Here is a 115,343-nt window from a genome sequence, read left to right on the forward strand (position 1 = left end):
TCAACGCCGCCATCGAGGTGGACATTGACGCCATCAGCGACGGCAAGGACGTGGTCATCGGTGGCATCATGCAGCACATTGAGCAAGCGGGCGTGCACTCCGGTGATTCCGCCTGTTCCCTGCCGCCCTACACCCTGCCGAAAGACGTGCAGGATGAAATGCGCGAAGCGGTACGGAAGATGGCCATTGAGCTGGATGTTATCGGCCTGATGAACGTGCAGCTGGCCTGGCAGGGTGGCGAGATCTACGTGATCGAGGTGAACCCGCGGGCGTCCCGTACCGTGCCGTTTGTGTCCAAGGCCATCGGTGTGTCACTGGCCAAGGTGGCGGCCCGTTGCATGGCTGGCAAGTCACTGGCAGAGCAGGGCTTCACTCAGGAAATTGTGCCGACTTACTATTCCGTCAAGGAATCGGTGTTCCCGTTCAACAAATTCCCGGCAGTGGATCCCATCCTGGGGCCGGAAATGAAGTCCACCGGTGAGGTGATGGGTATTGGTGACAGCTTTGACGAAGCCTTCGCCAAGGCGGCCCTGGCCTCCGGTGAGCGCCTGCCGGCCAAGGGTACGGCCTTCATGTCCGTACGGGACGTCGACAAGCCCGGTGCCGCGAAAGTGGCACAGGATCTGATTGACGCCGGTTTCAAGGTGATTGCCACCACTGGTACCGCCAAGGCTCTGAAGCAGGCCGGGCTCACCGTTGATCGGGTGAACAAGGTTCGTGAAGGGCGTCCGCACATCGTGGACGCTATTAAAAATGGTCAGGTACAGCTGATTATTAACACCACCGAAGGTCGCAAGGCGATTTCCGACTCGGCACAGATTCGCCAGTCGGCCCTGCAGACCAAGGTAACCTATACAACGACACTGGCGGGCGGCGAAGCCTTCTGCAGGGCCATCAAGTTCGGGCCCGAGCGCACTGTGCGCCGCCTCCAGGATCTACACGCAGGAAAGTAAGACTATGGCTGACAGAGTACCCATGACAAAGGCGGGCGAAATCCGCCTACGTGAGGAACTTCAGAAACTGAAGTCCGAAGATCGTCCCCGGGTGATCGCGGCTATTTCCGATGCCCGCGAACACGGCGACCTGAAAGAGAACGCGGAATACCACGCCGCTCGGGAGCAGCAGAGCTTTATCGAAGGGCGTATCCAGGAAATCGAGGGCAAGCTGTCCGCAGCCCAGGTAATCGACGTCAACAGCATCGAAAACACCGGCAAGGTGATCTTCGGCACCACCGTGCGAATGCTTAATGTCGATACCGACGAGCAGGTCAGCTACCAGATCGTTGGTGAGGATGAGGCAGATATCAAGGCCGGAAAGCTGTCCATTTCCTCGCCGATCGCGCGGGCGCTGGTGGGTAAAAGCGAGGGTGACGTGGTTGCCGTGCGTGTGCCTTCGGGAACCGTTGAGTATGAAATCGAGCAGGTAGAGCACATCTGACGTTCGTCGGGTGCTGATTCTGCAAACAAAAAGCCGGCTGCGAACAACAGCCGGCTTTTTACATTGTGCGGCCCTGGCGTGCTGACAGCGTCAGTGTTTCTGGCGCAGCAGGTTGGACAGCTTGGGGTTGGGCTTTTTCGCCCGGCGCAGGATCACGGCGATCTTGCCGATGGTCTGCACCAGCTCCGCGCCGGAGGCTTCGCACAGGGCGGCAACGGCTTCCTGGCGGGTTTCGCGGTCCTGGCTGGCAACCTTGATCTTGATCAGCTCGTGGTCGTTCAGGGCCCGCTCGAGTTCCTCCTGAAGCCCTTCGGTCAGGCCCTTGTCGCCGACAATGATAACGGGCTTCAGATTGTGGGCGATGCCCCGGTATTCCCGGCGCTGTTCCGGCGAAAGACTCATTATGTGATCTCTTTATGGGTGCGATTAATAAAACGTCAGCGGCGAAATGCTCGCCAATTCCGTATAATCGCGGGATTGTATCAGATCAATCGGCCGGTGAAATCGCCGTTACCACGTACCCATATGATTGGAGGTCCAATTGGAGCGCTTTATGGAGGTAGGTTTTGGCTCGCTCGAAAACCAGTGACCGCTGGCTGAAGGAACATTTTGATGATGTCTGGGTCAAAAAGTCTCGGGAAGACGGCTATCGTTCGCGGGCCAGTTACAAGCTGATTGAGCTCGATAACAAAGACCGCCTGTTCCGGCCCGGGCAGACAGTTGTGGATTTGGGTGCTGCGCCTGGCGGCTGGTCCCAGGTTGCGGTTGAGCGGGTTGGTGACGATGGCACGGTGGTCGCCAGCGATATTCTCGAGATGAGCCCGATTGCAGGTGTGGCGTTTGTTCAGGGCGATTTTACCGAGCAGTCAGTGCTGGACGAATTGCTGGATTTACTGGGTGATCGCCGCGCTGACGTTGTAATTTCGGATATGGCACCCAATATGAGTGGTATGGCGGCAGTGGATATTCCTAACGCCATGGGTTTGGTGGAGCTGGCGCTGGATATGGCGCAGCAAGTCCTGAAGCCCGGTGGCGTGTTTGTCGCCAAGGTATTTCAGGGAGAGGGATTTGATGCCCTGCTGGCTGAAATGCGTAAAAGTTTTGGCACCGTTGTCAGCAGGAAGCCTGACTCCTCCCGCGCAAGATCGAGGGAGATTTATCAGGTGTGCAAGGGATTTAAGGGCTGACCCCGCCCCGGAACGGAATGACCGTGGGATTGACACCCCCGCAGTGGTCGATACGGATAGGCCGATTCTGGTGGACGGGCGTACAATTGGTGTAAGGTGTCAGAAAAGGCTTTCTCCTGACGGGGCGATCCTTCAATTCACAGGTGACGATCCTTGAACGATATGGCAAAAAATCTGGTTCTCTGGCTGATTATAGCCGCCGTACTGCTGATGGTGTTTCAGAATTTCACACCCACCACCAGCGGGCAACAGGTCAATTATTCGCAGTTTGTGGAAATGGTGCAGGACGGACAGGTCCGTCAGGTCACCATTGATGGTCTGCAGGTTCAGGGTACCCGTGGTGACGGCTCCCAGTTCCAGACTGTCCGCCCACAGGTGTCCGACAATAAGCTGATGGATGATCTGCTGGCCAACAACGTGGAAGTCATCGGCAAGGAACCGGAGCGTCAAAGCCTCTGGACCCAGCTGTTGGTGGCTGCCTTCCCAATTCTTATTATCATCGCGCTGTTCGTGTTCTTTATGCGGCAGATGCAAGGCGGTGGCGGTGGCAAAGGCCCCATGTCCTTTGGCAAGAGTAAAGCCCGCCTGATGAGTGAGGATCAGATCAAAACCACCTTTGGTGACGTTGCCGGTGTCGACGAGGCCAAGGAAGACGTCAAGGAGTTGGTGGATTTCCTGCGGGACCCCAGCAAGTTCCAGCGTCTTGGTGGCAGTATCCCCAAGGGTGTACTGATGGTGGGTCAGCCGGGTACCGGTAAGACCCTGCTCGCCAAGGCGATTGCCGGTGAGGCCAAGGTGCCATTCTTCTCAATCTCCGGTTCGGACTTCGTGGAAATGTTCGTGGGCGTGGGTGCCTCCCGTGTCCGTGATATGTTCGAGCAGGCCAAGAAACAGAGCCCCTGTATCATCTTCATCGACGAGATCGATGCCGTTGGCCGCCATCGTGGCGCTGGCATGGGCGGCGGTCACGACGAGCGTGAGCAGACACTGAACCAGTTGCTGGTAGAGATGGACGGCTTCGAGGGTAACGAAGGCGTTATCGTGATTGCCGCCACCAACCGTCCGGACGTACTGGACCCGGCGTTGCTCCGCCCAGGTCGCTTTGACCGCCAGGTCGTTGTCGGGCTGCCGGACATCATCGGTCGTGAGCAGATCCTCAAGGTGCACATGAAGAAAGTGCCTCTGGCCGATGGAGTAGAGCCTGTGTTGATTGCCCGTGGCACGCCCGGCTTCTCGGGTGCTGACCTGGCGAACCTGGTGAACGAAGCTGCGTTGTTTGCGGCCCGTCGTAACCAGCGTCTGGTCTCCATGGAAGAGTTTGAGCTCGCGAAAGACAAGATCATGATGGGCGCCGAGCGCAAATCCATGGTCATGAGCGAGAAAGAGAAGCGTAATACGGCTTACCACGAGTCCGGTCATGCCATTGTCGGGCGTCTGATGCCTGAGCATGATCCGGTCTACAAAGTCAGTATTATTCCTCGCGGCCGCGCATTGGGTGTCACAATGTTCCTGCCGGAGGAAGACAAGTACAGCCACAGCAAGCGCTTCCTGATCAGTTCCATCTGCAGTCTGTTTGGTGGCCGTATTGCCGAAGAACTGACCCTTGGTTTCGATGGAGTCACCACCGGTGCTTCCAACGATATCGAGCGGGCAACCAGCCTGGCGCGTAATATGGTCACGCGTTGGGGGCTGTCTGAGAAGCTTGGCCCGCTGCAGTACGATACAGACAGCGAAGAGCCTTTCCTCGGTCGCTCTGCCGGTCAGGCGCAAACGGTCTATTCTCCGGAAACGGCGCAGCGTATCGATGAGGAAGTTCGCAACATCATCGACAGCTGTTATGAAAAGGCGAAGCAGTTGCTCGTCGATAACCGTGACAAGCTCGACCTGATGGCCGATGCCCTGATGAAGTACGAGACCATTGATCGTTACCAGATCGATGACATCATGGAAGGCCGTGATCCCCGCCCGCCGAAAGGCTGGGGTGATAGCGGCCCCTCCGGTGGTGTTCCGGCTGATGAGCCTGAGCAGGCGCCTGCTCCGAAGGGTTCCGACGATGGTCGCCAACCGGGTGTTGGTCGACCGGCCGGTGAGCACTGAGCCAGGCTGGATACTGGTCAGATATAGTTGAAGACTGAACGCCGCCCCTGACGGGGCGGCGTTTGTTTTTGCGGGTTGCAGAAAAGGTTACTTATGCAGATAAACTTTGCGGGCAGGATTCTGGATATGTCCGGCTGCCACGTCATGGGGATCCTGAATGTGACGCCGGACTCCTTTTCGGATGGAGGTCGGTACACTACCGCTGAGATTGCCCTGGCAAGGGCCCGTGAGATGGTGGCGGACGGTGCGGCTTTTATTGATGTGGGTGGTGAGTCCACACGGCCAGGCGCTACGCCGGTGTCTGTCGAGGAAGAGCTTGAGCGAGTGTGTCCGGTGGTAGAGGCGATTGCCCGTGATTTGGACGTTGTCGTTTCGGTCGATACCAGTTCGCCCGAGGTTATGGCGGAGGTGGTGAAGCTCGGTGCCGGGATGATTAACGACGTCAGGGCGCTGCAACGGGATGGCGCGCCCGAGGTGGTGGCAAGCGCTGGAGTGCCGGTGTGTGTCATGCACATTCAGGGCGAACCGGATACCATGCAGGATGATCCTCGCTACCGGAATGTGCGGCGGGAGGTCAGTTCGTTTCTTACCGAGCGAATGCGGGTGATAGAGAAAGCCGGTGTGCGGCCAGATAACATCATCCTTGATCCTGGTTTCGGTTTTGGCAAGTCTCCGCAGCACAACCTTCAGTTACTGGCCTCGCTGGAACAGCTGCAGTTGCTAGGGCACCCGATTCTGGTGGGCATGTCCCGCAAGAGCATGCTGGGCCATATCACCGGTCGTGATGTCAGTGAACGCTTGCCCGCAAGCCTCGCTGCCGCGACAATATCCGCCATGAAGGGCGCATCCATCATTCGCGTCCACGATGTCAGGGAAACAGTCGATGCCGTTAAAGTGGTGACGGCAATGGAGGAAGCTGGACGATGAGCGACAGAAAATATTTCGGCACGGACGGTATCCGGGGCCGGGTGGGCGAATTTCCAATAACCCCCGAATTTATGCTGCGCCTGGGTTGGGCTGCGGGGCAGGCCTTCAAGCGGGATGGGCAGCGTAACAGTGTGCTGATTGGTAAAGACACCCGTCTTTCGGGCTATATGTTCGAATCCGCCCTTGAGGCAGGTTTGTCCGCGGCCGGAGTGGACGTGAAGTTGCTCGGGCCCATGCCCACCCCTGCGATCGCCTACTTGACCCGAACCTTTCGCGCCTCCGCGGGTATTGTCATCAGTGCGTCCCATAATCCGCACCACGACAACGGTATCAAGTTTTTCTCCCCCGCTGGGACCAAGCTGGATGATGCTCTGGAAACAGAGATCGAGAAGTGGCTGGATAAGCCCATTGAGGTCTGCGGCTCGAAAGAGTTAGGCAAGGCGTTCCGGGTTGATGACGCACCAGGCCGATACGTTGAGTTCTGTAAGAGTACGGTACCCAACGAGTTTTCACTCGAAGGACTTCATATTGTCCTGGATTGCGCGCACGGTGCTACCTACCACGTTGCCCCGAAAGTGTTCCGTGAGTTGGGAGCGAAGATTTCTGTGGTAGGGGGCGAGCCTGATGGTCTGAATATCAATCTTAATGTCGGTTCCACTCACATGGGATCATTGAGCAAGGCCGTTCTGGAGAAGCAGGCCGATCTCGGGATCGCCTTTGATGGCGACGGTGACCGGGTACTCATGGTGGATCGTGACGGCTCGGAAGTCGATGGCGACGAGTTGCTCTACGTGATCGCCGCGCAACGTCATGCCGCCGGAACCTTGAAAGGGGGCGTTGTGGGCACCCTGATGACCAATCTGGGCGTTGAGTTGGCGCTCAGGGAGCAGGGTATTGATTTCGAGCGTGCCAAAGTCGGCGACCGTTACGTCATGGAGCGGCTTATCGACCGGGGCTGGCTGCTCGGCGGTGAAGGTTCCGGCCATATGGTCATCCGGGATTGCACCAGCACTGGTGACGGTATTGTGTCTGCGCTCCAGGTATTGTTGGCCATTCGTCGCGCAGGTAGCTCCCTGGCAGACCTTCGCCAGGGTATGAGCAAGTTGCCTCAGAAGATGATCAATGTGCGGGTCGACCAGCGTTTTGATCCTCTCGGGCGTGACGATATTGTCAGGGCCGTGGAGTCGGCGGAGGCCAGGCTGGGTGGCGGTGGTCGCGTGCTGCTGAGGGCGTCGGGCACCGAGCCTCTGATCCGGGTAATGACGGAAGGGCAGGATGAGGCACAAATCGTGAAAATTGCCGAGGAACTGGCTGTTGTGGTTGAGAATTCCCGGGCATGATTTTGTGCTTAGGGGCAGTTGTCTGCTGTAAAAGACTGCTGTATAGTTCGCCCTCCCTTGAATCAGGGATTTTTTATGCGCCGTAAGATTGTCGCCGGCAACTGGAAAATGAACGGGTCGAAAGACTTGGTAAGCAATCTGGTTGGTCAAGTCCGGTCCGAATTAGCAGCGTTTGATAATGGTGTGGAGGCTGTTATTATTCCTCCCGCCCTGTATGTTGGCGATGTTGCTGAGCAGGCTGGCGATAAGCTGGCTGTTGGTGTTCAGAATGTAGCGTGCTGGGATTCAGGCGCCTACACCGGGGAAATCTCCGCGGCGATGGCAAAAGATTGCGGCTGTGGTTTTACCTTGGTCGGGCATTCGGAGCGCAGGCAGCTCTTCGGCGAAACCGATGAGCAGGTTGCCACCAAGGTCGGGCAGGCCCTGACGTCAGGGTTGGTCGCTGTTGTTTGCGTTGGCGAGACCCTCGAAGAACGTGATGCGGGCAAGGCTGAAAGTGTCGTGTCGCGACAGGTTCGCAAAGCCCTCGTCGACGTTGGCAGTGAGTCATGGCAGCAGGTTGTGATTGCCTATGAGCCAGTTTGGGCCATAGGAACGGGTAAAACCGCAACCGCTGATGATGCTCAGACCATGCATGCCGCTATCCGCGATGTGTTGAAGTCCCTTGGGGCTCCGGCGGATGAGATATCGCTGCTTTACGGCGGCAGTGTAAAAGCGGATAATGCCGCGGCGCTTTTTGCTCAGCCGGACATCGATGGCGGGTTGATTGGTGGCGCGTCATTGGATGCAAACGATTTTGTAAGTATTTGCCGGGCGGTGCCAGGCAAGTCTTGAGCGTTAAAGGTTCGCGAAAGCCATTAGCAAGAGTCATTAGAGAGTCATTATGGATTGGGTCGAAACACTGGTTGTCGTTCTGCACGTGCTCATTGCGGTGGCGCTGGTGACGCTGGTCCTGCTCCAGCAGGGTAAGGGTGCCAATGCCGGTGCTGCATTTGGTGGTGGCGCCTCCCAGACCGTGTTTGGCAGCGAGGGCAGCAGTAGCTTTCTGACCCGTGCCACAACTTTGCTGGCTATCGTATTTTTTGTAACGAGTTTTTCGCTGGCTGTATTTGCCAAGCAGCGTGCCGAAGTGGCAGGTGAGGCGGGTATTCCTGTAGTCCAGGAGTCACCGGCCGAATCGGATGCCGGGCAGGCTGAGGGTGAATCAGCGACAGAAGGCGAAGACGGGCGCGGGGATGAAAATAAACTCCCCGAGCTCGAGTAAAGGTGCTGCCCAGGTGGTGGAACTGGTAGACACGCTATCTTGAGGGGGTAGTGGCGAAAGCCGTGCCGGTTCGAGTCCGGCCCTGGGCACCATATAAGAAGAAAAACGGCTTGGATTTACCAGGCCGTTTTTTTTGGTCAGTCCTTGACCAGTAAGGCCGGCGTCTCTATACTCCGGCGGATATTGGAGCGGGCTCCGGGCACAGTTTGCCCTGCCGGTTCCAGGCAGGCCAGGTGTCTGTCAGCAGGGGGTGTTTAGATTGCTTTTCCCCTGTGAGTTCTTGCAACAAAGGGCCCCACTTTTTAGGGGCTTTTTGATTAAGGGGCCTGGCGCATCAGGCCCTGGTGCATAAAAAGGGCTGATCAACAGCCCTTTTTTTGTTTTTGGGGTCGGAAAAATCGAGTAACGGAGACGGGATAACCTTGTCAGCCAAGTTGAAGCAGCTGGAAGAATTGCTCAGGCCCATTGTGGAAGGCCTGGGTTACGAGTTTTGGGGCATTGAATTTCGCTCCCAGGGACACCATTCCCTGTTGAGAATTTTTATTGACGATGCTGAAAACGGCATCGGCATTGAAGACTGTGAGAAAGTCAGTCGCCAGGCCAGCGGCGTAATGGATGTGGAAGACCCCATTCAGACGGAGTATACCCTGGAGGTATCTTCTCCGGGCATGGACCGGCCGTTGTTCCGTCTGGAGCAATATGAGGCATTCGCAGGCCACCAGGTCCAGATCAAATTACGAATGGCATTTGAGGGGCGTCGCAAGTTTCAGGGCCTGATTAAAGGCATTGAAGGTGAAGACGTTGTCGTGGTTGTTGATGATCACGAATACCTGTTGCCATTCGATAGCATCGAGAAAGCCAACATCGTTCCGGTATTTGAGTAAGTCAGTGGACGCAAAGTTTATTTTTAAGGGCAGGGCAATCCAATGAGTAAAGAGATCTTGCTGGTGGTTGAATCCGTCTCGAACGAGAAAGGTGTCGAGAAGGACGTGATCTTCGAAGCAATCGAGCTGGCACTCGCCACCGCTGCCAAAAAACGCTACGACGACGAGGAAGCGGACATCCGCGTTTCCATCGATCGCCGCACCGGCGAATATGAAACGTTTCGTCGCTGGCTGGTGGTTGATAACGATGCGGTTCCTGCTTTGGGCACCGAGCTGACCATGCAGGAAGCGGAAGAAATCGACAAGAGTCTGCAGCCCGGCGATATCCACGAAGAGAAAGTGGAATCCGTTGCCTTCGGCCGTATTGGTGCCCAGGCAGCGAAACAGATCATATTCCAGAAAGTGCGGGAAGCCGAGCGCACCAAGATTGTCGACAGCTACCGGGATCGCGTGGGTGAGCTCGTCTCTGGCACCGTAAAGAAAGTGACACGTGACAACGTCATCGTGGATCTGGGTGCCAACGCCGAAGCCTTGCTGCCCCGTGAACACCTGATTCCCCGTGAAACGTTCCGTATGGGCGATCGTGTGCGCTCTCTGCTGCAGGAAATCCGTACCGATCATCGCGGCCCGCAGCTGATTCTGAGCCGTACCGATCCGCAGATGCTGATCGAACTGTTCCGCATTGAGGTGCCGGAAATCGCGGAGGAGCTGATTGAGATTCGTGGCGCAGCCCGGGATCCAGGCTCCCGCGCCAAGATTGCGGTCAAGACCAACGACCGCCGGATTGATCCGGTGGGTGCCTGCGTGGGCATGCGTGGTTCACGAGTACAGGCAGTTTCCAACGAGTTGGGTGGCGAGCGTGTGGATATCGTGCTGTGGGACGACAATCCCGCGCAACTGGTCATCAATGCCATGGCACCGGCGGAAGTGGCGTCCATCGTCATGGACGAGGACCGCCATACCATGGAAGTGGCAGTAGCTGAGGACAATCTGGCCCAGGCGATTGGCCGGAATGGTCAGAATGTTCGGTTGGCGACGGACCTTACCAGCTGGACGCTGAACGTCATGACAGAAGAGGAAGCAGGTGAGCGTCAGGAGCAGGAGTATAATTCTCTGCTCGAGCACTTCACCGGCAATCTGGATGTGGACGAAGAATTTGCAGGTGTCCTCATTGAGGAAGGGTTTACCTCCATTGAGGAGGTAGCGTACATCCCCATGGAAGAGATGCTTGCCATTGACGGTTTTGATGAAGAAACCGTGACCGAATTGCGTCGCCGTGCCAAGGATGCCCTGTTGAATCAGGCCCTGGCCAGTGAAGAGGCGCTAGAGGGCGCTGAGCCCGCAGAAGATCTTCTCGCAATGGACGGTATGGATCGTGGCCTGGCTTTCAAGCTGGCCGGTATGGGGATTCGTACCATGGAAGATCTTGCAGAGCAGTCGGTTGACGACTTGCTCGACATTGAAGGAATGGAAGAAGAGCGTGCCGGCCAGTTGATTATGGCAGCACGCGCCCCCTGGTTTGAAGACCAGGCTTAATCGGGAGGAGGACCAGTATGGCTGATGTAACGGTAAAACAACTGGCCGCAGATGTAGGCGCTCCCGTGGATCGTTTGCTGCGACAGATCGTGGAGGCTGGCCTGAAAGCCCGCTCCGAAGGGGATTCTGTTACCAGTGATGAGAAGCAGCAGTTGCTGACCTATCTGAAAAAGAATCACGGTGAGAGTGAGGCTGAGCCCAAGAAAATCACTCTTAAGCGCAAGACAACAACCACGCTGAAAGCGGGCCGTACCAAAACGGTCAATGTTGAGGTTCGCAAGCGCCGTACGTATATCAAGCGCGCCGAGCTCGAACCGGAAGCGGCGAAGCAGGAAGAAGCTGCCGAGCAGGCGGCTGCGGCCCCGGAAGAGGCCCCAGCGACAGTCGCGGCTGAGCAGACACAGCCTGCGGATGCGCCGAAGCCGGAAGCGCCGGTGTCAGATTCTCCGGCTGAAGAGCCGGCTGCTGACGAAAAACCGGCTGAAAAAGCTCAGCCGGAAGTGGCTGCTGAGCCGGAACCGTCACCGGTTCCCGCGCCGGAAGACATGCCGATTCCGCCGCCTGAAGAAGGCGAAGGCAAGGACCGAAAGCCGAAGAAGAAGAAGGAAAAGGCCCGCGAGCGCGGTGATGAGCCCGAGGAGGGCAAGCCCAAGAAGAAGTCCGCAGGGCATCGTGGGCCGCGCAGCCGTCCGGTGGAAGAGCCTCTGATTATCAATGAAGAGGAAGAAGACACCACGCTGCGCAAGCCGCTCCGTGCGAAAAAGAAACCCAAAGAAAAGCGTCATGCTTTCGAGAGGCCGACCAAGCCAATGGTACGAGAAGTCGATATTCCCGAGACGATCACAGTGGGTGATCTTGCCCAGCGGATGGCGGTCAAGTCAGCGGACGTCATCAAGAAACTGATGGGCATGGGGGTAATGGCGACAATCAACCAGGCTCTCGATCAGGAAACCGCTGTGCTGGTGACTGAGGAACTCGGTCACAAAGCCAACACAGTGAGTGAAGATGCGTTTGAGGAAGAGGTTCTGAGCGAATTCTCCTTTGAAGGCAAGGAAAAGACCAAGCGTGCGCCGGTTGTCAGTGTGATGGGTCACGTTGACCACGGTAAGACCTCGCTGCTGGATTACATTCGCCGCACCAAGGTGGCGTCCGGCGAGTCTGGGGGTATCACCCAGCACATCGGTGCGTACCACGTTGAAACCGACCATGGCATGGTGTCCTTCCTGGATACTCCGGGCCACGCCGCCTTCACGGCGATGCGTGCGCGGGGTGCCCAGTGCACCGATATCGTTATCCTGGTGGTGGCCGCCGATGACGGCGTTATGCCGCAAACCAAGGAAGCCGTGGATCACGCACGTTCCGCCGGCGTTCCCATCGTCGTTGCCATCAACAAGATGGACAAGGAAGAGGCCGACCCGGATCGTATCAAGACCGAATTGGCGGGTATGGAAGTTATTCCGGAAGACTGGGGCGGTGACGTTCAGTTTATCCCTGTATCCGCCCATACCGGTGACGGCATTGAAGATCTGCTTGAGGCACTGCTGCTGCAGGCTGAAATCCTTGAGCTCGAGGCCTCTCCGGATGCACCTGCGAAGGGTGTGGTGGTCGAATCCAGCCTTGAGCGTGGTCGCGGTTCCGTGGCTACCGTACTGGTGCAGAACGGCACGCTCCGTCAGGGCGAGATGGTGGTGGCTGGTTCCTTCTTCGGTAAGGTTCGCGCCATGACCGACGAGGCCGGCAAGCAGGTCAAAGAAGCCGGGCCTTCCATTCCGGTGGAAATCCTGGGCCTGAATGGCACGCCGAACGCTGGTGATGAGTTCTTTGCTGTGGCTGACGAGAAGAAGGCCAAGGAACTGGCGGAATTCCGTCAGTCCCGCGAGCGGGAGCAGCGTCTGCACAGGCAGCAGGCTGCGAAGCTTGAGAACCTGTTCGAGAATATGGGCAAGGACGAGGTCAAAACCCTCAACGTGGTGCTCAAGACCGACGTTCGTGGTTCCCTGGAAGCCATCACCAAGTCGCTGCAGGATCTTGGTAACGACGAAGTACAGGTCAAGATCGTGTCGTCGGGCGTTGGTGGTATCGCAGAGACGGACATCAGTCTGGCCATGGCGACCAACGCGGTTATCTTCGGCTTCAACGTGCGTGCGGACACCGCGTCCAAGCGTCTGGTGGAGCAGGAAGGTCTGGATCTACGCTACTACAGCATCATCTACAACCTGATTGATGATGTGAAAGCAGCTCTGACCGGCATGCTGGCGCCGGAATTCCGCGAGGATATCGTGGGCATTGCCGATGTGCGTGATGTGTTCCGTTCGCCGAAGTTTGGCCAGGTGGCTGGCTGTATGGTCACCGAGGGTAACGTTTACCGCAACAAGCCGATCCGTGTCCTGCGTGACAACGTGGTTATCTTTGAAGGCGAGCTGGAATCGCTGCGCCGCTTCAAGGACGACGTGCCGGAAGTCCGCAACGGTATGGAATGTGGTATCGGCGTTAAGGGCTACGACGTGAAAGTCGGCGACCAGATCGAGGTATTCGATCGCGTTCGGGTTGAGCGTAAGCTTGAGTCCACCGGCGCGTGATGCGCCTGAGATTAAAGGAAACCTGATGCCAAGAGAGTTCAGCCGGATTGATCGCATCGGCGATCAGATGCAGCGGGAGCTGGCCCAGCTCATCCAGCGGGAGGTCAAAGACCCGCGGGTGGGCATGGTCACGGTGAATGCCGTCAAGGTGAGCCGTGACCTGGGGTATGCAGACGTTTACGTATCGCTGCTGACCACCGAAGAGCTGACCGAGGAGTCGCCGCAGGTGCGGGATTCCCTGACAGTGCTGAATAAAGCGGCTGGCTTCCTGAAAGGGCAGGTCGGCCGTGCCATGAAATTGCGGGTGACGCCCCAGTTGCGTTTTCATTTCGATACGTTGCTTGGGCACAGCCGTCACATGGACAACCTGATTCGGGAAGCGGTTGGCGACAAGCCAGTGGTTGACCGTGACGACGACGCCCGCAACGACGGGGCGTCTGATGATCCGGAGCAAAAGGCTTGAGTCGACGTCGTAAAGGTCGCGATGTAAACGGCATACTGGTGATCGACAAGCCGATGGACATTACGTCCAACGGCATCCTGCAGCAGGTAAAACGCCTGTTCGGGGCGGCCAAGGCCGGTCACACCGGTGCGTTGGACCCGCTGGCCACGGGCGTGTTGCCGTTGTGCTTTGGTGAAGCCACCAAGTTTTCCCAGATGATGCTGGACAGCGACAAAGCCTACATCGCCACCGCTCGCCTGGGTGTCCGTACCGAAACCGGGGACAGCGAAGGTGCCGTGGTTGCTGAGAAACCTGTGCCCCCTGGGCTCGATGCCGATGCACTGGAACCGGTGTTGGAGCGCTTTCGTGGCGATATCCAGCAGGTTCCCTCCATGTACTCCGCGCTAAAGCACAAGGGCAAACCGCTCTATGAATACGCGCGCGAAGGTATTGAGGTGGAGCGTCCGTCGCGCCCGGTGACCATATACGAGCTGACGCTGCTGGAGGTGCGCGAGACCGAGATTGATATCGCGGTAAGTTGCACGAAAGGCACCTATATTCGCTCGCTGGTGGAGGACATTGGCGAGGCATTGGGCTGCGGTGCCCATGTCACGGCACTGCGCCGCACCATGGCCTCCGGTTTCACGCTGGCGGATGCCCGTGAGGTTTCAATGCTGGAGTCCATGCGCGAAGAAGGTGAAAGTCTGGATGGCCTGCTGGTGGCCCCGGATGCTGCTCTGTCCATGTTCCCGGAGCGGGATCTGGAAGGCAGTTCGCTGGTGTCGATATTGAACGGACAACCAGTTAGAATATCTGGTCAGCCCGCGGAAGGGTTCGTTCGCCTTTATGGCAACGGGCGTTTTGTCGGGCTGGCGGAAGGATTCCCGGAGGGGGAGGCGACCAAACTGGTGCCTCGTCGTCTGGTGAAGAGTGGCTGATAGCCCTTTGAGGGTTATTGCCAGTTAGCCGGGCTGTAGAGATGCGTGGTTCGGCCGAATTCGATAGCATCGCGACAATGAGGTGAGTTTTATGGCACTTTCTGCCGACGAGAAAGCACAGATCGTTAAGGATTTTCAGCAGGGTGATGGCGATACCGGTTCTCCTGAAGTTCAGGTTGCACTGTTGAGCCACAACATCAACAAGCTGCAGGATCACTTCAAGACCAACAAGCAGGATCACCATTCCCGCCGTGGTCTGATCCGGATGGTTAACCAGCGTCGTAAACTGCTGGATTACCTGAAGCGTAAGAACGCAGACCGCTACCTGGACCTGATCCAGCGTCTGAGCCTGCGTCGCTAATCCGGTTGTACTTAACGGCCGGCGGGGCTTTGATAGCCCCGCTGGTTGTGCCTCTCTCCTGCATCGTGTCTGTCTGTGAACCCTGAAGGAACTCCCTGTCGTAACGGAAAGCTGAAATTGATAGCAGGTTGTTGAAAAGCCCGGTTTAGCCAGGTGGCTTACGCCCCGGGGTTTTGCAACAGCCTGTTAGCTTTCAGACGGGCTACCCTTCAGTTCATCACTTCAGGCGATGTTGCAGTTATAGCGGATAATTCGCAGGGGCGAGTTATCCGGGTCAACCAATTGAAATGATGAATTCAGGAGTTACCGTGGATCTTAATCCCGTTAAAAAATCGTTCGAACTCGGCGGCAAGACCGTCACCATTGAAACCGGTTGCATCGCCCGCCAGGCCACCGGCTCTGTGCTGGTCACTGTAGACGACATTTCGGTACTGGGTACCGTGGTTGCGGCCAAGGAAGCCAAGCCGGGCCAGCCGTTTTTCCCGCTGACCGTTAACTACTTCGAGAAAACCTACGCTGTGGGCAAAATCCCGGGTGGTTTCTTCAAGCGTGAAGGCCGTCCGTCCGAGAAAGAAACCCTGACGTCTCGCCTGATTGACCGTCCGATTCGTCCGCTGTTTCCCAAGGGATTCATGAACGAAACCCAGGTCATCACGACGGTCATGTCCTCCAGCAAGAACCAGGATCCGGATATTGCCGCCATGCTGGCCGCTTCCGCCGCCCTGTCCATCTCCGGTATCCCGTTCGATGGTCCTATCGGTGCATCCCGCGTCGCATACACCAATGAGCGTGGCTACTTCCTGAACCCGACCTTTGAAGAACTGGAAACCTCCCTGCTGGACATGGTGGTTGCCGGTACTGAAGACGCGGTTCTGATGGTTGAATCCGAAGCCAAGGGCCTGACAGAAGACCAGATGCTGGGCGCCGTGCTCTTCGGGCACCAGGAAATGCAGACAGCGGTTACCGCGATCAAGGAATTTGCCGCTGAAGTTGGCAAGCCTCGTTGGGAGTGGCAGCCAGAAGCAGAGAACACTGAGCTTCTGAACGCTGTAAAGGCTGACTTTTCGGCCGATATCGAGCAGGCCTATGGCATCCGTGACAAGATGGAGCGCTATGCCCGCTTGAGCGAGATCAAGTCCGCTGCCGTTGAAAAACTGGCCGGAGAAGAAGAAGGTCAGCCGGCGGAAGACGAAGTGAAGAAGTATTTCGCCAAGGTTGAGAAGACCATCGTTCGCCAGCAGGTTATCGACGGCAAGCCTCGTATCGACGGCCGCGACAACAAGACCGTTCGCCCGATCGAAGTGGAAGTTGGCGTTCTGCCCAGCACCCACGGCTCTGCCCTGTTCACCCGTGGCGAGACCCAGGCCATCGTAACCACCACGCTCGGTACCGCGCGTGATATGCAGATCATCGATGCCCTGGAAGGTGAGCGTAAAGACCCGTTCCTGTTCCACTACAACTTCCCTCCGTACTCCGTTGGCGAAGCTGGCCGTGTGGGTACGCCGGGTCGTCGTGAAGTTGGTCACGGCCGTCTGGCCAAGCGTGGTGTGGCAGCGGTTATGCCCACCATGGAAGAATTCCCGTACACCATCCGTGCGGTATCAGAGATCACTGAATCCAACGGTTCCAGCTCCATGGCGTCTGTCTGTGGTTCCAGCCTGGCACTGATGGATGCGGGCGTGCCCATCAAGGCGCCGGTGGCCGGTATCGCCATGGGTCTGGTCAAGGAAGGCGACCAGTTCGCGGTTCTGACCGATATCCTGGGTGATGAGGATCACCTCGGCGATATGGACTTTAAAGTGGCGGGTACCTCTGAGGGTATCACTGCTCTGCAGATGGACATCAAGATTCAGGGCATCACCGACGAGATCATGGAAATTGCGCTGGATCAGGCCAATGCAGCACGTCTGCACATCCTGGGTGAGATGGCCAAGGTTATCTCTGCACCGCGCAAAGAGCTTTCCAGCCGTGCGCCGAGCATCACGACCATCAAGATCAACCCGGAGAAGATCCGCGACGTTATCGGCAAGGGCGGTTCCACTATCCGCTCCATCTGTGACGAGACCGGTGCTTCCATCGATCTGGATGACGATGGCAACGTGAAGATCTATGCCGACAATCAGGATGCGGCCAATGCTGCGATGAAGCGGGTGATGGAAATCACTGCGGAAATCGAAGTTGGCGCTATCTACAGCGGTCGCGTTGAGCGCATCGTGGACTTCGGTGCCTTCGTTAACATCCTGCCTGGCAAGGATGGTCTGGTGCACATTTCCCAGATCTCCGAGCGCCGTATCGAGAACGTGACTGACGAGCTGAGCGAAGGTCAGGAAGTTCTGGTGAAGGTTCTGGACGTCGACAACCGTGGTCGCGTGAAGCTGTCCATGAAGGAAGTGAAGGAAGGTGAGCAGCCGACGGATCTGTCCGCGCTGTAATTCTGCCTCCCGTAGGTCGGATTAGCCGCAAGGCGTAATCCGACAAAAAAGCCCGCCACTCATTTGAGCCTGGCGGGCTTTTTGTTTGTTGGCCTTCGAGATTCGGAGTCAGAGCGCGCCGGGCAAGGCTGTTCAGGAATCGCCACAAGCACGTCCATGTGGGCTCGGGCTCCGCCATCCATGGCTCCGCACGTTCCTGAACAGCCTTGCCCTGCGCGCTCCACGAATCTTTTTCGCGCCTACTGCCTCATAAAATCCAGAACTTCTTCTTTGTACCCCGGAATCACAAATGTCGACGCATGCCCGGTATCCGTCTGTAAAAACCGCTTGGACTCTTTTGCTGCCCGGTATAACCGCTCCCCATGATGAAACGGAATAATCCCATCCCGCTCACTGTGAATAACCATCACCGGTACCGGGCTTATGTCGGCAATACGCTCATAGGCTTCATACTCGTCCGTAATGGTCCAACTCAGGGGGATCTGAAGCGGCCAGGTCAACCAGAAGTCGCCGAGTTTTTCACGGGCAATGGCGCGGAAGCCGGAGAAGGTGCCGTCGAGGATCACGCCGTCCAGGGGTGGTTGCTCGCCCCGCTTTACCCATTCACTGGCCAGGGCGGTTCCCAGTGCGCCACCCAGGCTCTGGCCCAGCAGGAACAGGGGCTGGTTCTGTACGTTCGGCTGGTCAACCAGCCATCGCAGGCCGGTCTCTGCGTCGTGCAGGGTGCCTTCTATGTCCGGTGCGCCGGTGGAGCGCCCATACCCCCGGTAGTCGATCAGAAAGACGTTGTAGTGTTTCTCAGGCAGCCAGGCGACGTTCATGATGTGGCTGCTGATGTTCTGGGCGTTGCCGTGAAGAAAGTAAACAGTGCCTTTCGGTTCGGAGCTGGCGGGGAGCCACCAGCCGTGGAGGGTTTCGCCGTCGGGGGTTTCCACGAACACATTTTCGTAGTCCAGGTTCAGGCGGTCCGGGGTGATGTAGGTGACCTGGTCCGGATAGAAGAACACGCTGCTGCAGCCGGTCTGCAGCAGCAGGGTAAACGCGGCGGTGAGGCCGGCCAGTGTTCTCTGAATTGTCAGAAGTAGGCGTGGAGTCCGAGTTGCCATGTGCTGCGGTACCTGTCGTAGTGGTCTTCACGGCTGAATTTTCCGAACAGGCTGAAGTCCCGTTCGAGGTGCCAGTTGCCTTCCAGGTAGGCCTGATCCTGTCGGTGTTGGCTGCTGACGATCCAGGCTTTGGTTTTCACGCCGCCCAGAAGGCTGAACTGGTTGTTCTGATGCAGTATACCCAGGTCGGCGCCGGGGGCGGCGTCGTAGCCGCGTCCCAGGTCGTCGTCGATTTCCAGGTCGGCAGTGGCCATGGCGAAGGCTTGGGTGCCGGGTGCCAGCTGCCAGCTGCCACCGGCGCCGCCCTCCAGGTAGGGGGTGAATACGCGGTTGGTTTCGGTGTCAGTGCGGCGGCCGCCGAAGCCGACTTGCCAGGATAGCGGCGAGAAGAACTGGTTGCGCGGCGAGAGTGAGCGGATTTCCACGCCGGTCAGCTGTTCAATCTGTACTTCGTTGTTGTCCGTGTACAGGCGGGCATCCAGTCGTAGGAACTGGAGCTGTGCTCCGCCACGGTAGCCGGCGGGTGGGTCAAGTATATCGTGATAGGCGGGGCGTAACGTGAGTTCGCTGAAGTTGCGGTCACCCATGCGCCCGCCGCTGACGCTGGCGCGAAAGGTGTCATGGCCCTGGTCGTCCCGGATGGCAGGCTCAGGGGGGCTGTCCTTTATCGCGACTCCGCGGATCTTGCTGCGTTCCCTTAGCAGGTCATGGGAGAGTGGGGCTGCATGTTCCCTGGGCCAGCCCTCGGCTTCGCTTTGGTAACGAACATAGTCGTAGGTGGCGTCCAGCACCCGCGCACGCGGTTCATCGTTCAATGCCTGTACCTCGGGTGCATCGGCATCCACATAGCCGTTGGCGATGGCGGCGGCGAGTGTCTGATGGTCGTCGGGCAGGGCGTCGATGCGGTGGCTGACGTTGGTCGCCGCAGACGGGCGGTAGTAGACGGAGTCGACAAGTCCCTTGTCGACAACCCATCGCACCGTGTCCGAGGGAATGGCATGGGTGCCGACTTCCCCCAGCAGGTCGGTGCCGGGCCGGGCGACGTCGATCAGGGCCAGCAGGCGGTAGGCGCAGTTCTCGTCAAAAAAATAGTAATCGAAATTGCGCTCGCGTATCTCCCAGGTATGGGCGAGCATCATGTCCACTTCCGCCTGGGTGAGGTTGAGTGTGTACTCCCACAGGTCCCGGTGCTCAATGTCGGAATAGAGGCGAATTTTTTCGTAGTAGGGCTGGATGGAGGTAATGCCCGGGTAGCCACCAAAAATGCCCTTATAGGCGAACAGAATTTCGCTATCGTGGGCGGCCGCATCGGCGGCGTAAGAGATGGTGTTGGCCAGGATCAGGTTCGTTTCCTCGTCTTCCCTGGGCGGGTCCAGTCGCAGGAACGTATGGCCAAACATGGACGACGGACTGTTCAGGTAGGACGCGGCAAATACCAGTGTCACGGTTTCGGTATTCAACTCGTCGGTCCACTCCTCGAAAGCGGGGCAACTTGCGGGTTGCCCGGGCAGGTCCAGTTGTGCCCTTAGCCAGCGGTCCCGTGCCGGGAAGCGGCAGCGCGCGTGCTCATTCCCGCCTCCGGGCTGGGTGATGGCCGCGACTGTGGCTTCCAGTTCCGCCTTTGGTGAGGTTTTGCCGTTATCGCTGAGGTAGAAGGCATCGTCGTCCGCCTGACCGGTGTAGCCGTCGCCGAAGCGGTCGGGTTGGTAATGGAGCAGGGTCAACCACGCAGGATTCTGATGTAGGTTTCCGGTGTCGGGGAGCGATGTTGCAAATGCATTGAAACAGGATGCTAGCCATATAGGGGCCAGGGCGAACCGAAGCAAAGTGCGCATGGATGGTCAGTCAATTCCGGGTTAGGCGACGGGTGGATGGTGAGACATTCGTTGCGCCGTCCATGGCGCGCAAACTCCTTTTTCTTCGCGCCCGAAGATCAGGCGGCTACGTACTTGCTCAGCGTATCGTTCTGCTCCAGCAGGGCTACGATGGCATCGACAGCCTCGCCAGAGGTGGTGTCGGACGATGGGAAGATGGTGGCGAAGTTGTCCTGCAGAACTTTGCGGAAAGAGTCGCGATCCGCTTCGTCCACACCCAGCAGCACGGCCACCGTGTCCAGGTTTTCGCCGGAGCCACGGGACATGTCGCGGGCAACCTTATCGATGTTGCTGTCCATGTACATGGCCATGGATTGCACAGACTGGTTGGTCTGACAACCCAGGGTGCCGGTGGTCATACCAAACGTCTGGTTACCGAAAGTACCGTTGGTGGTTGCTGCCAGAACGTGGGGGGCGATGCCTGACTGTCCTTTCCAGATCATTGCACCTACGCCGCAACCAGGCTGAGCAAAGGCCAGGGTAGAAGCACCCATGAGCAGTGCACCTGCGATGAGTTTTTTCATTATCCACTCCTTGTTTGGTTTAGCTGTCGTCGCAAACGCGCCATACCCACCTGAAAGGGTCCCGGGACCGGCGCGCTAACGGCCCTGACTGATTTCCCGTGGAGACAGGTTGACCGTTGACTCTGAGTATAGTTGAAATCTCAGGAAGGCAAATTACAAAGGCGCTGAGTGATTGATTTGGCCCATAAATCCAAAGTGTGATCATGTGTTCATATTTCTAAATCGGCTAAAAAACGTTCTTTTGAAACGATCTTGTTATATAGGGTCGGTTTGGGTATAGTGCGCGCGGCCATGAAGGCTTGTACACAACACATGGAGATTGAGTTTTGAAAAAAGTTCTTGTCGCATCATCACTGATTCTTGCCGGCGCACTGACTGGCTGTTCCTCACTGAACACCAGTGCTCCTTCCCTGCCGCTGTCCGGCTCCGTCGCTACCGACGTTAAGGCCGACATCGAAGTAGGCGAGAAAATCTCTGGTCAATCCTCGGCAACCAAGGTTCTGTTCTTTACCCTGGGCGCTGAAACTGAATACGCTGACGGCGTTGCCTACTCTGCCGGCGGTAACGGTGGCAGTGCATTGCCTTTCGCGCTGCCGAATCCAGTTGAAGCTGTTAAGGCAGCTGCCGCCTACAACGCCATTCAGGAATCCGGTGCTGACGTGATTGTCGCTCCACGTTACACCGTCCAGAAGGACGATTACGTGGTATTCGGAACCATCAACGTATCCGTTGAAGGTTACAAGGGCACCATCAAGAGCGTTAAGTAAGTGATTGCTTGATGCCAGGTGTTACAAAAAAGCCGGAACATGACACCATGTTCCGGCTTTTTTGCGTTTAGTTACGCCCTTCTATCGGCGGGTGGCTATCCCATCAACCACCGAGATAGGCATTCTGAACGTCCGGGTTGGCCAGTAGGTTTTTCCCGGTATCGTGCAGGCGGATGCGTCCGGTTTCCAGCACGTAGCCTCGATCGGCCAGGTTCAGAGCCTGATGTGCATTCTGTTCCACCAGGAACACAGTAATACCTTCTTCGCGCAGCTTCCCGATAATCTCGAAGATCTGTTTGATCACCAGCGGCGCCAGCCCAAGCGAGGGCTCGTCCAGGATGATCATATTCGGTTTGCTCATCAGCGCCCGCCCGATGGCCAGCATCTGCTGCTCGCCACCCGACATGGTGCCTGCCCGCTGGTGTTCCCGCTCCTTCAGGCGCGGGAACAGTTCGTAGACGTGGTCCTGGCTTTTGCGGATTTCCGATTTGGTGTTGAAAAAACCGCCCATGTGGAGGTTTTCTTCAACGGTCAGGCCAGAAAACACGCGCCGGCCTTCCGGCACGATGGCAATGCCCGAGCGCATGATGTTCGACGTGAGGTCACGGGTGATGTCCCGTCCCTGGAGAATCACCCGGCCAGAGGTGGCCTGAGGATTCCCGCAGACGGTCATCAGCAGGGTAGTCTTACCGGCGCCATTGGCACCGATCAACGACACGATCTCACCTTTCTTTACTTCAACAGAAACCCCGTGAAGTGCCTCGATCTTGCCGTAATGGGTATGGACGTCTTCTAGTACAAGCATGGTTATTCCTCAGGCCTCACCCAGATAGGCTTTGATGACATCATCGTTGCGGCGAATCTCATCCGGTGTGCCGCTGGCCAGGGGGCGCCCCTGGTTGATTACAGTAATGCGGTCGGAGATGTCCATCACCAGGCTCATGTCGTGCTCAATCAGCACCACAGAGACGTTGTAGTCTTCCTTAAGACTGATAATCAGCTGATTCAGGTCTTTGGTTTCGGCCGGGTTCAGGCCGGCAGCGGGTTCATCCAGCATCAGCAGCTCGGGCTCGGTCACCATGCAGCGGGCGATCTCAAGACGGCGCTGTTGGCCATAGGCCAGATTGCCAGCTTCCCGGTTCGCCATGTCCGTCAGCCCCACCCGGTCCAGCCAGTAGGCGGCCCGGTCCAGCGACTTTTGCTCTTTCTCCCGATAGTTGGGCGTATTCAGGATGCCGGAGAGCAGGTTGGTGTTGAGGTGGCGGTGCTGGGCCACCAGCAGGTTTTCCACCACCGTCATACGGCTGAACAGTCGCACGTGCTGAAAGGTTCGGACCAAACCAAGTCGGGAAATCTTATAGTCCGGCTTACCCTGGATTTCGCCTCCCTTGAACAGGATCTTGCCACCAGTGGGTTTGTAGAAACCGCTCATGCAGTTAAATACCGTGGTTTTGCCGGCCCCGTTGGGGCCGATGATCGCCACAATCTCATGTTCCTGTACGTCCAGCGACACCTGATCCACCGCCAGGAGCCCGCCAAAGCGCATCGACAGATTCTGTACTTCAAGCATTATCCGTCACTCCTGCTTTTTCAGTTCAATGTGGATGCGTCGCATGGGCAGCAGGCCTTGCGGGCGCCAGACCATCATCAGCACCATGGCCGCGCCGAAGATCAGCATCCGGTACTCGGAGAACTCCCGCGCCAGTTCCGGCAGTATAGTGACCGCAATTGCAGCGAGAATGACCCCCATCTGGGAGCCCATGCCGCCTAGCACCACAATCGCCAGAATGATGGCCGATTCCAGGAACACAAAGGATTCCGGGCTGATAAAGCCCTGTTTGGAGGCGAACACCGTACCGGCGAAGCCGGCGAAGAAAGCGCCGATGGTAAAGGCGGAAAGCTTGACCGCAGTCCGGTTCAACCCCAGGGATTTAGCCGCAATCTCGTCTTCGCGGAGGGCTTCCCAGGCACGGCCTACGGGCATGCGCATCAGGCGGCGAATAGCGATAGCGGTAATGACGGCCAGTACCAGGGCAATCAGATAGAGGAAAATGACCTTGTGCTCACCGCTGTAGGCAATGCCGAAGGTTTCATGGAACGACGTATTGCCTTCCTCCTTCACCCGGCGGCCGAACTCCATGCCAAACAGAGTGGGGTCGGGAATGCCGCCGATACCATTGGGCCCGCCCGTCAGGTTGGTCATGTTATTCAGCAGGATGCGGATGATTTCCCCAAACCCGAGTGTGACGATGGCCAGGTAATCCCCGCGCAATCGCAGTACCGGAAAGCCGAGCACCAGCCCGAACAGGGCAGCGAGCAGGGCGCCGATCGGCAGCGCGAACCAGAATGAAACGCCGTAATACTGCGACAGCATGGCAAAGGTGTATGCACCTACGGCGTAGAACGCGACGTAGCCCAGATCCAGCAGGCCCGCGAGGCCGACAACCACATTCAGGCCCAGTGCCAGCATGACGTAGATCAGCACCAGGGTGGACAGATCCACCGCGCCGCGAGAGGCAATAAACGGCCAGATGAGGGCGCCTATGATCATCAATGTGAGCAGGACAGAATCCAGTTTCAGTCGCTTACTCTGTTCCATGGGCTTGCGGTTGGCCAGCGGGTTTACTGCAGGCAGTTGCCGCAGTGACCCCATCAGCGTGTCCCGGAACAACTGGAACAGGAAGACAATAACCGCTGCCAGCAGCACACCGATAACGGTAGAGGTCTTGGCCCCTTCAAGGGTAACCGTGGTGCCTTCGCTGGCCAGGTTGAATCCCAGAATGGGGTACGAAATGATCAGGGTGACAATGGCGCAAAACAGCGCGTGTTTCAGGTTATGAGCAACCATCAGATCTTTTCAACCTCCGGTTTGCCGAGCAGGCCGGTGGGTTTGAACAGCAGAATCAGGATAAGCAGGCCGAACGATACAACGTCCTTGTACTCACCGCTGAGGTAACCGGAGGTCATGCTCTCGGCAACTCCTAGAATAAGCCCTCCAAGCATGGCGCCGGGAATACTTCCAATACCCCCCAGGACGGCGGCCGTAAATGCCTTCAGCCCCGCAATGAATCCAAACAGCGGATCAATGGAGCCGTAGTACATACCCAGAAGCAGGCCCGCGACGGCCGCCAGTGCGGCACCGATCACAAACGTCGCGGAAATGATGCGGTTGGTGTCGATGCCCAGCAGATTGGCCATGCCCAGATCCTGGGAGACGGCCCGACAGGCGCGGCCGATGCGGGAGCGGGATATGAACAGGGAGAGGATTGTCATGCAGATCAATGTGGTAACGAATATGGTGACTTGCATGTAGGAGATAGAGGTCTGGAATGAATCTTCGGCACCGAACCGGAATCCGCCTTCTATCAGCGCAGGAAAACCGATGTTGCGTGATCCCTGGGCAAGATGGACGTAGTTCTGAAGAAAGATGGACATGCCGATGGCGGAGATCAGCGGGATCAGGCGATGCTTTCCGCGAACCGGTCTGTAGGCCACCCGCTCCACCGCCCAGCCCATTGAGCTGGAAACGATCATCGCGCAGACCAGCGCCACGATCAGTATCAGCGGCAGCCAGGCAATGCCCAGTGCGGCAAGGCCGGTGATGGCGATCAGGGCGGTGTAGGCGCCGATCATGTAAATCTCACCATGGGCAAAGTTGATCATGCCGATGATGCCGTAAACCATCGTGTAACCGATGGCGATCAGGGCGTAGGTGCTCCCGATCGTCAGCCCGTTAATGAGCTGCTGAATAAAATACAGGAGGTCTTGCATCTGTGTGGGACTCCGATAGCCTGCCCCTTCCACTGCATGCAGGCTCGGCCCGGGGTGCCGGGCGTACTGGATACAGGATCATCAGGGGCCTAGAAAAACACCTTCTCCCGGATCGCGGTGAGAAGGTGTTCTCATAATTACCGTTTGTTAACGATTGCGGCTTAGTTTACCGGAGTTTTGCTGCCATCTGAATGCCATTCGTAGACAACAAACTCAAACGATTCCATATCGCCCTTGCCGTCGTACTCAACGGTACCGATGGGCGTCTGGAATGTGCCTGCGCGCAGCGCTTCGGCAACATCGAACGGATCCGTTGATTCGGCGGCTTCAATGCCATCGGCAATCAGCTGTACGGCGGTGTAGGACGTCAGTACGAAAGGACCGGAAGGATCTTCGCCTTTTTCTTCAAAGGCCTGGACCAGTTCCTGGTTTTCGTCTTTCTCATCGAAGCTCGGCGGCAACGTGACCAGCAGGCCTTCGGCCGCATCGCCGGCGATGGTGTTGATGTCTTTGTTGCCCACACCTTCCGGGCCCATGAAAGTGGCGTCAAGATCGGCCTGTTGTGCCTGGCGCAGGATCAAGCCGAGTTCCGGGTGGTAGCCGCCATAATAGACGTAGTCCACGTCAGCCTGCCTGAGCTTGGTAACCAGCGATGAAAAGTCCTTGGCACCGGCGGTAATACCTTCAAACATGGCCACTTCAACACCGGCTTCTTCGAGGGTGTCACGAACAGCCGTTGCGATGCCTTCACCGTACTGCTGTTTGTCGTGAACAACGGCGACACGTTCCGGCTTCTGGCTGATCAGGTAGTTGGCGGCGACCGGGCCCTGCATGCTGTCCAGACCGATGGTACGGAATACCAGTTCATAGCCTCGCTCGGTAATATCAGGGCTGGTCGATGCTGGCGTCACCATCAGGATGCCTTCATCTTCGTAGATGTCGGAAGCCGGCTGGGTGGAGCTGGAGCACAAGTGGCCGACCACGAAGCGCACGCCTTCGTTGACCATGTTGTTGGCAACGGTGACGGCCTGCTTGGGATCACAAACGTCGTCCTGTTCAACGGCTACAAGTTTCTCTCCCATAACACCGCCATTGGCATTGATCTGTTCGATCGCCATGCGGGCACCGGAAAATTGCATATCACCGTACTGGGCGACAGGGCCGGTCATAGGTCCTGCGATACCTACCTTGATTTCGGCAGCGGCCTGGCCAGCGCCCATAACGGCAATGGATGTTGCAACAGCGGATACGAGTTTCTTGATTGGTGTTCTCATTGGGTCTGTCCTGTTTTGTGTCAGGGTTTTTCTTATGTTCTCAACGATGTAAACAAACAACACACCTGCCACCTTGTCAAGCGTGCAGCGTCAGTGAATGTGCCGGAAGGTCAAGTTTGTTTTTTCCGACAATAGACGAACAAAGTGCATGCCGGCCTGTCGCGTCAGGCGTCAGACTGGTCCACGTCGTCGGTAAAAATCAGTTTCCGGAAACTATCGTGATCCCTCAACTGTTCAAAGCTAGGGTCGACGGAGGCGTCGTCCTTATACGCCTCTGAGATATTAATCGCCTTTTGCAGCGTCGTCACTGCATCGTCCCAGCGACCGATTTCGGCATAGGCGCAGGCCAGCTGGTAGTGTGCATGACCGTTTTCAGGGGCCAGTTTCAGGGCGCGCTGGCACAGGCTGATCGCCCACAGTGGCTCCTGCATTTCCAGCACCGCATCGGCCTTGTAACTTAGTGCCTCCACGTCGTCAGGCCGCAGATCCAGGATCGTATCGTAGGCAGAAATCTTGTTCTGTTGAGAGGTTTCCTGACTGGCCTTCAACCAAAGAGAATGCACTTCGTTGGTGCGTTCGATCTCGGCCTGGTTCTGATGAATGATGTTGGATTTCTGCTTCAACTGATCTTCGATGAATTCCAGGCGCTTCTCATATTCGACGACCAGTTCGTTGACCCGCTTCTCGGCGAGGCTGGTGAGCTGGTTGCGCATGTCGCGAATTGAATTCCAGCCAATGACCACGAGAATGGAGGTGGCGCCAGCGATCAGGTAGAAAAAGTAGGTAACGGTATCGGTGGCGTACGACATGGTTTTGTCGGCCACCGAAAGCTCCTTGTCCACAACCTTTTCAATCAGCTCGGCGCGTGTGTTCATCATTTCCTTGCGCAGTGCTTTGGTTTCCTCCAGCAGGTACAGCTCGACAAACGGTGTATACATGGGTTCTTCCGCAGTGTCGATTCGTTGCCGCACGTCCTCGGCGGTAAGGTTCTCACCCGGCTCCTGGGCCATCGTGAAGGAGCTGAATAGCAGTGCGATCAGGCCTGAAGCGAAGAAGGTTGTCAGACGCTTCCAGGAAGGGCTGTGCAGGAGGGTGTTGGGTGTTCGGGTGTTCATTGGGCCGTGTCCGTTTTTGCGGAAATTGAACAAGAGGATGACCTTAGCATAGTGGTTGGCGGAAAAATGCGAAAATTCGTAAAAGGACCGGCAGGTCAGTGCAATACGCACCGATGGGTGTGGGTAGTACTGCTTGCAAAATCAGGAGCAAGGACCTCTAATAGTTAGTGTTATAAATAATTCGGCAAAACGAAGCGGAGTGGTGCGTTGAACAATTATGAAGAGGTTTTGGTGGCGTTGCGCCGGGTGATTCGAGCAACTGACCTGCATTCCAAACGTCTGAGCAAGCATGCGGGGCTGACGGGGCCGCAATTGCTGATTATGCGCAGCATCCGCGATCTGGGTGAAGTGACTATCGGAACCATTGCCGACAAGGTGAGCCTGAGCCAGGCAACCGTGACCACGATTCTTGATCGGCTGGAGCATCGTAAACTGGTTTATCGTGTTCGCAGCACCCAGGACAAACGCAAGGTTCATGCGCATCTGACGAGTGAGGGGGCGGAAATTCTCTCGCGAGCACCGAACCCGCTTCAGGAAGACTTCACACGGAAGTTTCAGAGCCTGGCGGAGTGGGAGCAGACCATGATTCTGGCTTCGTTGCAGCGGGTGGCCAATATGATGGACGCCGACGATATTGATGCTGCACCAATGCTCACGGTGGGCTCGGTGCTAAAGGATGATGGCTGGAAGGCCGATGACAAGTCCTGAGACGATGGCATCGGCTTCAAGGACTATTCCGGCATTTTTGCGGTGATCTCAATGGATTGGTACCAAGCCGCCAGATCAGAAATTTGTTGATCGGTCAGGTTCTTGGCGACCAAAGACATCATCTCGTGCTCCCGTTTGCCACTGCGAAAAGCTTTGAGTTGTTTTTCAATATAAATCTGACTTTCGCCCGCCAGGTTGGGTGCGATTGGGATCTTTGCTATCCCGTCCAGGCCGTGGCAGGTTTTGCACTGGGTTGCGAGTTTCCGCCCCTCAGCAGGGTCTGCGCCCTGTGCCACTGGGCTCATCGCAAGAAAAGAGGCCAGAACCGTTATTGTTGAATAAGCGGCCCTGGTTTTTCTGGTCGCATGATGTTTCCAGAGGGCCGGAGGACGCCCACTTGTTTTTGGAATCATGAGCCGGAACCCGTGTAAGCGATTCGGTATACAGCCCCGGCCAAATCATCCGAAACCAGTAATGAGCCATCTTTCAACTGAGCCACATCGACCGGCCGACCAAGATACTCACCATTTTCATCCAGCCACCCTTCGGCGAAAGGAACCGTTTCGCCATTCATATTTCCTTCGGCGTCCACCGGCGTGAACATGACCCTTGCTCCGACCGGGACGGTCCTGTTCCATGAGCCATGTTGCGCTGAGAAAATCCCGCCCTGATATTGCTTCGGAAACATGTTTCCGGTGTAAAACATCATCCCCAGATTGGCCGCATGAGCCGTCGTCTCAGAGACTGGGAACACCACCTCTACCGGTACTTCATCTCCTTTGTATTCGTTTGTGCGAACATCACCGCCTCCGTACCAGGGATGGCCAAAATGCTGGCCCATGGCGGTCTGGCGATTGATTTCTCCTGGAGGGATGTCATCGCCCATGCCATCGACCTGATTGTCCGTAAACCACAGTTCGCCGGTATTGGGGTTAAAGTCCTGTCCTACAGAGTTGCGGACACCACGTGTGTAGATTTCACGTCCGCTGCCATCCTGATTAACCCGGATAATCCCGCCAATGCCCCACTCACTGAACGTGTCCAGGTGTTCTTTCGGCGCAACATTGTAGGGTTGTCCGAGCGAGATGTAGAGCTTCCCGTCCGGGCCAATATCGCAGACTCGGGCGGTGTGGTTGTAACTGACGAACTGCTCAGGGATCAGCTCGCCCCCTGGGATCACCTCTGAGGCGACAACATCGCCTCCCTCAAAGAAGAACTCCGCAGCCGGATACGCCAGTACCCGGTTTTGTTCGGCAATGTAGAGCACGCCCGACGGCGAAAAACAGGGACCGTTGGGGACGGACTTGGCCAGCGAAGGTGCGAAATTTTTTACTTCATCGGCCACGCGGTCTTTATCCCGGTCGGTCATTGCCCAGACTTCGGTTTTACGGGTTCCAACAAACGTAACGACACCCTGGGGGCCAACCGCCATGTGTCGCGCGTCGGGAACCAAAGCGTAAAGGCTGATTTCAAACCCTTCGGGAAGTTTTATTTTCTGCAGGGTCTTGCGAATAGCATCGGCGCTGTCGCTTTTCTGGTCGATCACAGTGAACTCGGCTTTCCCCGTAGTCTGGAAATTGCCAAGCTTCTTGAGAGTATCGTCAGATTGACTGTAGGCGAAGGGGATGAAGGCAAGGCCCGCGGCCAAGCACAGGATCGAGTTTATTTGGTTCATTGTATTACCACTCCCTTTGACTCAGCGAGTCGGAAGCCGGTGACCCTCGGGCCACCGGTGCTCGGTTTTTGCTCATGTCAAAGCGAGTAAAGACAACGGCTGCATAGGCGTCAAGGCAGCCCTGCAGTGGTCAGACCAGTAATATTAATGGACGCTTGATCCCTTGCGGGGTTTGTTCCCGAAACACACCTGAAACACGTCGTTGTAATGCTTCGCAAAATTCACCGTCAGGCCTTCTTTCAGATATTCCGGTAGCTCTTCATAATCCCCCCGATTCGCCTCCGGCAGGATCAGGTTGCTGATTTTCTGGCGTCTGGCCGCGATGACTTTCTCGCGGATACCGCCAACCGGAAGCACTTGGCCGGTTAGGGTCAGTTCGCCGGTCATGGCGGTGTTCTGCTGTGGTGGTTCGCGGCGGGCGATGGACAGCAGGGCGGTGGCCATGGTGACGCCAGCGCTGGGGCCGTCTTTGGGGGTGGCGCCTTCGGGAACGTGCAGGTGCACGAAGGATTTGTCGAAGAAGGTGGGGTCACCCTTGAATCGTTTAAGGTTTGAAGAGACAAAACTGTAGGCGATTTCCGCGGACTCTTTCATGACGTCACCCAGTTGTCCGGTGAGTTTGAAACCGCGCTGGCTGCTGTGGACGCGTGAGGCTTCGATGCTCAAGGTCGCGCCGCCCATGGCGGTCCAGGCCAGGCCGGTGACCACGCCAGTACCTTTCAGGGATTTCTCTTTGCGGAAGGCGGGTTGTCCCAGATAGGTTTGCAGGTCGGAAACGCCGACTTTTACGGGGTCGTCGGGATTTTCCAGTAATCGAACAATGCCTTTGCGAATGACTTTGTGCAGCAGTTTTTCCAGGCTGCGGACGCCCGCTTCACGAGCGTAGCCTTCGATGATCTGCTTGATGGCGGCGTCGGTAATGTTCATCTGCTTTTTCAGTAGGCCGGCTCGTTTCAGCAACCGCGGCATCAGGTGATGCTTGGCGATGTCGAGCTTTTCCTCAGTGATGTAGCCGGATAGCCGGATGACGTCCATGCGGTCCAGCAATGGTCTTGGAACCGTGTCGAGTTGGTTGGCGGTACAGATGAACAGGACCTTGGACAGATCCATGCGCACGTCCAGATAGTGGTCCAGGAATTCCCGGTTCTGTTCCGGATCCAGGGTTTCCAGCAAGGCGGAGGCCGGGTCTCCCTGGAAGGAGGCGCCGATCTTGTCGATCTCGTCCAGCATGATCACCGGGTTGGACACCTTCGAGTCTTTCAATGCCTGCACAAATTTGCCCGGCATGGCGCCGATATAGGTGCGGCGGTGGCCCTTGATCTCGGCTTCATCACGCATGCCGCCCACGCTGAATCGATAGAACTCGCGGCCGAGGGCGTCGGCGACGGAATGGCCGATGGAGGTTTTGCCCACGCCAGGCGGACCGACCAGCAAGAGAATGGAGCCGCTGACTTCGCCCTTGAAGGTGCCTTCGGCCAGGAACTCGACGATACGGTCTTTCACGTCGTCGAGACCATCGTGGTCACGGTCCAGAATGCGGCGGGCTCCGGCCAGATCGAAATGGTCCTCCGACGTCATGCCCCAGGGCACCTGGGTCAGCCAGTCCAAGTAATTGCGGGTAACGCCGTATTCCGGTGAGCCCTGCTCCAGCACCTGCAGTTTCTGAAGTTCGTCGTCAAAGCGTTCCTGAACCTGTTCCGGCGGGTTCAGGCTTGCCATGCGCTCGCGGAAGCGCTCAGCATCGGCGGTTTTGTCGTCCTTCGCCATGCCCAGTTCGCGTTGGATGACCTTGAGTTGTTCTTTCAGGAAGAACTCACGCTGGTGCTTTTGCACCTTCTCGTTCACTTCCTCGCTGATTTCGCTCTGCAGGCGGGCGACTTCCTGTTCTTTCGCCACCAGCAGAAGTACTTTCTCCATGCGCCTGAGCAGCGGCACGGTATCGAGCACTTCCTGCAGTTCCTGGCCCGGAGCGCTGGTCATGGAGGCGCCAAAATCCGCCAGGGGAGAGCTGTCATCCGGCCCGAATCGGGAGAGATATTGCTTCACTTCCTCGCCGTATAGCGGGTTGGTGCGCAGCAGCTCCTTGATGGAACTGATGATGGCAAGGGTATAGGCTTTCAATTCGTCTGCGGCTTCTTCCGGTTCGTCCGGGTATTCCACTTCCACCAGGTAGGGAGGCCGGCGCCGAAGCCATTGGGTAATGCGAAAGCGTTGCAGGCCCTGGGCAATGAACTGGACTTTGCCACTTTCCCCCTGGGCGTGATGGACGCGTACGGCGCAGCCTACGGTTTCCAGTTCCTCGCTACCGGGAATGCCCTGCTCGGGGTCGCTGTCCTCCACGAAGCAGATGCCCAGCACCTTGTGGTCGGTTTCGCCCACGCGCTTGAGGGTTTCCTGCCAGGGGTTCTGGTTAACCACAATTGGCTGCACCTGGGCGGGGAAGAACGGCCTGTTCGACACCGGCAATACGTACATGCGGCGGGGCATCTGCTGTTTTGGCAGTACCAGGCTTTTGCTGTTCTCGTCCTTGCCGATGTACTCGGTCAGGTCTTCTTCGGGAGCATCAAAAGAGTCGTTGCGGTTGTCGTCGTTCATGCCGTACACGCATCCTCCAGGGAATTTGATCCGGGCTGTCGCCCGGGTCCTATTGCCTATGTAACGGCAAAGGGGATTATTTCAAGGCAGGTGTGGGTATTTACTGTCTGGGAACTGCGCGGGCGCCAAAACCTTGAATTTCGGCTCTCAGCCCCCACTACCAACAACAATCCGTTAATGACATTTCAGGAAAACACTTTCAGGTGCCCTCCATGAGCAATTCGCCATACATTTTTGAAGCCACCATGGACAACTTCCAGCAGGATGTGATGGAAGCGTCCTCCAAAACGCCCGTATTGATCGATGTCTGGGCGGAGTGGTGCGCGCCCTGTAAGCAATTGATGCCCCTGTTGGAAAAGCTGGCGGAAGAGTACAAGGGCGGCTTTATGCTGGCCAAGGTAAACGCCGACGAACAGCAGCAACTGACTGGCAGCCTGGGCGTGCGCAGCCTGCCCACTGTGATCCTTGTGAAAGATGGCCAGGCAGTGGATGGCTTCAATGGTGCATTGCAGGAGAGCGAGATCCGCAAGGTCCTCGACAAGCACATTGAGATACCGGAAGACGAGGAAGCGCCTTACGATAAGGCCCACAGATTGTGGGAAGAGGGTGACGTAGAGGCGGCGCTGGCCGTGCTGACAGAGATGAATCGTAGTAACCCGGACGACCTGAAAGTATTGATCGATCTTGCACAGTTGAAGGCTGAACTCGGTGACCTGGAAACCGCTGAGCAGGTGCTGGACAGCCTGCCGCCGGAAGAAAAGATGCAGCACCAGGCCAAGCAGCTGGCGGCCCGGCTGAAATTCCTCAGAGCATCAGCCGAGTTGCCCCCCATCCACGAACTGGAAGATGCACTGGATAAAGACCCGAAAGATCCGAATGCCCTGCACCTGCTGGCGTTGCATCATATCCTTCAGGAAAACAACGCCGAAGCGATGGAATTGCTGATTCGCCTGATGCGGGTGGACAGCAAGTATAAGGATGAGGTGGCGAAGACCACGTTGATCGAGTTGTTCGACAAGCTGGGAAATAACAACCTGGATGTGCGTACCTATCGGCGTAAGCTGTATACGTTGATGCACTGAGCTGCCCGAGAAAGTAACGCACTAGCCCCAAATGAACTGAGCCACGCTGTAGTGCCCCTCCCCGGCCAATAAACTGCTCTCGGCCTCGGCTAGGTGTTTTATGAGCGCACTTTGATGTTGCTTGTGCACAAGTTCATCACATTGGCCGTGGATAACCTGAATCGGAAGGTCGAGATCCTCCGGCAGGAAGGGCCATTGGTCGGCAATCAGGCGGGAATCCCGGGCAAATGCCTGGGCTGACTCTGTGGAACCTTGCTGTAATGCTGTTCGAGTGCTTTTTCGGAACGCTTTGTAGACAGGCTCTGAAGATAGGTGTTCAGCTTCATCCGGCCAGGTGGCGCTAATTAAAGCGTCCGCTAGAGTGTCGGGGGATGCCGTAAGCGTCTGCAGTTCAATGGCGAGTTTGTCCGGGTCTTCGAGTGCAGCTCGCCAGACGTTGGCTGTAAGGTCCGACGCGTAATCAAACGGATTGCTCATCAATGGCACGGCCGGTGTTGCCGCGACTGTAAGCATTTCTGCCCGTTCCCCAAGATCATGGGCGGTTGCCATGGCGAATACCCCACCTCCGGAAAAGCCGGAAACGGAGAAGCGTTCGAGGCCAAGGTGGTCAGCCAGCTCGCGCAGGTCAGCCGAGTGTTGGGTAAATCCGTATTCGGCATGAGGCGTTGAGTCACCATAGCTTGGCCGGTCGGGAACGATAAGCCGCAGGCCCGAGGAACAGAGATTGCCACTGATATGGGCGAGCTCATGCCGCGAACCCGGAATGCCATGACAGTGGATCCAAACGCCGTTGTCGCCCGATCCCCCATCTGAATAGCTCAAATTACGACCATCAGACAACTGCAAGTGTCGGGTACCGAAATCAGTCATCCTGATTCCTCAGCGTATCCGCGCAGAGAAGGAGCTTCCGTTGCAGGGCAGACTGTCGATTAACACCGGTCTTTTGCATGATGGATTTCAGCTGCGTTCGCCCCGTGTGCGGAGAGATTTTCAGTAGCGCGCTGGCGTCATTAACATCCAGGCCGCACACCAGCACATTGGCCAGCCGGTACTCTGCGGGAGTCAGTTGATACAAAGTGATCAGCCGGTTCCTGTCCAGCCCTGACTTGCGTTCCGGGTCGAGCAGAAAACACAGGACGTCGCAGCTTGAAGAGCGGCCGATGTGAAAGCCAGTGCCTGCCTGGCGGGCCTGGATCATTACCAGGCAGGCGCCTGAACGGTCCAGTTTCAGGGTTTCTGTGCGGGATTTATTCTCAACGATTCTGCGGGCCATGGTCCGCAGCGCATTAAAATGATCGCCGGCAACAAGGTTGAGGTGGTTCCCTGTCAGCCCCAGACCATAGGTGCGGGCGGCCAGTGCTTCCTCGGCCGTCGAGTTCATCCACTGCATTGAGAGTTTAGCGTTTGTGTGCCAGACCCCGAACGGCAGTTTGTCCAGAGCCTGGCGGGCGCCGCTCAGTGCCTGATTGAGGTCGCCCATCAGGCGGGCGAGGCCGCAGGCTCTGCGCAAATGGGGACTGAATAGCTCAAGAATGGACTGTTCCTCAATGCTGAAGGCGCCTTTGCCTTTTGGCCGGTGAACGCCGATGTGCATTGCCTGGCCATTCTGCCGCTCGAATTGGGTGCCCAGGGCGTAGAAGTTGCCATTGGGCCGGAATATTTTCTGGTAGTGATCAGAGCGCTCAAAATCCCGGTCCCTCATGACTGAGGTGCTGACAACAGCCTTGCCGATAGGGCTTGTCGCCAGGATGTCCCGGAACGGGTCCTGTTCGACGGCAGCGGTTTCGTAGACCCGATTAATGCTTTGGCGAAAGCCGGTGGTGAAAGACTGGTACACCACGGGGTCGTTCAAGTCGGTCAGCCTGATTGTGGCCGTGTCTGTGCGAAAAAGCCCTGCGAACTTCTCCAGAAAACCTGGCCACTGGTCACGCACCGTCGCGTTTTCGTAGAGGTCGTCTAGCAGTAGGGGCACTGCCGAAGCCAAGTCTTTCAAAACAGCACTCTCCTGTTGCTTTTTTGTACATATTAAGTGCGTTACTCAAGTAAAGCATAGGGCGAAGTGATACGCCAAAAATCCATAAAAAAGCCCCGCTCGGGGCGGGGCTGAAGTGAAAAGAAGAAACTGTCTAGTTGCAGTTATTGCAGATGGCGTAGGCTATATAGGTGCCTGCGGGTCCCATTGGCGTTCCACCGGAATTGTCGTAAAAGCGTGATACCAGAACCAACAACCGGTTGTCCGCAGAGGAATAACCGAACTGTTCGCCATAGGCGATACTACCGCCGGAATAGGTGTATTGAGGCGCTTCCATTCTGATCAAACCGGTTGAAGCATCAACTTGATAGGTCCAGCTGTTGGGGTCAAGGTCGGCAGATTGCCGGGTAACGTCCACAATGTCTGTGTCCAGTCCGAAATTCGAGTAGGAGAAGGTCAGGCCTCTCTGAGAGGTGGCCATGCCACTTCCGTCGAAGTCCAGAGTTGATCCCGGCAGGTAGATGTCTGTCTCATAGTAATTCTGACCGGCGAAGTAGCCTTTCAGCATCAGGTCGTAGGACTTTCCGGCGAGATCGCCGGCCTGGAAAGTCGGGTCCAGTTTGACGCCGATGAGGGACGACGATTCCTTGGTTCCTACGGTGTAGGGTGTGAACGGATTAGGAAGTGCCAGCGTCATGACGTCTGCACTTTGGGAGGCAAAACCGCCGAGCTCGCCGTTGAGCAGGCTCAATGTGCCATCGGCCGCGATGCTGAAAGCGCCAAGGTCATCGCTAAGGCCGTTTTCTTCTATAATCGGATCGATTGATACACCCTCGGCCTGTTGCGGTTTCAGGCCCTGCAGAAGCTGTAGCTGGACTGTGTCGGTCAACGTGGTGTTACCAGAGCCGTCAACGGTAAAGTTGATCGCGCCGGCGCCATAATCCATGAAGTTTGGCTCAAGCACAGTGGCATCGTTAGGGTCCATCGTCTGGTTGATGCGCAGTGTGACGAAGCCCCAGTCTCCTGCCAGTGCATCGACAGTCAGCGAGGGGTCTTTTTTGCTCAGCACGTGAGTGTTCATGTCACGACCTTCGGTGAAGCTACCGTCACTCTCCTCGTACTGAAAGGTATTTGCCTCGTTGGCAATGAAAAGGCTGCGCTCGGCGTCAAGCGCCCGGAAGTCGATCTCGGTAGCGCCGTTGATAATCTGAGAGCCGTCTTCCGGGTCGATGATGGTACTCTCTGCAATCGCTGCGAAGAGCCCGCTTTCCGTGAAGGCCAGGCCAAAACTGTTGCTTAGGCCGAGGCATTCACTGACGGAATCGAACACTGCGTCCCGTCCGTCTTCGCTGGCACCCGAATCGATCAGCAGGTCGCCGACACAGAGGTCTGTCCAACTGAGTGTCCCGGTACCGTCAGCGTTATTCGCAATGCTGGCATCGGTGTGAGCGTAGTGTGCCTGAAATACCGTCGGTGGATTGTTCAGTCGTGAGCTTTCAATGCCAACGGCGGAGCGCAGGTAGTGGAAATCTCCCGTGACGGCAGGACCTGGCGTGGTTTCATCGTCCGGGCTCACGTAATTCACTGTCACGGTGCCGTCACTGGGCGCTACGCCCGGAGCGATTTCACTGAGTTGGAATTCCTCTCCATCGTCAATGATCAAGGCGTCATCAATCACGGTGGCATAGTCGAAGCCCTGCATCGGATCCGATAGGCCGTATTCACCGTTCTGGTCAATAACGGCGGTCGGGTTCAGTACGAGGGTTTGACTGTCATAAGCGAAGTTGCCGAACTCGAGGCCTGGCATTCCGGTCTGATCGGCTGGTTGAGTTGTGCCTAGGAAGTAAAAGCCATCGGCCAGAATAGTCAGGACAGAAACGTTTGTGGGGTCTACCGAATCCTGAATAATCCAGCTACCGGTGATGCCGGACTGGTTCAGTGGGACACGGGTGAACTCGGTGGTTTCGGTCAGACCGAAGTCCGGATCGAAAGCGGTGAGGGTGTCACCATCGACACGCAAGGACAGTCGCTCTTCCCCATTTGCCACGGAGGTCAGTCCCCAGTCGCCATTATCATCCCGAAGGATTTGCGGAACGGTTATCTCGCCGGTCTGGTTATCCCACTGATACTGACCGAATTCGATGCCGGTGTTCCCCGAGGTGTCCTCTGCCGGGCGGTAAGGCAAATCCAGCTCCTGATGCATGTAGGAACCGTCTTCGAGGAAGGTCAGTTGGACCCAGGGCGCGTTGTCCCCACGATCGGTATTACGGGCAATCCAGCTGCCAATCAGGGCATCTTCTGGCATTGGGGGCGGTACCTGATCTGCAAACGGATTGAACAGTCTGACCGCGACGTACAAGCCAAAGGGATCCCGGACAATTAACTGTAGTTGGTCTGTTGGGCTGGGAATATAGTCTGCGGGTAACTCGCCGGTGAAGCTGGTGGCGTCGTTTGCCAGGGGGTTGCCTACGAAGCCTGGCTCTTCAGGTGCACCTACGCCGCCTGACAGTTGGCCTGTAAAGTTGTTGCGCACGACGTTGGCATCATACCCGGGTGGTAGCGTCCACTCGAACGCATACTCATTGCCCGTCAGGTCTGCGGAGGTGGCAGTGATCTCCGGCGCGCCATTTGTCAGATCAGGAGTTCCACGACGCACGGTAAAGGAAGCTTCAGAATCGACCACTCCCTCGACCGGGTTGTTCCAGGTGAAGGTGAGTGTATCGCCGGAGGCAATGGCATCCGGGTTCAGAACTTCGTATTCAGCGAATCGGTCCTCTTCTGCAACATAGGGAAGAGGGCCGTTGAAGATGCTCAAGTCCCCGGATACGTCCACCGACGAATCAGTTGCCGCTCCAAGGCTTGGTGCTGGAAAACCGGCGTATATCAGAGTTCCGACGTTCAGAACTTCCGGGGTTTCAGCGCCATTTTCAATCAGATGGGTTGCTTCAACAAAGACAAAGAATTCAAGCTGGTTGCCCTTAACTTTCCAGTCGCCATCAACGTTAACAAGGTTCCAGGGACCCTGAGGGGCGCCGATGTTCAGTTGTGCGGTGCCATTGGTGCTGTCCAGGTCAACAAGAGACCAGTTACGGACGGCATCCGCCAGCTCGCCGGCGTCTTCAATGCCTGGAGCCGAGTTGAAAAGACGGGTCTGAAGGCCGGCGATGTCTTCGCCGTTGTTGAGGTAGTCGGCGGTGGCCAGAGCTTCCAGGGCGGTGCCATCCTGGTTGTCCAGGGCGGTTGCAAAGGAGTTTGCAAGCGCGTCCAGTTTCTGAAGTTCGGACACGCCATTGCTGATTTCGTTTTCGTCAACGGCGAGCTCGCCTTCTTTCGGCTGCATGAACGTATTTTCGATACTTTGGGTGCGATTGAGACGGTTGGTGATGGTTGCTTTTTCAGTGCCCAGGTCAATCTGGACGTCAAGCACATCCAGCACCGTGTCAAATCCGGTACGGTTGGCGGTAAACGCGGATTTGAGGAGGTCGAAGTCCGGCTCAACACCCAGTTCGTCCAGCAGTGGCTGCAGGCGTGCTTTGAGGGCCGCCTTTTGAGCTTCAACTTCCGCCTCACGAATCAGGCTGAAATCCGGGTTGTTAAAAAAGGTCTGCGGCGGCTGCCCAACGGCGTTGCCAACGATCAGGTCGGTCAGAGGGGTGATGTTGACTGTGCCGTCCAGGTCGTTTGCAAAGACCACGGACAACAACTGGTAGGCATTACCGCCCGCAATGCCGCTGGCATAGAGCAGCACGGGCGCATCGAGCGATGAGAGATCAATCTCGAAGGAGCCGTCGGCATTGATATCGGCGGGGGGAGCGGTTTCATCGTTGACGTCACGTGCACCGACAAAACCAACGAGTGGGGCACCGGCCGCAGCCGTGCCAGATACAGTTGAGGTGTTTTCGGGCTCTGCAGGAGTGGAGCTTCCGCCGCCTCCTCCTCCGCCACAACCGGTTAGAACAAGAGCCGCCACTAATGAATAGAGTAGCAACCAGAGGCGATGCGTGTGATGCCTGACCATGGGAAACTCCTTACCGTTTTTCTGGTGTTCGGGACTTTCAACCTAGATAAACCGGCAGGCATTGGCATCACCCATATGGTGTATGACGGTGTATGTCGGGAAATTGACAAAATTCAAATTTTAGCTCGTGAAGACGATCAGGAGTCTTCAACTGCGGCAAAGCCCCGGCGGGTGCCCCTGGGAAGATTTGTTTGTTTTCTGGTCGATCCATACCTATGGTTGATATATCGATATGTACACAAAGATGGGCTATGTCGGTTCTACTGAGCGTCTGCCACGGATGGGTCCCCCATGAGCGACAGCCAGTTTACCGGCTTACTGGAGAAACCTCGACGTATAACGATTAATGCCAGGCAGCTACCTGATTTTATAAAGGGAGGGCACAATTGGAGGAAGGAATAGTCTTTGAATCCATTGACCAGATATATGCAGCTGCCGGCAAAACCGAGGGGTGGTCAGATGTTCTGCAAACCATCATCAGAGCCACGGGCGCCAGCTCAGGCTGTATCCTCTCCACTTTTAAAGGTGGCTCGAGTAAAGGCGGCTCCAGCGGAAATGTCAGTGTCTCGCATGAGATCGACCCTGACTGGATTCAGTGCTATAACAACGAGCTATTCCGCTACGACCCGTCTCCCGCTTTGATCCAGGACAACCCCGGAAGGGTAGTTGTCGATGCCGTGACCGGGCCGCGCCCGGCTGACCTGACTGGAGACGCGCGGCTCTTTTATAACGAGCTTATGCTGCCCCAGAGTTTTCGGCATACCCTGCATTCAGGCTTGTTTGATGAAGGGCGCCGGAATCTTGGCATTATTCTGCAACGTCCTCCGCGCCCCGGAGCTTTCAGCGCTGCCCAGGTCGCGATACTTCAAGCCCTGACTCCACATCTAAACCGTGCCCTGATCCTTCACGCCCGACTCCAGGCAGTTGACCAAATGGTCTCGGGACTCGCCGTTTTGCTGGATCGTATGCCAGTGGGGGTGGTCCTGCTCAATGGCATGAGCGATATCGTGCACGCCAACAATCGCGCCGAGCAGGTGCTGCGCAATTCTCCCTTGCTACGGACCTTAAATAGAAGGTTGCAGGCGTCCGGCGCACGAGACAATAGGCAACTGCAGGGCCGTATTGCCGCTGCGCTGGCCAGAGAAAGCGCATTCACCGATACGACGCTCCGGCTCCTGTCCAGAGGCCCTCCCGGCCTTTATATCCAGGTCACGCCAATGGAACTCCCGGAGCCCTCAGACAGCCTTTTTCTTGATGGTGTGCGCGCAGCGGTATGGATCGGCACCTACGAGCCAGGTCGACTGTGTCCGCGATCCCTTGCCGAGCTCTACAATTTGTCCCCCACCGAGTCAGAGTTGCTGGCTCGCTTGGTGGAGGGCAGAAGCCTGTCCGAAATTGCGGATCTCAGGCAGGTGAGTATCTATACCGCCCGAACCCAACTGAAGACGATCATGAACAAGCTGAACATATCCCGCCAGGTGGATCTGGTACGCCTGGTCATGTCCGGCCCGGGCGCCATAACACTGGATTGATTGCCTGCCCTGACTTTTGTTCTCTGGCGCCGCCGATTGGCTGGTCAAGGCGGGCTTGTCTATCAGCCGTTCCCTTTTTTCATCTGCTCATACTCATCCTCAAAGAAGAACTTATCTTCTCCAAGGGCCGGTTCCAGCTCATGCAGCCAGGTGGCTGTTTCGCTGTACTTGGCGAAGAACGGGCGCTGTACCCAATCCGGGTTGCGGGCCTGGATGAACCGGAGCACGAACACTTTCTCGCCGTTGATCTCGGTGATGCCCTGTACCTCAACCTTGCCGGGGCCAGCGCTCATTGACGGGCCGCGGGCGGTGCGAGCCAGGCCTGAAACCTGCTTCATGGCTTCGCGGTAGATATTGAAGGCTTCCACCAAAGGCACTTCGAAGTAGTTCTTGGCGCCGGTGTCCCGCTCCACAAACATGTAGTAGGGGATGATGCCCAGCTGTACTTCCTTATCCCAGAGCTTCGCCCAGTCGTCTGCGTTGTCGTTTACGTGTTTGATCAACGGGCCCTGGGCGCGGATTTCGGCACCGGTGGCGCGCAGGCGGCGGATGGCTTCTTCCGCGATATCGGTGGTGATTTCCTGCCAGTGGTTGTAGTGCGCCATGATGGCCACGTGCTTACCGGCGTCCACAAGGCGGGCAAACAGGTCAATCAGTTCGTCCGCATCCTTGTCGGTCACGAAGCGGTAGGGCCAGAAGGTCAGGGCCTTGGTGCCGATGCGGATGGTCTGGATGTGATCAAACTCCGGCTGCAGAAGAGGCTCCAGGTACTGGACCAGATTCTTGGTTTTCATCACCATGGGGTCGCCACCGGTGACCAGCAGATCGCTGACCTCAGTATGCTCCTGGAGGTAGCCGTGAAGCTTTTCCGCTTCGGTACTGGCCATCTTCAGGTCCTTGTCGCCCACGAACTGCGCCCAGCGGAAGCAGAAGGTGCAATAGGAATGACAGGTCTGGCCCTGGGCCGGGAAGAACAGAATGGTTTCACGGTATTTGTGCTGAACGCCGTCCAGTACTTCGCCGTTCAGTTCCGGCATGTTCATTTCCATCTGGCCGGCCGGGTGCGGGTTCAGTTCGTCGCGAATTTCTTTCGCCACGGCTTGTATTTCTTTCTTTTCCGCGCCCTCACGATGCATCTTTGCCATGCGCTCGTAATGCTCGTCCTTCAGCATGCCCTTCTGGGGAAACACCAACTGGTAAAGTGGGTCATTCGGCACCTTGTTCCAGTCGATCAGCTCATTGATCACGTATTCGTTAACGCGGAAGGGCAGCACGCTGGCCACCACCTTCATTTCAAACAGGGTCTCTTCAGGGAGATTCTGGATAACGTCAATTTTATCGAGCTGGCGGTCTGTGTAGACCTTGAAACGCCGCTCTTCGAACTCGGCGGTTGGAATCCGGTTCGGGAACGTGACGATGGAGTTCATAGATCGCCCTCTTTGGTTGTGAGCCATATTCTGGAGGGGTGGGCGTTGCCACCGCTCCGCTGGTCAAAAAACGGGCAGGCGAGTATACATAAATCTAAAAGTATTTTCAGGTCTAATCAAATTGGTAGGAATCCTACGACCTTGGTCTGAATGTGCTTGTTTGAGAGAGAAAAAGGCGCCATTCTTACGTAAGTAACCGAAATAGTCCGACAGGCTATGGTGAATTTTCCTCAAAAATTGAACTTTCATGCCGAAATGTAGTAAAAATACTACCTAATCGTCGGTATGGTTGTGCCGGTATGTGAATGCTACCTGATTCGCCTGGCCAAAAGCCGAGTGACGCAAGGGCGCTTCAGGCAGTAAAACTGGCGATCGTGTTCTATGCTTGTTCAAGGTAACGAACTGGCGGATACCCATAATAAAACGCTCTGCATTTCATCGCAGCTTATCGATATTGCAAGGCGCTCAGCTGCTGATCGTGGCGTGCGCTGCACTTTTTAATGCCAAGGGGAGGTTTGATGTACCAGGACGATGATCCCATAGAGACCAGTGAATGGCTGGATGCGCTGGAGTCTCTGATCGAACAGGAGGGCGTTGATCGCGCCAAGTACATTCTCGAAAGGCTCTCCGAACGAGCCAGCCGCGACGGCACCGAGTTGCCCTATTCCATCACCACGCCGTTCCGCAACACGATTCCTGTCACCCAGGAATCCAGAATGCCGGGTGATCTGTTCATGGAGCGGCGTATTCGCTCGCTGATCCGCTGGAACGCCATGGCCATGGTGCTGCGGGCCAATCAGCGCCCGGGTGATCTTGGCGGGCACGTGTCATCCTTCTCCTCGGCGGCCACATTGTACGATGTTGGCTTTAACTACTTCTTCCACGGCGGTGACGAGAAGCGTGAATCGGATCTGGTGTATTTCCAGGGCCATTCCTCTCCGGGCATTTATGCCCGTTCCTACCTGGAAGGGCGTTTTGACGAAGCTCAGTTGGACAAGTATCGGGAAGAGGTTGACGGCGACGGCCTGTCATCCTACCCGCACCCCTGGCTGATGCCGGATTACTGGCAGTTCCCCACGGTATCCATGGGGCTGGGGCCGATCCAGGCGATCTACCAGGCCCACGTGATGAAGTATCTGGACAGCCGCGAGCTGATCGACATGGGTGACCGCAAGGTGTGGTGCTTTGTCGGTGACGGCGAGTGTGATGAGCCGGAAACCCTGGGGTCCATCTCTGTGGCCGGCCGCGAAAACCTCAGCAACCTGATTTTTGTCGTTAACTGTAACCTGCAGCGTCTCGACGGCCCTGTGCGTGGTAACGGCAAGATTATCCAGGAACTGGAAGGCGTGTTCCGCGGAGCCGGTTGGAACGTACTGAAAGTGGTCTGGGGCCGCATGTGGGATCCACTGTTCGAGAAGGATCAGGACGGCCTGATGCAGCGTGTCATGGACGAAGCCGTTGACGGCGACCTGCAGAACTTCAAGAGCAACGGTCCGGCCTACACCCGTAAGCACTTCTTCGGTAAGTACCCGGAGTTGTCCAAGATGGTGGAGAACCTCACCGACGAGGACATCAACAAGCTTAACCGTGGTGGTCACGACCCCTACAAAGTTTATGCCGCCTATCACCATGCCATTCACAACAATGGCGGGCGGCCGACGGTGATTCTGGCCCATACCATCAAAGGTTATGGCTTCGGTACGGCCGGCGAAGCGCAAAACACGGCACACTCGCTCAAGAAGCTCGATATCGAGCAACTGAAGGCCTTCCGTGATCGCTTTGCGGTGCCGCTGAAAGACGAAGAGCTCAAGGACGTGCCCTACTACCGGCCGGCGCCGGACAGTCCGGAAATTGTCTACATGAACAAGCGCCGGCAAGAGTTGGGTGGTTTCTATCCCAAGCGTCGCAAGGACTGTCAGCCGTTGCAGACGCCGCCACTGGATACCTTCAAGAACTTGCTGGAAGGCTCCAACGGTCGTGAGATCTCCACCACCATGGCGTTCGTGCGATTGCTGACGGCTCTGACCAAAGACAAGCGCATCGGTAAGCGAATTGTTCCGATCGTACCGGACGAGGCCCGTACCTTCGGGATGGAGGGCATGTTCCGCCAGATGGGTATCTACACCTCTGAAGGCCAGAAGTACGTGCCGGAAGACCGTGACCAGATCATGTACTACAAGGAAGACAAGAAAGGTCAGGTGCTTGAGGAAGGGATCAACGAAGATGGTTCCATGGCGGCCTGGATGGCAGCGGCAACCTCCTACAGCACCAACAACTTCCCGTTGATACCGTTCTACATTTTCTACTCCATGTTTGGTTTTCAGCGTGTGGGCGATCTGGCCTGGGCGTCGGGTGACATTCAGGCCCGCGGTTTCCTGGTGGGTGGTACCGCCGGGCGAACAACGCTGAATGGTGAAGGTCTGCAGCACCAGGACGGTCACAGCCATATCCTGGCCCAGACCATTCCCAGCTGTAAGGCCTATGACCCGGCTTACGGTTACGAAATGGCCGTGGTGGTCCAGCATGGCATCAAGGAAATGTTTGAAGACAACCAGAACGTCTTCTACTACCTGACCATCGAAAACGAAAACTACGAGCAGCCCGCCATGCCGGAAGGCAAGGACGGCAAGAAAGTGGAAGACGGCATCATCAAGGGCATGTACCTGCTGGATTCCGTTGAAACCAAGGGCCGTAAGAAAACGCCACGGGTTCAGCTGATGGGCTCCGGCGCCATCCTCAACGAGGTGCGCGCGGCGGCGGAACTGCTGAAAGAAGACTTTGGTGTTGCCTCTGATATCTGGAGCGTGACCAGCTTCAATGAACTGGCCCGTGACGGCCTGCACATCGAGCGCTGGAACCGCCTGCACCCGGACGATACGCCCAAGAAGTCGTACCTTACTCAATGCCTGGAGAAGCAGCAGGGGCCGGTGGTGTCGTCCACCGACTACATCAAGCTGTTGTCTGAACAGGTGCGGGCGTACATTCCGAAAACCTATCTGACCCTGGGCACCGATGGTTTCGGTCGCAGTGATACGCGCGAGAAATTGCGCAGCCACTTCGAAGTGGATCGTTACTACGTGGCGGTGACCGCGCTGGCGGCCCTGGCAAGGGATGGCGAAGTCAAGAACGACGTGGTTCTCGAGGCTATGCGTAAGTACGGAATCGATCGCAACAAAACGAACCCGGTGCTGAGCTAAGGAGACCGCCATGAGTGAACAGGAAATCAAGGTTCCGGATCTCGGCGGTGCAGACGAGGTCGAGGTTATTGAAGTGCTCGTCAGTAAGGGAGATTCGGTTGAGGAAGAAGATCCGATACTGACGGTGGAGTCCGACAAGGCATCGGTGGAGCTGCCGTCACCGGGTGCCGGAAAAATTACCAAGATCACCGTCAAAGTGGGTGACAAGGTCAAGGAAGGCGACGTTGTCGGGATGATGGAAGCCAGCAGCGACGCCGGTGACTCGGATGACGGCAAGGATTCTGGCGAAGACGCCAAGTCCGATGAGAAAGACGAGGCGGAAGCCAAGTCGGACGACAAAGACGCCAAGTCCGAAGAGAAAAAACCGGCACCGAAGAAATCCGGCGGTTCCCGTAAGGAAACCGTGAAGGTGCCCGCGCTGGACGGCTTCGACAATGTGCCAGTGATCGAGATCAACGTCAGCGAAGGTGATGAGGTTGAGGCGGACGACGCACTGGTGACCGTGGAGTCCGACAAGGCCACCATGGAGATTCCATCTCCCTATGCCGGCAAGATCGGCAAGGTTCTGGTGTCCGAGGGCGACAAGATCTCCGAAGGTCTCGATCTGGTTGAAATGACCATCGTGGAAGAGGGTGGTGACGAAGGCGAAGAGGACGCGTCGTCCGAGGCGTCTGAGTCTTCCGGTAAGGAAAAGCAGGAGGGTGAGCCTGAATCGAAAGGCAAGCCTTCTGAACCGAAGCCGGAGCAGTCCTCGGCAACCTACGAGCCACCGGCACCGGGTGCCAAGGTTCACGCGGGCCCGGCGGTGCGTAAGCTGGCCCGTGAATTCGGCGCAGATCTGACTCGCATCAAGGGTTCCGGCCCGAAAAGTCGCATCCTGAAAGACGATGTCCAGGCCTACGTGAAAAGCCAGCTGCAGCAGACGCAGCAGGGCAGCACCGTGGCTGGTGGCGGTGGCGCCGGTATTCCTGGCGTGAAACTGCCGGACTTCAGCCAGTTTGGTGAGATTGAGCGTGAATCCATGTCGCGCATGATGTTTGCCACGGCGAACAATATGCAGCGTAGCTGGCTGAACGTGCCTCACGTCACCCAGTTCGAGGACGCGGATATCACCGATATGGAAGACTTCCGCAAGGCCCAGAAGGCGGCCGGCGAGAAGAAAGGTGTGAAGATGACACCGCTTCCGTTCCTGCTGAAAGCCTGCGCCACGGCGCTGGCGGAGTTGCCGCAGTTCAATGTGTCGCTGGATATGGACCGCAAGGAAGTGATCCGCAAGCAGTTCATTCACATTGGCATTGCGGTGGACACGCCTCACGGGCTGATGGTGCCGGTGATCAAGGATGTCGACAAGAAAGGGCTCTGGGAGCTCGCGGCGGAAAGCGCGGACCTGGCGCAGAAGGCGCGGGACAAGCAGCTTAAACCGGCCGAAATGCAGGGTGCCTGCTTTACCATCACCAGCCTGGGTGGTATCGGTGGCACGGCGTTCACGCCTATTGTGAATACGCCGGAGGTGGCGATTCTTGGTGTCTCAAAAGCGGCGATGAAGCCGGTCTGGGATGGCAAGGATTTCCAGCCGCGGCTGATGCTGCCCCTGTCGCTGTCCTATGATCATCGAGCGGTGAACGGGGCAGATGCGGCTCGGTTTACCTCGGTGTTGAGTCAGTTGTTGGGGGATATTCGGTCCCTTCTCCTCTGACTCTGTTCGGTGGCCGCTTTGTAGCCTGCGGGTTATGGGGCGGCCTCGCTTGTTCTTGCCTTGGCGATATCGCCTATTTTTGAAACCTGCCGGTGTTTGTTTGCGCGCTCCCTTTCCTATTTCTATTCTTTAAAGCGTACATATGAGGTCGATTTGTACGTTTTATTGTCTATTTTTCATTGATATTTATCGTATGTTCACTAAACTGTATAGAAACCCTTGATTTGTACGCTTTGGTGAACAATGCCTAAGTCGATAGAAGCCCAAACCTACAATATCCGGCAGGTTCAGGATGCCCTGAAGGTTACCGGTGAACTGATTGCAGCCGCCCGGAAGGAGCGTAAGTGGAGTCAGTCCGAACTGGGCAAGCGCCTGGGAGGTGTAGACAGACGGCATATCAGTGCCTTGGAGAGCGGTGATCCGGCAGCGGATTTTGGTCTTGTGGTTAGTGCCTTTTGGGTTCTGGGTCTGCCTCTTCTTTCAACGCTCCCACTCAGTGGCCAGGCATCTTCCGGCACTGTTAGTTCTCTCCTGGATGCGATGGTGAAGCTTTCATCACGTCCTGGGATACGTGCTTCGGGCTCGACAACCCGAAATGTTGGTGTCCACGGAAAGGGCGGAAAAAAGGAGATCGACAATGATTTCTGAAGAGGCCTTTCTCTGGCTCTACCTTCCGGGGCAAACCGATCCGGTGGTGTGTGGCGTAGTTGCTTTCAATGGCTACGAGCATGTCTTTCGTTATGCACGTAGTTACCTCGAACGCGACAATGCGATTTCCCTGGCACCTTCCGGTTGCACTCTGGGTGAGCTGACTGGCGATGAATATGTGCTTGATGCCGAACTGAACAGCCCCGTTCGCGATGCTTCCCCGGACGCTTGGGGGCGTAATGTCATGATGCGGGACTATGCGAACGCACCTGGCAGGAAAGCAAGCGAACTTGGCGAGATCGACTTCCTGCTTCGGGCGGGGCCGGACCGTATCGGTGCTTTGGACGCAACGAGCGATCCGAGGCGCTACGTTCCGAAGAAAAGTTACGCGGCACCGCTGGAAGACCTGCTGGAGGCGGCTGACCGGATCGACCAGGGTAAGGCTCTGGATCCACATCTCGATGCCGCCCTGAATCACGGAACAAGCGTCGGCGGTGCACGTCCAAAGGCTCTTCTTCATAAAGATGGGGAATACTGGATTGCCAAGTTCAGCTCCAGCAAGGACTCCGCCGATATGGTCGGTATTGAAGGCGGAGGTATGCAGTTGGCTCTCAAGGCGGGAATTCATGTTGCTGAAACCCGCATCGTGGAGGCTTTAAACAAACGGGTAATTCTGGTTCGCCGGTTTGATCGTGTCGTTACGCCGGAGGGGGTTCATCGCAGGCATATGATTAGTGCCATGACGCTCCTGAATCTGGATGAATATGCGGTCCGGGCCGGTTATTCAAGCTACCTTGGTCTGGCGGATGTGCTGCGCCGGTATGCACGGGATTTCCGGAAGGACGGCACCGAACTGTTTCGGCGAATGGTGTTCAATATCCTTATCGGGAATGTGGATGACCATGCGCGCAACCACGCCTGTTTCTGGGATGGCCAATGCCTGGATCTCACGCCGGCCTATGATGTTTGTCCGCAGCCCAGGACCGGCATTTCCGCGGATCAGGCCATGGCTGTTGGAGAATGGGGCCGGAAGGCCAACCTCCAGAATGCCATCAGCAACTGCGACCGGTTTGGCCTCGACAACGGGCATGCCAAAACGGTGATCGAGAAAATGGTTAATGCGGTCGAGAAATACTGGCGGGAGACTTTCTCTGCAGTCGGGACGAAAGACGGTGACCTCAACTACCTTGCTCAGGCCACCATTCTTGGCGAATCAATTTTCTATGAGCTGGAATAAACTGGCGATTCGTCAGTTGCAAGAGTTTTTTACCCGGCTAAGGGCCGGGGAATAATGGTTTCCACCTCTCCAGCTTGTGGTTGAAGATCGCACGCTGGGCTTCGGCGTCGGCGACATCTGAAAGGTAAAAGCGAACCAGGGCGCCGGGCCCGCGCTGTGCCAGTTGGCCGGCGTCCAGGGTGCTCAGGCAGCCTATTTTCGGGTAGCCGCCGATGGTTTGCCGGTCTTTCATCAGGACGATCGGCTGGCCATCGCTCGGCACCTGAATGGCGCCATAGGCAATGCCTTCGGAGATGATGCCGTCCAGCTCAGAGTGAATGGGATCGCCCGTTAACCGGTAGCCCATTCGATCGATCCGCTGGCTGACCTCGTAAGAACCCGTGAAAAACTTCATACGCTCACCCGGAGAAAAGTGCGGGTATTGGTAGCTGGGGATCACACCGATGTGGAGGTCCTGGTTATAGTCCGGGATTTCCCCGGCTGGCAGGCGTGTCATGGTCTTCGGATGGCTGCGGTCAAACCCGATGCAGTCGCCTTTGGCCAGCTTTTGCCCGCGTCCATCCAGTCCTCCAAGGCCTTCGCGCACGACGGTGGCGCAGCTACCCAGTTTCACGGTGGGCTTCAGCCCCCCGGCGACGGCAAGGTAGGCCCTTAGTCCGGCCACCGGCATGCCGAATTCGATATGGTCTCCCCGGTGGATTTGATAGGTATGCCAGGGTGCTGCCGCCTCTCCATTGATCTGCGCTCCGAGGTCCGCACCCGTGAGCGCGATGCAGGTATCCTCATGGGCCAGCAGGCTCAGTTTTCCAATATTGATCTCGATCTGCGCTGCCTCCGGTGGATTGTCGAGCAGGCGATTGGCCCAACGAAAGGCATGCTCGTCCATGGGACCGCCGGTGGTCACGCCAATGTGCTGATAGCCATACCGGCCAGGGTCCTGCAATAAGGCCAGCATGCCGCCATCCAGAACTTCAAAACTCATCGAGGCTGCCTCCCAGGTCCAGATATTCCTGGCGGTCAATCGACCGGAACCGCACCCTATCCCCTACTGATACCAGCGCCAGGGAATCGCTGTCCCAATCGATCATTTTTTGAGGCGTGCGACCGACTATCTGCCACCCGCCCGGCGTGGCGCTGGGATAGATGGCGGTCTGCGAGCCGGCAATACCAACGCTCCCGGTGGGTATTTTCTGTCGGGGCGTGGCTTTGCGGGGCAGGGCAATTCGCTGGTCGGTAATGCCGAGGTAAGCGAACCCCGGGCTGAATCCAATGGCGTAAACGCGGTAGGTCTGCTCACTGTGGATGCGCACCACTTCGTTCCGGCTCAGGCCTGAATAGTCACACACCTCGTCCAGGTCCAGGCCTACTTCGGCGCCGTAGTAGACCGGCAACTCGATGGTGCTGGAAGCGCTTTCATCCGGCGCCTCCTGTTCGCCCTCGCTCAATGCCTTGCGCAGCCGGGACGCGATGCCGAAGCGGTCGGTCCTGTCGGCGTCATAGCACACCAGCACGGAGGTATACGAAGGCACCAGGTCAATCACCAGGTCCGACAGGTTCTGGCGAATGGCCTCCGTGGCCCACTTGACCTGGCCGGCGATGTCATCGCTGATACGGTCACCAAAGTAGACGATGCACGTACTTTCGTTGACGGCTTCAATGATCATAGCGACTCGACGACCTGCCGCATGTGCCTGGCCGCTTCTACAGCATGCTGGCTGTCGCCATGAATGCAGAGGGTGTCGGCCTTTATCGGGATACGTTTGCCGGAGATCGACGTGACGCTGCCTTCGGTGATGATCTGTGTTACCTGCCTTTCTATGGCTTCCCGCGTGTCGTGAACCGCGTTCTTCACCGAGCGTTTAACCAGTCGGCCTTCGTCGCTGTACGCACGGTCGGAAAACGCCTCGAACCACACATCGATGCCCACGTCGGCGGCCAGTGCCAGAACCTCGTCGGCATCGGGTGTTGCCATGACCACCAGGGGGCAGTGGGGCGCATAGTTGCTTACTGCAGCCATCACCGCTGTCAGGGTTGTGCGGTCCACCGCCATTTTATTGTAGAGCGCGCCGTGGGGTTTGATGTATTCGATGGCTGTGCCGTGGGTGCGGCAGATGCCGTCCAGCGCAGCGATCTGATACACCAGCAGGGCCTGGAGTTCCTCGGGTGCAAACTCCATGTCACGCCGGCCGAAGCCCAACAGATCCGGATAGCCGGGGTGCGCGCCGATGGCGACCTTCTCGACAATCGCGGTTCTGACGGTGCGGTCCATGGTCAGCGGGTCTGAGGCATGGAAGCCGCAGGCAATATTGGCCATATCAATGTAGGGCATGACCTCGGCATCCATGCCCTTGGTCCAGCTACCGAAGCTCTCGCCCATATCGCAGTTGAGTTTCATTGGTTGTCTCCAGAAACAAGTGAATGTGCGCTAGCCTCGGCTCATGGTTTGAGGGAGGTAGGTGACAATTTCCGGGAACCAGCCGATCAGAAACAGCGCCGCCATGATCAGCAGGAAAAAGGGGAGCGCAGCTCGGGCAACGTAGAGGATGTCTTTCCCGGTCAATGCCTGGATCACGAACAGGTTAAAACCCACCGGCGGTGTGATTTGTGCCATCTCAACCACCAGAACAATAAAAATGCCAAACCAGAGCATGTCGATGCCGGCCTGCTGGACCATGGGCATGACCACGGCGACGGTAAGAACCACCACGGAAATGCCATCCAGGAAACAGCCCAGTAGAACGAAGAGGGCAGTCAGGCAGACAAGCAGTTCGAAAGAAGAGAGCGACATGCTGCCAATCCATTCCGCCAACTCTCTTGGAATGCCGAGAAAGCCCATGGACAAGGTGAGAAAATGCGCGCCCACCAGAATCAGGCCAATCATGCAGGAGCTCTTGACCGCGCCCAGCAGGCTTGCCTTGAAACTGTCGGCGTTCAGGGAACCGGTGACAGCCGCCAGCAACAGGGCACCAAAAACGCCGAGGGCGGCAGCCTCAGTGGGTGTGGTAAAGCCGGCATAGATCGAGCCAAGCACAAATACAATCAGGCCCACAATCGGCAGCAGCATTCGCAGCGCCTTGATCTTGGCTGAGAACGAGATGTGCTCTTTCTTATGCTTGGGCATCTCATCCTTGTTCAATGTCGCCCACACCATGGTGTACCCCATAAACATGACCACCAGCATGAGGCCAGGAAGAGCGCCGGCGATAAACAGGCGGCCGATGGACACTTCGGCCGCCACGCCGTAAACGATCAGAATAATAGACGGTGGTATCAGCAGCCCAAGGGTGCCGGAACCGGCAAGGGTACCGACAGCCATGCGGTCGCTGTAACCCTGAGCCTTGAGCTCGGGCAGGGTCATGCGGCCAATGGTGGCCGCCGTGGCGGCCGACGAGCCGGACACCGCGGCGAATATACCGCAGCTGAGAATGTTTACGTGCAGCAGCTTGCCCGGTAAACCACCCATCCAGGGTGACAGTCCCTTAAACAGGTCCTCGGACAAGCGAGTACGGAACAGAACCTCGCCCATCCAGATGAACATCGGCAGTGCGGTCAGAGACCAGCCGGTGCTTGCGCCCCAACTGGAGGTCGCAAACAGAAGGCCGATCTGGTCATTGCCGGACAACAGCAGCCCAAGGACACCGATGCCGACCAATGTCAAAGATACCCAGACGCCAAGCGCGAGCATCAATATCATGGAGGCAGCGAGGGCGATGGAAAGCAGCGTGGTATCCATCAGATTTCCTCCAGATTGATGTCATCTTCGTGCTGTTGGTAAGAAGGCACACGTTTTTGCAGCACGGCGATAAGGTCGTCGAGGATCGCGATCGTAAGCGCTAAGGTGCCCAGGCCCACCGGGATCTGAGGGATCCAGAGTGGAATAGGAATGTAGCCGTGTGAGACCTCCTCGAAAACGTAGGACTCCCACACCATGTGCCAGCAGTAGAATGTCATAAAGCACGCAAGGCCGAGGCCAAGGATGAGTACCGCCAGCTCCTGAGCGAATCGCGCCCGGGGGGACCATTTCTGGATGACCAGGGTCACCCTGATGTGGCCACCTTCGTGAAAGGTGTAGGCAAGCCCGAAAAACGTAGAAGCCGCGAGAGCATACCCGGACACGTTTTCAGCAGAAGGGATGATAAAGCCGAACAGCCGGCCGACAATCTGCACCAGGATCACAACCATGATCAGTGCAATGCAGAACCCCGCTGCGTAACCAGACGCCAGGTAAAACTTGTCTCGAAGGGTACTCATGGAAGATGCCTCCCAAGGCGGCTTTCCCGCTGGAATACCAGGGGAAAGCGTCTTGTGAATGGACCGTTAACGGTAGTTTTGCAGAATAGTGCCAACTTCCTTCGGAGCTTCTTCTTCCCATTCCTGGATCATGATGTCGCCGATCTTCTGGAATTCCTGCATCAGTTGTTCGGATGGCTCGGATACTTCGATACCGTTCTCTGCCAGCGTCGCCGTGTCTTCGGCGGCGGTTACTCGAACGCCCTCCCAGCCCTTCGTTTCGGCTGCCGCGGCGGCGTCGAGAATGACCTGTTGTTGTTCCTCACTCAGGCGGCGAAAGGCGCGTTTGTTGACAACGACAACGTTCTTGGGAATCCAGGCTTTGATGTCAGTGTAGTGAGAGAGGTAATCCCAGGCCTGGCCGTTGGCGCCGGTGGATGGGGAGGTAATCATCGCGTCAATGATGCCAGTGCTGAATGCCTGGGGGATCTCAGGTACCTGAACGGTGGTCGGGGTGGTGTTCATGAGATCAGCCAGCCGTGAAGTGGACGGGCTGTAGGCACGCATCTTCAGGCCTTCCAGGTCGCTCATGGTGTTGACCGGAGCCTTTGTATAGAGGCTCTGGGCGGGCCACGGTACCGTGTAAAGCAGCTTCATGCCCTCTTTATCGAGTTGTTTTTCCACCTCGGGTTTTGCCGCTTCCCACAGCCGTTTTGCATCCTCAAAGCTGGTTGCCAGAAACGGAATGTTGTCGTGTTTGAACACCGGATGGGTGTTACCCATGATGCCGATGAAGATTTCCCCCAGCTGAACCTGCCCTGTGCGGACGGCCCGCGGGATTTCCGGATGTTTGACCAGTGAGGCGCCGGAGTGGACGGTGATGGCTATGTCGCCGTTGGTGCCTGCCTTGATGTCTTCAGCGAACTCATAGGCGATTTTGGTTGGCAGGTTCGCATCGCCGTAGGGCGTCGGCATGTGCCATTGGGCTGCGTTGACTGCGGTGGTGAAGAAAAACCCTGCCATCAGGGTGGCTGTCGCAAGTTGTTTGAACATATCGATTCTCCCGTTCTTTTGTTGTTGTTGCTTTGGTCATCAATTGGCAGTTGCTACAGCACCGCCAGTTCTTCGTTGAGCCGCTCGGTGAGCAGCATTTTTCCCGGTACGTGAGTGATCGCGATCGGGGGGCGTGCATTCTCCAGGGCGACCTGCGGTGTCACGCCGCAGGCCCAGAAGACGGGTATCTCGTCACCGCCGATGGTGACGGCGTCGCCAAAATCCGGAGCGTGGATATCGTTGATTCCGATCAGGGCCGGATCCCCGATGTGCACCGGCGCCCCGTGCGCTTTGGGTAGCCGGGTGGTGATCTGAATCGCCCGGATGGCATCGGCAGCTTTGAACGGCCGCATGGATACCACCATGTCGCCGTGGAACCGGCCGGCCGATTGGGTGGCAATGTTCGAGCGATACATGGATACGTTCTGTCCCTGCTCGACGTTCCTGATGGACAGGCCGGCACGGACCAGCGCATCTTCGAACGAGAAGGAGCAGCCGAGTACGAACGTCACGAAATCGTTGCGCCACACATCGCGAATGTCAGTGGCAGTCTCAGCCCGTTCACCGTTGCGGAAGATCTGGTACTCGGGGATGTCGGTTCGGATGTCCAGATCACGCCCAAGGCCCGGCAGCATGGGGTCACCGGTCTGGGAGACGCCAATCAGGGGGCAGGCGACAGGATTGTTCTGGCAAAACAGAAGAAAATCGTTTGCCCAGTCGGCCGGCAGGATGACGACATTGCCTTGAACCAGGCTCTGTGCCTTGCCGCTGGTGGTTCCGGTATGGGTACCGGAACGTATGTGTGCGCGTAGCTCAGATACCTGGTCAAGCAGGCCTGTTTTGAAGTCTGAATAATCGCCGGTCTGCATCTCGGCTACCCCTGATTGAATTTGTTATGTGGTTATGGATCAGGTTATTCCTATTGGCGAAAAAGTCTAATTATGGTTTTTTACGTTTGGTGATAAGTTTTCGTGATGTCCGGTTCCACGTACTGTTTCGAAACGTTGACCGCCAGGTTGGCGGCCAGTTCGGCTATCGGATTAAACGGCACGCTGGGGTACGAGGCTGTGAACGCCAGTTGTGATGGTGTCCAGGCGGCATCCAGAGTGATCAGGCGCCCGCTTTTCAGGCCGTCAGATATCACGCTCATTGGTAGTGCCGACACACCAATGCCATCCAGCGTCAGCCGGCGACATGCTGCCAGTGAACTGGATGAATAGAAGCGTGCTGGCAGTTCGTCCAGTTCGCTGAATTTCTGGCTGATTTCGGCAAACGGCTTGGTGTTTCTGGCGTAGGTAATGATGGGCCACTGGGCCAGTTCCTCGAGCTCCAGTTTTCGGTCTGGCAGTTTCAGCGAGGGACTTGCGACCCAGATCAGGGGAAAGCTGCACAGGTCCAGGTTTTCAATTTTAGGTTCGGAAACTGGACCCATCAGGAAAGCGAGATCGAAGGTTCGGTCCATCAGGCCGGTGCGGAGGTTCCCGGTGACGTCGACGGTGATCTCCACGTCCAGGTTTGGTGTGTTTTCATTCAGCTTGCGGAAAAAGTATGGCAGCCAGGAGTGGACGATGGTCTCGGAAACGCCAAGTCTCAAGATGCCGGACAGCAACGCGACCCTGTCGGCCCGTTTGCGAAGCTGCTGCGACATGGAGACGATTTTCTCGGCGTACGGCAGCAGTTCCTGCCCCCGGGTGGTCAACATGGTGCGGCCGGAATCCCGCTCAAAAAGCTGAACGCCCAGTTCCTCTTCAAGCGCTGCTATTCGATTGGATATTGCGGGTTGCGTGGTGTTCTGCCGCTCCGCCGCCTTGCGAAAGCTCCCGAGGGTAGCAACCCAGATAAAAGTTTCCAGACGTTTAAAGTTCATGGGCGTTCTTTGTGGGGTAAAGGATACAGTGTCAACCAGTTCTGAATGAAGAGTGTGAATACATACTGGAAGCTTAGCTCAGGCTAGCTAAAGATATAGAAAAGATTGTGGGTCGCCTGAAAGTGACCTTCGAAGGCCTACCCGGCAATACAAGGTCTCGCCGGACTTATTACGACCGCTTGGGGATGTGGGGTAAGTCAACTACGTGGGAGGGACGCTTACGCTGAATATCAATCCCTGGCGCGCCAGAGAAATAACGGCCGGGCTATTGCCCGGCCGTTATCGTAAGGATCATGAGATTACACGATCATCAGTAGCTAATGTTGACCATAGCGACAACCTTGTAGGTGTCCTCAGGGTTGTCTCCGTAAAAGTCTCCCATGAAGCCATAGGATCCACGCAGGCTGAGGTCATATATGCCAGCGAATTTTTTGCCGAACTGGGCAGCGACTTCAGTGCCGAGGCTCGAGCCGTTAGCCTGAGTGGCGCTGTCGGGCGCGTCGTCGGCAACCCGGAAGTAACCGGTGCCGTACTTCAGGTAGTAGTCGTTAGAAAGCTTCTGATCACCCGAGACCATTAGCCCCATCAGACCGTATCCCTGGTAAGCTGCATCGTAAACTGACTTAGCCCCCTGAGAACCATTGTTGTAGTAGATATCGGTTCCGAAGATTTGCAGATTACTGCTATTCAGCTCCCAGCCTGACTGGTTTGCAGCGAAGCGATCTGCACCATTGCTGCTGTCGTCAGCCGGAATGTAGATGCCGTGAATCTTGAGGCTCGCGTTGCCCCAGTGTCTCTGGGCGTACAGGTTCAACATGTACGTGTCGCCATCTGTTGCGTCAGAGTCGAGCCCGGACGATTTTTTGTAAAGTACCGAGCCGCTATAGGCCATTTGGTTATAGGTATAATCGGCGTAGGCACCGAAATAGTTGTCATCCGTTCGAGCCGCCGTGCCATTCAGAGCAACTTGACTGCTGTTGCTGATCTGGGCTCCGGTAAGGCCGTAGTGGAAAACCTCGCTGGGGTGAAGCTCGGCGCTCACCGTGTAGAAGTCCACGTCGTCCGCGGAATCTCTATCGTTTTCTTCCCACTTGAACCAGCCACCTGTCAGCGTGGCCATGCCAACATTGCCCGCAAAGGAAATGCCATTCATGTCGTCGTTGGTGACGAAACTCTCGTACTTGCCGAAGCCATAGCCCTGGATGCCCGCCCGTACCTTCCAGTCGCTGTTTGGCACCTTCAGTTCAGCGTAAGCATTTTTGGTTTCAACGCCAACGCCATCGGCGCTGAGCTTGCCGCAATTGTCACCCTGGCAGCTTCCCGTCTCACCCCACGGAGAATCGAACTCACCGTACCAGACTACAGTCACGTTATCGTTGAGGTCGCCGCTGATCTTTGCGCGCAGGCGCTGATCTACAAAGGCACTGCTGTTGTCGTTGGTCTCGTCCAGGCTCTGCGACGTGGCCTGAAGGCGGTAATAACCGTTCACTGTGAAGGGCGAATCGCCATTCTTAAGTTTCTCCATTTCTGCTGTCAGTTGATTTATTTCAACCTTCAGGTCTTCTACAGTCGGTGACGCACGTCCGACCGGCTCTGCGGCCAAAGCCGGCGTTGTTGCTACAGCCATTGCCAGCGGAGCGGCGAGTGTTCTCAGCTTATTGCGCATGTGCACATTCCCTTTTAGTCTTTTTGTCAAGTCATTTATTTTTTTCGAGCCACAACATAGTTGTTTTTCTTACAAAAAAGACATTAGGTTACTGTCCGTCGAATTGCAACATTTTGTCTGTTAGACTTTTGGTTACCAGTCGCCGTGTGCGGAAACCATGCAGGTGCGGCGGCTCTCCGGGCATTTGTGCCCCAGCAAAGCCCGGTGAAGATAGGAAAGCGCGCGTTTTTTGGCCCCATCTGTGTCAGTGCGAGCCGTGTGTTGAGGGTGTCTTCAGGGTAGGCAATGGATGGCATCGCCGGGCTCTGAGCCTGTCAATATATGTATATTTTTCTTGCGCCCTGGTTATCACTTTCTTCATTAGTTAATACGAGTAATCGAAACGCTCCCCTATTTTTCACATATGAAAAATCAATAATAAAAGAGCTTATTTCATGCATGGGTGAAATCGAAAACCCGGATTCGGGCGTATCACTGTCCCAGCTTGCTTTGATTAACGAATCTGGTCCTGAAGCGGATGTTAAGCCAGAAAGCCCCGGCCTTCTTTTTCTGAGATAGGTTACAACCGATCCATTGTTCACAACCGCTTTCCTGGGAATGGACAGATGTTCTTCGTTAACGGAAAAGGCGTAATCGGGTGATGTAATGATTTTCCTGTCCTTCAGGCGTTTCGTTAGTCTTGGCGAGGATACCTTGCCGAGCCCGAGTTGTGGCGAAGACTTCCAGCTTGAGTTCCGCAATTCAAGATTGGCTTCATTTACTATGATTGAGGTAGCGTTGTCGATAGGGAAGTAGGAAAAAATCATGTTTCCAGCATCGGCCGGGACAACGGAGTCATTTCGAGCATTGGTCTGTTTCCCGGAAGTAACTGCTATTTTTCCAATGTCACCTTGCAGCAACTCGTATCGTTGGGTGTGCAGCTGATTATTGATAAACCGTAACGCCACATTCTCGGCTTTTTCGGATTCTTCCTGCAGCGTTTGCCCCGAGATTTCAAAAAGCTGAGAGAAGATCTTTGTGTATTGTCCCTTGCCTGAAATATCCCGGTCCTGACCCCATACTACGGCAACCTCCGGGTTCGGATCTGAGTCTGACTGGCCAACTGACAAGAAAATGGCTTTCGAATTTTTGATGCCTGATGTCAGTTCATCAATTCTTTTAACCCTGCCGCCATCGAAGAGTCCCAGTACCAATGCCGAATCTGACAGGAAAACCAGTTGACTGTCTTTCTGGCTGGGCCGAGGCAGCGCCTCAACCATTTTAGGGCTGAAATCTTCCGGCAGTGGGAGAGTGCTCGGAGTGTAGGCTTCGGCTCGTATTTCACCCCCGTCCTGATTGGCTTTGTCAATCAGGACGGAAAGAAAGTATTTTTGAGAATCGGTGGACTTTATAGAGAGTGCAGTCTTATCTCTGACCTGGAGAACCTCAAGAGTCAGGCCTTCATCGATGGGTCCGGAACTGCCAAACTTTACATCGAATCCCTTGACGGTGAGGCGCCCCAGCAGTGCGAGAAACTCTTTATCGGTGTTCAGGCCCTCAATATTCGATACCACCCTGATGCTCTTCTTTCCTGTCCACTCCGACAGCGAATCCAATGGTACATCGTAGCCTTGGGCCTGAGCATTGGATGCGGCAAAAAAAATCAGGAAGATCACGAAAAACAGCTTCATAAAATCTATGCCCCCTTAAAAAAGTTGAGGCCCCGGTTACCGGCGCCTCAACTTGATTGCTTCCAGTCGTCATTTATCAACCGGGCTCAGTAATTCCAGTTCAGCTCGAGCATTGCAACATAGGCCGCATCGTCTGCGCCGGTGGCATCCTCAACGCCCTTGCCGGGCAGGAAACTGGAGAGCACCAGTCTTGGAGCAAAGTACTGGTTGGCCTGGTATTTTACAGCCACATCAAGTTCGGTACCGGCATAACTATCCACAGATCCACTGGCAGTGCTAAGCGTCTCAAGCCCCCCCGTTTGCTGGAACCACATCGGGAAAATCTGCGCCTGATAAGACAGCTTAGGCGAGATCGACGCTAAATTACCCGAACTGCCAACGGAGAGCATGATTTGGCCCGGATTGTTACCAGTACCGGCATTGGAAATACCACCATACCCAGCGCCACCAGGACCAGCCTGGTCAAGGGCGAGGCCGAAGAGGCCCGATGCTATCGCTTGGTTAGAGTTCGGCTGCCATCCCAAGAACTGGCCATCAATACCGATCAGGGGCGAGAATCTACCGATGTCGGTGATGCCCAGCCAGCCCTCTACATCATTATCGGTAGGATCGTCATCCCCACTTGCTACGCGTAGTGCTACAAAGGGGTTGAAGGATTCACTAACCGGGTACTCAAGGCCCGCGTAACCGGCATAGGCACTGATGTCATCGCCATTGTCGAAACTACCGGTCACGCCCAGCACCTCGGCCCGTACCTTTATGGCGCCAATATTTCCGATGTATTCGACACCGTAATAGGTTGCCTTTGCACCTTGCTGCTGGTTGTCGCTGTATGTCAGGATCGGGGAGATACGACTACCTTTTCCCAGATCAAAATCAAACTTTGAAGCAAACACGTCCCAGTCCAGTTCACCGTTAGCAGGGTTTGCTCCAGGAGCCTGGAGGTTGGAAATCAGCCCATCTGTAATCGGCATCCAGAAAACATCGTAGCTACCGAACGAGGTCTTGCCGGTGGCGCCGAACAAGGGGTGGTCGTCGCCATATAGAAGGCCGCCTGAGGCCATGTCCAGATTCTTGAAAGTCCAGCCACCCTGAAGTGTAAAGGCCGGATCGAAGGTGTAAGTGAAGAAGGCCTGCTCCAAGCCAAATCTCTCGCCTCGGTATGCGCGATCGACCGAATTGGCATCAAGGGCAAAGTCATTCTCGAGAAGCAGTTTACCCGTCCAGTTATCGCCAGTCGCCACCACTCCAAGCCTGACCTCAGCCCTGACGTGCTCATCTCCAACCTGAACAGCGCCAGCAGAAGTGCCGGTAGCGCCATCGTCGACGCTGCTGTCCAGATCGAAATTAGAAAAATAGGTTGGTTGAAACTTGCCTTGGGTAAGTATATCCAGCTTGACTCCTGAAGCTGTCGGGACCTCCACCGCTAAGGCAGCAGGTATGCCGTTTGCGGCTATCAGCGCCCCCAAAAATCCCTGACTGATTCGCTTTTGTATTGTTTTCATCAATCCTCCAACGTCTCTAGAACGAGATTGTAGTTATTGCAGCCCAAAAACAATAAGGCTGTGTTCTATTTAGCAGAAAAGCCTGAAATCGGCAAGTTTACGGCACGGCAAAATGTGTCTGGCAGTGTTGCACTAAAACAAATTTACAGATGCTGGCAGTCGGCGCCCGAAAGCCGGCTGGCAGGGGTGCGGGGCAGGCATTAAAAAAACAGGGCAGGCCAGTGCCTGCCCTGAAAATCAGAGCACGTCATTAATGATCGACTTGACTCGACTCGGGTAAAGCGTATCAAGCCAACCTTAACCAGAGCTGAATTTTCCGATTATTTTTTAATGGTGATGTTTTCTGCATCGGTTTTCAGCCAGATATAAATTTGATCGGGGATCCCGTGCGGTCAAAATGCGTATTGCAACCTTGCGCGAACTTCATCTCCGCTCGCGCCATTGGCTTCTTCGCCATCCATGTAGCTCATACCCAGTCGAACATTCTTGTTGGCGTAATAGTTAACGCCCAGTGTTGTTTGCTCGCCGTCGGTCGTGGTCAGCCCCACGTCACTGTATTTTCCGTCACCATCTTCAAAGCGGGCAACAACTTCCCAGGCCCCTTTGGGCGATGCCGGTTTTACCCGCTTGAATGCTCCGGCTTTGTAAGGACGGCTTTCGCCGGTGATGATCCAGCCAAGCTGTACGTAATAACCATCAACATCCACCTGGCCTTCCTCGGAATCGAAATATTCGGCCTGGGCATGGAAGGGCCCGGAAGCGCCGGCGAGCTCCAGATTAAACGTGTCGACCTCATCGGCCTGAGTGTCGGCATCACGCGTGGTATAACCCGCACCAAGATGAGCAACCAGATTATTCGTTTGAATCGGTGCAAACGTGCCCCGTGCGGTTACTGCCGTGTTATTGAAGTCGTCGCTGCCATTGCCGTCTGCTTCGAAATAGCCGATACCGTAGGTCCAGTTGCTGCCTTTGCCACTGAGCTGGATGCCGCCGCTGCGACCGGGGGTATAACGCTCGGTCATGGCGGATCGCTCAAGGGCCGAGATGTCTTTTGAACTCGTTAATTGTTCCAGGCCGAATGGCTCTTTCTGCTTACCAATAGTCACGGTTGCAGCTGAGCCAAATCCCAGGTAACGAATGTACAGGTCTTCAGCAGTACCGCCGTCGGCGCCATCACTTTCAGCCACGTTGAACTGGGTCTTGTACGCCCAGTCGCCAAAGTGGCCCTTGGCGTAGAGCCTTGCCCGGCGCACATCGAAATCAGTTGTGTCAACACCGTTGTCGTCAGACTGCGTGGCGTCGTAATCCCATTGAAGGCGCCCGCCGAGCTGAAAAGACGCTGACTTATCCGACGTTTTCACCTTGATACCGCTCTCGGTATCGATCACAAGGTCTTTGCCGCTGGTCGTAACATTTCCGGCCTGTGCAGCAGAAGCGGCAGAAATCGCCAAAGCCAAGCCCAAATATTTCTTGCTCATGATCTCTCTTACCTTTTCAGTTTGCTTGTGTGTTGAAGAGCCAGTGAAAGTCTATTTGGCGAAGATTGCAGAATGGTTACAAAAGATGCATTAAAACAGGGCGCTGATTCGGGCTGGTGACAGGTTTTGGGGCGTTTCGTGTTGCGGTCGTTTTCCGGGGGGCAAGCTCAGAATGTGCCGATTTTTCTCTATAGTCATGATAAATATGAATAAATAATATATGGCAGAGATTTTGCCTAACCAAATTTGGAGCAATGAAACCCAACCGAAGGTATCCATTATGAAAAAGCAGTTCTCTGCCAAGTCAGGTTTTATCAGTATCACTTTGCTTGCAGCATTTCAGGCTGCGCCCGCCATTGTTAGCGCTGACGTCAGCTCAAATGTAAGCGCCAGCAGCAACTACCTGTTCCGGGGCGTCACCCAGACAGACGGGGCTGCGGCCGTTCAGGGAGGGTTGGATTATGAGCATGCGTCGGGCTTCTACGCCGGTGGTTGGGGTTCCAATGTCGATTTTGGCGACGGCACCAGCTACGAGCTTGATCTTTACGCCGGATTCTCGGGCTCCGTGGAAGAACTGGGTTATGACGTAGGGTACATTTATTATGCCTATCCCGACGCGCCGGACGCCATCGACTTCGGCGAGCTGTACGGCGAGATCAGTTATGGCATTGCCGCCATCGGCCTGGCCTACACGATCAACAGCGACACCAGTGGTGATGGGTTGTTCGTTCAGGGGGATGCCTATTACTACGCCTCTGTTGGGGTGCCTCTGGAGGACAGCTACAGTGCCGGTGTGACGCTTGGCTATTACGACTTCGCTGATGACGGCAAGGCTTCTGTTGGCGAGGCAAGTTATTCACACGTCGCCGCCAACGTTACCAAGGATGCGGGAAACTTCGGTTCCTTCAGCGTTAACGTGGAGTACGCGGACATTGAGTCAACCGACGCGCTTGGCTCTGTCAACTCCGATGACCCGAAGTTCTGGCTGGGTTGGAGCAGGAGTTTCTGATCGGACCAGCGATCACACGCAATTCACATCTTAAATAAAAACCGGCCCGCCATTTGGGCCGGTTTTTGTTTATATTGCAGGAACCCACCATCGTACGCATGCCTTAACGCCGGGTGACTCGACATCCTCGCCCTTACCTCTGCCTCCTGCTGCCAAAACTCACATATTATCTGGTGTCTGAATTTCAAACTGTATTAAAGGTTTGTCTGTAAGGTCGTTCCGGAATCCCACGCAAAAATGCTGACTCACTGACCTCAGTCAAACAGCCAGGATGATACTGAATGAACAAACGATTGTTGTTGTGCGCGATGATAGTTCCGGGAGCCTTGGCCGTCTCTCCTATGGTGTCGGCCCAGGCAAAAGAGAGTGTGTCGCTGAAAGAATATCAGCAGGCCAAAGCCAGCCAGGCTGTTTCCCTGAACCAGGCCATGGTGATGGCTTTCGAGAATAGCCCGGTATTGGCTTTGAGGCGGGCCGCGGTCTCGATACAGCAGGGACAGCTTGATCATGCCAGCCGCTGGGCGCCGAGCAATCCAGAGTTTGAGTTGGGGGCCCGTCAGGCCCCGGATCAGGCCGACGAGTCCCTGGAATATGGGGTGAGGGTTACTCAGGAGATCTGGATGGGTAATCGCGGCGACCTTGGGCAGTCGCGTGCCCGGAGTAATCTCACGTCCCGGCAACAGGAGCTTGAATACCTGAAGGTAGCCACCAAGGCGCGGGTGCGGGCCGCCTATTTCCGGATACTGCTGGCTCAGAAAGAGTTGGAAACCGCAACCCGTGCCGTTGAACTTATGCAACGCACCAAAGACCTGGTTGAAATGTCCGTAAAACAGGGTAAACAAACCCGGATTGATCTCAATACCGCAGTCATTGGGCTTGCCAGGGCCCGGAATCAAAAAGCCTCGGCGGAACAAAAGCTCGAGCAATCAAAAATTGACCTTACCGAAGTGCTCGGGGTGTCCCCCTCCGATGCCGTTGGGGTGACCGGCGAGCTTGATGTGACGCTCGAAGACCTGCCTCCGACCAGCCAGCTTGTCGAGATGGCACAGAGTCAGAGAGCGGACCTGAAAGCGGCGGCCGCCAGAATTGCAGCGGATGAATCTGGCCTTGAAGTTGCGAAAAGCCTGACGATTCCAAATCTGAAAGTCTTCGGATTTTATGATCGTGAGGAAGGCTCCAACCTTTTCGGTGCAGGGGTGTCGATGCCTTTGACCGTTTTTCATGATTATTCCGGTGAGCAGAGACAAGCTGCTGCGCGGCTGAAAACCTCCGAGCTTGAGGCAGAGGCCTTGCGCCTGGCTACAGAGCGTCAGGTTGTGTCAGCTGTGGCCCGGTACGAATCCACCGCCGTTCGGCTGCGCCAGATGAACGAGTCGATCCTGGAGCGTTCAGAGGAAACATTACAGTTGATGCAGAAAGCACTTCGGGCGGGCAAGGTCGGTGCCTCGGATGTTCTGGCGGCACAGGACAATCTCCTGTCGGTAAGGCAGGAATACGTTCAGGCGCAGAATGATTATATCGATGCCGTCCGGGCGCTGGAGATAAGCACAGGAGGTGCTCTGTCGATGTCAGCCGGTTCCTGAGGGTATGAAACTCAAAATTGACCGTTCTCTTAGTACCGTTCTCTAAATATTGAGGGTGAATGAATGATTCGCAATCTGAAGATAGTTTTAATCGTTGTCGGCGCTCTGAGCTTGCAGCAGGCATACGCTGCCGGAGAAGCCGGGGGCGACCAGCACGGAAATGAAAAAGCCGAGCATGCCGGAGAGGAAAGCCAGTCCCGTCAGATCCATCTGACGCCGGAGCAGGCAGAGTTACTGTCCATTCAGACGGTGGCGGCTGCCAAGGGGCGCGCTGGCGCAATTGTCACGGCACCCGCCGAGATTCAGTATGTGCCGGACCGCGTGGCCGAGGTTGGTCCGCTGCTGGAGGGAAAACTGACAGGGTTGGCGGTTGACCTGGGGGATCGTGTCAATAAGGGGCAGCTACTGGCAACCCTGAACAGTGTGGAGCTGGCCCGGATCCGCTCCCGGTTGATCTCGCTGGAGGCCCGCAAAGAAGCGGCCGAGTCTGACTACAATCGTGAAAGGGAGTTGCAGGGACAGGGTATTTCCAGTGAAGAAGAGTTCCTGGATGCCAAGGCTGCCTTTCTTGAAACAAAAGCGGAGTACGATTCCGTGCGGGAACAACTGGCGGTTTACGGCAGCGAGTCGTCAGGTGACAGTGGGGGGCTGGCGCAATACGCGCTCCGCTCACCCATTGAGGGGCGTGTCGAGCAGATGCATGTTCGTCTGGGGCAAACGCTGAGTCCGTCGGATACGCCTTTCATCGTGGCGGATGCCTCGGTGTTGTGGGCCATTCTTCAGGTGTCCGAATCCGATATTGACCAGATTTCAACGGGAGACGAGGTTCAGATTTCCTCCAGGGATTCAAGTTCTGACCGGTTTCACAGTGGGCAGGTATCCTGGGTGTCGAGCATGCTCGATGAAAAGACCCGCACCATCCCGGTTCGCGTTGTGCTGGAGTCTCCCAGAGGCGACCTTCGCCCGAATACCTATGCCACGGCCAGAATCATGACGGAATCGGAGGCCTCACTGCCGCTGGTTCCGGATGATGCGGTTCAAACCATTGGCGATGACTCCGTTGTGTTTGTTCCGGGCGATGAGAAAGGGGCTTACAAGGCGGTTCCCGTCACGCTTGGCAAGGAGGCAAACGACTGGATCGAGATCAAGTCCGGCATCAGCGCAAACACGGAAGTGGTTTCAGTAGGCGCTTTTGATCTGATGTCGGCCATTACCGCCAGTGGCCGCAGCGCCGCTCACGGACACTAAACCCCGGGGGGAGCATGATCAACGCAATTGTGAATTATGCGCTGAACAATCGTCTGATGACGCTTGTTTTTGCTATCGCCGTGATCGTTGCCGGCGTATTTTCATTTCAAAAACTGCCGGTGGATGCGTTTCCGGACGCGACGCCGACCATGGTTCAGGTGTTTACCACCAGTCCTGGTCTGTCGCCGGTTGATATCGAAACGCTGATTTCCTATCCCGTTGAGATCAGCATGTATGGTATTCCCAAGTTAGAAAAAGTGCAGAGCACGTCGATTTTCGGACTTTCGCGGGTGACCATCTATTTCGAAGATGGCACCGATATCTACTTCGCCAGGCGGCTGGTAAACGAACGGCTATCCGAGGCCAAGCGCCAGATTCCCGAAGGGATGGGGGAACCCGAACTCGGGCCCATCGCAAGCGGTCTTGGGCGCATCCTGATGTATTCCCTGGAAGCTGAAGATAAAGATCAATACAGCCTGCAGGAAATTCGCACGATTCAGGACTGGATTGTCAAACCCCAGCTCAGGACCGTGCCGGGCGTAACCGGTGTGCTTTCTATCGGCGGCGAGGTAAAGCAGTACCAGGTCAATATTGATGCGCAGAAGCTTCAGGCAAGGAACCTGACGGTGTCTGATGTTCGCGGTGCCCTCACCCAGAATAATCGTAACGTTGGCGCCTCATTTATTACTCGAGGAGGTGAAGAGTACATTGTCCGTGGTTACGGTTGGGTTAATTCAGGTACCGAGGGCATCGAGGACATCCAGAACATCATTGTGTCCAAGAGTGAGGGAGAGTCTCCTATCTATGTCAGGGATGTGGCAGAGGTTAGCCTTGGACCGGCGATCCGCCGCGGCGCGGAGGTGTCCTCGGGCGAGGAGTCCGTGGGCGGCTATGTGATGAAGCTGATCGGAACCAACACCAGTCAGGTACTTGAGGACGTCAACGCAAAAATCGATGATCTGAACAAGTCACTTCCCGAAGGGCTGAAAATAGAAGCTTATTACTCCCAGGCGGAGTTGGTGGGCAAGGCCATAGGCACTGTCGAGAAAGCATTACTTGAGGGCTCGGTTCTGGTGCTGGTGTTCCTCTATCTGTTCCTCGGAAATATTCGTTCCACACTGATCGTGGTGGCGACGTTGCCGTTGTCTGTGCTTTTCGCATTCATTGCGATGCGGATTTCGGGCCTGTCCGCCAATCTGATGAGTCTGGGGGGGCTGGCTATCGGCATCGGTATGATGGTGGACGGCGCCGTTGTGATGATAGAGAACATCTTCCGACATCTGGAAGAACGATCAGAGGAAAAGGTCAGTGTTCTGAGGCTTGTAGGTGAATCTGCCCGGGAAGTGGCTCGTCCGATTGTGTTTGCCATTGGCATCATTATTATCGTTTTTCTGCCGCTGTTTACGCTGCAGGGCGTTGAGGGCAAGCTGTTTTCGCCCATGGCCTACACCATCAGTTTTGCGTTGATCGGTGCGCTGTTACTCGCGTTGACGTTGGTGCCGGTTCTGGCCTCGCTGTCATTCAAGATGGGTGGACAACACAAAGAGCCGAAGCTGGTTCTGTTCCTGAACCGGCTATACAAGCCGGTGGTGAATACTGTCGTCAAAGCCCCTAAAATTGTAATGGGCGTGGCCGTCATTGCCTTTGCCGGCAGTCTCCTGCTGTTTCCCTATCTCGGGAGCGAGTTCGTGCCCACGCTCAGGGAAGGCACGTTCCAGATTCGCTCGACACTGCCTCCTGGAGCCAGTCTTGAATCCGCCATCAAGTATGGCAAACGGATTCAGTCCGTTGTCGATGAATTTCCAGAGGTCACCGGCACCTATGCCAGGATCGGTCGTGCCGAGGTGGGCGGTGATCCTGAACCCGTGAACGTTGTCGCGACGCTCGTCAATCTGAAGCCTCTGGATCAGTGGCGAGAAGATGTGAGCTATGAGGACCTTCAGAGCCGGATTGCGGAGTCTTTGGATGAGCGGGTTCCCGGGCTTGCCAACAATCTGTCACAACCGATTCAGCTCAGAACCGACGAACTCCTCTCAGGCGTTCAGGCGCAACTGGTTGCCAGCATTTTCGGCGACGACCTCGACGAGTTGGGCCGGATCGGCAAGGAAGTGGCGGCCCTGGCGAATGATGTGCCGGGGGCAACGGATGTGCGCGCTCAGCAGAGCGCAGGTAAAAAACAGATCGTTATTCGCCCCGACCGTGAAGTGCTGGCGCAGTTTGGCATCAGCATTGATAACCTGATGAGTACGGTCGAAACCGGGATTGGCGGTAAAGGCGCGGGGCTGGTCTTCGACGGTGTCCGGCGATTTGAGATCTTCGCCCGGCTGCAAGAGTCCTATCGCGGGTCCATCGATGAAATCAGAAAGCTTCCCCTCCGGGGTAATAGTGGCGAGCTCATCCCGCTTTCACGGGTGGCCGATGTTGAAATGTACGCTGGCCCCAAGAAAATTTCGCGCTCCAATGCCAGTCGGCGACAGTACGTGCAGATGAACGTACGTGGTCGCGATATGGGCGGTGTTGTTCAGGATTTGCGCAAGCGGATCGAGGAGCAAGTGGACATGCCGCCGGGGTATTTCGTGGAGTTCGGCGGTCAGTTTGAGAACCAGGAAAGGGCCATGGCGCGGCTGGCGATCGTTGTGCCCATTACCCTGGCGCTTATTTTCCTGCTTCTCTTTTCGGCATTCAGTAGTCTTCGCTATGCGGCGCTGATCTTCATGAATGTGCCCTTTGCGGTTACTGGTGGCATTGTCGCGCTGTTTGTGACGGGGCTTTACCTCTCTGTGCCCGCTGCCGTGGGATTCATCGCGGTGTTCGGCGTAGCCGTACTGAACGGTGTGGTGATGGTGAGCTACATCAATCAGTTGCGGGACGAAGGCTACGAAGTCATTGAAGCAGTCAAGTTGGGTGCTCAACGCCGTTTGCGGCCGGTTCTGATGACCGCCTCTGTGGCTATTCTGGGGCTGATTCCCCTGCTGCTGGCCGATGGCATTGGCTCTAATGTCCAACGGCCACTGGCAACGGTTGTGGTTGGCGGTCTGATCACGTCAACGTTGCTGACGTTGGTAGTGTTGCCCAGCGTGTATCAGTGGTTTGCATCCGAACGTCGTGACGTTGAAGTCTGATAGGCAGGAGAAGGCTTATGTATGAAATAAAGGCTTATGTCAGAGAGGTTATGGCAGAGCATGTGGTTGATGCTCTGGCCAGAGTCAAGGGCGTGACAAGCATTGCTGTCGTGCCTCTCAGCGAATTTGGTCATCTGGTCGGCGATGAGTCGCCTCTGGAGAAAGTGAAGATGGTCAAGCTGGAAGTAAACGTAGCGACCGATGATGTCGCTGGTGAAGTTGTGGAACTCATTGTCAGAACGGGCAGAACCCAGGATGGGCACCCGGGTGACGGCAAGGTACTTGTATCCCGCCTGGTTCGGGCTGTTCGTATCGAGGACGGCGAAACCGGTGAGAGTGCACTGGAGCCTGCTTCAAGCTAGTGCTCTGGAAACTGGATGGCGGTTCTGCGGCTTTTGGTTGCGGGCCGCCATCACAGTTCTATCTCCAGTTCCCAGCGATAGATCATATCGTCTGAGTCCGTAGTGAGGCCAAATGCAACGCCCGCCTGGAGTTCCAGAATACTGGAACCCATTCTGAACTCAGCCAGGATGGCAGGTCCCATCAAATGGTTGTTTTCGGCCCCGTAATACTCCAGCCCTGGCTGAAACGTGTCAGACTTCGTGTAGGCGAACTGTAATGAGCCAGTGGGCTCAAGCTGCTCGTCGTCTTCGCCAAATGAGCGGCTAACCAGAAGGTTCGTCAGGATGCTGTAATGCGCGTATAGCTGTCTCTCGTAAAGTGACCCAAGGGTCACTCCACCGGCTTTTTGGCCATGTTCTTTTGACAGTTCAATGAACAAGCCCGCAGCGCTCTCAGTGTCTTGAAAAAAGTTTCCAATCAGTTCGATTTCGTATTCCTCAAGTGAATACGCTCGCCCCGGTCTCTTGATTGCGTTGAAGTTAAGTTCGGCGCTCAGGCGTTCAGATAGCCCGTAACCCACCTCCCACTGATCGGCACGAAGGTTGTCAATTTCGCTCCCCTCACTGTCCAGAAGACTTCCCGCTTCGATTTGAAAGATATCTGTTGATAGAATAGCTGGCTTGGTAAAAGGATGTGTCGATTGAAGTGAAGAGTATTCCCCAGGGTCGTGAGGTAAACCGCTGATGTTTTAATAAGCCACATATGAGCTGGCATTTTTCCCGCAGGCGCGGGGGTAAACCAACGCAAAAATGGAAAAGACTCTCATCGCTTCAATTTTCCCGCAGAAGCGGGGGTAAGCAAATAGCTTGTAGGGCAGGTAGCTAGAGCTAGCATCGCCAGTGTACGCACGGTAAGGGCCGCCTGCAGGCGACCGGTGTAGCCGCTACATCCGCCTTGCAGGTTAAAACGCAGACAAATTCAGGTGCTGTTCGACTCAGAAACGCGCGCGCACACCGACTACTAGCGCTCGTGGTTTTCCTGGAGCCACGAACCGTTCGTCGTCAAATCCAGGATACGCAGCCTCTAGGACCTCATCAGATTCGCCGTAGACGCCGAAGGTCTCATACTCTTGATCAAGAACATTATCGATATGTCCGAAGACTTCTAGATCTTCGATTACCTCATACATGGCGCGAAGGTTGACGATCGAGAAACCGTCAATTTTGGGGTTCTCATTAGCTTCATCGCCGCGGTAATACTGACTGCTCTGGTAGCTGAAGATCGCCCCCAGATGTAATTTCGAGGTAACATCCCAGTCAGCCGTTATTTTGAGATTGTGCATGGGGAGTCCGGGGATGGAGTCCCCTTCCTCAACCTGGCGATCCGGGCCACGGGGATTATTGGGGCTGAAGGAGGTGTATGGCGTTTGGTAAGTAGCATCCAAGAGCGTATACCCAAGACCAAATGTTACGCTGTTAAAACGTTTCTGCCCCGCCAGTTCAAGGCCCATGCGGCGCGTGCGGCCAACATTGGCGAAGAACCCTTCTGAGGGTGCTCCCCCAGCCTGCTGAAAGATGATGTCATCATGATTAATGGTGTGGAACACCCCGACATTCCAGCGGTAGCCCAGATCATACCCACGTATGCCTGCCTCAAAAGTTTTCGCCACGACCTGCTCAAGGGGTGGGTCCGCAACGAAGCCGTTCGGCAGTTTACAGGGATCCTCCGGATCAGCGCAGCTCAACTCAGCAGGGGTGGGCGCCCGAGAAGACTCACTGTAACTGCCGTACACGCTTGATATCGGCGCTATCTGCCAAGCAAAGCCTAGCGCCGGATTGAAGCGGTTGAATGTATGGTCCCCGTCAAGGGCGCCATCTTCATTTTGATCCTCCATCTTGACCTGCGTCCGATTGTAGCGGCCAGATAGGGTCAGATCGAAAACCTCAGACAGCGCCAGCGTATTGGTAAAGAAGATACCCGCATTCTGAACATCAGCGTCGAGACGGACGCGGGACTCGACATCGAACAGGTTGACGCCCGAAACACCCCGGTCAGCGCCCGGGGTCGCATTGCGAAGTACGGCCAGTTGAGTATCAGATTCAAATTCGATCGCCGCAAAATCATAGTTGCCTCCGACTATCAGCTGATTCTCTCTGCCCTGGAATTCATTCAAAAGCGCGACTTGGGTGGCAATGCCCCCACTCTGCTGTTCTGTTTTTGAGGTATTAAGAGTGCCGTCCAGTTCGTCAGCTTCCAGGGTGGGGGCAAGGTCTTCCAGAGAAAATCCTGCGTTACCCGCGAAACTCACGGGTTCGTCGACATCGCCTTCTTCGCAGAGGGTTGCCTCACCCGCATTCGGACCGGAGGTTAACACGCACTCATCATAGTCGCTGTCATCACCATTTAATGCCTCCACGGTACTGTGGCGATAGTAAACGTTGCCGGCCAGTTGGAGCGTGTCCGAAAGCCAGGTTTCCCCGTTAAGCGCCAGAAGCGCCAGATTGTTCTCAGTTTTATCTGGCTGGGTGTAAATGGCCTCACGACCTTCCAAAGGCATCAGTTCAAGAGGCACTGCGCCATTGCCAATTAGCGAGTTATTGCTGGTGGCCCCGGTGAACTCCAGCAAACTGTCGCCGCGCCGCCAGCTGAGATTAGCCAGCCCTTGACGGACTCTCGACGGGGAAAAGTCTCTCCAGCCATCTTCCTCGTAATAATTACCGATAAGGTAGTAGCCCAGTTCGCCATTGTTGCCGCCAGTCTGAGCCTCCAAGCCAAATCGTCCAAACTCACCACCAGAGACCTCCACTTGACTTTCTGTGTAGCTGAAGCCGGTCTTGGTCCGTATCGATAAGGCGCCACCCAGCGTGTTCTGTCCGAATACCGGGTTGGAGCCCGCAAACAAGTTGATCGAATCTATGGCCCCCTCCGGCACTAAATCCCAGTTAACCGTATCGCCGAAGGGTTCATTGAATCGGATGCCGTTGACATAGACGGACAGTCCCTGCGGCAGGCCTAGCAAGGGAGAAGCGGTGAAACCGCGATACTGAATGTCTGGTTGGAAGGGATTGTTGACGGCTTCGTTGACGCTGACACTGTTGAAGTTAAAACGGAGATACTCCGCGAGATTGAGCGATTGCGCCTGTTCAAGATCCTCACTGTCAGCGGTTTGCACCGAGGCGGGTATGCGCTTTTTCTCCAGGCCGATCCCGTGGATAGGGGTCGTGCCAATAACTGTGATGGCTTCCAATGTTAAGGGTTCTTGACCTACGTTTTCCTGACTTACACCGATGTTGGGCAAGACGATAACGCCAGTTATAGCTGGTATCCCAAGGCATTTACTCAATCTCATTAGCTACCTCTTCTCTTATTGGGTTTTTATTCGATGGGCAGAGATAGAAGCGATCCTATGGCAGATCCAGAAACGCCCCAACCACTCCGATTTCGAGATCCCCCGCAGTTACCCGGGGGGAGTAAATTTCATCGACTGCGAGCTCTGATTTGACCGTGAGGGGCCATAACAGAACCAGGAAAGCCAGTTTGAGTTTGAATCCGTGGCGCGGTGCGCCTGCGTTATTCGTTGCTCGAGACATAGATCACCTTGAAGAAGTGACGGAAAGTAAGGGGCATCGAATGACAGGCTATTGATCTGAGCGCTACAGAAACATAAGTCTTTGGTACTCATTTTGTCCGTCAAAAGGACAGTCCGGGAATGCTGGTGGAGTTGGAGGGCGGTTTCTTTTGTGGATGACGCTTCGAATTCAAGTTCATTTCAACCTTTTCACTTACTATCCTGGCCTGTTCCTACCTTGTCATGGACGCCTCGCGCCCATGAATTGTGGCTATTTACCCCTTCGGGAGAAAGTCGATGAAGGCAAGCAAGCACTCGCCCAGAGCGTTGCTGTGTTCAGTACTATTGTCCATTCCTCTGTTCGGTCAAGCGGAGACTGTGAATTGGACAAATTGGCTCACTGGCCAGATAAGCAAACATCCGGATGTTATGGCGGCGACAGAGCAGGCGGCAGCCCGGAATCAGGATGCTGAGGCAAGCGAACAACCGCTGTATAACCCGGAGCTGTCTGTTGGAGCAGACAGAACGGGCAGTGAAAACAACTTTGAGGCAGGGCTGTCACAAACGATCGATTGGTCTGATCAACAGGGTGCGCTAAAGGACAAGGCAAAGCTGATCAGGCTTTCCGCTGAAGCTGATTTGAACGAAGCGGTTTTGGCACAAACGTCCGAGTCGCTGTTTGCGCTTGTCGAGTGGCGCGCGGCGACGCGTGCCGAAGAAATTGCGGAATCCCAGCAACACCGTCTGGATGCCTTGCTGGAGCAGGTTGAGCAACGCCAGCAGGCGGGCGACCTGGGTCGTACCGATGCAGAGCTGCTTTTTTTAAGCCTTTCTCAGCAGCTCAGTGAACTCGCCCAGGCAAAGGCTGCGGTTGATCAGGCGCAAGCCCGGGTCAGAGAGCTTCTGCCGGATTGGCGGCCTCAGGATGGGGGGATCCCCGGGCACATTTGGCCGGCTCTTGCTTCCAGGGTCGATAACGACAATTTGCTGGCTCATCCGTCAATTGTTGCCGCCCGCGCGAGGTGGCAGGTGCTGCGGAGCGAAGCCGAGGTGGTCAGTCGCAGAGCGACGGCATCTCCCACGGTCGGGCTGAGCGGAGGGCGTGATGGCGGTGAGAACCTGGTTGGCCTGACGTTCTCGATCCCTCTGAATGTCCGTAATAACTACGGTGCCGAAATCCAGGCTGCCAACCGACGATCATTAGAGGCCGAAGCTCGGTTTCAGGCACTTTATCGGAAGCAGCAGTATGGTCTGGCGGGCGCCCGAGCTGCCTGGAAGCGATACGACACCCAACTCAGCCGATGGACAGAACTCTCCCAGGGGCGTGTACAGCGAAGTGCTGATTTGCTTGAGAAGCAGTGGCAGGTCGGCGACCTCTCCACCTCTGAGTATCTCCAGGCGCTGGGCCAGCGCGCGGAGAGCCTGAAAACCGGTATTGAACTGGAAAAGCAGGCGCAGCTGGGTCTGATTGAGCTCTTGAGTCAGTCTGGCGAACTGATCACCCCCTTCCAAAAATAGTCTGGAAACTGGATATTCATTATGAAAAAAACTCTGATTTCTGTATTCGCATTGACGTTGCTTACAGCCCCACTTTCTTTTGTACAGGCAGAGGAAGATGCTCATCAGGAAGCCGGCCATGATCATGCTGCCAGTGGCGACGATCGTCAGGAAGTCACCGGTGAGGAGGGCGAGCATAAGGAAGATCATGGTGAAGAAGGTGAGCATGAAGAGGAAGGGGGGCACGGCCACGAAGACGAGAACGGTGGCCATGAAGAAGCGGCCACCGCAAGCATCAACGCCAAACAGAAAGATCTGGCCGGCATTGAAGTGGCAACGCTCGAAAGCCGGCTCGTTGACTATGAAATTTACGCGCCCGGTGAGCTGCTAACCAATGGTTATACCAGCTATCACGTGTCCCCCCGGGTTGCCTCAGTGGTGCTGCGGCGTCACGTGGAACTGGGTGAGCACGTAACCAAAGGCCAGCTGCTGGTAACCCTGTTCAGTGAGACAGTGGCACAGGCGCAGGCGGATTACAGGAAAGCTTTTCCTGAATGGAAGCGAATCAGCGGGCTGGGTCGTTCCGTGGTTGGCGATCAGCGGTTCAATACCGCGAAAGCCAATATTGAGGCGGCAAGCGCGACTCTGCTTGCTTACGGGCTAAACGATGATGACATTGGTGCACTGAAGGCCAGTGGCGTGGGTAGCCTCGGTGAATACATGCTAAGGGCTCGCGTGGATGGCGCAGTGCTGACCGATGACTTTGAGCAAGGACAAAGAGTTGAGGCTGGCCAGCCGCTGGTGACTCTTGCTGACGAGAGTGAACTTTGGGTAGAAGCCCATCTGCCAGCAAGCTCCGACATTGTTCTTGAGAAGGGCGCGGAAGCCGAAGTCAGGGCAGCTGGTCGTGTGGCCCTGGCAACGGTGTCCCAGGAAGCCCACACCATTGATCCTGTGACCCGCACCCGGATTGTCAGGCTGGAGCTGGACAATCCTGAAGATCGTTTTCATCCAGGAATGTTCGCAGATGTGTATTTTCGTTTTAAGACCAGCGAGCCGGTGCTTGCCGTGCCGGAGACTGCATTGATGCGTGGCGCGGACGGTGACTGGACGGTCTATGTGGAAGAGGCCGAAGGCGAGTATGAACCCGTGGAAGTGGAGCTGGGTCGCTCAATTGGTGGGCTCCGTGAGGTTTCCGGCCTGGCTGCGGGCCAACGAGTCGTTTTGCGGGGCGCATTTTTTGTGGCCTCTGAGATTGCCAAAGGCGGCTTTGATCCGCACAACCACTGATTCCGGGAGCCATTATGTTCAACCGAGTTGTCGACTGGGCGGTTCAGAACCGCCTGTTGGTTCTTATTGCGCTTGCAGTGCTTATCGCCACGGCCGCGTTTCAGATACCAAAACTGAATCTTGATGCTTTCCCCGACGTTACAAACGTCCAGGTCGCTGTTAATACAGAGGCGCCCGGACTTGCGGCTGAGGAAGTCGAGCAGCTGATCACCTATCCCATTGAAGCGGTGATGTATGCGTTGCCGGATGTTGAGGAGGTTCGGTCCATCTCCAAAACCGGGTTGTCTGGTGTCACCGTGGTCTTTAAAGAGGGCACGGATATCTATTTCGCGCGCCAACTGGTTTTCGAGCGGTTGCAGGCCGCGCGGGAGCTGATTCCGGACGGGGTCGGGGTGCCTGAAATGGGGCCGAATACGTCCGGTCTTGGCCAGGTCTACCAGTACTTGCTGATAGCGGACCCGGATTCGGGGTACGACGCAATGGAATTGCGCAGCTTGCACGACTGGCTGGTCAAACTGTTGCTGATACCGGCTGAAGGGGTTACGGAAATCCTGTCGTTTGGCGGAGAGGTCCGCCAGTACCAGGTTAACCTGAACCCGGCGCGAATGCTGTCCTATGACTTATCACAGAACGATGTCATGGAAGCCCTGGAGAACAACAACTCCAATGTTGGGGGCTGGTATATGGGCCGCGGGCAGGAGCAGTTGGTTATTCGCGGTATGGGCTGGCTGGGTAATGGCGAGCAGGGGCTCGAGCAGATCCGTCAGGTGCCCGTTAAAACCAGTGATGGCATTACAGTGACAGTGAACGATGTCGCCGAGGTAGCGCTGGGCACTGAAATTCGCCAGGGTGCGGTAACCATGACCCGGAAGGATGAAGCCGGTCAGGTTGAACAACTGGGTGAAGTGGTTTCTGGCATTGTACTCAAACGAATGGGGGCCAACACAAAAGCCACCATCGACGGCATCGAGGCCCGCATTGATCGCATAAATCAGGCGCTTCCGAGTGGGGTTCGTTTTGAGCCCTATTACAACCAGGCGGATCTGGTGACCAAGGCCGTAGAGACGGTGACCAATGCGCTTTTGTTGGCTTTTGTGTTTATTGCGATTGTGCTTGCCCTGTTCCTGATGAATCTGCGGGCAACAACGCTGGTGCTGCTTTCAATACCGATTTCCATCGGTATTGCACTGATGATCATGGCCTGGTTCGGTCTCTCGGCCAACCTGATGTCTCTGGGCGGTATTGCTGTGGCAATTGGCATGCTGGTGGATGGCTCTGTTGTCATGGTTGAGAACATGTTCAAGCATCTGACCCATCCCGATGCTGAGCATGACGCCCACCGGAATGAGTTGGCTGAAGGCGACCCCGATCCGCTGGATGCATCGCACGATGATCGTGGCATTGCACTTCGACTGCAGGAAGCGGGCCGGGAAGTGGCGCGGCCGATCTTTTTCGCGACGGCGATTATCCTGGTCGTTTTCATGCCTCTGTTCAGCTTTGAAGGTGTGGAAGCCAAGCTTTTCCAGCCAATGGCGATCAGCATCATGCTGGCCATTGTGTCCGCTGTGATCGTCGCTCTGGTGGTTGTACCCGCGCTGGCGTCATACATGTTCCGTAAGGGTATCCGGGAGCGGGAAAGCTTCATTCTAAAACCCCTGGAAAAGCTCTATCGCATGGGGCTTGCCTGGTCACTGAAGCATAGCCGCGTGGTTGTTGGCGCGTCGGCTGTTCTTGTTGTGCTGGCGGCGCTGATTGTGCCACGACTCGGTACTGAGTTCGTGCCTGAACTGGAAGAGGGAACGATCAACCTCCGGGTGACTCTGGCTCCCTCATCAAGCCTCGATACGGCGCTTGAAGTGGCGCCAAAACTGGAGGCCATGCTGATGGAGTTTCCAGAGGTGACTTACGCTCTGTCCCGGGCGGGGCGGGCGGAAATAGGCGGCGATCCGGAGCCCGTGAACAACATCGAGATCTATATCGGCCTTAAGCCAACAGCCGAGTGGACCAGCGCCAGTAATCGCTATGCATTGCAGGCCCTGTTTGAGGAGAAGCTCGAACAGCACCCGGGGCTACTGTTTAACTTTTCTCAGCCTATCGCGACCCGGGTTGATGAATTGTTGTCAGGTGTTCGTGCGCAGTTGGCCATCAAACTTTTTGGCCCGGATCTCGACGTACTGGCGGAGAAAGGTCAGCAGATTGAAGCGGCGGTCCGAACAGTTCAGGGAACACGGGATGTGGCCATGGAGCAGATTGCCGGTGAAGCGCAGTTGGCGGTTCAGCCTGATCGTCAGGCACTCTCCCGGTACGGACTCGCCGTGTCTGATGTGATGAGCGTCGTCCGGGACGGACTGGGTGGTGCCGCTGCGGGCCAGATCATCAACGGCAACGAGCGGTATGATATCTATGTGCGTTTGGCCAAACGTTTCCGGGAAGACCGGGATGCTATTGCCGATCTCAGGTTACAGGCGCCGTCCGGAGCCTGGGTGAGACTTGGTGATGTGGCCGATGTGTCTATTGAGTCTGGCCCGCCCCAGGTGCGCCGCGACGACGTTCAGCGCCGTGTGGTCATTCAGTCCAATGTGCAGGGTCGTGACATGGGCAGTGTGGTTGCCGATATTCAGGATACCATCGCGTCAGACGTGAACCTTCCCCCCGGATATTCGGTGGATATTGGTGGTCAGTTCGAAAACCAGCAGCGAGCTCAGAAGCGATTGACCATTGTGGTTCCTGTATCTCTGGGCCTGATCGCGCTGTTGCTGTACTTTGCTTTCAGTTCGGTCGGTCAAGCATTGTTGATTCTGGTCAACGTGCCGCTTGCCGTTATTGGTGGCGTCTTTTCACTCTGGATCTCCGGCCAGTATCTCTCAGTGCCCAGTTCCGTTGGATTTATCACTTTGTTTGGTGTGGCGGTGCTCAACGGGGTCGTTATGGTCGAAAGCATCAATCAGCGAATACAGGATGGATTGAACGTGGATACCGCGGTGTTTGAAGGTGCCGTCTCCCGTTTGCGTCCTGTCTTGATGACAGCAATAACCTCGGCGCTCGGTTTGATACCGATGCTGTTGTCGACGGGCGTGGGTGCTGAAATCCAGAAGCCACTGGCCAGCGTGATTGTTGGCGGCCTTATCACCGCAACTTTCCTGACGCTGTTTGTTTTGCCGGTTCTGTTCGGTCGCTTTTCGAGAGCCAAGGTGGGTGATATTCAGCGGTAGATGTGAGGCGGAAATGCATAGTTGCGGTTACATGCATGGAAGTGTAATTCCGCCCGTTTTAACGGAGACGAGGGTCTTGCTGTTGAACTTTGCTCCTAGAAAGAAGGCTGTGACTGTGATTCTGGTGCCCGATGTTTCTGAAGAGTCAATGTTCACCATTTCCGGAATTGTTGTTGAAACATCGGGCACGATGGTTAGCCACGGGTGTGTCGGCCAGGATGAAGAAGGTTCCCTTTAAAAGAATAAGTGGATTTATTGCCGCCGGAGGAATGGCAACCCTTTTCCATTGGGCGGCCATGTCCGGCCTGGTTCTGCTTGGCATGGCCCCCGTAGCAGCCACCTTTTCTGGAAGCGTTGTAGGAGCGGTTACCAACTACTGGTTGCAGCGAACTTTGGCCTTTCCAAACGCACGCCCACACATCCAGGCCATCTGGCGATATGCCTTTTCCTGTTCACTCGCAGCTCTCCTGAACGTTCTGATCTTTTTAGTCCTGCATCAACTGTTTGAAATCTCTGTTGTGCCTGCTCAGCTTCTAACCACTGCGGCTGTCGCTGTATTTAACTATGTTGTCTACCAAAGGCTGGTGTTTCATGAACAAACCTCTTGAGACTTCCCGTGCGCCGAATGAATCAGAGCTGCTTTCCCTGGTGGTTCCGGTGTTCAATGAGCGTTCGATGCTTCCCCTATTCTTTGAGCATGTATTGCCGATCCTTGCGAGCCTCGATATTCGCTCGGAGATCGTGGTTGTGGACGATGGTAGCGAGGATGGCAGTGCCGAATTTGTTAGGACTTTTATTAAAAGGAAATCGAGCATCCGTCTCGTCAAGCTAAGCCGCAACTTTGGCAAAGAGGCAGCGGTAACAGCAGGGCTGGAGCATGCCAAGGGGGATGCGGTGATCGTTCTGGATGCGGACCTTCAGGATCCACCTGAATACATTCCCGAGATGGTCAGGAGTTGGAAGTCCGGCTTTGATGTCGTTCTGATGCAACGTCGATCACGTGTAGGCGAGAGTTTTCTCAAGCGCTGGAGTGCGCACCTTTTCTATCGCTTGCTGAATAAGACCAGTCGCACTGAAATCCCGGTCGACACGGGTGATTTCCGATTGATGAGCAGGCGGGCAGTTGATGCCCTTCTCCGGTTAGGAGAGCGCAACCGCTACATGAAGGGACTCTTTGCCTGGGTTGGTATGCCAACGACGATCATCGAATACGACCGGGCATTGAGAGTGGCTGGCGAGAGTAAGTGGGACTACCCGGGCCTGGTCGGCCTGGCCCTTGAAGGCCTGACTTCCTTCTCAGTGTCACCTCTCAGATGGGCAACGCTTGTCGGCTTGCTGGCCGCCTCCGTTGGTGGATTGTTCGGTGTCTGGATTGTAGCGAAGGCAATAATGCTCGGCGATCCGACTGACGGCTACCCATCGTTAATCGCCCTCATCAGTTTTCTGGGCGGCATACAACTGGTGAGCGTTGGTATCGTTGGTGAGTATGTGGGCAAAACCTACATCGAATCGAAACAGCGACCACTGTATCTGACCGAAGAAGTGGTCGAGAACAAAGAGGTATCAAGCCGAGACCAAATCAGCAACTTCAGAGGCGTCAAGAATGCTAAAGCGATTTGAGCCCTGGTTCTGGGTACTGGCTGCCGTATTGTTCAGTCGCTTTATCGGAATGACGCTGTTTCCCTTCGTGGATACAACGGAGCCCCGATACGCTGAAATCGCTCGGTTAATGGCTGAATCCGGGGACTGGATAACGCCCTGGTTTGAACCCGGCGTTCCGTTCTGGGGGAAGCCTCCCCTGTCATTCTGGGCTCAAGCGGCCTCTCTAAAGATATTTGGACTGTCTGAATTCTCATTGCGGCTACCGGCATGGTTCGCCACGATTGGAATCGTATGGCTGACGTGGTGCCTCGCAAATCATGCGCGAGGTGCTGCGGTCGCTCGGTGGTCTACTCTTGTGCTTTCCACGATGGCACTCACTTATATCAGTGCTGGCGCAGTCATGACGGATACATTCCTGGTTTTTGGAACGACCCTCTCTCTGGTGAGCATGTGGTTCGTGCTTTCGGGCCGGTCTGACTGTTGGCGCTGGTGGTTTTTCGTGGGCCTGGCTATCGGCTTGTTGTCAAAGGGACCGTTGGCTGTTGTATTGACCGTTACCCCCCTGGTGCTATGGGCTGCTATTTTCAGGCAGCAGTTACAGCCGTTGAAAAAATTACCCTGGCTTCTTGGCTCACTTCTGACACTGGCGATTGCCGTGCCATGGTACGTGCTCGCTGAATTGAAAACGCCAGGGTTCCTCAACTATTTCATCATTGGCGAACACTTTAGCCGGTTTCTGGACCCCGGGTGGGCCGGCGATTTGTACGGTAGTGCCCATGACCGGCCCAAGGGCATGATCTGGATATTCTGGCTTTGGGCTTCATTCCCCTGGGGTATCATTGGCTTGGTTGGCTTTGGCCTTGCGGCGGCGCGAGGCAAAACAAAGGATATATTCACTGGTGCTGTTCAAGACGCCTCAACGCTGTATCTGTTGTTTTGTGCGATAACGCCAATGCTGTTCTTCACCCTGGCAGGCAACACGCTTTGGACGTACATACTTCCTTCTCTTCCGTTCTCGGCCATTCTGATTGCCGGATGGGTGTCGAAGCTCGATCTAGGTGCCTGGTCCAGAGTCAGGTCGGGGGCTGTATTGCTTGTGCCCGTTCTCATTACCCTTGTTGTGTTCATCAGTGTGAGCGGAGTCATTCCACTAAAAACCGAGAAACAATTGATAAGCCGGTATGAGAGCATCCATCAAGCGGGGGACAGTCCGATCTTCTACATTGGTGAGATGCCATTTTCGGCACGTTTTTATTCGTTGGGCGACGCTGTGGAAATCATCTCCACAGAATTCAACAGTCTGCTGGAAGCTGACGGGTACGCCAGGGTCTTTGCAGTAATTCCAAACCATGCGGTCGATGAGGTTCTTGGTCCGCGGGCCACTGACGCTCAGAAGTTGGGGGAGAACGAACGGTACCAGCTATTCTCGATCGATCTTCCGCCAACAGACAGCCAGAATGACCCCGTTGATTCTGAATTAAACTCGAAGAATGATTAATGACGCAGCTGATTACTGCTAAAACTGAGTCTTTGAAGGCCGGATTTTCAAGATGGCTGGCCTTTTGGCAGTGATCTAGTCCGGAAATGGCAGTAAAATCAGAATCCTGGCTCCTCCGTTTTTCGAGGATCCGATTTCCAGGTGTCCGAGGTTGTCTTCGACAATCTCGGACACGATGGACAATCCGAGTCCAAATCCGGCGACCGTTTCATCCAGCCTGGTGCCCCTGTCCATGACAGTGGCTGCCGCCTCGGGAGAAATTCCGGGGCCATCGTCCGTTACTTCTATGGAGAGTCCTGATGACGTGCGGACGATTGTAACGTCGACGGTTGTCTGGCACCACTTCCCACCATTTTCGAGTAAATTGCCAAGCAGCTCTGAAAGATCCTGCCGCTCCATAGGCCAATTGAAGTTTTCGGGTAAGGTGGTGTGGAGGCGGAAAACCGTATCAGGGAATATTTTTTCCATGACGGTGATGACACTTGCCGTGATTTCAACCGGCATGCACGTTCGTCCCATCTGTCTGCCTGATATGTCTGCCTTGCTCATCCTGTAGTTCAGGGATTTGTCAAGCTCCCGCAAGTTAGAGGTCATAAACACAATATCCTCCCGGGACGGAGGCAAGGTGTCGATGTCCGACAAAATGGCAAGATTGGCAGAGATAGAGGTTTTGACCAGGTGAGAGAGATCAGAATTCAGGCGGCGGTGGCGGTCCAGACGACGGTTTGACAGCTCAAGCAAATCATTGAGCTGGCGGATCAGCGGACGAAACTCTTCCGGTACGTGAGGGTTCAGGCGACTTTGTTTCCCGGATTGGAGCCGTCTCAGGTCCTCTTTTATCTTACTGATGGGCTTTAACGTCAGATGTGTAGTGGTTCCAATCAGGGCCAGCAGTATCGCGAGAAGAACGGCCGAGGCGCCGAGCAATGTCAGGTGAGCCTTCAGCGGTCGTTCAGAGAGCGCCCCCTCGGTTTCAAGAACGCTGATTGAGGCCAGTTTTTCACTGGCGGAGAAAATGCGTTTGAGCCCGAAAAGCGTGTTCGCACCCTGCGCTATGTGGATGAAACCCTCGGGCTTCTCTGCAGCGCCCTGCAGTTGGCTCTGGTCAAAGTTCGGGCTCGCCAGGACGCTTCCGCTAGCCGTTTCGATGACGATGGCATGCCCCAGAAGCATTTCAAACTGATTGATCATGTTGCTGAGGTCGTCGGTTGTGGGGGATTCAGCCTCAATGATTGCCTGAAAGTTTCCCAGCTCTTTGTTCAGGTGTTGCTTCCTGGACTCGTCCGATAGTTGCTTTATCACGTAGGTGTGTGAAAAGAATATCAGAGTAAAATATACGAGGCTGAAAACAGCACCATACTGAATGGCTGTTCTGCGGATACTTTTCGGAGCAGACATATTTTAACCTGGTTGGTTCACTCGGGCGTTCAGCGGTTAGGATCTTTTTCGAAGTAGTAGCCCTGGCCACGCAATGTTTTTATTTTATTGACCCCTATTATTTTTCTAAGCCGGGTTATGTAAACCTGAACGACATTTCTGGTGGGGCATCTTTCTATGTTGTAGAGGGATTCAACCAGTTCGTCCTGGGAAAACACTCGGTCCGGTGAACGGAGGAAACACTGTAAAAGGCGGAATTCCGTAGCTGTCAGTCTGAACTCTTTCTGGTCGGGCGTGGTAAACGTTCGGTAGGTGGCGTTGAGACTGAATCCGTCAACACTGATCTGGTCTGTCGTTCTGCCGTCCTTTCTTCGGATAATCGCACTGAGCCGGGCTTTCAGTTCATCAAACTCAAACGGTTTGGGAAGGTAATCATCAGCTCCCGCATTCAACCCTTCTACTCTCTCAGTCCAGTTGGAGCGTGCGGTCAGAATAAGGATGGCCTCTTTTTTCCCGTTTTTTCTCCATCTTTGCATTAAAGAAAGTCCATTTTCATCGGGCAGTCCGATATCGAGAATAACGGCCTGGTAGGAGCTTGTTTCAATCAACGAGTCCGCTTCTTTGCCGGTTTTGGCGATATCTACTGTGTAGTGCGCCTGCGCAAGCCAGTCCGATATTTTTTTGGCAAGTACAGCATTGTCTTCAACAATCAGAATTTTCATTTGTAAGCGCCGTTTTTCGTGGTGGGAAAGTTTCGCTCGTCCGCTATGGATTGTAACAGTAACGAAGGAATCAGGATCTGAAAAGCCGGTTATTAGCGTTGTCCAGGTTGGCTCTTCCGAGGTTGGCGACGCTGCGGTCCAGATCATCAATGGCGCGACGTTCTCAGGCGAAGTGGCGCCTGAGTGTGAAAAAGGGATTATCGGAGTGCCCCAAAAATCCGGCTCCCGAGGAGTGGAAGCCGGATTTTCAGCAACCTCCGTTCACTCATCAGAAATTGACACTTACCCCCAGTGAGGCAGTGCGAGGCAGGTTTGCCATGGCACCATCAGGCAAGCGTGAAACAATTTGCTGCTCATCGAACAGATTGTCCACTTTCAGGAAGACATCGGCACTGGCGGTCAGTGCGTAGCGGCTGATGAAATCGACCAGGACCAGGGACTCGGTCTCGTCCAGTTTCGTCGCGGTGTTGTTGCATCCCGCGCTGACGCACATCTCATCGACGTAGGTGGCCACAAGGTAGTTGTCCCAGCCACTCGGGTGCTCCATGCCTGTGCGGAAGCTCATCTGGTTTTCAGGTACGTCCTTGAGCTGCTCACCTTTTCTCAGGCCAGAGGCGGCATTGTCCTTGCTGATCTCCGCCTGGGTAAAGGTGTAGGTAAGGCTGACCGGAAGGTAGAAATCGCCCGCCCGGGTGCCGGTCTGGAGCTGGAATTCCGCACCGGCAATTTCAGCCTCGCCGGTTATAAAGCTGCCAGAGGTGGCGCCATTGCTGCACGGCGAGCCCACGGAGCAGTTTTCGGCCTTGTTGGAAAAGTCGCTGTAGAAGCCGATCACTTCCGCGAAGAACGCATTGCCAAAGTAGCGGACGCCAGCCTCCCAGTTCTTGCTGGTTTCCGGTTCTTCGTTTGCCCTGGCACCACCCCCGAGAGGGGAGAAACCTCGGTGCACGCCGCCCAGAACCTGCCAGCTTTGGGTCAGGTCGTAGGTAAAGGAAGCGCCGGGCAGGAGTTCAGCGCTGTCATTGGCGCGGGTGCTGTCGATGGTTGTGCGGCCGGGATCCGCGTATTGGGTGCGACTGGTCTGCACATCCTCGTAGCGCAGGGCCAGATTAATGCTGAGCTTGTCCGTCGCCTGCCATTTGTCGAGTGCCCAGAAGCTCAGGGCTTCGCCGGTCTCGAAGCGGTTGTTGCTGCCCGTTGGGGCCACGCTGTTCTGGAACACCAGGGAGCCATTGACCTGGTCGTACACATCCACCGGCTGGAAGCGATCCATTTCATCTTCGTGGGCGCGGGCGCCGAAGTCGAATTCGTGGTTGCCAATGTTTACATCGAAGTTTGTCTGCACGCCCTGGGAGACGTACTCCCTGGCGTTGTTCTTGTAATTCAGGCCGCTGGTGTCAACGGTACCGTCGAGAATACCCTGGGCATTGGCGTCTCCGGCGTTTGCCGCGTCGATGATATTTCCGCCGCCACTGAGCTTGTACCAGTTGCGCTTGAAATCGTTGCGGTAGAGAGTCGTGGTGCTGCTGACATTGTCGCTCCACTCAAACTGATGAGTCAGGCTGACACCGGAGTGGGTGTTATCCATCTGGTCGGGACTGGACAGCCCGTAGCGCCGGTTGGGATCCTGGCTGAAGTCCGCATCGGTCAGGCCGAGGTAACTGGAGTTGGAGGTTTCTTCGGAGTATTGCAGCTTGGCGGTCACGCTCTGGCGATCTCCCTGCCAGCGTAGCTTGCCGACATAATCACTGATGTCGAAGCCACTGTTGCGGTTGCTTCGGTCAATGTCCTTGAAGCCTTGCGCTGAGCGCTGGACCGTTTCAACCAGATAGCCCCAGTCACCGTTCGTGTCGCCATAGGTTGCATGAACGTCGGTGGAGCCGCGCTCGTTGGTGACGGCTTCGACGTAGCCCTTCTGCTCGTCGGGAATGGGTGTGGAAATCAGGTTGATCACGCCGCCGGTGGTTTGCGGACCATAGCGCAGCAGCGGGGCACCCTTGAGTACTTCCAGCGAGGACATGCGCTTGAACGTCGGGAAATAATAGGCGGCCGGATTGGAGTAGGGCGCCGGGGCGATCAGAACGCCATCTTCCATCAGTGTGACGTTGCTGCTGCGCTCGGCGGTGGCACCGCGAATGCCAATGTTAGGGCGCAGGCCCAGACCTTCCTCTTCCCGTACATACACGCCCGGGACGGTTTTCAATACCTGGTTGATGTCGGCCTCAACCTCGGTTTTCAACTGCTGATCGCCAACTACGTAGCCTGACCCCGGCAGAGTTTGGGCTGCAGACGCATCGCCAATGATTTCCATAGGTTCAAGCATCTGGGGCTGGTCATCGCCGGCGGCCCAGCTCATGCCCGGGGCAAGGCTGATCGCCATAGCCAGTGATAGTTGGGAAGGTTTAAACATGTGTTTCTCCGCAATCATTCGTATTTGAAGATATAAATAGCAATGATTTACAATTGCAAATGAGAATTTACGGATTGTTCATGATTAAGTCAATAATTAGTGTTAATGACCGGGAAAAGTGTCAACAGGCTAAAAAGGTTGAATTTCTGTTAAACGGGCGATCCGAAGGTCAGTTCGGGTTGGGAGGAGGGTATCAGCTGGCCCGCACCCCGGGGCCAGCTTTTTCTATAGGGCTTTATGGTGTTAAAACCACCACCGGACGCCTGCCACGAAGCTGGAGGATTCGACGTCTTCTCCCTCGCGCTCACGCAGATCCTTTGTGTTGCCCAGAAAACGGGTGTAAGAAACACCTACGTAGGGTGCGAATTCCCTGGAGAACTGATATCTCAGGCGGAGCCCCAGGCCCACATTGTTGATGCCGCTACCGACGCCCCATTCCTCGACATCGCTGAAGGCAACGAGCGTTTCGCCGCGGCCCTGCAAAATGAGCCTTTGGGTCAGCAGCCAGTCGTACTCGGCTTCGAGATCGTATGACACGTCACCGTCGTCGGTCACTCTGAAGTTTGTGTCTACCTCAAACCAGTAGGGGGCAAGCCCCTGCAATCCAACGATGGCCGAATAGCGCTCCTTATTAGGGCTGGGACCAAACGTTGTCTGGGCACCCAATCCTGTCTGTAAATCCCAGAAGCGATCAAAGCGATAGCTGTACTGCACATCAAAATTTTCGATGTCGCCGCTGTCGCTGGATAGATCGGTCTCACCTTCCGTTTCGACCCAGAGCCGATTGCGATCTTTGCCAATCCATCCCTGGGCATCCCACAGGGCCATTTCGTTGTTGCCGTCACGCTGGTATTCCAGCCGGTCAAACAGAACCTGGCCAAACACCTGGTTGTCGTGTATTGGCAGTGTCCAGTCCGGTTCGGCCTGAACGCCAGTACCGGCGGCGCCGGCTCCTGAGGCAATCGTGAGGGCTGAGGCGCCCACAATCCACTTGATGCGATTCATCATAATGCTCATCCCCTATCCCGTTAAACGACCGACACGACACGAAACATGCCTGCGTCCATGTGGTACAGCAGGTGGCAATGGAAAGCCCAGTCACCCGGTGCATCCGCCGTAATCAGCGCGGATACACGCTCGCCGGGTTTGACGGAAATCGTGTGTTTGCGTGGACGATACTCACCCGCACCGGTTTCCAGTTCCATCCACATGCCATGCAGGTGAATGGGGTGATCCATCATCGAGTCGTTGACGAGGATCAATCGCAGGCGCTCGCCATGGTAGAACTTGACCGGGCCATCGACTTCAGAGAACTTTTTGCCGTCGAACGACCACATGTAACGTTCCATATTGCCGGTAAGGTGCAGTTCCACTTCGCGTTCGGCCGGGCGCTTGTCGGGCCAGCCATCAATGCTCTGCAACTGGGAATAAGTCAGCACCCGATGGCTGGCTGTTTCAAAACCTACACCAGGGTCATCCAGGCGCGACTGCGGGCTGGAAGCCACCATGGCCGCCCCGGGACCGTGATTATCAGGGCCATGGGATATCGGCCGACCCGCCGTCGGGACCTCATTCATCGTTGCTTTGTCCGAGCTCATCTTGTTCATTCCCGAGTCGGCGCCATTCATCATCATTTGGCCATGGGCTTTGTCGTTGCTGCCTGACATCATTTCCATCTTGCCACCCATGTCCATGCCGCTGTCCATGTTCATATCGCCGTCCTTGCCCATGGCGCCCATGCTCATCGCGCCCATGCCCATGGCGGCCATACCGCGCTCGGTTCGCGGATACATGGGCGGCACTGGCGCCTCCACTCCCTTGCGGGTAGCCAACGTTCCGCGCACATATCCCGACCGATCCTGTGACTGGGCAAACACGGTATGGGCCGTGTCGGTTGGTTGTACGATCACGTCGTAGGTTTCCGCCACGCCAATACGGAATTCATCCGTTTCAACGGGCTGTACTGGCTGGCCGTCAGCGGAAATAACCGTCATCGGGAGTCCCGGGATACGGACATCAAAGAATGTCATCGCCGAGGCGTTGATGAATCTCAGGCGAATTTTCTCGCCGGGACGGAACAGCCCGGTCCAGTTGCTGGCGGAAGGCGACCCGTTCATCAGGTAGGTATATTCAGAACCGGTTACATCCAGGATATCCCGGGGGCTCATTCGCATTCTGCCCCACATGCCGGCTTTGCTCCACGCGGCATCCCAGCCCATGGTTTCAACATCCTTGAAGAAGTCGCCAACGGTGCGCTGGTTATAGTTGTAGTAACCCTCTGCCACTTTCAGATTGCGGAATACGTCGTCGGGAGAATCAAAGGTCCAGTCGGAGAGGACCACAACGTATTCGCGATCATAGGCCACCGATTCCGGCTCGGCAGGATCAATGATAATCGGCCCATAATGGCCCAGCTGTTCCTGAAGGCCAGAGTGGCTGTGGTACCAGTAGGTGCCGTGCTGTTCGACCGGAAAACGGTACTCAAACGTTTCGCCGGGCATGATGCCGGGAAAGCTGACGCCAGGAACGCCGTCCATCTGGTACGGCAGAATCAGGCCGTGCCAGTGAATGGATGTTGCCTCCGATAGCGTATTGGTGACACGCAAGATTGCCTCGCCCCCCTGTTTGAGGCGAACGAGAGGCGCCGGCAGAGTGCCGTTGATGGTGATGGGCTGTTCCGAGACTCTGCCCCCTATCTTGAGAGGTGTTCTCGCGACGGTCAGGTCGTAGATGTCAGCGCCATTACGCACGGTGTGGTGAGCGTTAGAGTTATCGAGTTTGCCTCTTGCAAACGCAGGCAAAAGGCTGTCGTAGCCGGCAAGAAAACCCATTGCAGCCGCGCTTTGGATAAGTCGCCTTCTGGACAGTCCCATACCCTGATTTTTCAAGCTCATGCTTTGCTCCTGTCTTTGCTGGCTTAACTGAAAAACGGAGAGCTCAAATCATTAGGTTAACAGTTCGTTCATTGGATCATATGCAAGCTCTTGCGTTTCACACCTAATGGTATGTTAGGCGAAGTTGCTGAAACGAAACTGAATACGCTTTTCAGCATTGATGTCGTCATTTGTAGTCTTGAATGAAAGCCGGCGTCTGTTTAGCGTAGCCCGATTGTTTAGCGACGATAGCACTTGCGTCCCAGTGTTCCACCAAGTGACAGTGAGTCTTGTATGCAGTAAACCGGCCGGGAAGGAATGGTGAGTGCAACGGATGTGCTCATGCCCTGAGTGGCGTATGATTAAATGTACCTTTTCATGTTTTGTTTGAGAGACACCGATGAACAGAGAACCTGTCAGCCGTGAGTTGTTCGATGAGGTAATGGTCCCCAACTATGCACCTGGGTCTGTGATTCCCGTCAAGGGTGAAGGCTCCCACGTATGGGATCAGGAGGGTAAGGAATACATCGACTTGGCGGGCGGCATTGCGGTGACCTGCCTCGGGCATAATCATCCCGGCCTTGTTGGTGCTTTGATGGAGCAGGCCGAAAAAATCTGGCACCTGTCTAATGTCATGACAAACGAGCCTGCCCTGCGGTTGGCCAAGACCCTGTGTGATCTGACCTTTGCCGAACGTGTGTTCTTTGCCAATTCCGGTGGCGAGGCCAACGAGGCCGCGTTCAAGCTGGCCCGGCGTTACGCCTGGGAACATTTCGGCCCGGAAAAGAATGAAATCATCTCCTTCAAGAGCTCGTTCCACGGCCGCACCCTGTTTACGGTCAGCGTCGGTGGCCAGCCCAAGTACCTTGAAGGTTTTGAGCCTGCGCCAGGCGGCATTCATCACGCCGATTTCAACGATCTGGAGTCGGTCCGGAAATTGATCTCCAAGGACAAGACCTGTGCAGTGGTAGTAGAGCCTATTCAGGGTGAAGGTGGCGTCATGCCCGGCGATCCGGAATTTCTTAAGGGCCTGCGCCAACTCTGTGACGAAAACGATGCCTTGTTGGTGTTCGACGAAGTCCAGTCCGGCGTTGGCCGCACCGGACACCTCTATGCCTACCAGATGTATGGTGTAACGCCGGACATCCTGTCCACGGCCAAGGGGCTTGGTGGTGGCTTCCCGGTGGCGGCGATGCTGACCACAGAAAAGGTGGCGAAAAGCCTGGGTATCGGTACCCATGGCAGCACTTATGGCGGGAACGCCCTGGCCTGTGCTGTTGCCCAACGGGTGATTGATACGGTGAGCCAGCCAGACATCCTCAAGGGCGTCGGGGCGCGTTCGGAGCGCCTGCGGAAGCGGATGATGGACATTGGTGAGCGCTATGGCATCTTCAGTGAGGTTCGTGGCTCTGGCTTGCTGCTCGGCTGTGTACTGACGGAAGAGTGGAAAGGCAAGGCGAAGGAATTTCTCAATGCCGGCCTGAACGAGGGCGTGATGGTGTTGATTGCCGGCCCGAATGTCGTGCGGCTGGCGCCATCACTGATCATTCCAGAGCCTGATATTGATGAAGCGCTGGCCCGGTTTGAGGCTGGTGTGAAAAAGGTTTGTGGTAAGTAGCAGACGTTAACCCACGATATTAACCACAAGCATGAATACGGGAGCCGCCTATGTGGTTGGTACGTCCGGCTCAGCCGGGTGACCTGAACGACATACTCGACATCGCGGGGGGGCAGGGCCCCCGGATGTCATCCACCCTGCCCAAAAAACAGGACGCGCTGTCCGCCAAGATTGAACAATCCACCCGCTCCTTCGCCGGCACGAACAAGCCCGACGAACCGAAGCGGTTTTTGTTTGTCCTGGAGGATACCGGTACCGGCAAGGTCCAGGGCGTATCCGGCATTGATGCGCGAGCCGGCAATGGGCAGCCGTTCTACAATTACCGGCAAGATGCGCTTATCCACGCGTCCCATGAGCTGGGCGTCTCCCGTCGCGTGGAGGTTCTATACCCGTCCCATGCCCTGACGGACCACACGCTGCTGTGCTCCTTCGCCATCAGATCCGAGTTGCGTGGCACCGATGCGTTCGAATTGCTGTCCCGCGCCAGGATGCTGTTTATCGCCAGCCATCGCACGTTGTTCACGGATCACGCGGTTGTCGAGATCCAGGGTGTGCAGACGGAAGACGGCGAGGTGCCGTTCTGGGACAGCCTGGGGCGGCACTTCTTCAATATGGATTTTGAAACCGCGGACCAATACTCCGGGTTGTTGAGCAAGACGTTCATTGCGGAGCTGATGCCACCCAACCCGATCTACGTCACGCTGTTGAGTGACGCTGCCCGGGAGGCGCTTGGGCAACCCCACTCACAAACCCGTGCGACCTACGAACTGCTCCAGCGTGAAGGGTTCCGGGCTGGTTGCTATCTCGATATTTTCGATGCCGGGCCGGTACTCGAAGCCCGCACCGATGCGCTCAAGTCCGTTGTTACCAGCCATCCGAAAGTCCTGCACGCCGCGCATACCGACGACGGCGAAACCTGCCTGATATCCGGTGGTGAGGGCAGCGATTTCCGCAGCACGCTGACGCCCATCACCGAGAGCCTCAAGGACGAAGTGAAAGTGCCGCCGAAAACCTGGGAGAGTCTGGGCCGGAGCGCCGGTGACACGGTAAGGGTGACGCCACTATGAACAGGGCAACCACAGACAGGAGGCCGGAATGCTGGTAATCCGACCCTTGCAGGAGAATGATCTGGATGCCCTGTATGCCATGGCACAGGGCGCTGGAAAGGGATTAACAACGCTGCCCGCGGATAGGGCTCTGCTGGCACGGAAAATCGACCATGCCCGGGAGACCTTCAACCAGCGCTGCGCGCCAGAGGCCGGACTGTATCTGTTCGCGCTGGAGGATACGGAGCTCAAGCGGTGTGTGGGCATCAGTGGCATTCAGGCACGCGTGGGCCTGGATGAGGTGTTCTACAACTACCGGCTGAGCGTGACGGTCAATGCCTCCCGCGAGCTGGGTGTGCATGTGCGTACGCCCACGCTGCATCTGTCCAACGACATGACCGGTACCACCGAGGTCTGCTCGCTGCTGCTTTCGAGTTCCCATCGGGGCGGTGGCACCGGCTTGCTGTTGTCGCGCTGCCGCTTCATGTTTCTGGACGACTTCCGCTCGCATTTCTCCGAGAAGGTCTTCGCCGAGATGCGGGGTGTGTCCGACAGCAATGGTCAGAGCCCTCTGTGGGATGCCCTTGGCAGCAAATTCTTTGACATGGAATTCAGCGAGGCGGACATGCTGTCGGGCCTTGGCAACAAATCGTTCATTGCCGAACTGATGCCCAAATACCCCATTTACCTGCCCATGCTGCCGGACGCCGCGCGGGCGGTCATTGGCCGTGTCCATGAAAACACGGAACCAGCCCTGAAGATGTTGCAGGCCGAAGGCTTTAACTTTAATGGCATGGTGGACATCTTCGACGGTGGTCCAGCGGTCGAGGCCTTTATTCACAGCATCCGTACCGTGCGCGAAGGCATAAACCGCCACGTAATGATTCGCAAGAAGCCGCTGGTGACGGATGTCCCGGCGGAGCAACAGGTGATGATATCCAACCGCTCGTTCCGGGACTTTCGGGTAACCACCATACCGGCCGAGTGCATAGGGCTCGATACTGTCAGTATTCCGGCCGATGTGGCCGAGGCACTGGAAGTAGAATCCGGAGACCTCGTGCGGCTGGCCCCTTTGAAAGATACCGGAAGGAGGTAATGACGATGGCGAACCTGACAGGTCAACTCTATATTGATGGACTCTGGCTGGAAGGCCATGGCGACTTTTTCGAATCCCTCCAGCCGGTCACCGGCGAGACAGTCTGGGATGGCGTCAGCGCCAGCATCGAAGATGTGGACGCCGCCGTGCGCGAAGCCCGTTCAGCGTTTGTCCACTGGCGCAAGCGGCCGTTTAGCGAGCGCCAGGCCATGGTGGAGAAATTCGGCACGTTATTGGAAGAACACAAGGAGGAGTTGGCGCACCAGATCGGCTCGGAAACCGGAAAACCCCTGTGGGAATCCCGCACCGAAGTGGCGGCGATGATTGGCAAGATCGGGATCTCCGTGAACGCCTACCATGATCGTACCGGCCATTCGGAGTCCGACGTTGCCGGGGGGCATGCGGTGTTGCGGCATCGACCCCACGGTGTGGTAGCGGTGTTTGGCCCTTACAATTTCCCCGGGCATCTACCCAATGGCCATATCGTGCCCGCGCTGTTGGCGGGCAATACCGTGGTCTTCAAGCCCAGTGAACTGACCCCCGGTGTCGCCGAGTTGACCGTCAAGCTTTGGGAAAAGGCGGGTCTGCCAGCCGGTGTTATCAATCTGGTTCAGGGGGCGGCTGCCACCGGTAAATCCCTGTCCTCTCACCCTGGTGTGGACGGCCTGTTCTTTACCGGCAGTTCGACCGTCGGGCACCTGTTGCACAAGCAGTTCGGTGGCCAACCAGAGAAAATTCTGGCGCTGGAGATGGGGGGCAACAACCCGCTGATCGTGCAGAATGTCCACGACGTGGATGGTGCCGTGCACCATGCGCTGCAATCAGCCTTCCTGTCTGCCGGCCAACGCTGCACCTGCGCCCGGCGCCTGCTGGTGCCCAAGGGTACCAAGGGTGACCAGTTCCTGGAACGCTTCGTTGAGGTGGTCAGCCGCATTACCGTGGGTGATTTCGACGCCGAACCGCAACCGTTCATGGGCTCGGTCATTTCACCCGAAGCGGCTGACAAGTTGCTGGCAGCGCAAAATAACCTGATCACGCATGGTGCGGAGTCGTTACTGGAAATGAAACGGTTGCGCGAAGGCACGGGCCTGCTATCGCCGGGCATTGTGGACGCGACTGGGCTGGATCTGGTGGATGAGGAGTTCTTCGGTCCCTTGCTGACGGTTTATCGCTACAAGAGTTTTGATGAGGCCATGGAGCTCGCCAACAACACCCGCTATGGCCTGTCAGCCGGTATCCTGACCGACGACCACAAGCTCTACGAGCGACTGGCGGACGAAGTGCGCGCCGGTATAGTGAACTGGAACCGGCCGTTGACGGGCGCCAGCAGCGCAGCTCCGTTTGGCGGTGTCGGTGCCAGCGGTAACCACCGCCCCAGTGCCTATTACGCCGCCGATTATTGCGCCTGGCCCATGGCCTCGCTGGAGGCGAAGAAGAGTGAAGTGCCGGAGAACCTGGCACCCGGATTAAATTTCGACTGACGGAAGACGAGTCATGGCCAAGCACGCGGTAGAAGCCAATTTCGATGGCCTGGTAGGGCCCACCCACAATTACGCCGGGCTGTCCTGGGGCAATGTGGCGTCCAAGTCCAACGTTCGCTCGGTATCCAATCCGAAGGAAGCGGCCCTGCAGGGGCTGGCGAAAATGAAACGTCTGGCGGATCGTGGCTTTGTCCAGGGTGTGCTGCCGCCTCATGAACGCCCGCATATTCCGACCTTGCGGGCGTTGGGATTTACCGGTTCGGACCGCGACGTTCTCAGTGCTGCCGCCAAACAGAGCCCGTCCATCCTGGCGGCGGCATCGTCGGCGTCTACCATGTGGACGGCCAACGCCGCGACAGTTTCACCGAGCGCGGACACATCCGACCATCGGGTGCACTTCACACCGGCGAACCTGAGCGCCAAGTTCCATCGCTCCATTGAGCACGTAGTCACCGGCCGGGCCCTGAAATCCATCTTTGCGGATGAGGCCTGGTTTGCCCACCACCCGGCGTTGCCCTCAGTCAGCCAGTTCGGTGACGAAGGCGCCGCCAACCATACCCGCCTGTGTGGCGGGTATGGCGAACCGGGTGTGGAACTGTTCGTGTATGGCCAGATCGCCTTTAACGAACAGGCGCCAGCACCGAAACTCTATCCCGCGCGGCAGACCCTGGAGGCCTCACAGGCAATCGCCCGTTTGCACGGCCTGAAAGACAGTCACGTGGTGTTCGCCCAACAGAACCCGGCCGCGATTGATGCCGGGGTGTTCCACAACGACGTTATCGCGGTGGGCAATGGCAACGCGTTGTTCTACCACGAGCTGGCATTCCTGGACGAAGAAACGGTGTTGGCGGATATCCGCTCACGCCTGACGGGTGCGGAACTGGAGGCCGTGCGTGTCACCAGTGAGCAAGTGCCTTTGGAAGACGCCGTTGCCTCCTACCTGTTCAACAGTCAGTTGCTGAACACGCCCGACGGCATGATGCTGGCGGTGCCGGGGGAGTGCCGTGAAAATGCGTCGGTCAGCCGTTATCTGGATGAGCTGGTCGAAGGCGCGGGCCCTATTACCTCGGTGGAGGTTTTCGACGTCAAACAGTCGATGCGCAACGGCGGCGGGCCGGCGTGTTTGCGTTTGCGGGTGGTGTTGAATGACGACGAACTCAAGGCCATGCATCACGGCGTGTTGCTCACCGATGCGCTTTACGAGCGCCTGACTACCTGGGTGGAAGCGCACTACCGCGAGGAACTTTCACAGGACGACCTGGGTGACCCGATGCTGCTTGAGGAAGTGCGCAAGGCGCTGGACGAGCTGACGGGGATTCTGGGGCTTGGGTCTATCTACGATTTCCAGCTCTGACCCGGTTCTGTCCTCTTTTCTCAGGACGAGATAGAGGACGTCAGCATCTCCATGGTATGGCGTATCAGTGATTCCGCGGAAACGTTGTACTCCAGGCCACTACCCAAGCCACTATCCAGGTCACTATCGGCCATTTCGCTCTGGCACAGCATGATCACGCCGTGCAGGGCGCCGCGTAGATAAAGCGCTGTCTCCGCCGGATCATGGATGCGGTCGCGGTTCATGGTGCCGTCTTCCAGCCCCAGGTGTATTGCACCGACCATCAACTCCATGGTTTCCGCCTTGCAGCCAAACATCTCGCCCGCCAACTCATCATCGGCCTCTGCCATCGCCGTGGAGGCGGTCGTCAGTGCAGAGAAGTAATCCGGTTGCTCGCGGTAAAAGTTGTAATAGGCGACCCCCATGGCGGAGATCTGAGCCAGCCCGGTATCAGCCGTCTGACGCGCCTCCTCGAAGCGACGGCACAGGCTGTGGCCGGCACGCAGCATGATGCCGCGCTGGATCGCCGCCTTGTCCTTGAAGTACACGTACAGCAATGCACGGCTGAGCGCGGCCGTTCGGGCGATGTCGTCCATGGATGTGCGTTCGTAGCCCTTCTCCGAAAACACCAGCTCCGCAGCATCCAGGATGCTGTCGTACCTGGCTTGCTTCTCTTTCTCTCTACGGGTTTTTAACGGCTCACTCATAGGGGATTCCGGATAATTGAGACTGCGCTCTCATGATACATGGTTAGAGATGAAAACCGATTATTGACAAATTGTCAAAGAATGACATTATGTCTGATAATGAATTTTTGTCCATTGGATGGATGATGAAAAAACACCGTGACCATGGAAGAGAGGACTTCTCGATGAGCATCGCCCGGCGTTCCGCCATTGTTTCCCTCTTGGCCGCTGCAAGCTTCCTTGTCAGCGCCTGTAAATCCAGTGAACCGGCGCCTGAACAGGGCGCTGACCCGGTGACGGTGCGTGCTGCCGAGGTGACGGGCGGCCAGACTGAGGGCGTGTCGCTACGTTTCTCCGGTATCGTTCGGGCGGCCCAACGGGCAACGCTGACGTTCCAGGTGAGTGGCACCCTTCGAGAGCGCGCGGTTGAACTGGGGCAGACCGTCAAGACCGGTGACCTGCTGGCGCGGGTATATAATCCTGCACTGGAACCGGCGCGGGATTCCGCAGCCGCCAGGCTGGACGAACTCAGAACCCAATATGATCAGGCCAAACGGGAATGGGAGCGTTCCCGCCAACTGCACGAGCGCGGGGTGGTGTCGGAGCAGGGGCTTGAGCAACTGGCCTCCCGGCGGGACAGCCTGAAAGCCAGTATGGCAACGGCCGAAGCATCTCTTGCCGAGGCCACACGCTTACTGCGAGAGAGTGAGCTGAGGGCGCCGTTCGACGGCCGGGTTGAAGCCTTGCTGGTGGAGCGGGATGAGTTTGTGGCCTCCGGCCAGCCGGTGATGCGTCTGTCGTCCCCGGAGGGACGCGAAGTGGAAGTGCGGGTACCGGCGTACATGCTCAACCATGTGTCGCTGTCGCAACTGCTGCCGGTCTGGTCGGTGCAGGATCGCAACCGTGCGCCAGTCACCGGCTCCATTGTGGAAATTGCCCAGCCCGGAGGTGTTCGCGGCGAGCTCCATCCGGTATTGGTCAGCCTGCCGGCAGATACCCTCGAACCCGGGGAGCCGGTGGAAGTGGGTATTACGCCCCGTGAAACCGTGGCCACGACGGTGCCGTTGTTGTCGGTGATGAAATCCAACGGAGGCGCCAGCGTGTTCCGCATTTCCGATGGCGTTGCCCGCCGTGTGCCGGTGACGGTGCAGCGGATTATCGGTGAGCGTGTAGTGGTGGATGCCTCCGATCTTAGCGCTGGTGATCAGGTGGTCTTTGCCGGCATGACCCGTATTTCCGACGGTGATTCCGTGGAGGTGCGCTGATGTCACTGCGCCTGCTGAACTTTCAACGCTTGCTGGGCATGGTGGTGACCATGCTGTGCCTCCTGGGGATTGCGGCCTACAGCACCATGCCGCGCCAGGAAGATCCTTCATTTCCCTATCGCGCCGGTCTGATTAGCATCAACTACCCAGGCGCCAGCGCCGAAGCCGTTGAGCGGTTGGTACTGCAGCCATTGTCGGACGAGTTGCGCCAGGTGGAGGAGGTTGATTACACCCAGGCCACTGCCCGCACCGGTGTGGCGATTTTCAACGTGCGCCTGAACGACACCATCTACGATACCGATTCCGCCTGGGACCGTGTCCGCCAGGCCATGGACCGGGCGCGCCTGGATTTCCCGGATGACGTTGGCCAGATGGTTCTGGACGACCGCCTGATTGATATTCCTGCCATTATTCTTGCGGTCAGCGGTTCTGGTTCGGTTACCGAACTGAGCGACGTGGCGGAGCGCCTGAAACAGAATCTGGCGGACATTTCCGGCGTGTCCCGTATTGAACTGGAGGGTGACGCGGACGAACAGATCACCCTGGCGCTGGACGACGCAGCCATGTACCGGCTGGGCATTTCCCCCGCACGCGTGCTGGACACGTTGGCGCGCCGCAACCAGACCACGCCGGGCGGTTTTGTTATCGCCGACGGTCGTCGTCTGTCGGTGTTGCCAAACAGCGAATTCACCAGTGTGGATGCCATTCGCGCGACGCCCATTGAACTGCCGGACGGCTCCCAGGTGCCCCTCGCCGCGGCTGCTGAAGTCTGGCGTGGCCCAGCGGAGCCCCGGCAACCGGAAGCCTGGTACGACGGTGAACGGGTAGTGCTGGTTTCCATGATCATGGAGGAGGGCAGTACCGACGCCATTCGGTTTGGCGAACGTGTGCGGGAACGGCTATCGACGATCCGTGACGAGTTCGCTCCCTATGAAATCCGCGAGATGTTCTTCCAGCCCGATAAGGTGGAAGAGCGGCTCGACAACCTGGCCTGGAGCCTGGTGATGTCCGTTATCATCATTGTGGCCGTGGTGTTCACCGGTATGGGCATCCGCATGGGGCTGCTGGTGGCGTCGATCCTGCCGATGGTGGCGTTGATCAGTATCGGCCTTTATGACTTGGGGGGTGGTGTACTGCACCAGATTGCTGTCATCGGCATGGTGATTTCCCTCGGTATCCTGATCGACAACGCCATTGTGATTGTCGAGAGCATTCAGGGGTACCTGGATGACGGCATGCGACGGCTGGACGCCCTGAAACAATCTGTGAAGGAGCTGGCGGGACCGCTGGGAGCCTCCACGGGCACTACCATCGCGGCGTTCATGCCGTTGTTGCTGTCCAAGGGTGGCACGGCGGATTTCACCCGTGGTGTGCCAGTGATGATCATGCTCACCCTCTCCGTCAGTTATCTGCTGGCGGTGTCCGCCGTACCGCTGCTGGCGGCCCGCTTCCTGAAACCCCGCAAGACAGACGCGCGGGAAGACAAGCTGGTTGGGCTTTCCCGTTTTCTCGGCGCCCTGGTGGCCAGGCGTCCGGGCACCTTGATCCTTGCGGGTACGGCACTGGTGGTGTTCAGCCTGTCACTCACGCCGTTCATGAAACAGCAGTTTTTCCCCAACGCGGATCGTCCCCAGGTGGTGGTTGAGCTTTACATGCCCGAAGGCACGGATCAGGAGCGCACGTCCAGTGTGGCGGCCGACCTTGAGCGTGCGATCCGCTCCCGACCAGAGGCCCTGGAGGTGCATCGGTTTGTTGGCTTTACCGGCCCCAGCTTCTATTACAATCTGCAGCGTGAGCCCCAGGCGCCGAACCGCGGGCGAATCGTGGTATCAACGCCCACCCTGGAAGACACCACCGGCCTGGTGCAGTGGATTCGTGACTACGCCGGGCATGAAATGCCGGAGTTGCAGTTAACAGCGGGAATACTGGGGCAGGGGCCGCCACGGGCAGCGCCGGTGGAAGTGCGGGTCTATCACGCCAACGACGACACCCGCGCCCGTGCCGTGGAACAGGTGTTCTCGGCGTTACGCAGCGTTAAGGGCACGGTGGATGTGCGCCACAACCTGGATATCGGCGTACCGAGCATTGCCATCAATGTGGACGATGCCAGCGCGGCCCGATACGGCCTGAACCGTGCCGATGTTGCCCAAAGCCTCTACGGTCAGAGCTTTGGTGTGGTGGCTGAACAGTATCGCCAGGAAGAAGATCCGATTCCCCTGGTGTTGCGCTCCCGGGAAGGCACCAGCCTGTCATTGCCACGGTTGTTGTCGGTGAATATCTACAACGATCGGGGCGACGCAGTGCCTCTCTCCGCTATTGCCTCGGTGGAAACGTCCTGGCAATCGGCGGCCCTGTTCCAGCGCAATGGCACCCGGATGAATACGGTCTGGTCCAATCTGATGGCAGATTACAGCTTCAGTCAGGCTCTGGAAGGGCTGGAAGCAGGGCTCGCAGAAAACCCCTTGCCCCCGGGTACCCGGCTGGACATGGGCGGTGACGCCGAGGGCTCCGGCGATGCCAACAACGCCTTGCTGACCACGGCGCCCATTGGTGTGTTGCTGTTGCTGTTCTTCCTGTTGATACAGTTCAATTCCTTCCGGCGTGTAGGCATCATCCTGCTGACAGTGCCACTGGCCACCGTGGGTATCTTCCCGGGGTTGGTATTCTCCGGCTCACCGTTCGGCTTTCAGTCGCTGCTGGGCGTCATCGCCCTGGTGGGGATTGTGGTGAACAATGCCATCGTGTTGCTGGATGTGATGGATCGGCAGTTGGAGAAGGGGGATGACATCCGTGATGCCGTCCGTAAGGCGGTGGAGCAGCGCACCCGGCCCATCCTGCTGACCACTGCGACCACCGTTGCAGGTTTGTTGCCGTTGGCGTTCTCCAGTTCCACACTGTGGCCGCCGATGGCCTGGGCCATTATCTCCGGCCTGCTGGCCTCCACGGTACTCACGTTGCTGGTGGTACCGGCGGTCTGTACCCGGGTGATCAGTTGTAAGGTGGCGGAGCCAGAGAACGCGCCGGCCTAGCCGCGAGTGGGTCTGATCATCAGACCCACCCTCTGGCCCACGGGCACGTCGCGATTGGGGAAGACAATGCCTTCGGGGGCGTCGCCTACTTTGTAGCAGGTGTCATCGTCTTCCCATATCACCGTGCCCGGGTCGTACATGGTGAAGTTGGCGACGTCGTCCGGCACGTGGAATTGGAAGCTGTCGCCGGTGTTCAGGATTTCGTGCACCACTTCAAACACCGTTATGGGTGCTGAAGCCTTGTCTCTCTTCGGCGGTGCCTCGCCTTTCAGTCGACGCCGCAGGGCATTGGCAATTCCGCTGAACCGGCTGAGGTCGTTCTGGCCGAAAGGCCTTACTTTTCCGAGCTCCACGGTGAAGCTTTCCGCTCCGAGTTCGGACGAGGAGAACGAGGCAAAGGTGGTGCCTTCACGGTGCTGCAAGAGCAGGGTGTCCACCTCCGCTTCCAACAGGAAATCAACCTGCCTTTCGGGAACATCTCGTCCTTCCACAAACGGATAGAGTGCAAACTTCTCTCGCAATGATGGCCGAATAGCCGTGTGCAGGTCGTAGTGAGACACATTGGATGAGTGCCTGGCGGCGAAGGCTTTACACGCGTCCTCCAGCAGCCGGGCCCGCTCCGCCTCGGGGAAACCCCGGTATTCCGGTTTACGGTGGGCGCCGCCGAACAGGCGGTTGAGGTTCACGTCAATAAACCGCTGACCGGCGTCCATCGCTGGCGGATTGCCGAGGATCAACAGGGCCGGGCAGGCCAGTTGCCATTGGCCGTCGATCAGCTCATTGAGTAGATGGTTCAAAACCTCAATGGGTGCGGTTTCATTACCGTGGATGCCGGCGGAAACAATCAGCGACTCATGGTTGGGGTTGGGGCGACCAGCAGGGGGTTCCAGATAGAGGAGCCCGGACTCCTGAAGCTGCAGCCCCGTGCCGTCGTCCAGAACAACAATCTTTTCAGACGCGGCGCGCTCTGCTCGTGCAAGCGTTTGGGAAAGCCAGTCAAGGCCGGGACTAAAAATCATTCCACCTACGCTCCGGGCTGAATGGTACCTTTTGGTCGGTCAGCCGCTAACCGGCCGTTGATGCTGCAACAGATAGTTTTCCAGCTTGCGGAAAGCAAACACCAGCATGAACGTTAGAATCATGTACAGCAGCGCCACAAAGATAAACGCGTCAAAGGGAGCGTAGAACCGGGAATAGATATTCCGCGCCGCGCCGGTCAGATCCACCAGCGTTACCACGCTGGCAATGGCACTGGCGTGAAGCATGAAAATGACTTCGTTGGAATACGCCTGCACACCCCGCCTGGCCGCACTTGGCAGGATTATCCGGCGCATCCGCAGTTCCCAGCTCATGCCATAGGCCTTTGCCGCTTCAATTTCACCGCTGGGCGTGGCCACAATGGCGCCACGGATGATCTCCGTGGTGTAGGCGGCGGTATTCAGCGTGAAGGCCAGCAGCGCCGGGTAAAAGGCTTCGCGAAAGATATCCCACCAGAACGTTTGCTGGATACCTTCGATCTGGGCCAGACCGTAGTAAATGATGTACAGCTGGATCAACAGCGGTGTGCCCCGGAAAATATAGGTATAGAACCAGACAGGGCCGTTGATCAGCGGGTTCTTTGAGGTGCGCATGATCGCCAGGGGAACGGCAAGTACCAGGCCCAGGATCAGCGACAGAAAGACCAATTGAACCGTCGTTACCAGTCCGCGCCAATATTCCATAATCGTGGGAGCGGTAAAGATCTCGTTCTGGTTCAGCAGTTCAGCAAGGAATTCAGGCATGGTTCAGCTCCCCTGTACCACGCCAATATTGGCGCGCTTGTTGAGCCACTTGATAAACAGCTCGGACCCGGCTGTGAGGCTGAGGTAGACAAACGCCACCGGAATAAAGAAGTGGAACGGCATGCGTTCAGCCTTGGCCGCTTCCTCCGCAACCCGCACCATATCGGTCAGGCCAATGATGGACACCAGTGCGGTGGTTTTCAGCAGTACCTGCCAGTTATTGCCAATGCCGGGCAGGGCATGGCGCAGCATTTGCGGAAATATGATTCGATGGAATGTGCGCCATCGGCTGAAGCCATAAGCGCGGGCCGCTTCAATCTGGCCGCTTTCCACCGCCAGGAAGGCTCCCCGGAAGGTTTCTGCCATGTAGGCGCCAAAAATCAGGCCAATGGTAAGGACGCCGGCGATAAATGGATCAAACTGGAAAAAGAAATCCACGCCGTAGGCGTTGTACAAATAATCAGACAGGTTGTTAACGGCCACCTGCCCGCCGTAATAAAACAGAAGCATCATGACCAGATCCGGTACGCCACGGATCAGGGTGGTATAAGTGGTGGCTATTCCTATGGCCACACGGCTTTTGGACAGTTTGGCGGAGGCGCCAATCAGCCCGAGAGCCACAGAGAGGGCCAGGGAAAGGAGGGCCAGTTCAATGGTGACCACCGCCCCATCCAACAGGGCCGGGCCGTAGCCTTTCAAGTCGATCATGGAAGCATCCGGTAAGCAGGGGGCAGCCAAAACCGCTGCCCCCGGGCCAGTTTTACATCTTGACGTCGTATGCGAAGTACTTTTCCATGATGGTGTCGTAGGTACCATCTTCCTTCAAGGTGGCGAGGGCTGCGTTCACTTCCTGCGCCAGTTCCTCGTCACGCTTGCGCATGGCAACGCCCACGCCCTGGCCGAGCTTGACCGCTTCACCCACTTCCTTGAAGCCATCCTTGCTCAGGACGGTCTGCTCACCCACCGGGTAGTCCACAAAGACCACGTCCAGGCGCTGGCCTTCCAGGTCAAGGACCATATCGTCAGCGGTGGTGTAGCGCTTGATGGTTACAACGCCGCCCATTTCCTCGGTTACGAAGGTGTCCATGGTGGTGCCGCGCTGTACGCCAACGGTCATTCCTTCCATGGCGGCCATGTCAGTGACGTCGGTGTTGAAGCTCTCGGGGCCGAACCAGCCACCCGGAGTGTTGTAGTACGGCTCGGAGAACAGCACACGCTCAGCACGCTCGGGCGTAATGGACATGGAGGACATGATCAGGTCGAACTTGCGCGCCAGCAGGCCCGGAATCATACCGTCCCATGCCTGGATGACGAATTCGCAGTTGGCGTTCATCTCTTCACACATGGCTTCGGCCAGTTCCACTTCAAAACCGGTCAGCTCGCCGTTTTCATCCTTGTATTCAAACGGCTCATAGGGCAAGTCGAAGGCGATGCGAAGGTTACGTTCCTGGGCGTGGGCGACACCGGCCATCATGGCCAGGGCGACGCTTGCCGCAACAATCAGTTTTCTCATGAGTCACTTCTCCAGTAGTCAGCCTTGTGGGCTTTATTATCGGCAGTGGTCTGCCTTATTTTGCTGGTTTTGGTGTTTTCTTACGGAGCGGATCTGCCCCGGCAAGGAAACCTGGTTTCAAGATAGCACTGCACATCAGAAGTTGGGAGCCAGAAACTGCTTCATTCGTTCCGACTCCGGATTGTCGAAGACCTTGTCTGGTGTGCCTTGTTCCTCGATCACGCCCTGATGCAAGAACAGGACCTGGGACGATACATCCCGTGCAAAAGACATTTCGTGGGTGACCACGATCATGGTTCTGCCTTCTTCCGCGAGGTTTTGCATGACCTTCAAAACTTCGCCAACAAGCTCGGGGTCGAGTGCGGAGGTGGGTTCGTCGAACAGCATCACTTCCGGCTCCATGGCCAGTGCGCGGGCAATGGCCGCCCGCTGCTGCTGCCCACCCGACATCTGGGCCGGGTAGTAGTCCTTGCGCTCGTAGATGCCGACCTTGTCGAGATAGGCTTCGGCCCGTTCGATGGCTTCTTTCTTGGGTACCTTGAGCACGTGGATAGGAGCTTCAACGATGTTTTCCAGAACGGTCATGTGGGACCAGAGATTGAAGCTTTGAAAGACCATGGAAAGTCGGGCGCGAATCAGTTCAACCTGCTTGTTATCCGCCGGAATTCGCTCGCCTTTACGATTGGTGGTGAACCGAATCGGGTCGCCGTGCACAATAATGTCGCCGGAGGTGGGTGTTTCGAGCATGTTGATGCAGCGCAGAAACGTACTTTTACCGGAGCCGGAGCTGCCGATCAGGGAGACGACGTCGCCCTTCTTTGTTTCCAGTGAAATGCCCTTGAGGACTTCCAGTTGATCAAAGGTCTTGTGGATGTCCTTGCAGATCAGAGGCGCTGAATCCGCCATAGGTGACTCCCGAGGCTATATAACAAAGGCGCAAGTTTTACGGGCTGTGGGCGTGCAAATCAATCCCCCTTGAGAGGGGTTTTACGGTCTTTCACCACACATTCCGCGTGTTAATTGTGGATTATTGAACGTTTGACGCAAGCTTTTTGCCGTTTATGCCCTTTGCGATGGTTTTTCCGGTGTTGCCGATGCTGGCAGGGAAACCCGGATAATGGCGGTTCCCTGTTGCTCAATTGTGCGCATGGCGTCACTGACAAAGCGCACATGAGCCATGGCGATGCGTTTTGCCGCTTCGGGCTTTCCCGCCATCACTGCCTGATAGATCCGTTTGTGCTGGCGGGAGATTTTGTTGCGCATTTCCTCCCGGGGATTCAGGTTGGCTACGGAGGCCTCCACGGTCAATAGCATAAGGTTCTTCAGCCCGTTCAGCACGTGCACCAGAACTGGGTTGTGGGAGGCTTCAACAATGGCCTGGTGGAAACTGTGGTCTGGCCTGGCGTTGGTGAGCGGGTCGGTCTGTTCGAGAGCGGAATAGGCCTTGGTGATGCGATGGAGGTCCAGCGCAGTGGCCCGCTGTGCGGCCAGGTAGGCGGCCTGGCCTTCCAGTTGCTCCCGTACCTCGAGCAGGTCATACAGAGTGCGCGGGTGGCCGGTAAACATCTGCAATAACGGGCTGTCCTCGCCGTCTTCCTCGCTGCCGGGCACGATGCGGGCTACAAAGGAACCCTTGCCATGCCGGGTTTCAATCACGCCCCGCCCCTGCAGTTCGTGTAGGGCTTCGCGGATGATGGCACGGGACACGCCAAGACGGGTGGCCAGTTGCCGTTCCGAGGGCATTTTCTGTTCCGGCGCCAGCCCGCCGTCGAGAATGAGCCGTTCGAGTCGATAGGAGATTTCCTGAGCGATTGCCATGATGTTTCCTGCTGGGGCCACTGGTCGGACCAGTTGTTTTTATCGTGTCTTGATTTAAAGAATCCCTTTCGGGACCAGTAAATATGGCTCATTACGGCGTTTTCGTCTATCCGGCATTTACAAAACTGGTCTGACCAGTTGGCAATCTTCTGGACTAAATCCGGCAGGACTACGAATATCGATCTAATACCAGCGGTTGCTGGTGTTGACCTGACCCCGATAAAAACAATGTCAACGGAGATGTGTCGATGAATACCAACGAGAACAGCGAGCAATTAAGCGCTCCAGATACGCAGGCCGGAAACGTTGCCCCGCGGCGGGGTTTCCTGAAGTCAGTCGCCCTTGCCGCTGCCTTCTGCGGTGTGGCGCTAGCCGGTGCAGGGCAGGCGCAGGCGGCAACCACCTGGAAGATTCAGTCGGTATGGGACGCCGGCACCGTAGGCTATGACCTGTTCGAGGAATGGGCCAATAGCATGGAAGAAAAATCCGGTGGCGAACTGATCATCAAGCCGTACCCGGCCAAGTCGGTTGCCGCGGATAACAACGCCCTTTTTGAGGCGGTGCGTAACGGCGTTCTGCAGGGTATGAATCCCTTCACTCTGTACTGGTCCGGAAAGATTCCGGCCTCGGTTTTCCTGTCGTCCTACCCAGCCGGTCCTGATCAGCCGCACCAGTGGGACATCATGTTCTATTCCATGGGCATGCTGGAAAAGACCCGTGAGATCTACGAGAAGTTTGGTCTGTTCTACGTCGGCCCTATTCAACACGACGCCAACATTATTCACTCCAAGAAGCCGGTTAACAGCCTGGCGGATATGGAAGGCCTGAAGATGCGTGTGCCCGGTGGCATGGTTGCTGAGGTGTTCCAGCAGTTTGGTGTGTCCACGGTGAGTCTGCCGGGTTCGGATATCTTCCCGGCTTTGGAGAAGGGCACCATCGACGCTGCTGACTACGTCGGCCCTGCCGTTAACTACGAACTGGGTTTTTCCCAGGTGACCGACTACATCATGTTCGGGCCTCCTGGTGTTATGTCCATCTACCAGCCGGTGGACCTGATGGACCTGACCGTCAACCTGCGTGCGTGGAATGCGCTGGATCCAGAGCTTCAGCAGTTGGTTGAGGACGAGGTTCGTATCTACTCACAGAAGCACTACCTGACCATTCAGAAGCGCAACATTGAAGCGATGGAGAAGTTCAAAGAGGATGGCTCGAAGGTGACGCGTCTGAGCCAGCAGGATCTGGAAGAGTTCCGGAAGGCTGCGATTCCGATCTGGTTCAATTGGGCCGGCAAGAACGAGGATGCCAGGGCGATTCTGGATATCCAGCTTGAGTACATGATGAACGAGACCGTTGGCTACCTCAACGAGGAAGACATCAAAGGCATGTAAGCCTGCATAACCATAATAAACCGATCACGGGGAAGGCAGGGAGCGCGCCGATGGCATGCTCGCTGCCTTCCCCGCTCTGTGATTAAAGGTGATAAAACATGTCTGACCTGAGTGCGTTCGGCTTTGTATTGCCTCACTGGTTCTACTGGGGCTGGCTGGCGGTAATGCCGCTGATCATGATGGCACTGGACCGTTGGCTGTCCCAACGCGGGGTACAAGCCATCGACAAGAATGCCGAAGCCAACGAAAAGCTTCAGCAAATTGAAGCGGAATTGAAAAAAAGCGTTGATTACAGTGACGCCAGTAACGGATTCACCAAGGCAGTGGACTGGATCAGCGAAAAGTCCGGTGTCTTTATTTCCTTCTGGACCGTGAACGCGGTGGTGTTCTACTTCTTCGAAGTGGTTATGCGCTATCTGTTCAACCAGCCCACCATCTGGGTACACGAAGCCAGTTTTCTGCTGTTCGGCATGCAGTACCTGATGGCGGGTGCGTTTGCACTGCTGCACGGCGCCCATGTGCGGGTTGATGTGGTTTACAACTTCCTGCCACTTCGGGGCCGCGTGGGCATGGATATTTTCACGTCCATGTTCTTCTTCATGTTCGCGATTGCGTTGATGATTACCTCCTGGACCTTCCTTGAGAACTCTTATTCCATGGACGAACGAACCGTTGAGACATGGGGCATTCAGTACTGGCCGGTGAAGGGCGTTATGCTCCTCGGGTCGACGCTGCTGTTCCTGGCGGGCCTGTCCAAACTGCTCAAGGACATCACGATTTTCATTAAACTCGGCCGGGAGCAACACGCATGAGCACAGAAACCATGACCAACCAGGGCACGGGTTCGCTGATCGGCAAGCTCGGCACCTGGCTGATGATCATCGCCACGATTGCCCTTGCTTTTGTCGTGTTGGTGGAAGTCATCAATATCCTGTTTTACGACCCCTGGAGCGACGAAAAATTCCTGTTCAAGCTCTCCGGCATGCTGTCGGATGTGAAGATTGGCCCTTTGACCTACATCATGTTCGGCTCTCTTGCCGTGCTACTGATGATGGGGCTTCCCCTGGCGTTCGTCACAGGGGGCCTTGGTGTGGCGTTCATCTATCTGGTGGGCGACTCGATGATGTTGAACATCATTCCCAGCCGCATCTTCCCGATGATGACCAACTCGGACCTGGCGGCCATTCCGTTGTTTATCTTCATGGCCTCGATGCTGGAGCGGGCCGGGCTTATCGAAGAAATGTTCAACGTGGTCTACAAATGGATGGGCGGTCTTGGCGGTGGTCTGGCCATTGCCACGATTCTGGCCTCCACGATTCTGGCGGCCATGGTCGGTGTGATCGGTGCCGCCGTGGTAACCATGGGCATCATTGCGCTCCCGGCGATGCTCAAACGCGGATACGACCAGAAGATCGCGTTGGGCTCGATCATGGCCGGGGGTACTTTGGGCATTCTGATCCCGCCCTCTATCCTCGCGATCTTATACGCGGTTGTGGCCCAGCAGTCAGTAGGTGAGCTGTATCTGGGCTCGGTGATTCCGGGGTTGATTCTGGCCGGTCTGTACGTCATCTATGTGGCTACCCGCGCGTGGCTTAATCCCACGCTGGGGCCGCCTGTGCCAGAGGGTGAGCGCATTGGTCTCAAGGAAAAGCTCCGGTTGTTGAAAGACCTGATCGCTCCGCTGTTTCTGGTCTTCCTGGTGCTTGGGCTGCTGTTTGGCGGTATTGCCACTCCGGTGGAAGCGGCCGGTATTGGCTCCTTCGGGGCAATCCTGGTGGCGATGAAGCACAAGGTATTCTCCGTTGCCACACTGCGCGATGCATCAGTCACCACCGCCAAGGCTACCGCCATGGTGCTGTGGATCATGTTCGGTGCGTCCGTCTTTGTCGGCTTCTACATTCTACAGGGTGGTCAGGACTTTATTACCGAAACGATTCTGGGGATTGGTCTGTCACCCTACGCGGTCCTGCTGCTGTTGATGGTCCTGCTGGTTGTGTTGGGGATGTTCCTTGACTGGGTTGGTATCCTGCTGCTGGCCGTGCCTATTTTTATCCCGATTGTGGAAGCGCTGGAATTCCCGGGCCTGTTCGGCCTGCCCGGCGTGGAAGGTTCGGACGTGGTGCTCTGGTTTGGTGTGCTCTATCTGGTGAACATGCAGATGTCGTTCCTCAGCCCACCGTTCGGCTACGCACTCTTCTATATTCGGGGCGTGTGCCCGCCGGACATCACAATGGGGACTATCTTCAAATCGTCTCTGGTATTCTTGGCCATCCAGGCATTCGGTTTGTTTATCTGTGTGCTCATCCCGGGTGTCGTCACTTGGCTACCCAATCTGGTTTACGGCTAAAAATAGAGGAGTAATGGATTATGTTGACGGTTAAGCGGCTTGATCTGGCGGACGCCAGAATTCTGATCGAAGGTGCGGCTGAAAAGGCCCGCGAAATCGGCGTGCCCATGTGCATCGCCATCACTGATGAGTCCGGTAATTTGATCGCATTTGAGCGTATGGACGGCGGTAAGATCACCAGTGTGACCATCGCCCAGGACAAGTCCTTCACGGCATCGGCAGCGAAAAAGGCTACTCACGACTATAACGCGGTCAACGTACCCGGGAAGCTGGCATTCGGCATCCACACCGAAGTGGGTGGCCGCATCAGTTCTGTTGGTGGTGGTCTGCCGGTAATGGTCGATGGCGAGGTTGTTGGTGGTATCGGAATCAGCTCCGGTACGCCTCAGCAGGATATGGACTGTGCCCAGGCTGGGATTGATCATTTTGAAACCAAACGCGGTTGATGGCTGTCTCACAGGAAGCCATCACTCTCAGAGAATGATATGAACAGCAAACCGAAAATCAGCGCAGCGGAGCTGGCGGAACAGTTCCGTACGTTCATCGATCCGGACTTCGTCATCACCGATGACGAAACCATGAAGCCCTATGAATGCGACGGCATGTCGATGTACTGCGAGATGCCAATGCTAGTAGTGCTACCGGAGACTGCCGAACAGGTGCAACGAGTGATGCGCATCTGCAACGAGCACGAAGTGCCCGTGGTGGCCCGTGGTGCCGGAACGGGCCTGAGTGCCGGTGCCATGCCGCACAAGGAAGGCGTGGTGTTGTCGCTGGCCAAGTTCAACCGCATCCTGGACATCGATCCGCTGGCGCGAACGGCCTTGCTGCAACCGGGTGTGCGTAACCTGGCGATCAGCGAGGAAGTTGCCCAGTTTGGTCTCTATTACGGTCCGGATCCTTCGTCGCAGATTGCCTGCACCATTGGTGGCAACGTGGCGGAGAACTCGGGCGGTGTGCATTGCCTGAAATACGGTTTGACGGTTCATAACATTCTCAGCGTGGAGATGATCACGGCCGAGGGTGATCGGGTGACCATCGGCAATGACGCGCTGGATGCCTGTGGAATGGACCTGCTGGCGCTGATGACCGGGTCTGAAGGCTTGCTGGGTATCGTTACCGAAGTGAAGGTCAAACTGCTGCCAAAACCGGAAATTGCCCAAGTGGTGATGGCAGGTTTCGACAGTGTGCAGAAGGCCGGCGATGCCGTGGGAGGTATCATTTCCCATGGCATCATCCCCGGTGGATTGGAGATGATGGACGGTCACGCCATTATCGCGGCCGATGACTTCGCCCAGGCTGGGTATCCGCGTGACGCCAAGGCATTGCTGTTGTGTGAAGTGGACGGCACGGAAGAGGAAGTCCACGAACACATTGAGCAGGCCGAGGACGTGTTCCGCAAGCTGGGCGCCACCTCGGTCAAAACCTCCCAGAGCGAAGAGGAGAGGGCGCTACTCTGGAAAGGCCGTAAATCGGCCTTCCCGGCAGTAGGCCGTATCTCGCCGGATTACTACTGCATGGATGGCACCATTCCGCGCCGGCATCTGGCGCACGTGCTGCTGGAAATGGAGAGGATGTCCGAAGAATTCGGCCTGCGGGTAGCCAACGTATTCCACGCCGGCGACGGCAACCTGCACCCGCTGATCCTGTTTGACGCCAACGTGCCCGGCGAGTTTGAGCGCACGGAAGCCTTTGGCAGCAGCATTCTCAATCTTTGCGTGGAGGTGGGCGGCTGTATCACCGGTGAACACGGAGTTGGCGTTGAGAAAATCCGCCAAATGGCCGTGCAGTTCAACGACGAGGAACTGCAGCAGTTCCACGACGTCAAAGCCGCCTTCGACCCGGCTGGCATTCTCAACCCTGGCAAGGGCGTCCCCGCCCTGCGTTTCTGTCAGGAATACCGCTCACTCGAGCACAAACAACACAAGCACGACACGGTGGACGCGGCGCATGGCTGATCTGTCTCAAAAGCTGCAGGAGCAGGTTCTCCAGGCCCGCAAGACGGGCCAGACACTGAATATCGAAGGCGGTGGCACCAAGGCCTTCATGGGGAGAGCCGCCGACGCCGATGCCGGCTCTCTGAACATGGGCGAGCACACAGGCATCGTCGAATACCATCCTGTGGAACTGATATTGACCGCGCGTGCCGGTACCACCCTTGCGGAAATCGAAGCCACCCTGGCCGAAGAAGGCCAGTGCCTGCACTTCGAACCGCCCAGGTTTGGTGATGGTTCCACTCTCGGTGGCACGCTCGCGTGCAACTTGTCCGGCCCCGCACGGCCCTGGTCTGGCTCGGTACGGGACCAGGTGCTCGGCATCCGCATGCTCAACGGCAAAGGTGAACACCTGCGCTTTGGCGGCCAGGTGATGAAAAACGTGGCCGGCTACGACACCTCGCGGCTACAGGCTGGCGCCATGGGCACCCTGGGCGCGATCACCGAAATCAGCCTTAAAGTCATGCCCAAACCGGCGATGTCCCTCACCCTGGTGCAGGACATGGCGATGGACGAAGTCATCCACTACATGAACAGCCGCGCCAAAGAGCCCAAGCCCATCACTGGCGCCTCCTGGGTGGACGGCAAGGTGTATCTGCGCCTCGCTGGCGCCAAATCCGCCGTTGAGGCCACTGCCGAAAAGTGGACCGGTGAAGTGATGGAGCAGGGCGGCCAGTTCTGGCAACAGCTACAACACATGCAGCACGAATTCTTTGCCGGTGATGAACCGCTTTGGCGCTTCTCCGTCGGCTCCACCGCCGAAAACCCGGACCTCGATGGCCCCTGGCTGATCGACTGGGCCGGCTCCCAACGCTGGTATCGGGGCGAAGCCGACATCGCCAAACTGGAAACCATGGCGCAACGCGCCGGCGGACAGGTGAGCCTGTTCCGCGGCGGGGATCGCACCGATGAGGTAATGCACCACCAGCCGAGGGCGCTAAAAGAAATTCAGCAACGGCTGAAAAAGTCGTTTGATCCCGACGGTATTTTTAACCCCGGGCGACTGTACAGCTGGCTTTAATAATTTAGCCCGGAATCTGATATGTGGCTGTGAGGGCTACGAAGATGCCGGGGAAGTGAGCGGGTAGGGCGTCTCTGAAACTGTACGGAGCCATGGATGGCGGAGTCCAAGCGTCACATGGATGTGCCGAAGGAGCGTGTTTCAGATACGCCCTACCCGCTCACTTGTGCACCAATATTCAGAAAGCAGGTAAAAGATGCAAACCAATTTAGTCCAACAATTCGCCAACACCCCAGAAGGCCAGGAAGCCGAATCCATCCTGCGTGCCTGCGTACATTGCGGCTTCTGCACCGCCACCTGCCCAACGTACCAGGAACTGAACGACGAACGCGACGGCCCCCGCGGCCGCATCTACCTGATGAAAATGTTCCTGGAAGGCGAAGAGGTCACCGAAAAATCCCGTGAACACCTCGACCGCTGCCTCACCTGCCGCAGCTGCGAAACCACCTGTCCTTCCGGCGTCAAATACGGCCGCTTGGTCGACATCAGCCGAGGCCTGATGGAACAGGAAATGCCACGGCCACCCAAAGAGCGCTGGATACGCTGGTCGCTGGCCCGGGTACTTCCCAACCGTCGACTGTTCGGCTTCCTGCTACGCATGGGCCAACTGTTCCGCCCGGTACTGCCATCCGTATTGCGCACCAAAGTACCGCCCAGAAAAAAGGCCAGCCCCTGGCCGGCTGCCAGCCACGACCGCATCGTGCTGGCCCTTGCCGGTTGCGTTCAGCCCTCCGCCACGCCGAACACCAACGCCGCTGCCGCCCGGGTGCTCTACAAACTGGGCGTCACCATGGTGGAAGCACCGGAAGCCGGATGCTGTGGCGCGGTGAACCATCACCTCTCGGAACATGATCAAGCCCTCAACGCCATGCGCCGCAACATCGACGCCTGGTGGCCCGCGATTGAAGCTGGCGCTGAGGCCATCATCATGACCGCTTCCGGTTGTGGCGCGATGGTTCAGGAGTACGGCCACCTGTTAAAAGATGATCCCATGTACGCCGCCAAGGCGCAGAAAGTCAGCGACATGACCATTGACCTGGGCGCTTTCCTGCTCAAACAGGACCTGGAAAAACTGAAGGTACCCCAAGGTGCCGGCAAAGTGGCTTTTCATTGCCCCTGCACCCTACAACACGCCATGCAGCAGAACGGCGTGGTGGACCAGGTATTGCGCAGGGCCGGCATTGATCTGGCGGAAACCAAGGAAAAACATCTGTGCTGCGGCTCCGCCGGCACCTACTCCATTCTCCAGCCCAAGCTCAGCCAGCGCCTGCTGAACAACAAGCTCAAGGCCCTGACCGTGGACAACCCCGACCGCATCGTCACCGCCAACATTGGCTGTCAGATGCATCTGGAAACCAAGGCTCAGGTGCCGGTTCAGCACTGGATTGAGCTACTGGATGCGTGATTTGTGGGCCAGGAAGCACGCTGGCCCTCTCACCCGCCTGTGGTTTTGTTTATAATGC

Annotated in this window: 92 protein-coding genes and 1 tRNA gene (1 of these 93 cut by a window edge); 49 read left to right on the forward strand and 44 right to left on the reverse strand. The window is 56.5% G+C overall.

Annotated features, from left to right (window positions below; translation table 11 throughout):
• A protein-coding gene (gene carB / locus R1T46_RS07405; protein ID WP_317307868.1) for a carbamoyl-phosphate synthase large subunit crosses the window boundary here: on the forward strand, positions 1-953 show its 3' end. The gene continues 2,263 nt to the left of window position 1, outside the view; the window shows 953 of its 3,216 coding nt (coding positions 2,264-3,216); its start codon lies beyond the left edge, outside the window; the stop codon is at positions 951-953.
• 4 nt (positions 954-957) lie between these two features.
• Positions 958-1,437, forward strand: coding sequence for a transcription elongation factor GreA (greA, locus tag R1T46_RS07410; protein WP_075194314.1), 480 nt, complete (start codon positions 958-960; stop codon positions 1,435-1,437).
• 90 nt (positions 1,438-1,527) lie between these two features.
• Here the strand turns inward: greA and yhbY are convergent, their stop codons facing one another.
• A complete protein-coding gene (gene yhbY, locus R1T46_RS07415; RefSeq protein ID WP_007153111.1) occupies positions 1,528-1,839 on the reverse strand; it encodes a ribosome assembly RNA-binding protein YhbY in 312 nt (103 codons plus the stop codon).
• Positions 1,840-2,003: 164 nt separating this feature from the next.
• Here yhbY and rlmE point away from each other — a divergent pair, with 164 nt between their 5' ends.
• The 14 genes from rlmE to pnp all read left to right on the forward strand — a co-directional run bounded on the left by rlmE (position 2,004) and on the right by pnp (position 17,424).
• Positions 2,004-2,624 carry a 23S rRNA (uridine(2552)-2'-O)-methyltransferase RlmE gene (gene rlmE, locus R1T46_RS07420; protein ID WP_317307869.1) on the forward strand — a complete coding sequence of 207 codons (621 nt, stop codon included), beginning with the start codon at positions 2,004-2,006 and terminating at the stop codon, positions 2,622-2,624.
• A gap of 153 nt (positions 2,625-2,777) precedes the next feature.
• Entirely contained in the window at positions 2,778-4,721 is a 1,944-nt protein-coding gene (gene ftsH, locus R1T46_RS07425) for an ATP-dependent zinc metalloprotease FtsH (RefSeq protein WP_218618561.1), read from the forward strand.
• A gap of 93 nt (positions 4,722-4,814) precedes the next feature.
• Complete coding sequence (folP, locus tag R1T46_RS07430) at positions 4,815-5,648, forward strand: dihydropteroate synthase (protein WP_036212198.1); 834 nt, start codon at positions 4,815-4,817, stop codon at positions 5,646-5,648.
• Positions 5,645-6,988, forward strand: a complete 1,344-nt coding sequence (glmM, locus tag R1T46_RS07435; protein ID WP_126811542.1) for a phosphoglucosamine mutase — start codon at positions 5,645-5,647, stop codon at positions 6,986-6,988. The genes folP and glmM overlap by 4 nt, the downstream gene beginning before the upstream one ends.
• A 75-nt stretch (positions 6,989-7,063) precedes the next feature.
• Complete coding sequence (gene tpiA, locus R1T46_RS07440; RefSeq protein ID WP_151983159.1) at positions 7,064-7,822, forward strand: triose-phosphate isomerase; 759 nt, start codon at positions 7,064-7,066, stop codon at positions 7,820-7,822.
• A 49-nt stretch (positions 7,823-7,871) separates the two neighbouring features.
• Complete coding sequence (gene secG / locus R1T46_RS07445) at positions 7,872-8,252, forward strand: preprotein translocase subunit SecG (RefSeq protein WP_036212204.1); 381 nt, start codon at positions 7,872-7,874, stop codon at positions 8,250-8,252.
• A 7-nt stretch (positions 8,253-8,259) separates the two neighbouring features.
• Positions 8,260-8,344, forward strand: a tRNA-Leu gene (locus R1T46_RS07450).
• Between the two features lie 330 nt (positions 8,345-8,674).
• Positions 8,675-9,136 carry a ribosome maturation factor RimP gene (gene rimP, locus R1T46_RS07455; RefSeq protein WP_036212208.1) on the forward strand — a complete coding sequence of 154 codons (462 nt, stop codon included), beginning with the start codon at positions 8,675-8,677 and terminating at the stop codon, positions 9,134-9,136.
• Between the two features lie 42 nt (positions 9,137-9,178).
• The gene (gene nusA / locus R1T46_RS07460; protein WP_036212210.1) at positions 9,179-10,672 is read left to right on the forward strand and encodes a transcription termination factor NusA; all 1,494 of its coding nucleotides are present in this window, start codon (positions 9,179-9,181) and stop codon (positions 10,670-10,672) included.
• 17 nt (positions 10,673-10,689) lie between these two features.
• Positions 10,690-13,251 (forward strand): translation initiation factor IF-2, encoded by a 2,562-nt coding sequence (gene infB / locus R1T46_RS07465; protein ID WP_286811349.1) that lies wholly within the window; start codon positions 10,690-10,692, stop codon positions 13,249-13,251.
• A 25-nt stretch (positions 13,252-13,276) separates the two neighbouring features.
• The gene (gene rbfA, locus R1T46_RS07470; protein WP_036207858.1) at positions 13,277-13,714 is read left to right on the forward strand and encodes a 30S ribosome-binding factor RbfA; all 438 of its coding nucleotides are present in this window, start codon (positions 13,277-13,279) and stop codon (positions 13,712-13,714) included.
• The gene (gene truB / locus R1T46_RS07475) at positions 13,711-14,631 is read left to right on the forward strand and encodes a tRNA pseudouridine(55) synthase TruB (protein WP_126811546.1); all 921 of its coding nucleotides are present in this window, start codon (positions 13,711-13,713) and stop codon (positions 14,629-14,631) included. Before rbfA ends, truB begins: the two co-directional genes overlap by 4 nt.
• A 91-nt stretch (positions 14,632-14,722) precedes the next feature.
• A complete protein-coding gene (gene rpsO, locus R1T46_RS07480; protein WP_007153099.1) occupies positions 14,723-14,992 on the forward strand; it encodes a 30S ribosomal protein S15 in 270 nt (89 codons plus the stop codon).
• Between the two features lie 308 nt (positions 14,993-15,300).
• Complete coding sequence (gene pnp / locus R1T46_RS07485; RefSeq protein ID WP_317307870.1) at positions 15,301-17,424, forward strand: polyribonucleotide nucleotidyltransferase; 2,124 nt, start codon at positions 15,301-15,303, stop codon at positions 17,422-17,424.
• A gap of 239 nt (positions 17,425-17,663) precedes the next feature.
• On the opposite strand, the gene R1T46_RS07490 is transcribed toward pnp, so the two are convergent.
• The 3 genes from R1T46_RS07490 to R1T46_RS07500 all read right to left on the reverse strand — a co-directional run bounded on the left by R1T46_RS07490 (position 17,664) and on the right by R1T46_RS07500 (position 20,928).
• Complete coding sequence (locus R1T46_RS07490; protein WP_317307871.1) at positions 17,664-18,530, reverse strand: alpha/beta hydrolase; 867 nt, start codon at positions 18,528-18,530, stop codon at positions 17,664-17,666.
• Complete coding sequence (locus R1T46_RS07495; RefSeq protein ID WP_036208582.1) at positions 18,500-20,365, reverse strand: DUF4105 domain-containing protein; 1,866 nt, start codon at positions 20,363-20,365, stop codon at positions 18,500-18,502. Before R1T46_RS07495 ends, R1T46_RS07490 begins: the two co-directional genes overlap by 31 nt.
• Positions 20,366-20,463: 98 nt before the next feature.
• On the reverse strand, positions 20,464-20,928 hold the full coding sequence (locus R1T46_RS07500; RefSeq protein ID WP_317307872.1) for a DUF3015 domain-containing protein: 465 nt from the start codon (positions 20,926-20,928) through the stop codon (positions 20,464-20,466).
• A gap of 326 nt (positions 20,929-21,254) precedes the next feature.
• Here R1T46_RS07500 and R1T46_RS07505 point away from each other — a divergent pair, with 326 nt between their 5' ends.
• Positions 21,255-21,695 carry a hypothetical protein gene (locus tag R1T46_RS07505; protein ID WP_317307873.1) on the forward strand — a complete coding sequence of 147 codons (441 nt, stop codon included), beginning with the start codon at positions 21,255-21,257 and terminating at the stop codon, positions 21,693-21,695.
• 103 nt (positions 21,696-21,798) lie between these two features.
• On the opposite strand, the gene R1T46_RS07510 is transcribed toward R1T46_RS07505, so the two are convergent.
• The 6 genes from R1T46_RS07510 to R1T46_RS07535 all read right to left on the reverse strand — a co-directional run bounded on the left by R1T46_RS07510 (position 21,799) and on the right by R1T46_RS07535 (position 27,750).
• Positions 21,799-22,500, reverse strand: coding sequence for an ABC transporter ATP-binding protein (locus tag R1T46_RS07510; RefSeq protein WP_007153092.1), 702 nt, complete (start codon positions 22,498-22,500; stop codon positions 21,799-21,801).
• A 9-nt stretch (positions 22,501-22,509) separates the two neighbouring features.
• Positions 22,510-23,265 (reverse strand): high-affinity branched-chain amino acid ABC transporter ATP-binding protein LivG, encoded by a 756-nt coding sequence (gene livG, locus R1T46_RS07515; RefSeq protein ID WP_317307874.1) that lies wholly within the window; start codon positions 23,263-23,265, stop codon positions 22,510-22,512.
• A gap of 6 nt (positions 23,266-23,271) precedes the next feature.
• On the reverse strand, positions 23,272-24,543 hold the full coding sequence (locus tag R1T46_RS07520; protein ID WP_317307875.1) for a high-affinity branched-chain amino acid ABC transporter permease LivM: 1,272 nt from the start codon (positions 24,541-24,543) through the stop codon (positions 23,272-23,274).
• Positions 24,543-25,466, reverse strand: a complete 924-nt coding sequence (gene livH / locus R1T46_RS07525) for a high-affinity branched-chain amino acid ABC transporter permease LivH (protein WP_317307876.1) — start codon at positions 25,464-25,466, stop codon at positions 24,543-24,545. Before livH ends, R1T46_RS07520 begins: the two co-directional genes overlap by 1 nt.
• 161 nt (positions 25,467-25,627) lie before the next feature.
• Complete coding sequence (locus R1T46_RS07530) at positions 25,628-26,740, reverse strand: branched-chain amino acid ABC transporter substrate-binding protein (RefSeq protein ID WP_317307877.1); 1,113 nt, start codon at positions 26,738-26,740, stop codon at positions 25,628-25,630.
• Between the two features lie 164 nt (positions 26,741-26,904).
• Positions 26,905-27,750 (reverse strand): tetratricopeptide repeat protein, encoded by an 846-nt coding sequence (locus R1T46_RS07535; RefSeq protein ID WP_317308278.1) that lies wholly within the window; start codon positions 27,748-27,750, stop codon positions 26,905-26,907.
• Positions 27,751-28,062: 312 nt separating this feature from the next.
• Between R1T46_RS07535 and R1T46_RS07540 the strand changes: the two genes are divergently transcribed.
• Positions 28,063-28,563 carry a MarR family winged helix-turn-helix transcriptional regulator gene (locus tag R1T46_RS07540; protein ID WP_007153086.1) on the forward strand — a complete coding sequence of 167 codons (501 nt, stop codon included), beginning with the start codon at positions 28,063-28,065 and terminating at the stop codon, positions 28,561-28,563.
• 23 nt (positions 28,564-28,586) lie between these two features.
• Here R1T46_RS07540 and R1T46_RS07545 read toward each other — a convergent pair whose 3' ends face one another.
• From R1T46_RS07545 to lon, 3 genes are all read right to left on the reverse strand, one after another.
• Positions 28,587-28,976, reverse strand: a complete 390-nt coding sequence (locus R1T46_RS07545; RefSeq protein WP_317307878.1) for a cytochrome c — start codon at positions 28,974-28,976, stop codon at positions 28,587-28,589.
• Positions 28,973-30,238, reverse strand: a complete 1,266-nt coding sequence (locus R1T46_RS07550) for a PQQ-dependent sugar dehydrogenase (RefSeq protein ID WP_317307879.1) — start codon at positions 30,236-30,238, stop codon at positions 28,973-28,975. The genes R1T46_RS07545 and R1T46_RS07550 overlap by 4 nt, the downstream gene beginning before the upstream one ends.
• A 144-nt stretch (positions 30,239-30,382) precedes the next feature.
• Entirely contained in the window at positions 30,383-32,833 is a 2,451-nt protein-coding gene (gene lon, locus R1T46_RS07555) for an endopeptidase La (protein WP_317307880.1), read from the reverse strand.
• A gap of 212 nt (positions 32,834-33,045) precedes the next feature.
• On the opposite strand from lon, the gene trxA reads away from it, so the two are divergent.
• Positions 33,046-33,915, forward strand: a complete 870-nt coding sequence (gene trxA, locus R1T46_RS07560; RefSeq protein ID WP_278366824.1) for a thioredoxin — start codon at positions 33,046-33,048, stop codon at positions 33,913-33,915.
• A gap of 21 nt (positions 33,916-33,936) precedes the next feature.
• On the opposite strand, the gene R1T46_RS07565 is transcribed toward trxA, so the two are convergent.
• From R1T46_RS07565 to R1T46_RS07575, 3 genes are all read right to left on the reverse strand, one after another.
• Entirely contained in the window at positions 33,937-34,785 is an 849-nt protein-coding gene (locus R1T46_RS07565) for an alpha/beta fold hydrolase (protein ID WP_278366825.1), read from the reverse strand.
• Positions 34,778-35,908 (reverse strand): hypothetical protein, encoded by a 1,131-nt coding sequence (locus R1T46_RS07570; protein ID WP_317307881.1) that lies wholly within the window; start codon positions 35,906-35,908, stop codon positions 34,778-34,780. The genes R1T46_RS07565 and R1T46_RS07570 overlap by 8 nt, the downstream gene beginning before the upstream one ends.
• A gap of 133 nt (positions 35,909-36,041) precedes the next feature.
• Positions 36,042-39,905 carry a hypothetical protein gene (locus R1T46_RS07575; RefSeq protein ID WP_317307882.1) on the reverse strand — a complete coding sequence of 1,288 codons (3,864 nt, stop codon included), beginning with the start codon at positions 39,903-39,905 and terminating at the stop codon, positions 36,042-36,044.
• Positions 39,906-40,291: 386 nt separating this feature from the next.
• Between R1T46_RS07575 and R1T46_RS07580 the strand changes: the two genes are divergently transcribed.
• Positions 40,292-41,437 carry a helix-turn-helix transcriptional regulator gene (locus tag R1T46_RS07580; protein WP_317307883.1) on the forward strand — a complete coding sequence of 382 codons (1,146 nt, stop codon included), beginning with the start codon at positions 40,292-40,294 and terminating at the stop codon, positions 41,435-41,437.
• A 62-nt stretch (positions 41,438-41,499) separates the two neighbouring features.
• On the opposite strand, the gene R1T46_RS07585 is transcribed toward R1T46_RS07580, so the two are convergent.
• The gene (locus R1T46_RS07585) at positions 41,500-42,864 is read right to left on the reverse strand and encodes a lysine 2,3-aminomutase (RefSeq protein ID WP_317307884.1); all 1,365 of its coding nucleotides are present in this window, start codon (positions 42,862-42,864) and stop codon (positions 41,500-41,502) included.
• Positions 42,865-43,382: 518 nt separating this feature from the next.
• Between R1T46_RS07585 and aceE the strand changes: the two genes are divergently transcribed.
• The 4 genes from aceE to R1T46_RS07605 all read left to right on the forward strand — a co-directional run bounded on the left by aceE (position 43,383) and on the right by R1T46_RS07605 (position 49,642).
• On the forward strand, positions 43,383-46,061 hold the full coding sequence (gene aceE, locus R1T46_RS07590) for a pyruvate dehydrogenase (acetyl-transferring), homodimeric type (protein ID WP_075194332.1): 2,679 nt from the start codon (positions 43,383-43,385) through the stop codon (positions 46,059-46,061).
• Between the two features lie 10 nt (positions 46,062-46,071).
• Positions 46,072-47,757 carry a dihydrolipoyllysine-residue acetyltransferase gene (aceF, locus tag R1T46_RS07595; RefSeq protein ID WP_317307885.1) on the forward strand — a complete coding sequence of 562 codons (1,686 nt, stop codon included), beginning with the start codon at positions 46,072-46,074 and terminating at the stop codon, positions 47,755-47,757.
• Positions 47,758-48,000: 243 nt separating this feature from the next.
• Entirely contained in the window at positions 48,001-48,405 is a 405-nt protein-coding gene (locus R1T46_RS07600) for a helix-turn-helix transcriptional regulator (RefSeq protein WP_317307886.1), read from the forward strand.
• A complete protein-coding gene (locus R1T46_RS07605; protein ID WP_317307887.1) occupies positions 48,395-49,642 on the forward strand; it encodes a HipA domain-containing protein in 1,248 nt (415 codons plus the stop codon). The genes R1T46_RS07600 and R1T46_RS07605 overlap by 11 nt, the downstream gene beginning before the upstream one ends.
• Before the next feature lie 37 nt (positions 49,643-49,679).
• Here R1T46_RS07605 and R1T46_RS07610 read toward each other — a convergent pair whose 3' ends face one another.
• The 12 genes from R1T46_RS07610 to R1T46_RS07665 all read right to left on the reverse strand — a co-directional run bounded on the left by R1T46_RS07610 (position 49,680) and on the right by R1T46_RS07665 (position 63,111).
• Positions 49,680-50,624 carry a biotin-dependent carboxyltransferase family protein gene (locus R1T46_RS07610; protein WP_317307888.1) on the reverse strand — a complete coding sequence of 315 codons (945 nt, stop codon included), beginning with the start codon at positions 50,622-50,624 and terminating at the stop codon, positions 49,680-49,682.
• Positions 50,614-51,306, reverse strand: a complete 693-nt coding sequence (pxpB, locus tag R1T46_RS07615; protein WP_286749672.1) for a 5-oxoprolinase subunit PxpB — start codon at positions 51,304-51,306, stop codon at positions 50,614-50,616. The genes R1T46_RS07610 and pxpB overlap by 11 nt, the downstream gene beginning before the upstream one ends.
• Positions 51,303-52,037, reverse strand: a complete 735-nt coding sequence (locus R1T46_RS07620; protein WP_286749671.1) for a 5-oxoprolinase subunit PxpA — start codon at positions 52,035-52,037, stop codon at positions 51,303-51,305. Before R1T46_RS07620 ends, pxpB begins: the two co-directional genes overlap by 4 nt.
• Before the next feature lie 30 nt (positions 52,038-52,067).
• Entirely contained in the window at positions 52,068-53,375 is a 1,308-nt protein-coding gene (locus R1T46_RS07625; protein WP_286749670.1) for a TRAP transporter large permease, read from the reverse strand.
• On the reverse strand, positions 53,375-53,893 hold the full coding sequence (locus R1T46_RS07630) for a TRAP transporter small permease (RefSeq protein WP_075194338.1): 519 nt from the start codon (positions 53,891-53,893) through the stop codon (positions 53,375-53,377). The genes R1T46_RS07625 and R1T46_RS07630 overlap by 1 nt, the downstream gene beginning before the upstream one ends.
• A gap of 66 nt (positions 53,894-53,959) precedes the next feature.
• Positions 53,960-54,925 carry a TRAP transporter substrate-binding protein gene (locus tag R1T46_RS07635; protein WP_317307889.1) on the reverse strand — a complete coding sequence of 322 codons (966 nt, stop codon included), beginning with the start codon at positions 54,923-54,925 and terminating at the stop codon, positions 53,960-53,962.
• Between the two features lie 53 nt (positions 54,926-54,978).
• Entirely contained in the window at positions 54,979-55,794 is an 816-nt protein-coding gene (locus R1T46_RS07640) for a putative hydro-lyase (RefSeq protein WP_286749668.1), read from the reverse strand.
• 80 nt (positions 55,795-55,874) lie between these two features.
• Positions 55,875-56,792 (reverse strand): LysR family transcriptional regulator, encoded by a 918-nt coding sequence (locus tag R1T46_RS07645; RefSeq protein ID WP_286749667.1) that lies wholly within the window; start codon positions 56,790-56,792, stop codon positions 55,875-55,877.
• 310 nt (positions 56,793-57,102) lie between these two features.
• Positions 57,103-58,458, reverse strand: coding sequence for a hypothetical protein (locus tag R1T46_RS07650; protein WP_317307890.1), 1,356 nt, complete (start codon positions 58,456-58,458; stop codon positions 57,103-57,105).
• Positions 58,459-58,772: 314 nt separating this feature from the next.
• Positions 58,773-60,128, reverse strand: a complete 1,356-nt coding sequence (locus R1T46_RS07655; RefSeq protein WP_317307891.1) for a hypothetical protein — start codon at positions 60,126-60,128, stop codon at positions 58,773-58,775.
• A gap of 86 nt (positions 60,129-60,214) precedes the next feature.
• Positions 60,215-61,633, reverse strand: coding sequence for a hypothetical protein (locus R1T46_RS07660; RefSeq protein ID WP_300495535.1), 1,419 nt, complete (start codon positions 61,631-61,633; stop codon positions 60,215-60,217).
• 392 nt (positions 61,634-62,025) lie between these two features.
• Entirely contained in the window at positions 62,026-63,111 is a 1,086-nt protein-coding gene (locus tag R1T46_RS07665; protein ID WP_300495532.1) for an OprO/OprP family phosphate-selective porin, read from the reverse strand.
• Positions 63,112-63,391: 280 nt separating this feature from the next.
• Here R1T46_RS07665 and R1T46_RS07670 point away from each other — a divergent pair, with 280 nt between their 5' ends.
• From R1T46_RS07670 to R1T46_RS07690, 5 genes are all read left to right on the forward strand, one after another.
• The gene (locus R1T46_RS07670) at positions 63,392-64,120 is read left to right on the forward strand and encodes a TorF family putative porin (protein WP_300495529.1); all 729 of its coding nucleotides are present in this window, start codon (positions 63,392-63,394) and stop codon (positions 64,118-64,120) included.
• 281 nt (positions 64,121-64,401) lie between these two features.
• A complete protein-coding gene (locus R1T46_RS07675) occupies positions 64,402-65,703 on the forward strand; it encodes a TolC family protein (protein ID WP_036208654.1) in 1,302 nt (433 codons plus the stop codon).
• A 63-nt stretch (positions 65,704-65,766) separates the two neighbouring features.
• The gene (locus R1T46_RS07680) at positions 65,767-66,951 is read left to right on the forward strand and encodes an efflux RND transporter periplasmic adaptor subunit (RefSeq protein ID WP_317307892.1); all 1,185 of its coding nucleotides are present in this window, start codon (positions 65,767-65,769) and stop codon (positions 66,949-66,951) included.
• A 14-nt stretch (positions 66,952-66,965) separates the two neighbouring features.
• Positions 66,966-70,073, forward strand: coding sequence for a CusA/CzcA family heavy metal efflux RND transporter (locus R1T46_RS07685; protein WP_317307893.1), 3,108 nt, complete (start codon positions 66,966-66,968; stop codon positions 70,071-70,073).
• 17 nt (positions 70,074-70,090) lie between these two features.
• Complete coding sequence (locus R1T46_RS07690; protein WP_317307894.1) at positions 70,091-70,435, forward strand: P-II family nitrogen regulator; 345 nt, start codon at positions 70,091-70,093, stop codon at positions 70,433-70,435.
• A gap of 50 nt (positions 70,436-70,485) precedes the next feature.
• On the opposite strand, the gene R1T46_RS07695 is transcribed toward R1T46_RS07690, so the two are convergent.
• The 3 genes from R1T46_RS07695 to R1T46_RS07705 all read right to left on the reverse strand — a co-directional run bounded on the left by R1T46_RS07695 (position 70,486) and on the right by R1T46_RS07705 (position 74,005).
• Complete coding sequence (locus R1T46_RS07695) at positions 70,486-70,854, reverse strand: hypothetical protein (protein ID WP_317307895.1); 369 nt, start codon at positions 70,852-70,854, stop codon at positions 70,486-70,488.
• Positions 70,855-71,409: 555 nt separating this feature from the next.
• A complete protein-coding gene (locus R1T46_RS07700; RefSeq protein ID WP_051946993.1) occupies positions 71,410-73,662 on the reverse strand; it encodes a TonB-dependent receptor domain-containing protein in 2,253 nt (750 codons plus the stop codon).
• Positions 73,663-73,819: 157 nt separating this feature from the next.
• The gene (locus R1T46_RS07705) at positions 73,820-74,005 is read right to left on the reverse strand and encodes a hypothetical protein (protein ID WP_036208668.1); all 186 of its coding nucleotides are present in this window, start codon (positions 74,003-74,005) and stop codon (positions 73,820-73,822) included.
• Between the two features lie 356 nt (positions 74,006-74,361).
• On the opposite strand from R1T46_RS07705, the gene R1T46_RS07710 reads away from it, so the two are divergent.
• From R1T46_RS07710 to R1T46_RS07735, 6 genes are all read left to right on the forward strand, one after another.
• Positions 74,362-75,501 carry a TolC family protein gene (locus R1T46_RS07710; RefSeq protein WP_256713494.1) on the forward strand — a complete coding sequence of 380 codons (1,140 nt, stop codon included), beginning with the start codon at positions 74,362-74,364 and terminating at the stop codon, positions 75,499-75,501.
• A gap of 21 nt (positions 75,502-75,522) precedes the next feature.
• On the forward strand, positions 75,523-76,770 hold the full coding sequence (locus R1T46_RS07715; protein ID WP_075194348.1) for an efflux RND transporter periplasmic adaptor subunit: 1,248 nt from the start codon (positions 75,523-75,525) through the stop codon (positions 76,768-76,770).
• A gap of 14 nt (positions 76,771-76,784) precedes the next feature.
• Positions 76,785-79,982 (forward strand): efflux RND transporter permease subunit, encoded by a 3,198-nt coding sequence (locus R1T46_RS07720; RefSeq protein WP_036208676.1) that lies wholly within the window; start codon positions 76,785-76,787, stop codon positions 79,980-79,982.
• Positions 79,983-80,200: 218 nt separating this feature from the next.
• Positions 80,201-80,590: a GtrA family protein gene (locus R1T46_RS07725; RefSeq protein ID WP_039881780.1), complete on the forward strand. Its 390-nt coding sequence runs from the start codon at positions 80,201-80,203 to the stop codon at positions 80,588-80,590.
• A complete protein-coding gene (locus R1T46_RS07730) occupies positions 80,574-81,602 on the forward strand; it encodes a glycosyltransferase family 2 protein (RefSeq protein ID WP_008169859.1) in 1,029 nt (342 codons plus the stop codon). Before R1T46_RS07725 ends, R1T46_RS07730 begins: the two co-directional genes overlap by 17 nt.
• Before the next feature lie 49 nt (positions 81,603-81,651).
• Complete coding sequence (locus R1T46_RS07735) at positions 81,652-83,082, forward strand: glycosyltransferase family 39 protein (protein ID WP_317307896.1); 1,431 nt, start codon at positions 81,652-81,654, stop codon at positions 83,080-83,082.
• A gap of 75 nt (positions 83,083-83,157) precedes the next feature.
• Here R1T46_RS07735 and R1T46_RS07740 read toward each other — a convergent pair whose 3' ends face one another.
• The 5 genes from R1T46_RS07740 to R1T46_RS07760 all read right to left on the reverse strand — a co-directional run bounded on the left by R1T46_RS07740 (position 83,158) and on the right by R1T46_RS07760 (position 90,485).
• Positions 83,158-84,480: an ATP-binding protein gene (locus tag R1T46_RS07740; RefSeq protein WP_041333840.1), complete on the reverse strand. Its 1,323-nt coding sequence runs from the start codon at positions 84,478-84,480 to the stop codon at positions 83,158-83,160.
• A 29-nt stretch (positions 84,481-84,509) separates the two neighbouring features.
• Complete coding sequence (locus R1T46_RS07745) at positions 84,510-85,181, reverse strand: response regulator transcription factor (protein WP_036208683.1); 672 nt, start codon at positions 85,179-85,181, stop codon at positions 84,510-84,512.
• A 268-nt stretch (positions 85,182-85,449) separates the two neighbouring features.
• Entirely contained in the window at positions 85,450-87,591 is a 2,142-nt protein-coding gene (locus R1T46_RS07750) for a TonB-dependent receptor family protein (protein ID WP_286748909.1), read from the reverse strand.
• A 243-nt stretch (positions 87,592-87,834) separates the two neighbouring features.
• Positions 87,835-88,608, reverse strand: a complete 774-nt coding sequence (locus R1T46_RS07755; protein WP_051946995.1) for a copper resistance protein B — start codon at positions 88,606-88,608, stop codon at positions 87,835-87,837.
• Between the two features lie 11 nt (positions 88,609-88,619).
• Complete coding sequence (locus R1T46_RS07760; RefSeq protein ID WP_286748912.1) at positions 88,620-90,485, reverse strand: copper resistance system multicopper oxidase; 1,866 nt, start codon at positions 90,483-90,485, stop codon at positions 88,620-88,622.
• A gap of 379 nt (positions 90,486-90,864) precedes the next feature.
• Here R1T46_RS07760 and R1T46_RS07765 point away from each other — a divergent pair, with 379 nt between their 5' ends.
• The 5 genes from R1T46_RS07765 to astB are packed head-to-tail and all read left to right on the forward strand — an operon-like array spanning position 90,865 to position 97,059.
• Entirely contained in the window at positions 90,865-92,082 is a 1,218-nt protein-coding gene (locus R1T46_RS07765; protein WP_036208689.1) for an aspartate aminotransferase family protein, read from the forward strand.
• 50 nt (positions 92,083-92,132) lie between these two features.
• Positions 92,133-93,149: an arginine N-succinyltransferase gene (locus R1T46_RS07770; RefSeq protein WP_317307897.1), complete on the forward strand. Its 1,017-nt coding sequence runs from the start codon at positions 92,133-92,135 to the stop codon at positions 93,147-93,149.
• Positions 93,150-93,177: 28 nt separating this feature from the next.
• Complete coding sequence (gene astA / locus R1T46_RS07775; RefSeq protein WP_317307898.1) at positions 93,178-94,224, forward strand: arginine N-succinyltransferase; 1,047 nt, start codon at positions 93,178-93,180, stop codon at positions 94,222-94,224.
• A gap of 5 nt (positions 94,225-94,229) precedes the next feature.
• Positions 94,230-95,705 carry a succinylglutamate-semialdehyde dehydrogenase gene (gene astD / locus R1T46_RS07780; RefSeq protein ID WP_317307899.1) on the forward strand — a complete coding sequence of 492 codons (1,476 nt, stop codon included), beginning with the start codon at positions 94,230-94,232 and terminating at the stop codon, positions 95,703-95,705.
• Positions 95,706-95,718: 13 nt separating this feature from the next.
• On the forward strand, positions 95,719-97,059 hold the full coding sequence (gene astB / locus R1T46_RS07785; RefSeq protein WP_075194355.1) for an N-succinylarginine dihydrolase: 1,341 nt from the start codon (positions 95,719-95,721) through the stop codon (positions 97,057-97,059).
• A gap of 20 nt (positions 97,060-97,079) precedes the next feature.
• Here the strand turns inward: astB and R1T46_RS07790 are convergent, their stop codons facing one another.
• Positions 97,080-97,745: a helix-turn-helix domain-containing protein gene (locus tag R1T46_RS07790; protein WP_317307900.1), complete on the reverse strand. Its 666-nt coding sequence runs from the start codon at positions 97,743-97,745 to the stop codon at positions 97,080-97,082.
• 164 nt (positions 97,746-97,909) lie between these two features.
• Here R1T46_RS07790 and R1T46_RS07795 point away from each other — a divergent pair, with 164 nt between their 5' ends.
• Together R1T46_RS07795 and R1T46_RS07800 are read left to right on the forward strand one after the other, a co-directional pair.
• Positions 97,910-98,989, forward strand: a complete 1,080-nt coding sequence (locus tag R1T46_RS07795; protein ID WP_317308279.1) for an efflux RND transporter periplasmic adaptor subunit — start codon at positions 97,910-97,912, stop codon at positions 98,987-98,989.
• Positions 98,989-102,018 carry an efflux RND transporter permease subunit gene (locus R1T46_RS07800; protein WP_317307901.1) on the forward strand — a complete coding sequence of 1,010 codons (3,030 nt, stop codon included), beginning with the start codon at positions 98,989-98,991 and terminating at the stop codon, positions 102,016-102,018. Before R1T46_RS07795 ends, R1T46_RS07800 begins: the two co-directional genes overlap by 1 nt.
• Here the strand turns inward: R1T46_RS07800 and astE are convergent.
• The 6 genes from astE to R1T46_RS07830 all read right to left on the reverse strand — a co-directional run bounded on the left by astE (position 102,015) and on the right by R1T46_RS07830 (position 107,130).
• On the reverse strand, positions 102,015-103,037 hold the full coding sequence (gene astE / locus R1T46_RS07805) for a succinylglutamate desuccinylase (RefSeq protein WP_317307902.1): 1,023 nt from the start codon (positions 103,035-103,037) through the stop codon (positions 102,015-102,017). The genes R1T46_RS07800 and astE overlap by 4 nt on opposite strands.
• Positions 103,038-103,076: 39 nt before the next feature.
• Entirely contained in the window at positions 103,077-103,799 is a 723-nt protein-coding gene (locus R1T46_RS07810) for an ABC transporter permease (protein WP_317307903.1), read from the reverse strand.
• A gap of 3 nt (positions 103,800-103,802) precedes the next feature.
• Positions 103,803-104,507 (reverse strand): ABC transporter permease, encoded by a 705-nt coding sequence (locus tag R1T46_RS07815; protein WP_317307904.1) that lies wholly within the window; start codon positions 104,505-104,507, stop codon positions 103,803-103,805.
• 52 nt (positions 104,508-104,559) lie between these two features.
• Positions 104,560-105,312: a transporter substrate-binding domain-containing protein gene (locus R1T46_RS07820; protein WP_317307905.1), complete on the reverse strand. Its 753-nt coding sequence runs from the start codon at positions 105,310-105,312 to the stop codon at positions 104,560-104,562.
• A 135-nt stretch (positions 105,313-105,447) separates the two neighbouring features.
• Positions 105,448-106,218: an ABC transporter ATP-binding protein gene (locus R1T46_RS07825; RefSeq protein WP_317307906.1), complete on the reverse strand. Its 771-nt coding sequence runs from the start codon at positions 106,216-106,218 to the stop codon at positions 105,448-105,450.
• 153 nt (positions 106,219-106,371) lie between these two features.
• The gene (locus R1T46_RS07830) at positions 106,372-107,130 is read right to left on the reverse strand and encodes an FCD domain-containing protein (protein WP_278367425.1); all 759 of its coding nucleotides are present in this window, start codon (positions 107,128-107,130) and stop codon (positions 106,372-106,374) included.
• Between the two features lie 248 nt (positions 107,131-107,378).
• Between R1T46_RS07830 and dctP the strand changes: the two genes are divergently transcribed.
• The 7 genes from dctP (at position 107,379) to glcF (ending at position 115,285) form a co-directional block, all read left to right on the forward strand.
• Positions 107,379-108,518 carry a TRAP transporter substrate-binding protein DctP gene (gene dctP / locus R1T46_RS07835; RefSeq protein ID WP_317307907.1) on the forward strand — a complete coding sequence of 380 codons (1,140 nt, stop codon included), beginning with the start codon at positions 107,379-107,381 and terminating at the stop codon, positions 108,516-108,518.
• Positions 108,519-108,616: 98 nt separating this feature from the next.
• On the forward strand, positions 108,617-109,330 hold the full coding sequence (locus tag R1T46_RS07840) for a TRAP transporter small permease subunit (protein WP_317307908.1): 714 nt from the start codon (positions 108,617-108,619) through the stop codon (positions 109,328-109,330).
• Positions 109,327-110,865: a TRAP transporter large permease subunit gene (locus tag R1T46_RS07845; protein ID WP_317307909.1), complete on the forward strand. Its 1,539-nt coding sequence runs from the start codon at positions 109,327-109,329 to the stop codon at positions 110,863-110,865. The genes R1T46_RS07840 and R1T46_RS07845 overlap by 4 nt, the downstream gene beginning before the upstream one ends.
• Positions 110,866-110,885: 20 nt before the next feature.
• Entirely contained in the window at positions 110,886-111,311 is a 426-nt protein-coding gene (locus R1T46_RS07850) for a GlcG/HbpS family heme-binding protein (protein ID WP_007153417.1), read from the forward strand.
• Between the two features lie 39 nt (positions 111,312-111,350).
• Positions 111,351-112,823, forward strand: coding sequence for an FAD-linked oxidase C-terminal domain-containing protein (locus tag R1T46_RS07855; RefSeq protein WP_317307910.1), 1,473 nt, complete (start codon positions 111,351-111,353; stop codon positions 112,821-112,823).
• Positions 112,816-113,880, forward strand: coding sequence for a glycolate oxidase subunit GlcE (gene glcE / locus R1T46_RS07860; RefSeq protein WP_317307911.1), 1,065 nt, complete (start codon positions 112,816-112,818; stop codon positions 113,878-113,880). Before R1T46_RS07855 ends, glcE begins: the two co-directional genes overlap by 8 nt.
• Before the next feature lie 196 nt (positions 113,881-114,076).
• On the forward strand, positions 114,077-115,285 hold the full coding sequence (gene glcF / locus R1T46_RS07865; protein WP_300495467.1) for a glycolate oxidase subunit GlcF: 1,209 nt from the start codon (positions 114,077-114,079) through the stop codon (positions 115,283-115,285).
• The last annotated feature ends 58 nt before the right edge of the window (positions 115,286-115,343 follow it).

This window comes from Marinobacter salarius, from assembly GCF_032922745.1.
Lineage (GTDB): Bacteria > Pseudomonadota > Gammaproteobacteria > Pseudomonadales > Oleiphilaceae > Marinobacter.

Excerpts from the sequence above, each read along its gene's own strand:
- greA (WP_075194314.1), top strand. The coding sequence starts at position 958 with ATGGCTGACAGAGTACCCATGACAAAGGCGGGCGAAATCCGCCTACGT.
- yhbY (WP_007153111.1), bottom strand. The coding sequence starts at position 1,839 with ATGAGTCTTTCGCCGGAACAGCGCCGGGAATACCGGGGCATCGCCCAC.
- folP (WP_036212198.1), top strand. The coding sequence starts at position 4,815 with ATGCAGATAAACTTTGCGGGCAGGATTCTGGATATGTCCGGCTGCCAC.
- glmM (WP_126811542.1), top strand. The coding sequence starts at position 5,645 with ATGAGCGACAGAAAATATTTCGGCACGGACGGTATCCGGGGCCGGGTG.
- tpiA (WP_151983159.1), top strand. The coding sequence starts at position 7,064 with ATGCGCCGTAAGATTGTCGCCGGCAACTGGAAAATGAACGGGTCGAAA.
- secG (WP_036212204.1), top strand. The coding sequence starts at position 7,872 with ATGGATTGGGTCGAAACACTGGTTGTCGTTCTGCACGTGCTCATTGCG.
- nusA (WP_036212210.1), top strand. The coding sequence starts at position 9,179 with ATGAGTAAAGAGATCTTGCTGGTGGTTGAATCCGTCTCGAACGAGAAA.
- infB (WP_286811349.1), top strand. The coding sequence starts at position 10,690 with ATGGCTGATGTAACGGTAAAACAACTGGCCGCAGATGTAGGCGCTCCC.
- rbfA (WP_036207858.1), top strand. The coding sequence starts at position 13,277 with ATGCCAAGAGAGTTCAGCCGGATTGATCGCATCGGCGATCAGATGCAG.
- rpsO (WP_007153099.1), top strand. The coding sequence starts at position 14,723 with ATGGCACTTTCTGCCGACGAGAAAGCACAGATCGTTAAGGATTTTCAG.
- R1T46_RS07490 (WP_317307871.1), bottom strand. The coding sequence starts at position 18,530 with ATGGCAACTCGGACTCCACGCCTACTTCTGACAATTCAGAGAACACTG.
- R1T46_RS07495 (WP_036208582.1), bottom strand. The coding sequence starts at position 20,365 with ATGCGCACTTTGCTTCGGTTCGCCCTGGCCCCTATATGGCTAGCATCC.
- R1T46_RS07500 (WP_317307872.1), bottom strand. The coding sequence starts at position 20,928 with ATGAAAAAACTCATCGCAGGTGCACTGCTCATGGGTGCTTCTACCCTG.
- R1T46_RS07510 (WP_007153092.1), bottom strand. The coding sequence starts at position 22,500 with ATGCTTGTACTAGAAGACGTCCATACCCATTACGGCAAGATCGAGGCA.
- livG (WP_317307874.1), bottom strand. The coding sequence starts at position 23,265 with ATGCTTGAAGTACAGAATCTGTCGATGCGCTTTGGCGGGCTCCTGGCG.
- R1T46_RS07520 (WP_317307875.1), bottom strand. The coding sequence starts at position 24,543 with ATGGTTGCTCATAACCTGAAACACGCGCTGTTTTGCGCCATTGTCACC.
- livH (WP_317307876.1), bottom strand. The coding sequence starts at position 25,466 with ATGCAAGACCTCCTGTATTTTATTCAGCAGCTCATTAACGGGCTGACG.
- R1T46_RS07530 (WP_317307877.1), bottom strand. The coding sequence starts at position 26,740 with ATGAGAACACCAATCAAGAAACTCGTATCCGCTGTTGCAACATCCATT.
- R1T46_RS07535 (WP_317308278.1), bottom strand. The coding sequence starts at position 27,750 with ATGGCCCAGGAGCCGGGTGAGAACCTTACCGCCGAGGACGTGCGGCAA.
- R1T46_RS07545 (WP_317307878.1), bottom strand. The coding sequence starts at position 28,976 with ATGATTCCAAAAACAAGTGGGCGTCCTCCGGCCCTCTGGAAACATCAT.
- R1T46_RS07550 (WP_317307879.1), bottom strand. The coding sequence starts at position 30,238 with ATGAACCAAATAAACTCGATCCTGTGCTTGGCCGCGGGCCTTGCCTTC.
- lon (WP_317307880.1), bottom strand. The coding sequence starts at position 32,833 with ATGAACGACGACAACCGCAACGACTCTTTTGATGCTCCCGAAGAAGAC.
- trxA (WP_278366824.1), top strand. The coding sequence starts at position 33,046 with ATGAGCAATTCGCCATACATTTTTGAAGCCACCATGGACAACTTCCAG.
- R1T46_RS07565 (WP_278366825.1), bottom strand. The coding sequence starts at position 34,785 with ATGACTGATTTCGGTACCCGACACTTGCAGTTGTCTGATGGTCGTAAT.
- R1T46_RS07575 (WP_317307882.1), bottom strand. The coding sequence starts at position 39,905 with ATGGTCAGGCATCACACGCATCGCCTCTGGTTGCTACTCTATTCATTA.
- R1T46_RS07585 (WP_317307884.1), bottom strand. The coding sequence starts at position 42,864 with ATGAACTCCATCGTCACGTTCCCGAACCGGATTCCAACCGCCGAGTTC.
- aceE (WP_075194332.1), top strand. The coding sequence starts at position 43,383 with ATGTACCAGGACGATGATCCCATAGAGACCAGTGAATGGCTGGATGCG.
- aceF (WP_317307885.1), top strand. The coding sequence starts at position 46,072 with ATGAGTGAACAGGAAATCAAGGTTCCGGATCTCGGCGGTGCAGACGAG.
- R1T46_RS07600 (WP_317307886.1), top strand. The coding sequence starts at position 48,001 with ATGCCTAAGTCGATAGAAGCCCAAACCTACAATATCCGGCAGGTTCAG.
- R1T46_RS07605 (WP_317307887.1), top strand. The coding sequence starts at position 48,395 with ATGATTTCTGAAGAGGCCTTTCTCTGGCTCTACCTTCCGGGGCAAACC.
- R1T46_RS07610 (WP_317307888.1), bottom strand. The coding sequence starts at position 50,624 with ATGAGTTTTGAAGTTCTGGATGGCGGCATGCTGGCCTTATTGCAGGAC.
- pxpB (WP_286749672.1), bottom strand. The coding sequence starts at position 51,306 with ATGATCATTGAAGCCGTCAACGAAAGTACGTGCATCGTCTACTTTGGT.
- R1T46_RS07620 (WP_286749671.1), bottom strand. The coding sequence starts at position 52,037 with ATGAAACTCAACTGCGATATGGGCGAGAGCTTCGGTAGCTGGACCAAG.
- R1T46_RS07625 (WP_286749670.1), bottom strand. The coding sequence starts at position 53,375 with ATGGATACCACGCTGCTTTCCATCGCCCTCGCTGCCTCCATGATATTG.
- R1T46_RS07630 (WP_075194338.1), bottom strand. The coding sequence starts at position 53,893 with ATGAGTACCCTTCGAGACAAGTTTTACCTGGCGTCTGGTTACGCAGCG.
- R1T46_RS07635 (WP_317307889.1), bottom strand. The coding sequence starts at position 54,925 with ATGTTCAAACAACTTGCGACAGCCACCCTGATGGCAGGGTTTTTCTTC.
- R1T46_RS07640 (WP_286749668.1), bottom strand. The coding sequence starts at position 55,794 with ATGCAGACCGGCGATTATTCAGACTTCAAAACAGGCCTGCTTGACCAG.
- R1T46_RS07645 (WP_286749667.1), bottom strand. The coding sequence starts at position 56,792 with ATGAACTTTAAACGTCTGGAAACTTTTATCTGGGTTGCTACCCTCGGG.
- R1T46_RS07650 (WP_317307890.1), bottom strand. The coding sequence starts at position 58,458 with ATGCGCAATAAGCTGAGAACACTCGCCGCTCCGCTGGCAATGGCTGTA.
- R1T46_RS07655 (WP_317307891.1), bottom strand. The coding sequence starts at position 60,128 with ATGAAGCTGTTTTTCGTGATCTTCCTGATTTTTTTTGCCGCATCCAAT.
- R1T46_RS07660 (WP_300495535.1), bottom strand. The coding sequence starts at position 61,633 with ATGAAAACAATACAAAAGCGAATCAGTCAGGGATTTTTGGGGGCGCTG.
- R1T46_RS07665 (WP_300495532.1), bottom strand. The coding sequence starts at position 63,111 with ATGAGCAAGAAATATTTGGGCTTGGCTTTGGCGATTTCTGCCGCTTCT.
- R1T46_RS07670 (WP_300495529.1), top strand. The coding sequence starts at position 63,392 with ATGAAAAAGCAGTTCTCTGCCAAGTCAGGTTTTATCAGTATCACTTTG.
- R1T46_RS07675 (WP_036208654.1), top strand. The coding sequence starts at position 64,402 with ATGAACAAACGATTGTTGTTGTGCGCGATGATAGTTCCGGGAGCCTTG.
- R1T46_RS07680 (WP_317307892.1), top strand. The coding sequence starts at position 65,767 with ATGATTCGCAATCTGAAGATAGTTTTAATCGTTGTCGGCGCTCTGAGC.
- R1T46_RS07685 (WP_317307893.1), top strand. The coding sequence starts at position 66,966 with ATGATCAACGCAATTGTGAATTATGCGCTGAACAATCGTCTGATGACG.
- R1T46_RS07690 (WP_317307894.1), top strand. The coding sequence starts at position 70,091 with ATGTATGAAATAAAGGCTTATGTCAGAGAGGTTATGGCAGAGCATGTG.
- R1T46_RS07705 (WP_036208668.1), bottom strand. The coding sequence starts at position 74,005 with ATGTCTCGAGCAACGAATAACGCAGGCGCACCGCGCCACGGATTCAAA.
- R1T46_RS07715 (WP_075194348.1), top strand. The coding sequence starts at position 75,523 with ATGAAAAAAACTCTGATTTCTGTATTCGCATTGACGTTGCTTACAGCC.
- R1T46_RS07720 (WP_036208676.1), top strand. The coding sequence starts at position 76,785 with ATGTTCAACCGAGTTGTCGACTGGGCGGTTCAGAACCGCCTGTTGGTT.
- R1T46_RS07725 (WP_039881780.1), top strand. The coding sequence starts at position 80,201 with ATGAAGAAGGTTCCCTTTAAAAGAATAAGTGGATTTATTGCCGCCGGA.
- R1T46_RS07730 (WP_008169859.1), top strand. The coding sequence starts at position 80,574 with ATGAACAAACCTCTTGAGACTTCCCGTGCGCCGAATGAATCAGAGCTG.
- R1T46_RS07735 (WP_317307896.1), top strand. The coding sequence starts at position 81,652 with ATGACGCTGTTTCCCTTCGTGGATACAACGGAGCCCCGATACGCTGAA.
- R1T46_RS07740 (WP_041333840.1), bottom strand. The coding sequence starts at position 84,480 with ATGTCTGCTCCGAAAAGTATCCGCAGAACAGCCATTCAGTATGGTGCT.
- R1T46_RS07745 (WP_036208683.1), bottom strand. The coding sequence starts at position 85,181 with ATGAAAATTCTGATTGTTGAAGACAATGCTGTACTTGCCAAAAAAATA.
- R1T46_RS07750 (WP_286748909.1), bottom strand. The coding sequence starts at position 87,591 with ATGTTTAAACCTTCCCAACTATCACTGGCTATGGCGATCAGCCTTGCC.
- R1T46_RS07755 (WP_051946995.1), bottom strand. The coding sequence starts at position 88,608 with ATGAGCATTATGATGAATCGCATCAAGTGGATTGTGGGCGCCTCAGCC.
- R1T46_RS07760 (WP_286748912.1), bottom strand. The coding sequence starts at position 90,485 with ATGAGCTTGAAAAATCAGGGTATGGGACTGTCCAGAAGGCGACTTATC.
- R1T46_RS07765 (WP_036208689.1), top strand. The coding sequence starts at position 90,865 with ATGAACAGAGAACCTGTCAGCCGTGAGTTGTTCGATGAGGTAATGGTC.
- R1T46_RS07770 (WP_317307897.1), top strand. The coding sequence starts at position 92,133 with ATGTGGTTGGTACGTCCGGCTCAGCCGGGTGACCTGAACGACATACTC.
- astA (WP_317307898.1), top strand. The coding sequence starts at position 93,178 with ATGCTGGTAATCCGACCCTTGCAGGAGAATGATCTGGATGCCCTGTAT.
- astD (WP_317307899.1), top strand. The coding sequence starts at position 94,230 with ATGGCGAACCTGACAGGTCAACTCTATATTGATGGACTCTGGCTGGAA.
- astB (WP_075194355.1), top strand. The coding sequence starts at position 95,719 with ATGGCCAAGCACGCGGTAGAAGCCAATTTCGATGGCCTGGTAGGGCCC.
- R1T46_RS07790 (WP_317307900.1), bottom strand. The coding sequence starts at position 97,745 with ATGAGTGAGCCGTTAAAAACCCGTAGAGAGAAAGAGAAGCAAGCCAGG.
- R1T46_RS07795 (WP_317308279.1), top strand. The coding sequence starts at position 97,910 with ATGAGCATCGCCCGGCGTTCCGCCATTGTTTCCCTCTTGGCCGCTGCA.
- R1T46_RS07800 (WP_317307901.1), top strand. The coding sequence starts at position 98,989 with ATGTCACTGCGCCTGCTGAACTTTCAACGCTTGCTGGGCATGGTGGTG.
- astE (WP_317307902.1), bottom strand. The coding sequence starts at position 103,037 with ATGATTTTTAGTCCCGGCCTTGACTGGCTTTCCCAAACGCTTGCACGA.
- R1T46_RS07810 (WP_317307903.1), bottom strand. The coding sequence starts at position 103,799 with ATGCCTGAATTCCTTGCTGAACTGCTGAACCAGAACGAGATCTTTACC.
- R1T46_RS07815 (WP_317307904.1), bottom strand. The coding sequence starts at position 104,507 with ATGATCGACTTGAAAGGCTACGGCCCGGCCCTGTTGGATGGGGCGGTG.
- R1T46_RS07820 (WP_317307905.1), bottom strand. The coding sequence starts at position 105,312 with ATGAGAAAACTGATTGTTGCGGCAAGCGTCGCCCTGGCCATGATGGCC.
- R1T46_RS07825 (WP_317307906.1), bottom strand. The coding sequence starts at position 106,218 with ATGGCGGATTCAGCGCCTCTGATCTGCAAGGACATCCACAAGACCTTT.
- R1T46_RS07830 (WP_278367425.1), bottom strand. The coding sequence starts at position 107,130 with ATGGCAATCGCTCAGGAAATCTCCTATCGACTCGAACGGCTCATTCTC.
- dctP (WP_317307907.1), top strand. The coding sequence starts at position 107,379 with ATGAATACCAACGAGAACAGCGAGCAATTAAGCGCTCCAGATACGCAG.
- R1T46_RS07840 (WP_317307908.1), top strand. The coding sequence starts at position 108,617 with ATGTCTGACCTGAGTGCGTTCGGCTTTGTATTGCCTCACTGGTTCTAC.
- R1T46_RS07845 (WP_317307909.1), top strand. The coding sequence starts at position 109,327 with ATGAGCACAGAAACCATGACCAACCAGGGCACGGGTTCGCTGATCGGC.
- R1T46_RS07850 (WP_007153417.1), top strand. The coding sequence starts at position 110,886 with ATGTTGACGGTTAAGCGGCTTGATCTGGCGGACGCCAGAATTCTGATC.
- R1T46_RS07855 (WP_317307910.1), top strand. The coding sequence starts at position 111,351 with ATGAACAGCAAACCGAAAATCAGCGCAGCGGAGCTGGCGGAACAGTTC.
- glcE (WP_317307911.1), top strand. The coding sequence starts at position 112,816 with ATGGCTGATCTGTCTCAAAAGCTGCAGGAGCAGGTTCTCCAGGCCCGC.
- glcF (WP_300495467.1), top strand. The coding sequence starts at position 114,077 with ATGCAAACCAATTTAGTCCAACAATTCGCCAACACCCCAGAAGGCCAG.